Below are 112217 nucleotides of genomic sequence, written 5' to 3'. Positions count from 1 at the left end.
TCAGCACGTCTTCGACCTGATAGCCCTCGGGCAGGCGGCGGTGGATGCGCAAGATGGTGCGCAGCGGCGTGCGCTGAACCAGGTCGGGTGCGTCCAGGCCGGCTTCTTCGCCGCATTCGCGCACCAGCGCGGTTTCCAGGTCTTCGCCACTGCCCGCCAGTCCGCCCACCAGGGTGTCCCACATGCCGGGGTCGGTGGACTTGCTGAGCGAGCGGCGCGCGATCCAGACGCGGCCATCGGGCGTCCAGGCATTCAGGTGCACGGCCTTGGTCAACAGGCCCAGCGGGCGTACCGCTGCGCGCTCGATCGCGCCGATGGCGGTGTCGCCGTCCAGCACGTCCAGCAATTCATCACGCCAGCCGCGCAGGCAGTTGGCTTGGCGCAACAGTTGCGCGGCCTGTTCGAGCACGGCGTCCAGTTCGGCGCCCGGGGCAAGCGCCGCGCCGATGCGCAGCGCGTCGTCGTCGGCATCGATGTGATCCGCGCCGTGCAGCGCGTCGCACGCGGCATGCGTGGCCCAGCCGCAGCGCCGCCCCGCTATATATAAAGCGTGGGCGCCCACGGGGGCGGCCTCTTGGGCGCGCGCGCTCAGGTCGGCATATAAATCGGACAACTGCTTGGGCATCGTGGGGTCGTTGTGATGAGACTGAGCGGGATTTTATGCCACCCTGTTTGCCTGGCGCGTCAATAGGGGTCGGCCAGATGGGGGCGGGTAGCATGAATTCAAGAGCACAAACTTACATCTATTTGTGCGTCCGCTATAATCCGCCAGTTTCTTTGTGATTTCGAGTGGGAATGCGGGGGCCGCTCTATCTCCCTGCCTAGCCCTGCCATCTAATAATTGCGCGTAGTCCTGTTGCAGTGACATCCGTGCCACTAGGCGACAAGGGCCCTCGCGCCGTGTTTCGAGGTAAGCATGAAGAAGTGGAGAGGGATACTGGGGGCTTGTGCGATGCTGATTGGCAGCGTGGCCGGCGCTCAGGTGCAAGACATGCCCGGCGGCCCGAAGGTCAATCAGCTGAACCTGCACGAAGGCGTCACGCAGATCACGCGTGATGTCATGTGGCTGCACTGGATGCTGCTCACGATCTGTATCGTGATTTTCGTCGGCGTCTTCGGAGTGATGTTCTACTCCATCTGGGCGCATCGAAAGTCCCGCGGCCACAAGCCGGCGACCTTCCACGAACATCTAGGCGTGGAAGTGGCCTGGACGGTCATCCCCTTCATCATCGTCATCGCCATGGCGCTGCCGGCCACCAAGACGGTCGTCGCCATGAAAGACACTTCCAGCGCCGATCTCACCGTCAAGGTCACCGGCTACCAATGGAAGTGGGGCTACGAATATCTCGATGGCTCCGCCGCCGGCATCAAGTTCCTCGCTACGCTGTCGACGCCGCGCGCCCAGATCGAGAACCGCGAGCCCAAGGGCGAGTTCTACCTCATGGAAACGGACAACCACATGGTGGTGCCCGTCGACAAGAAGGTCCGCGTCGTCCTCACCGCGGCCGACGTCATCCACTCCTGGATGATTCCCGATTTCGGCGTCAAGCAGGATGCCATCCCCGGCTTCCTGCGCGATGCCTGGTTCCGTGCTGAAAAGCCCGGGATCTACCGTGGCCAATGCGCAGAACTCTGCGGCAAGGACCACGCCTTCATGCCCATCGTCGTGGAAGTCCTGGCGCAGGCCGACTACGATAAGTGGGTCGAAGACGAAAAGAAGAAGATGGCGGCAAACGCCGACGATCCCAATAAAGAGTGGACGGAAGCCGAACTGGTTGCCCGTGGCGAGAAGGTCTTCGCCGCCAATTGCGTGGCCTGTCACCAGGCCAACGGCAAGGGCATTCCGGGCAGCTTCCCCGCGCTCGACGGAGACAAGGTTGTTCTCGGCCCGAAGGCTGGCCAGATCAACACCGTGCTGAAGGGCAAGCCCGGCACCGCCATGGCGGCGTTCGGACCCGTGCTCAATGATGTCGAAATCGCCGCGGTCATCAGCTATACGCGCCATGCCTGGAGCAATGCCGGCAAGGGGCAGGACCCGACAGTGATGCCGAAGGATGTCGCGGCCGCGCGTTGAGCGCGCCGCGTTTTCCCATCGTCAGAGCTGGTTCCGTTTAGTTAGAGATACCCTGCCGGTTCCGTGGAACGGGGCCGGCACTCAGCAGGAAGGAGTCCATCATGAGCAGCGTCACTGTAGACCACGTGTCGCCGGGCCACGGCCACGGTCACGATGACCACCACCACGCCATGCCGACCGGCTGGCGCCGCTGGCTTTTCGCCACGAACCACAAAGACATCGGGACGATGTATCTCATCTTCTCGTTCGTCATGCTGCTCGAGGGCGGCACGCTGGCATTGCTGCTGCGCACCGAGCTCTTCGAGCCGGGCCTGCAGTTCTTCCGCCCCGAATTGTTCAACCAGTTCACCACGATGCACGGCCTGATCATGGTGTTCGGCGCCATCATGCCGGCCTTCGTGGGCTTTGCGAACTGGATGATCCCGATGCAGATCGGCGCGTCCGACATGGCGTTCGCGCGCATGAACAACTTCAGCTTCTGGCTGCTGCCGGTGGCTGCGATCATGCTGACCGCCTCGTTCTTCGTGCCGGGCGGCGCCACCGCCGCCGGCTGGACGCTGTATGCGCCGCTGTCGCTGCAGATGGGCCCGGGCATGGACCTGGCCATCTTCGCCATGCACATCATGGGCGCCTCGTCCATCATGGGCGCCATCAACATCATCGTGACCGTGCTGAACATGCGCGCGCCCGGCCTGACGCTGATGAAGATGCCGCTGTTCTGCTGGACCTGGCTGATCACCGCGTTCCTGCTGCTGGCCGTGATGCCGGTGCTGGCCGCGGCCATCACCATGGTGCTGACCGACCGCCACTTCGGCACGGGCTTCTTCAACGCCGCGGCCGGCGGCGACCCGGTGCTGTACCAGCACGTGTTCTGGTTCTTCGGGCACCCCGAGGTCTACATCATGATCTTGCCGGCGTTTGGCATCGTGTCGGCCATCGTGCCCGCCTTCGCCCGCAAGAAGCTGTTCGGCTACGCCTCGATGGTGTACGCCACCGCGTCGATCGCCGTGCTGTCGTTCATCGTGTGGGCGCACCACATGTTCACGACGGGCATGCCGGTGACCGGGCAGCTGTACTTCATGTACGCCACCATGCTCATTTCCATCCCGACCGGGGTGAAGGTGTTCAACTGGGTCGCCACCATGTGGCGCGGGTCCATGACGTTCGAGACGCCGATGCTGTTCTCGATCGGCTTCATCTTCGTGTTCACCATGGGCGGCTTTACCGGCCTGATCCTGTCGGTGGCCCCCATCGACATCCAGGTGCACGACACCTACTACGTGGTGGCGCACTTCCACTACGTGCTGGTGGCCGGTTCGCTGTTCGCGCTGTTTGCCGGCACCTATTACTGGGTGCCCAAGTGGACCGGCCGCATGTACAGCGAAAAGCTGGGCAAGCTGCATTTCTGGTCGACGCTGATCTCGTTCAACGTGACTTTCTTCCCGATGCACTTCCTGGGCCTGGCGGGCATGCCGCGCCGCTATGCCGACTACGCCGCGCAGTTCACGACGTTCCACCAGATCGCCACCATCGGCGCCTTCTGGTTCGGCCTGTCGCAGCTGATCTTCCTGTGGGCGGTGCTGCGCTGCTACATGGGCAAGGGCGAAGTCGCCTCGGCCAAGCCGTGGGAAGGCGCCGAAGGGCTGGAATGGACCGTGCCGTCGCCGGCCCCGTTCCATACCTTCGAGACGCCGCCCGAAGTCAAGTAAGTCCGACCCCTACAACGCAACAGGCAGCATAGCAATGACACCCGAGCAGCGCCGTCGCAACAAGATCGCAGGACTGATTCTGCTGGTATTCGTCATTGCCGTGTTTGCCTGGACCGTATTCCGCGGGTCGGCGCTGTTGACGGGCAAGGCCGTCGGCGGCTAGCCATGAGCGATGACCTGCGCGAATCCGCCCAGCGCAAGCTGAGCTTTCTTCAGACGATGAAGGCGGTGGCGTGGGGGTTTTTCGGTGTCCGCAAGGGCGCAGGCTACCGCGAGGACAGCGCCCGGCTCAATCCGGTCCATGTGATCGTGGCGGGGTTGTTGGCGGCGGCCATCTTCGTGACCGTGCTGGTGTTAATTGTGCGTTGGGCCGTATCCAGCCTGACTTGAATCACTTAATTCTATAAATCAGTACCAGGGAGAAAGCCATGAGTGCAAGCCACTCGGTTCAAGGAAAAGAGGCACCGTACTACTTCGTGCCCGCCGACTCGGGGCACCCCGTGCGCACGGCCGTGGCGCTGCTGCTCATGGGCCTGGGCGCCGCGGGCTGGATCAACGGCGTCAGCTGGGCCAAATGGTCGGTCCTGGTGGGTTTCGTCGCGCTGATCGTCATCTTGTACTACTGGTTCGGCGACGCCATCCAGGAATCCGAAGCCGGCATGAACAGCAAGCGCATCGACGGTTCGTACCGTTGGGGCATGAGCTGGTTCATCTTCTCGGAAGTGATGTTCTTCGCGGCGTTCTTCGGCGCCCTCTGGTACGTGCGCACCATCACCACGCCGTGGCTGGGCGACATGGACCACCGCCTGATGCTGTGGCCCGACTTCCAGGCCGTGTGGCCCAACTTCGGCCCGGCCGGCGTGGTCGAGCACTTCCAGACCGTCGGCCCCTTCTGGCTGCCCACGATCAACACCGCGCTGCTGCTCAGCTCGGGCGTGACCCTCACCATCGCCCACCACGCGCTGCGTGAAAACCACCGCGGCAAGACCATGTTCTGGCTGGCCGCCACCGTGATCCTGGGCTTCATCTTCGTGGCCTGTCAGGCCGCCGAATACCACCACGCCTATACCGAGCTGAACCTCAAGTTCAATTCGGGCGCCTATGGTTCGCTGTTCTACATGCTGACCGGCTTTCACGGGTTCCACGTGATCCTGGGCGCCACGATGCTGACGGTCATCCTGATTCGCCTGATGCGCGGCCACTTCACGGCCGACCATCACTTCGGCTTCGAAGGCGCCGCCTGGTACTGGCACTTCGTGGACGTGGTGTGGCTGGGCCTGTATCTGTTCGTCTACTGGTTCTAAGGGACGGGTCCGGCGTTGCCGGGCCTGGGCCGATCGGCTGAACGGGGCGAGGCTTGCGGGCCGCCGGCAAAAACCGGCGCCGCGGGTCTCGCCCTTCGCACAAGGGCGGTCCGTGTTCCAATACGGCTGGCCGGGCGGTGCAACCGCCTGGCATCCGGGAACCGGCTGGGGGTTGGCCTATCTAAAACCGGTACTTTCGATCCAGCCCATGTGGTGGGCGAACAGCACGAACAGGAACAGGGCCACCGACAGGCCGATGCGCACCGTCAGCGCATTGACCGTGCGGCTGGTAGTGCCTTTGTCCCGCATCAGGTAGACCAGGGCGGATGCCAGACTGGCCAGGATACCGATGAAGGCCAGAACGACGAAAACGCGCATGATGGTCTCCGGACAAATCAGAGTTATTGAAGACAAATGGCCCGACCGCATTCGACTCGCTACACCGTAGCCGCTTTACTTCTGCTTGGGATCGCCGTGGTGATCCTGACGTCGTTGGGCCAGTGGCAATTGCGGCGCGCCGATGAGCGACGCGCCATTCTGGCGGCTATCGAAGCCGGCCGCAAGCAAGCGCCGCTGGCGCTGTCGCCGACGACCGCGCCGGGCGACCTGAAGCCCTGGCGCGTGGCGCAGGCCACCGGGACGTGGTTGCCGCAATTCAGTGTACTGCTGGACAACCGCAACTACGAGGGCCGTCCGGGCTATTGGCTGGCCACGCCGTTGCTGCTCGATGGCCCCAGCCGCAGCGCCGTGCTGGTGCTGCGCGGCTGGCTGCCGCGGGTGATCCAGGGCCAGGGCGAGCCGACGCTGCCAGCCACGCCGCAGGGCGACCAGACCATCAAGGGCGAGCTGTCCGAGCGCGTGCCGCGCATGTTCGAAATCTGGTCATTGGGCAACAACGATACGTCCGCCCTGCCGGCTACCTTGCCGGTGGCCGGCGGCGCCGTGCCGCAGGTGCAGAACCTGCCGCTGGACGCCTACGCCAAGGCTACCGGCCTGACACTCTTGCCTACCGTGGTGAGCCAGTTCGGCTCCGGTGAAAACGATGCCCTGGTACACGACTGGCCCGAGCCGTCGGTGGACTTCCAGAAGAACACGTTCTACGCAGTGCAGTGGTTTTCGTTTGCCTTGTTCGCCGCCATCGCCTGGCTGGTGGTGCTGGGGGGCGCCATCAAGCGCATGCGCCAACGCGCGGCCAAGGATACGGCGGCCTGACCGCCCGGTTTTCACCACAACAGGACTCATAAAAAACGTGGCTCGCGACCTGACTTCTTCCAAACCCGCCAAGCGTTCGCTGGTGCCGATGGTGCTGGTGTTCCTGTGCTCGCTGGCGCCCATCGTGGCGGCGTTCGTTGTCTACATGAATCCGCAGTGGTGGCCCGAAGACGCTAGCAACTACGGCGAATTGGTGACACCGCAGCGCCCCATGCCGGCACCCGAGGCGCTCAAGCTGACCACGCTGGACGGCAAGCCCTTCGACCTGCAAAGCCTGAAAGGCAAGTGGCTGCTGGTGGCGGCCGACGGCGCGGCCTGCCCGGAAAGCTGCGCCCGCAAGCTCTACATCACCCGCAACACGCACGCCAGCCAGGGCAAGAACGTCGACCGGCTGGCGCGCGTATGGTTCATCACCGACGACGCGCCGGTGCCGGACAAGGTGCTGGAAGCCTACAAGGGCACGATCATGCTGCGCGCCGATCCGGACCAGCTGGCGCGCTACCTGCTGGCGCGCGACGCCGCGGCCGGACAGCCCGGCCTGCAGGCGCCGATCTGGGTGGTCGATCCCCTGGGCAATCTGATGATGCAATATCCCGCCGACGCCGACGGGGTGAAGGTGCGCAAGGACATCAGCAAGCTGGTCTATAACTCGCGCATCGGTTGATTTAGTCTTTAGTTGAATTCCATGGAACGCATCAAAGCGCGGTATCGCAAGCTCGTATTCTTCACCTGGTTCCTGACGCTGGACCTGATCATGTTCGGCGCCTTCGTGCGCCTGACGGATTCGGGGCTGGGCTGCCCGGACTGGCCCGGCTGCTATGGCAAGGTGACCCCGCTGGGTGCCATGGGCGACATCCATCAGGCGTCGCAGGCGATGCCGTTCGGCCCGGTCACGCTGTCCAAGGCCTGGATCGAGATGATCCACCGCTATGTCGGCACCATCCTGGGCATGCTGATCATCGCCATCGTCTACATGGCCTGGCGTTACCGCCGCGAACTGGGCCGCTCGCCGGCCCTGGCCGTGACCACGCTGGTGGCCGTCTGCGTGCAGGGCGCGTTCGGCGCCTGGACCGTGACACACAAGCTCATGCCCGCCGTCGTGACGGCGCACCTGGTATTCGGCCTGTCGGTGCTGGCGCTGATGACCTGGCTGTCGGCGCGCGAACGCCCGCACCTGGCCGTGGCGGCCGCGGCCGCGCGCTTCAAGCCCTGGGTGGTGGGGGGCTTTTTACTGCTGCTGATCCAGGTGACCCTGGGCGGCTGGGTCAGTACCAACTATGCCGCGCTGGCCTGCATGGATTTCCCCATGTGCCACGGCAAATGGGTGCCGGATATGGATTTCCATGGCGGTTATTCGATCATCCGGGGCCTGGGCGAACTGCCGTCCGGCGAAATGATTTCGCAGCCGGCGCTGACGGCCATCCATTGGGTGCACCGCAATTTCGCCTTCGTCGTGTTCGTCTACCTGGGCATCCTGGCCTGGCGCCTGCGGGCCGAACCCGGGCTGCGCGGGCCGGCCACCTTGATGCTGGCGCTGCTGGGCGCCCAGCTGCTGACCGGCCTGACCACCATCTTCTTCCAGTGGCCGCTTCTGATCGCCGTGTTGCACAACGGCGGGGCGGCGGGTTTGACCCTGGCCGCGGTGGTGCTGATGGTGCGATTGGCCACGGCCGGGCAGCCGCCAGCCGGGGGCTACGGCCCCAATTCGGTGCGCGTTTAAAATAGGGTCCATGATGACCAGTCTTGCCGCTCCCCAAACCGGATTGTTCCGCCAATACTTCGTACTCACCAAGCCGCGCGTCACGCAGTTGGCGGTGTTTTGTGCGGTGATTGGCATGTTTCTCGCCGTCCCGGGCGTGCCGGACATGCGCCGGGTGGTGTTCGGCACCATCGGCATCTGGCTGCTGGCCGCGGCCGCGTTCGCCATCAATTGCCTGATCGAGCAGGAAGTCGACGCCCGCATGCTGCGCACGGCGCGGCGCGCCACGGCGCGCGGCACCATTTCGGCTTTCCAGGTGCTGAGCCTGTCGGGCCTGCTGGGCGGCGCGGGCATGTTCGTGCTGTACACCCTGGTCAACCCGCTGACCATGTGGCTGACCTTCGCCACGTTCGTCGGCTATGCCGTGATCTACACCATCATCCTCAAGCCGCGCACCCCGCAGAACATCGTCATCGGCGGCCTGTCGGGCGCCATGCCGCCGGCCCTGGGCTGGGCGGCGGTGGCCGACTCGGTGCCGGCCGAAGCCTGGGTGCTGGTGCTGATCATCTTCATCTGGACGCCGCCGCACTTCTGGGCGCTGGCGCTGTACCGCAACCATGATTACGCCAAGGCCGGCCTGCCGATGCTGCCCGTCACGCACGGCCAGCAGTTCACCCGCCTGCATATCCTGCTCTACAGCATCGCGCTGCTTGCCACCACGCTCTTGCCCTACGCGATCCGCATGAGCGGCGTGCTGTACCTGGTGTCGGCGCTGGTGCTGGGCGGCATGTTCGTCTCGTACGCCTGGCGGCTGTACCGCGCCTACAGCGACGAGCTGGCGCGCAGCATGTTCCGTTTTTCCATTCTCTACCTGGCGCTGCTGTTCGGCGCCCTGCTGGTGGACCACTGGGTCGCCCTGCTGCGCTGACCCCCTGGAGGTTGTCGATGTCCGTATTTTCCGCCAGCCGGCGCCTGGCCTTGCGCCTGGCCACGGCCGCCGCTTTCACCGCCGCCCTGGCCGCCTGCGGCGACAATGCACCCGCCTTCAAGGGCAGCGACATCAGCGGCACGCAGCTGGGCCGCGGGCTTGAACTGTCGGACTACAACGGCAAGACGCGCCAGTTGCAGGACTTTGCCGGCAAGGTCGTGGTGGTGTTCTTCGGCTTCACGCAGTGCCCGGACGTCTGCCCGACGTCGCTGGCCGAATTGACCGAAGTGATGAAGAAACTGGGGCCTGACGCCGACCGCGTTCAGGTGCTGCTGATCACCGTGGACCCGGAGCGCGACACCCCCGAGGTGCTCAAGCAATACGTAACGGCATTCGACCCGCGATTTCTGGGTTTGACCGGCACGCCCGACCAGGTGAAGAAGGCCGCGGCGGCGTTCAAGGCGTATTACGCCAAGGCGCCCACCAAGGACGGCAACTACACGATGGACCACACCGCGGCGTTCTACCTGCTGGACGGCAAGGGCGAATCGCGGGTGCTGGCCAACAACAACATTGGGGTGGACGCCCTGGTGCACGATATCCAGGCCCTGCTCAAGGGCTGATCGGCACGGTGCTGGCAAAGGGGGCGGGCTGGCCTCCCGCCTGGGGCCTGCGGGGCCCCGCAGGCTAGTCGCTGCCGCCTGCGGCCACCCAGCCGGCCAGCGCGGCGCGCGCCTTGTCGCTGAGTTCGGCGGCAGGGATGTCGCGGCGGTGCGAAATGATCATCAACGCATAGGGGGCGGCCAGCGCGGCGGCCTCGGGGCAGAGGCGCGATTCGTCGCCGACCGACGGCGAGACGTTGCGCCAATAGTTGATGGCCGCTTCGATCTGGGGCAAGGTAATGGAATCCATGCGCCTATTGTCCACGAATGGACGGGGCTGTCCAAGGCCGGAAATGCGGCAAAGAAGCGTCACCATCGCAACATGCCGATACCGCGTCCGGGTGCTATACCACTGCCGGTTAGCAACGATGGAGCATCGTCATGAATTCGAATCCGACCCAATCTTCCCGCCGCGCCCTGCATCCGCTGGTCGGGGCCGCCGCGATCGCCGTCATCGTCATGTGCTCGGTGGGCGTTGCCGCCGTGATGGGCTGGCTGCCGACCCCATCGGCCACGCCGCACCCCGAGGACCCCGCCGTGGCCCAGGCCGGCCCCGAAGGGGCGAATCTGGCGCCCACCCAGCCCGGCGCGCCCGTGCAGGCGGCCCGCCAGCCCACCGCCCAGGCGCAGCCCCAGGGCCGTCCTGCCGCGCCCGCGACGCAGCCGCCGGCGCAGGCCTGCCACACCTGCGGCGTGGTCGAGACCATCCGTCAGGTGCAAGTGCCGGTCAAGGACAATAGCGACCATCTGGTCGGCACCATCGCCGGCGGTGCGGTGGGCGGCGTGGTCGGCAACCAGTTCGGCGGCGGCAACGGCAAGACCGCGCTGACCGTGCTGGGCGCGGTGGGCGGCGCTTTGGCAGGCCGTGAAGTTGAGCGTAATATCAGACAGCAACAAACGGTGACGCACTACGAGCTCACGGTACGCATGAACGACGGCAGCGCGCGCCAATTCCGCAGCGCCCAGCCGTTCGCGTTTGCATCCGGCGACCACGTGCGAGTGGAGAATAATCAGCTGCTGCCGGGGTAAGGCATCCCGGCCGGCAGCCCTTTGCGATCTATGGGGAGACCAGGAATGAGCGACCAACACAGCAATCCGTTCGTCCTACCCGGCATGGGCCAGCATTCCGACCTGTCGGGCAACCCGCTGCTGGCCAGCATGGAAATGATGCGCCAGGCATGGGCCGGCCTGACCGGCCCGGGCGGGCTGGCGAGCAGCCTGCCGATGGCGCCGCCCATGAACCTGGAAGACCTGGACCGCCGTATCGCCGAGCTGCGGTCGGTGGAAAACTGGCTGCGCATGAACCTGTCGATGCTGTCCAGCACGATCCAGGGCATGGAAGTGCAGCGTTCCACCATCAGCACCTTGCGCGCCTTTGTCGATTCGGCGGCCAACATGGATCTGGGCGCGCTGCGTGAAAGCGGCGCGGCCTCGCCCCTGGAGGTGGTGCTGGGCCTGAAGCCGGCACCGGCAGCGGCCAGGAGCGCACCGACCAAGGCGGCCGAAGCCAAGCCCGCCGATGCCAAGGCCGCCGATGCTAAGACCGATTCGGCGGCGGGGGCCGACGCCCAGCCCGGCATGACCGAACAGATGGGCGCGGCAGCGCAATCGGCCTCCAAGGCGTGGTGGGATCTGCTGCAGCAGCAGTTCAACCAGATTGCCGCTGCCACGGCCGCGTCGATGCCCGGCGCCGCGCCGGACGCAGGCAATGCACCCAAGGGCAAGGCCGGCGGCTCGCAGGCTGCCGCCGCGCCGACGGCCAAGGCGGCCGCCAAGCCCGCTGCGAAGTCACCCGCCAAGAAGGCCGCACGCAAGCCGGCCGCGTCGAAGGCGGCAACCAAGAACACGGGGCCTGCCGACGGCAAGCCCTGATCTTTCAATCCCGATTTGGGGCGGCGCGGTGCCGCCCCGATCGATTCCAACACGTCAGAACTTATGCTTAATGTAGTGATTCTCGCCGCCGGACTGGGCAAGCGCATGCAGTCCGACCTTCCCAAAGTGCTCCACACCCTGGCCGGAAAGCCGATGCTGGCCCACGTGCTGGACAGCGCCCGCCAACTGGAACCCGCCCGCGTCATCGTGGTGGTCGGCCATGGCGCCGACCGGGTCAAGCAGGCCTTCGGTGGCCAGGACGACCTGCAATTCGCGTTGCAGCAGCCGCAGCAGGGTACGGGCCATGCGGTGCAGCAGGCGGTGCCGCTGCTGCTCGAAGGCGACGGCAAGGACGACGTGACGCTGGTGCTCTATGGCGACGTGCCGCTGGTGCAGCCCGAAACGCTGCGCCGCCTGTTGGACGCGCGGGGCGACGGCGCCGCGGTGCTGACCGAAGTGCTGGCCGATTCCACCGGCTATGGCCGCATCGTGCGTGACGCCGCCGGCAATGTCTGCCGCATCGTCGAGCACAAGGATGCCTCGGACGCCGAACGCGCCATCAAGGAAGTCAACACCGGCATCCTGGCCGCGCCGACCGCCAGGCTGAAAGACTGGCTTTCGCGCATCGACAACAACAATGCCCAGGGCGAGTACTACCTGACCGACGTCGTGGGCCTGGCCGTGACTGACAGCGTGCCGGTGGGCGCGGCCCAGCCGGGCGCGTCCTGGGAGACGCTGGGCGTGAACAGCCGTGTGCAGCAGGCCGAGCTGGAACGCCGCTGGCAGGGCGAGCAGGCCCGCCGCCAGCTGGAAGCCGGCGTGACGCTGGCCGACCCGGCGCGTTTCGACGTGCGCGGCTCGCTGACCTGCGGCCGCGATGTGTTCATTGACGTGGGCTGCGTGTTCGAAGGCAAGGTCACGCTGGCCGATGGCGTGCGCGTGGGCCCGCACTGCGTGCTGCGCGACGTGAGCGTGGGCGCGGGGACGCAGATCGAGGCCTACAGCCATCTGCAAGAGGCCCAGGTGGGCGGCGATGCCCGCGTGGGCCCGTATGCCCGCCTGCGCCCCGGCGCTGAACTCGGCGACCGCAGCCATGTCGGCAACTTCGTCGAGATCAAGAAAAGCGTGCTGGGCGCGGACAGCAAGGCCAATCACCTGGCCTACATCGGCGACGCCACCATCGGCGCACGCGTCAACGTGGGCGCGGGCACCATCACCTGCAACTACGACGGCGTGAACAAGCACCGCACCGTCATCGAAGACGACGCCTTCATCGGCTCGGACACGCAACTGGTGGCCCCGGTGCGCGTGGGCCGCGGCGCGACCCTGGGCGCCGGCACCACCCTGACCCGCGATGCGCCGGCCGACAAGCTGACCGTGTCGCGCGCCAAGCAGGTCACCATCGACGGTTGGCAACGGCCGGTCAAGAAGTCGTGACGCCACAGGCGTCCGAGGCGTCGGGCGGCGGCGCCAAGCCCGCCGCGCCCGACGGCCTGCCGGTACCTCGCCGCTACTGGGCGGCGGCCACCGTGATGACCGGCATCAGCCTGTCGGTCCTGGACACCACCATCGCCAATGTGGCCCTGCCCACCATCGCGGCCGACCTGAACGCGTCGCCCGCGCAGGCCGTGTGGGTGGTCAACGCCTACAACCTGGCGGTGGTGATGATGCTGCTACCCCTGTCGGCGCTGGCCGAACGCATCGGCTTTCGCCGCATGTTCACGTTCGGGCTGGTGCTGTTCACCCTGGCGTCGCTGGGCTGCGCGCTGGCCGGTTCGCTGCTGCAGCTGACGCTGGCGCGGGTGTTTCAGGGCGTGGGGGCGGCCACGCTGATGTGCCTGTTCGGCGGGCTGGTGCGCAATATCTATCCCCTGAAAATGCTGGGCCGGGGCATCAGCATCAACGCCACTACGGTGGCGGTGATGTCGGTGCTGGGGCCCACCATCGGCTCGGCCATCCTGTCGGTGGCGCCGTGGCCCTGGATTTTCGCGGTCAACCTGCCGATCTGCGTGCTGGCCATGTTCGGCCTGCGCCATCTGCCCGAGGTGCCGCGCAACGACGTGCGGCTGGACTGGGTCAGCGCCCTGCTCTGCATGGCGACGCTGGGCGTGTTCATTTCGGGCATCGACATGATGGGGCAGGACTTGCTGCGGGGCATCGGCCTGGTGGCGATCTCGGTGGTGGCCGGCATGGTGCTGGTGCGCCGGGCCAGCCGCCAGCCCGCGCCGCTGGTGCCGGTGGACCTGCTGCGAATCCGGCAATTGGCCTTCGCCGTCGGGGCGTCGGCCTGCACCTTTGCCGCGCAGATGGCGTCCTACGTATCGTTGCCGTTCTATTTCCAGCAGGTGCTGGGCCGGCCCTACCTTGAGGTGGGCCTGCTGATGGGGGCCTGGCCGGTGGGCACGGCCCTGATCGCACCGGTGGCCGGGCGCCTGTCCGACCGCTATTCCGCCGCCACGCTGAGCGGCGTGGGGGCGACCGGCATGGTCATCGGCATGCTGTGGCTGGCGGCCCTGCCGGCGTCCGTGGGCAACGTGCCGATCATTGCCGGCATGTTCGTGGCGGGTGTGGGCTTCGGCTTTTTCCAGACCCCGAACAATCGCGCCATGCTGTCGGCGGCGCCGCGTGCGCGCAGTGGCGCGGCGGGTGGCCTGCAGGCCACCACCCGGGTGTTCGGCCAGAGCTTCGGCACTGCGCTGGTGGCGATCGCCTTCAGTGTCAGCGCCGCGCACGGCCCCGGGCTGGCCCTGGTGCTGGGCACGATCTGCGCCGCCCTGGCGGTGGTCGTGAACACGGTCCGCTTCAACAAGCTGCGGGCCATCTAGGGCGCGCCAGACCCGACGGCCCGGCGGCTTCTATAATGGCCGCCGGCGCCGGGTCTGCAATGCCCGGCGCAACGATTACCTATTTTTAAGGCGTTCAGGCATGAAGATCACGGTCGTGGGTACCGGTTACGTGGGGTTGGTGTCGGGAGCGTGCCTGGCCGACATGGGCAACGATGTCATGTGCCTGGACGTGGATGCGGCCAAGATCGCCCTGCTGCGCCAGGGGGGCATCCCCATCTATGAACCCGGTCTGGAAGACCTGGTCCGGCGCAACGTGCAGGCCGGCCGCCTGCATTTCACCGACGACGTGGCCCAGAGCGTGGCCTTTGGCGACGTGCAGTTCATCGCCGTGGGCACCCCCCCGGGCGAGGACGGCTCGGCCGACCTGAAATACGTGCTGGCCGCCGCCCGCAATATTGCGCGCCACATGACCAGCCGCAAGCTGGTCGTGGACAAGTCCACGGTGCCGGTCGGCACCGCCGACAAGGTGCGCGCGGTGATCGAGCAGGAGCTGGCCGCACGCGGCGTGCAGGTGCCGTTCAGCGTGGCGTCCAACCCCGAATTCCTGAAGGAAGGCGCGGCGATCAACGACTTCATGAGCCCGGACCGGGTCATCGTCGGCGCCGACGACGACTACACCGTCGGCATCATGCGCCGTATCTACGAACCGTTCCAGCGTACCCATGACCGCCTGATGGTGATGGACGTGCGGTCGGCCGAACTGACCAAGTACGCCGCCAACGCGATGCTGGCCACCCGGATTTCGTTCATGAACGAGATGGCCAACCTGGCCGAAGCGCTGGGCGCCGACATCGAGCAGGTGCGCCGCGGCATTGGTGCGGACCCCCGCATCGGCTACCACTTCCTGTACCCCGGCGCGGGCTATGGCGGCTCGTGCTTCCCCAAGGACGTGCAGGCGCTGGTCAACACCGCCGCCGAGAACCGCCTGCCGATGCGCGTCATCGAAGCGGCCGAGGCCGCCAACCACGCGCAGAAGTTCCGCTTGTCGGAAAAGCTGGTGCAGCACTACGGCGAAGACCTGCGTGGCCGCAAGTTCGCCTTGTGGGGCCTGTCGTTCAAGCCCAATACCGACGACATGCGCGAAGCGCCCAGCCTGACCATCATTGCCGAACTGACGCGCCGCGGCGCCACCGTGCGCGCCTATGACCCGGTGGCCATGCACGAGGCCGCCCGCGTGCTGGTGGGCCAGCCTGGCGTGAGCTTCGCCACCGACATGTACGATGCGCTGGACGGCGCCGACGCGCTGTTGATCGCCACCGAATGGAAGGTGTTTCGCGCGCCCGACTTCGATCGCGTCAAAGCGCTGCTCAAGACACCGTTGATTCTGGACGGCCGCAACCTCTACACGCCGGCCGACGTGCGCGCCCTGGGCTTCGAGTATTCGGGCATCGGCCGCGCATGAAGATCCTGCAGCTCAACTTCGAGAAAGGTTGGCGCGGCGGCGAACGCCAGACGCTGTATTGCATGCGCGCGTTCCGCAATGCCGGCCACCAGGTCGAAGTGCTGTGCCGCGAAGGCGGCCCGCTGGCCGAGCGCGTACGCCAGGAAGGCTTCGTGGCGCATACCTGCCGCAACGTGCCGGCCCAGCTGCGCTTTCTGGCATCGCAGGGCAAGGGATACGACATCATCCACGCCCAGACGGCCAACACCATCACCTGGGCGGTGCTGACCAAGTGGCTGCACCGCCGTCCGGTGGTGTTTTCACGCCGCACCTCGTTCGTGGTCAAGCCGGGCGAGGAATGGAAGACCGGCTTCAAGTGGCGCCACACTGACCTGTTCGTGGCCATCAGCGACATGGCCGCCAGCGAGCCGCGCCGGCTGGGGCTGGACCCGGTCATCATCCGCAGCGCGGTTGAGCCGCATGTGATCAACCAGGAAAATGTTGCCGCGCTGGTGCGTGAATTCGACCTGGACGGCAAGAAGGTCATGGCCACGTCGGCCGCGCTGATCCGCGACAAGGACCCGGTGACGCTGGTGCGCGCCGTGGGCGAGCTGGCCAAGACGCGCCGCGACTTCGTCTTCCTGCATTTCGGCGCCGGCGGCGACCGCGAACAGCAGGCGCGCGACGAAGCGCGGCTGCTGGGCATCGAAGACGTCTATCGCTTCGCGGGCTTTCGCAAGGGCGTCGAGGACTTCTACAGCATCCTGGATGTGTTCGTCATGAGCTCCGAGGAAGAAGCCCTGGGCAGCAGCGTGCTGGACGCCTTCCTGCAGCGCGTGCCGGTGGTGTCCACCGATGCCGGCGGCCTGAAGGAAAGCCTGGCCGACGGCCGCGGCGTGCTGTGCGCGGTGGCGGATTTCCACGCCATGGCCCAAGGCATGGCGCGCTGCCTGGACGACGCGGCCTTCCGCCAGGAAATCACCGACCGCGCATACGACTACGTGCGCAACGAGCATGACGTGCAGAAGATGGGCAATCGGTATCTGGCGCAGTTCGAGCGGCTGCTGGGTGCGCGGGCTGGCCGTTAGGCGTGCGACATCAAGAAGTGGAACGCCTTTGACGTGCAAGGGCCATCTGCGCGTATTGCAGATCCCGAAGTGTGGAGGTCCGTCGAAAGTCGGTTACCCACTTCACAGCACCCCTTCCATCGCGGCTTCCCAGCGTACCGCCTTGGGCAACCCGAATTCCGTACGGGCTTGTTGATACAACGCTTCCGCTTCTTCGAGTCGGACACCCGCTTCGAAGCAGGCTCTGCCGATGCATTCAGGCTCCAATTCGATGAACATGCCTGCCAGTAGCTCTTTCACGAGTGCATCGCCGGGCACCGATGACAGGTCGCTGGAACGTAACGCAGCGATGATGTGGGCCGTTTGCACCACCAGGCCGTAAGGGGCATTGAGGTGCGTCGCAATCATATCGAGATATGGGGTGGCATGTTTCTGCAACGAATACTCCGTCCGGGACCGTCTGGCGTCTTTCGCCGGAATGTTGCCAATTGTCTTCTGCCAAGCACCGAGAACGGCGTATTCACTAGTGATTCGGACGTTATTGCGTCGGATTCTGCTTAACGCTGCAGATCGATCCGTGTTTCAAACTTGGCCCGGTGCACCGAGAAGAACGTGCGCACGTTGCGCACGTTGGCGTGCGCGGTGAAGGCGCGATGCGCCAGCGCGTGGTAGGCGGGCATGTCTTTCACCTGGGCGATCACCACGAAATCCGGGCCAGGCGACACCCGATAGCATTGCAGCACGGCCGGTTCGGTCAGCAGCGTCTGTTCGAAGGCGTCCAGGCTTTCGGCCGCCTGCACATCCAGCGTGATCTCGACGATGGCGGTCAGCGTGCTGCCCAGCTTGTCGGCGGCCAGGATGGCCACCTGGCGTTCGATGACCCCCTCTTCCACCAGCCGCCGGACCCGCCGCAGGCAGGTCGGGGGCGATGCATGCACCCGCAAGGCCAGGTCCTGGTTGGTCAGCGAATTGTCTTCTTGCAGCTGTTCCAGGATGCGCAGGTCCAGATCATCCAGCTCGGGCAGGGCATTGGGCGGGGTTGGCATGGTGTTTTGAATAATTAATTCATTGAAAACACATTGGTGAAATATTATTTAATCACAAATGGGTAAGTAAATAAACTGTCAAATATGAGCAGATAAAGAAATCAAATTTCTTTAGGGTGCGCGCACAATGCGTTCCGTACTCGAACTTTCAGGAGTCTCTCCCATGTGTGGCATTGTTGGCGCCGTCGCTCAGCGCGACATCACCCCGATCCTCGTCGAAGGCCTCAAGCGGCTGGAATACCGGGGTTACGACTCCTGCGGCGTCGCCGTGTACGCTGACGGCCATCTGCGCCGCACGCGCAGCACGCAGCGCGTGGCCGAATTGGCCGATCAGGTGGCCCAGGACCACGTCCAGGGCTTCACGGGCATCGCCCACACCCGTTGGGCCACGCACGGCGTGCCGGCCACGCACAACGCCCACCCGCACTTCTCGCGCCTGGGCAACGACGAACCGCGCATCGCGCTGGTGCACAACGGCATCATCGAAAACCACGACGAACTGCGCGCCGAGCTGCAGGCCGTGGGCTACGTCTTCGAAAGCCAGACCGATACCGAAGTGATCGCGCACCTGGTCAACCACCTGTACGCCGGCGACCTGTTCGAAGCCGTGCAGAACGCCGTGCGCCGCCTGCATGGCGCCTACGCCATCGCCGTGTTCTGCCGCGACGAACCGCACCGCGTGGTCGGCGCCCGCCAGGGTTCGCCCCTGGTGGTGGGCGTGGGCCAGAACGAGAACTTCCTGGCCTCCGACGCGCTGGCGCTGGCCGGCACGACCGACCAGATCATCTACCTGGAAGACGGCGACGTCGTCGACCTGCAGCTGTCGCGCGTCTGGATCGTGGACGCCAACGGCAAGAGCGTGGACCGTGAAGTGCACACCGTGCACGTGCACACCGGCGCGGCCGAACTGGGCCCGTACCGCCACTACATGCAGAAGGAAATCTTCGAGCAGCCGCGCGCCGTGGGCGATACGCTGCAGGACATCGAGGCCATCACGCCCGAGCTGTTCGGCGACGACGCCTACAAGATCTTCAAGGACATCGATTCCCTGCTGATCCTGGCCTGCGGCACCAGCTACTACGCCGGCCTGACCGCCAAGTACTGGATCGAGTCCATCGCCAAGATTCCGGTGGCCGTGGAAATCGCCAGCGAATACCGCTATCGCGACAGCGTGCCCAACCCGCGTTCGCTGGTGGTCACGATTTCGCAGTCGGGCGAAACGGCCGACACGCTGGCTGCGTTGAAGCACGCCCGTTCGCTGGGCATGGAAAACACGCTGACCATCTGCAACGTGTCCACCAGCGCCATGGTGCGCGAGTGCAAGCTGTCGTACATCACCCGTGCCGGCGTTGAAATCGGCGTGGCCTCGACCAAGGCCTTCACCACGCAGCTGACCGCGCTGTTCCTGCTGACCCTGGCGCTGGCGCAGGTGCGCGGCCGCCTGAGCGACGAGCAGGAAGCCGAGCACCTGAAGGCGTTGCGCCACCTGCCCGTGGCCATTGGCTCGGTGCTGGCGCTTGAGCCGCAGATCATGGCCTGGGCCGACCGCTTTGCCTCCAAGGAAAACGCGCTGTTCCTGGGCCGCGGCATGCACTACCCGATCGCGCTGGAAGGCGCGCTCAAGCTCAAGGAAATCAGCTACATCCACGCCGAGGCCTATCCGGCCGGCGAACTCAAGCACGGCCCGCTGGCCCTGGTGACCGAGCACATGCCCGTCGTCACCATCGCGCCCAAGGACGAGCTGCTGGAAAAGCTGAAGTCCAACATGCAGGAAGTGCGCGCCCGCGGCGGCGAGCTGTATGTGTTTGCCGACGCCGACAGCAAGATCCAGAGCGGCGAAGGCATGCACGTGATCCGCATGCCCGAGCACTACGGCAAGCTGTCGCCGATTCTGCACACGGTGCCGCTGCAATTGCTGTCTTACCACACGGCCTGCGCACGGGGCACGGATGTGGACAAGCCGCGCAATCTGGCCAAGAGCGTGACGGTGGAGTAAGGCGCGAGTGAGGATGGTCAACCCGAATTTGAGTGCATGGGTTTGACTTGATTCGACAGCCAACGGCGGCTACGGTAATTCGTAGCCGCTGTCGTTTTACCTGCCTGGATCACCCAGCTTCGTCGAGCGGAGTGCTTTCTCACGGCAAGTACATCGCGATGCTACAGATCTCGAGCCCGTGCTCGAATCCATTCAGGAATCGGCTTGATATCGTCCAGGGATAGGTGAGGCATCCACGCTTCGACCAGAGTCAATACCGCGGTCGCTTGCAGATAGTCCCGACGCCGTTTGCCGGCCTCTCGATCACTCTGTTCGCTCAGCCATAACTTGAATAGGCCGAACGCGCGCGGGTCCACTGTTGTCATGGTCGCCATGTCGCCGCTGGAGCTGATGACCACTTGCTCGAACTTCGGCGCCGACAGCAGCCAATCCATGTTGTGGACTTTCACGGCCCAGAAGTCTTCGGCATTGGCCCAGACCTGACCGGGCTCCGAGTTTTGGTAGCCTTCATTGCGTTTGATCAGGTCGACCTGGTAGCCGTCGTTGTTCATCAGTGTGAAAGGCCGGTCTTCCATTTTGCCGAAAGACGCGTCCGCGCGCTGAATGATGCCCAGCAGCCCCTTTGGATCCGGGCTGACGATTTTCAGCGTCGACCGGCTGTCCCAGAGCAGGTCCAGATCCTGGGTGGCCATGATGGCATCAGCGAAGGTGACGCTGGCTGCCGTGGCGTAGGCATACATGGCGTTCGTTCCGATCGTGATGATTTTCCTGGCCAAGCCGGCGGCTTCAATTTGAGCCAAGACCTTGGTGACGGGCGGAGGTACATCACCAAGCCGTAAGGCTCGATTGATTTTCAACTGCTTGTCCAACTTGGCCGTCAGCGAGCTCAAGCGTTGGCGGCTGGCTTCCGAGCGCTCGGTGTGGATTCGATGAATTTCTTCGGTTTTGTCGCTGCGAGGACCTAGGCTTTTACGTTGGCGGACGCCGCGGTCATGGCGCGCACTGATCAGGTAGTCCGTGCCGCCCGACTTTTCCCAGGTCAGACGCGCCTGATATTTCTTTGCCTCTTCGAAGGCAGAGCGATAGCTGGCGTAGAGTTGCTGCGCGTCGATGATCTGCTTGAGCTTGTCCTCTGGCACCTCCTGGAATGCAGTTTTTTTCATAAGTAGATGATTTATAAGAAATTTGGGCGGTTTTCGTATATTTGACCTAAATCGCCCAAAAGTCAATAAAAACAGTGTCTTAGATATTTGTCTGTACGGTGAGCCCTTGCATAACGGCCATGGCCCGCACTGGTTGGTTGAAGGTCAGGTCGATCAGGGAAACGCGCAGAGCGCGAATTCAGGTGTCTAATTCTGCAGTCCTATGTAAATCAAGAGGCTGATAGGCTTTGCGACCCCCTGGTTCAGTAGTTGATTCCACCGCCATGCCCGCCACCGCCCAGGTGGCGGGCACCGCCGCGTTCTCCAAGTTCGTGCATCTGCTGCAGCTGGTGGCAGACCGCGATACGGCGATGACCGTGGCCGAGTTGTGCAAGGTGTCCGGCTATCCGCGTCCCACCGTGTACCGCACGGTGTATGCGCTGATTGCCGAAGGCCTGTTGTCCGAGAGCGTGGTGTCGGGGCGGCTGGAACTGGGGCCGCGGCTGATCCAGCTGGCCAATCGCAGCTGGAAGCGGTCGGACCTGCGCCTGCTGGCGATGGCGGACCTGACGCGCTTGCGCGACATCACGGGCGAGACGGTGCACCTGGCGGTGCCCAATGCGGACCAGATGGTCTATATCGAAAAGCTGGAAAGCCCGAAGGCGGTGCGCATGACGTCGCGCGTGGGCACCAGCGTGGCGATGCATTCGAGTTCGGTGGGCAAGGCCTATCTGGCCTTTCTGGACGAAGCGCCGCGCGAGCAATTGCTGCGCGAATTGCCGCAGCCCTGGAAGGTCTTCACGCCGCAGACGCTGACCGACGTGGCCGCGCTGCGCACGCAGCTGGAGCGGTACCGCGAGCGGGGCTGGGCCATTGACGACGAAGAGCAGGAAGCGGGCATCCGGTGCTTTGGCGCGCCGATCTTCGGCAAGCTAGGCGCGCCGGTGGCCTGCATCAGCGTGAGCACGTTGCTGTTCCGCCAGGAAGAGGACGTGCAGCGCAAGTACGTGGCGCCGCTGCTGGAGGCGTGCCGGTCGATCTCGCGGCTGTTGCAGGACACGCCGGCCTCGTACAGCGCCGAAGCGCCCTGAGGCCGGCCATCCCGACCTCTGGCCTGCGTCAAGCCGCCAGATAGCCGCCGTCGACCGGCAGGATATGGCCGGTGATGAAGCCGGCCGCGGGCGAACACAGGAATACCGCCGCACGGGCCACGTCTGCCGGCAGGCCCCAGCGTCCCAATGCGGTGCGTTGCAGGATCGGGCCGGAACGCGCGGGATCGTCTTGCAGCGCCTGCGTGAGCGGGGTGGCGATCCAACCTGGCGCGACGGCGTTGACCCGGATGTTCTCGGCCGCATAGGCCAGCGCCAGCGACTTGGTCAGCTGCGCGACCCCGCCCTTGCTGGCCGAGTACGCCGGCACCAACGCGCCGCCGAAGAAGCTCAACATTGATGCGGTATTGACGATGACGCCGCCTTGCCTGGCCAGCAGCGGGCGCGCCGCGGCGCAGGTGCGCATGGTGCCGGTCAGGTTCACGGCCAGCACCTGTTCGAACACGTCCAGGTCGTGTTCGGCGTTGCGGCGGATGATGCCGGCGCAGTTCACCAGGATGTCCAAGCGGTCCAGCGTGCCGAACAGGCGGTCGACGTCCTGCTGCTTGCTGGAGTCGGCCAGTTCGACGCGCACGCCGGACGCCAGCGAGCCGTCGCCCGCATCCAGGCCGGTGGCGACGACGCGGGCGCCCAGCGCGTGCAACTGATTGGCGATGGCGGCGCCGATGCCCTGGGTGGCGCCGGTGACCAGCGCGGTCTTGCCTTGGAAGAGATCAGGTTGGTAGGTCATGGAGTTCAGTAGGTGCCGGGGTAGGCGCCGCCGTCGGCCAGCAGGTTCTGTCCGGTGATGTAGGCGGCCTGGGTGCTGCACAGGAAGGCGCAGATGGCGCCGAATTCTTCGGCGTTGCCGAAGCGACCTGCGGGAATGGCCTGCTGGCGGGCCTCGCGCAGCGCATCGGCGTCGCGGCCGGTCTTGGCGGCGGTGGCGGCCAGCGTGGCGTTCAGGCGGTCGGTGGCGAAGGCGCCGGGCAGCAGGTTGTTGATCGTGACGCCGCGGGCGGCCAGGCTGCTGCGGGCCACGCCGGCCACGAAGCCGGTCAGGCCGCTGCGTGCGCCGTTGGACAGGCCCAGGACGTCGATGGGCGCTTTCACGGAACTGGAGGTGATGTTGACGATGCGCCCGAAGCCGCGTTCGGCCATGGCGTCGACGGTGGCCTTGATCAGTTCGATGGGCGTGAGCATGTTGGCATCGACGGCCTTGATCCAGGCGTCGCGGTCCCAGTCGCGGAAGTCGCCAGGGGGCGGACCGCCAGCGTTGGTGACGACGATGTCGAAGTCGCGCTGCACGCCGAAGACCGCCGCGCGGCCGGCTTCGGTGGTGATGTCGGCGGCGATGGCGCGCACCTGGGCGCCGTGGGCGGCTGCCGCTTTGAGCTGGCGTTCGGCCGCCTGCAGGGCATCGGCGCCGCGCGCCACGATCAGCACGTGCACGCCTTCGCGCACCAGCGCCAGCGCGCAGCCATAGCCCAGGCCCTTGCTGGCGCCGCACACCAACGCCGATTTGCCTTGTATGCCCAGATCCATGTCTTGTCTCTCCAAAGGTGCGGGGCGCAGCCAGGCCGCGCCCCGGGTTGCAGCGTGATCCGCCGGGTTATTGCTGGCGCAGGGCCAGCTTGTCGATCAGCGCCTTGAAGGTCGCGTCGTCACGCCGCATGGTGGCTTCGAAGCCGGCGGAATCGGCATAGCGGTAGCCCAGGTTCTGCTTTTCCAGGGTCTGCCGGAAGGCCGGTTCTTCTGCGATCTTGGCGGCCGCGGATTGCAGCTGCGCGATGATCTGCGGCGGCGTGCCCAGCGGGGCGGCAATGCCGCGCCAGGTGCCGATGGACAGGTCGATATTACGTTCCTTCAGCGTGGGCACGTTCTCGAAGCCGGGCACGCGCTGGTCGGCCATGACGGCCAGCATCTTCAGCTTGCCGGCCGTGACGTAGGCGGCGACCTCGGCGGGGCTGACGGCCACGGCGTCGATGTGGCCGCCCAGCAGCGCTAGCACGGCGGGGTTGGCGCCGTTGAAGGGGATGTGGTTGAACTTGGCGCCGATCTTGTCTTCAAACGCGGCGGTGGCCAGATGCCAGATCGAGCCCGTGCCGGCGTTGCCGATCTGCAGGCCGGCCTTGTCTTTCCTGGCCGCTTCGATGAAGCCTTCGATGGTGGTGTGCGGCGAATCGGCGCGCACGGTGATGGCGGATGGGTCGGCGTTCAGCTGCGCCACCGGCACGAACTTGTCGTAGGTGGTCTTGCTGATGCCCGGGTGCGGAATGATGGCCAGGTCGGCGGTGACCAGGCCCAGCTTGTAGCCGTCTGGCCGTGCGCCGGCCACTTCGGCAAAGCCGATGCCGCCGGAGGCGCCGGGCTTGTTCAGCACCACCACGGTTTGCGGCAGGTGGTTGCGGGCCGCGTCGGCGAAGGCGCGAGCCATGGCGTCGGTGCCGCCGCCAGCCGCAAAGGGCACCACCAGTTCGATGGCGCGCGCGGGGTAGGCCGCGTTCTGGGCCTGGGCGCCGAACGCGGCCAGGCCGAGCGCGGCGCCGATCATGCACCGCGCAAGCGCGGCAGTCGTAAGAGGTTTCATGCGTTGTCTCCTTGGGTTTTTTTTATGCAGGTGCCGCGGTCAGTAGGTGGCGCGTCCTCCCGACAGGTCGAATACCGCGCCGGTGTTGAAGCTGCACGATGCCGAGCAGAGCCATGCGACCAGTTCGGTCACCTCGCGCGGTTCGCCCAGCCGGCGCAGCGGGCTCTTGGCGATCATGGTTTCCACGTGGCTGGGGTCCATCTGTTCCAGCAACTGGGTCTTGACGGCCGCGGGCGCCACGGCATTGACCAGCACGCCGCTGCCCGCCAGTTCCTTGCCCAGCGATTTGGTCAGCGCGATGACGCCGGCCTTGGCTGCGCTGTAGGCGGATGCGTTGGGCGTGCCCTCTTTGCCGGCCAGCGAGGCGATGTTGACGATGCGGCCGTGCTGCGCCGCGCGCATCACCGGCACCACGGCGCGGCAGACGTTGAAGAGGCCAACCAGGTTCACGTCGATGATGCGGCGCCATTCGTCGGGGTCGTAGGCATCCAATGGCACGGTCGAGCCGGCAAAGCCGGCGCTGTTGACCAGGGCGTCGATGCGGCCGTACCGGCCGACCCCATCGCGTACCGCGGCGTCGATGCTGGCCGGGTCGGTGACGTCGACCCGCAGGCTGTGCGCCGCCGGGTCGTTGCGACAGGGCGCCAGGTCCCAGGCGACGGTGGCGGCGCCGCTGTCGTGCAGGTACTGGACGATGTCCGCGCCGATGCCGGCCGCGCCGCCCGTCACCACCACGACGTGGCCGCGGAAGTCGTAGCGGGCGCGGGTGTCTGCCACCGCCGTCATCGGATGAACTGCTGCACGTAGTCGATGCCCAGGCCGACGGCTTCGTAGTGCTTGCGGCACATGTCGATCTTGGTGAAGACGTCTTCGTAGCCCATGCCCTTGCCCCACGGGTCGGTGTAGTACATGACGCCGTTGACCTGGAAGAACGTGATCATTTCTTCGACATCAGGCGGCACGTACAGGGTGTGGGTTTCGCCGGGGGGTTCGAAGACATAGCTGCCTTCCGTGGCTTCCCAGTCGTGTTCCAGGTAGCGCCAGCGGCCCTTGAGCACGAAGCCGTGCACCGCCTGCGGGTGGCGGTGGCGGCTGAGCACGCCGGTCTTGCGCACGCGCAGCAGGTTGGTCCAGTAGCCCTGGCTGGCGTTCAGACAGAGCGGGCGGAACCAGACGTTCTCGGCCTGCGGCACCCAGACGCGTTCGTCGTCCGGGATCGCGCTGGGCACCACGATTTCGGGCAGGGCGTCGGACGGATTGGGGTACTGGTACGGCATCAGGGGCTGTTCGTCGCGGCTGTCTAGCGGCATGCGTGTCCTTTATGTGGTCAATTGTTCATAATATGGACTTTATAAGAGGAGCCGGACAGCCGTGTCACTTAGGTTTTTCACCTACGGGATGTCGGTGCCCGGGGTTACAGTCGGTTTTTCCTCACAGGACGGACGCCGTGACCCTGGACGAGTATTTCGCCGCGATCGATGCCCCGGGCTTTGCCGCGCTGGGTTTGCTGCCGCGCGACCGGGCCATAGACCTGACCGAGGCCATGCGGGGTCATCCGGTGGTCGACCTGCTGCAAGGGCAGGTACTCGATGACCCCGAGACCAGCAATCACCATCTGCTGCTGGCCCGGGCGCCGTTGACGGGCCGCGTGTTGTATCTGACCCACGACGGCGACAGCCGCGTGGTGTTCGATTCCCTGGCGGACTTTGTCGCGGCGGCGCGCCTGGCGGGCGAGCAAGAGCGGGAGGTGGAGGAACTGCATCCCGAGCTCTCTCCGCTCGTGGATGGCCAGCCGCCGTTGAGCGGCCTGATCCGCGAACTGCTGCAACAGGAATCAGGTGGGGACGTGGTGCTGACAGTGATCCCGTCGCTGGACCTGGGCGATCTGGCGTTGCTGGAAACGCTGGCGCGGGATGACGATTTCTTTCTGGGTGAAGCGGTGGCGATGGCGATCGAAAGGCGACCATCGTGGGCGCTGCGCGCGGTCGCGGCGCTGTGCCAGGCGCATCCGCACATTCAGGTGTCCAAGGCGGGCACGCGCGCGCTGCGGCGGATCGACGCGCTGGGGTAGCGGCGGCGGCCGGCGCGTTGCGGCTTCGCAACGCGTCACGCCGCGTTTCTCGCACGGACGCGGAACCCTCTGTACACTTCGGCCTCCTCCTGGCGCTGCTGCTGGGGGTACAACGCCTTCCGGAACACGGAGGCCTTTCTGTACCTGTTTGATGGCAGCGAAAGTGAAGAACATCTCCCGTTTGAAATCCGCCCTGAAACGGCAGGGCATCCAGGTGGAACACCAGCATGGCGTGTACCACCTGAGCAATGAACAGGCGCAAGCGTCTGTTCTTCTCCCCGCGGCGCTTCCCCTCGAGGAAAAGGCCGTACATCAACTGCTTGCCTTTGCGTCGGTGCGTTCGCCCGATGCCGGCCATGGCGTCTGCAAAGCGTGTGCAACGCCGGATTTCCATCCGGGCAGCATCGCGCCGGTGGGCACCGTGGTGGCGACCGACAGCGGCTTCGTCATTCCGGCGGCGGTCGGCACGGACATCAACTGCGGCATGCGTTTGCTGACCACCGGTCTGGCGCACACGGCGGTCGAACCCTTCAAGGCGGAACTGATACGCCGGCTGACGCGCGTGCTGCTGGAAAACGGCCGCAACGTGCCGGTGCCCAGCAAGGCGTTCAAGGCGCTGTTCGACGACAGCCCGGATGCGTTTCTCGATAGCCTTGCGGCCGACGGCCTGTGGGCGGGTGTGCAGCGCGATCAGTTGCACGCCGAACTGGCGCAGTGCGTCAGCCTGTCGGATTTCGACAGCGCGGCCCGCTATGCGCCGCAAGGCATGGTGGATGGCCGCGAGACCATCCGCGACCCGGGTCTGGGCACGACGGGCGGCGGCAATCACTTCGTGGAATTGCAGATCGTTGACGAGGTGCTGGACCGGCATGCGGCCTATGCGGCCGGCCTGGTGAAGGGCGACGTCGTCGTCATGATCCACACGGGTTCGCGAGACGTGGGCTTTCACGTGGGGGCGCGCTGGATGGACCGCGCGCGCGCCGAGTGGCCCAAAGGGCTGAAGCACCCGGACAGCAAGCTGTATGGGTTGTCTGGCGCCCTGGCGCAGGAATACCTGCAGGCCATGGGCACGGCGGCCCGCTACGCCTAGGCCAACCGCATGGTGCTGGGCGAGATGGTGCGCCAGGCGCTGGACGCCACGATCGGTGGCATGCGCTCGCGCCTGGTCGTGGACGTGCCGCATAACGTGGTGCTGCGCGAGCAGGGGCTGAACATCCACCGCAAGGGCGCGACGCCCGCGCGGGCCGGCGACCTGGCCTTGATTCCCGGATCGATGGGCGATTTCAGTTTCGTGGCGACGGGCCTGGGCAATGCGGATTGGCTGTGGTCATGCAGCCATGGTGCGGGCCGCAGCATGCGCCGGCAGGAAGTGCGCCGGACGCGGCACGAGACCTCGCCGGGCACCTGGCAATGCGTGACGCTGCGCGAAGAGCGCCGCATCGAAGAGGCGCCGCACGCCTACAAGCCGATCGGCCCCGTCCTGCAAGCGCAGGAAGAGGCGGGGCTGATCCGGTCGGTGGCGCGGCTCAAGCCGTGGGTCACGTTCAAGGCGTGATGGGTCAGGCCGACACTGCTACCTGGGCGCCGCCATCCAGCGCCTGGGCGGCCTGCTTTCAGGCGGATATCCTGGAGGTGGTATCTTCTGCGTCCATGTCCCGACACGATCCGTCCCCTTCCTTGCCCGAACCCTCCCAACCGTCTGGTGCCAGCGGCGAGCCGCCGCTGCGCCCCTTCATCCAGGAATCCGGCACCACCCGGACCCTGCATTTCTCGGAAAAAGTCATCCAGAGCCGCATGTCCACGCTCAATCCGGATGCGCTCGACCTCGAGTACACGCGGATGATGATGGGCTTCGTGCTGTTCACGCCCGCCCCGGCCGACATCCTGATGGTGGGCCTGGGCGGCGGCTCGCTGGCCAAGTTCTGCTACCGCTACCTGGCGCGTTCGCGCATCGAGGTGGTGGAAATCGACTCCGGCGTGATCGCACTGCGCGACGCGTTCCTGGTGCCGCGCGACGATGCCCGCTTCCGGGTGGTGCAGGCCGACGCAGCCGATCATCTGCGCGGCTTGCGGGATGCGGCCGACGTGCTGCTGCTGGATGGATTCGGGGACTCGGGCATTCCCGATGCCCTGTGTTCGGCCGAGTTCTACGCCGACTGCTACGAGGCGCTGCGCGACGACGGCATTCTGGTGATCAATTTCCACCTGAACCATCCGAATCACCGCGACTATCTGGATCGGGTGCGGGCCTCGTTCGGCGCGTCGATGTTCGAGGTGGTGGACGACGACATGACCAACAGCATCGTGTTCGCCTGCAAGGGCGAACGGCTGGATGATCCGGCGGCAGCCGAACTGAAGCGGCCCGAGTCGATTCCGAAGGATGCCTGGCGCCAGTTGATGCCGACGCTGCGAGTGATCGGCGCGACGCGCGAATTGAAGTGAATCGAGGTGACGTGCCAGGGCGCGACATGATCGGGGTGGCGTGAAATGAGGCCTGATTTCGCGCCACATCGAACGTCCCGTTTCGCGTAGCCGATTTTTGTTGCACATTGTCAGTCAGCTTTTTGCCCGCGCTTGATAGCATCCCCGCTTTCTCCGGACAGGTCTGCTCCCCCTCCATGAGTCTCATCTCCCGTTTTTTCGGCCGCAATGAATCTCCTGCCGCCGCCGCACTGACCGCGAATCCGGCCATCGAGCATTCGGTCAGCCTGCAAGTGGTGTTCAGCGCCCCGCTGGCGTTGACGAACGATGCGCTGACCACCGCACTGCGCGCCTATCACCCGGATATGCGCCAGGCCCGCGCCGAGATCGAACCCGACCTGCCCGACCTGTTCGCCATGGTTGGCTGGGGCAAGCATGTCGTGCGGCTGCTGGGTTTCAATTTGCCCTATCCACAGGAATCAATCGAAGCCTGCGTGGCGCCGGCGCACTATCCCGCGGATGTCAAGGCCCAGGTACGTGCGCAAGTCAGCCATGTACTGCTGTACTACACGGGCTTCGAGGAAGACACGCTGGAACAGTACGTGGCGCTGGCCGCAGTGGCCGGCGCGTTGTCGGACTTCAACGCGGTGGCGGTGCTGAACGAGCATGCGCACACCTCGTTGCCGGCTGGCGTATTCACACGTGAATCCATGGGCGACGAAAGCCTGGACGTCTTGCGCTCGCTGCCGCTGACCATGCTGTACTGCGGCTTCGTGAAGTACGAGGTCGAGGGCACGGAAGGCGTCTGGATGCGCACCTATGGCGCCGACGCATTCGGACTGCCGGATTTCGCCGCGCTGGCCGAAGGCCACCACGAGGGCGAGTTGTATTCCGGCATGTTCAACAACATCATGGCTTACCTGCTGGATAGCGGCGCCGAGCTGGCCGCGGGCCACACGATGCAGATCGGTGAAACCAGCTACATGAAACTGCGCGAGCCGGCCGAGTCGGAGTATTTCCTGCACGGCCCGGACACCGTGCTGGTGGCGGAAATCATCGACGCCTCGCAGATCAACCAGCCGGAAGTTTGATTTCGATCGTCATCCGGCCGAATCGGGCCGTCAGCGCTGCATCGCAGTGCTGACGGCCTTTTTTTGCGGTTCGGCGTCAGCCCTGCATCACGCCGGGCAATCGGCGCGGCGGCGCAGGCGCAGCCGGCCCGGCAGCACGCGCAGCAACAGCGCACCGCTCGCCGCCAACGTGGCCACCCCCGTCACCCCCAGCCAGCCCCAGTTGGCCAGCGCCAGGCTGCCCAGCGCGCCGCCAGCCGCCATGCCGATGAACACGCTGACCATCAGCACCGCGTTCAAGCGGCTGCGGGCGGCGGGGTCGATGCCGTAGACGATGCTCTGGTGCGCGATCAGCGCCACCTGGATGCCCAGGTCAAAGCCGATGGTGCTGGCCGCCAGCAGCCATAGGCCGGACTGCGGCGACAGCAGCGGCAGCAGCGCCATGACGGCGAAAGACAAGGCGGTCAGCGCGGCGCCCAGGCGGCTGACGGCGTGCGGGCCGCGCCGGTCGGCATGGCGCCCGGCCAGCGGGGCGGCCAGGGCGCCCGCGGCGCCGGCCAGGCCAAAGGCGCCGGCCGCGGCCGAGCCCAGGTGGTACGGCGCGCCATGCAGCATGACGGCCAGCGTCGACCAGAACGCACTGAAGCCCAGCGACAGCAGCCCTTGCGCGATGGCGGCGCGGCGCAGCTCGCCGTGCTGGCGCCATAGCCTGCCCAGCGAACGCAGCAGTTCGGTGTAGGGCAATTGGGTCGTCGGCGCAAAGGCGGGCAGCCCGCGCCACAGGGCCCCGCCCAGCGCCAGGATGGACACGGCGGCCGCCAGGAACATGGCGCGCCAGCCCAGCTGCTCGGCAACCAGGCCGCTGATCACCCGCGACAGCAGGATGCCCAGCAGCAGGCCGGTCATGACCGTGCCGACGATGCGGCCGCGATGGGCCGGAGGCGCCAGCGTGGCGGCGGCGGGCACGATGTCCTGCGCCAGGGTGGCCGACAGACCGATGGTGAAGCTGGCCGCCAGCAACACGCCGGCCGACGGCGCCACACCGGCCAGCAACAGGGCCGCGGCCAGGGCGGCGACCTTCATCAGCACGATGCGCTTGCGGTTGTAGCGGTCGCCCAGCGGCGCCAGCGTCAATATGCCAAACGCATAACCAAGCTGCGTCAGCGTGGGAATCCAGCCCAGTTCGGCAGCGCTGGCGTGCAGGTCCGCGCCCAGGATGCCGAGCATGGGCTGGTTGTAATACAGCGAGGCGACCGCCAGGCCGGCGCCAATGGCCAGCAGCAGCACGAGACGGGCGGAAAGCTCCTGGGGAGCGGGATGGGCGTGAGCGTCGGGGGGCATGGGGGAATCCGTTCGGAATGATGCACTGCAACGTGCGAATGGCGCAGATTCTGCTCGCCCGCGGACACCTTGGGTAGCCGTCGCCGGAGTAGATCCGTTATACGATGGGCGTATGACCAAACCCGATCCTGCCCCCGCGCTCGCCTCGGCGACCGGCACCGACCGCATGCTGCTGGTCGAAACCTTCGTGCGCATCGTCGAGGCCGGCAGCCTGTCGGCCGCCGCCCTGCAGCTGAGCGCCACCCAGCCCACGGTCAGCCGCCGGCTGCAATTGCTGGAACGGACGCTGGGGGTGCGCCTGTTGCAGCGTTCGACCCACGCCATCCGGCTGACCGACGACGGCCAGCGCTGCTATGAACGCGCCAAGGCGCTGATGGCTACCTGGCAATCGTTCGAAAGCGACGTGCGGGGCGCGGGCGAGGAGTTGGCCGGCACATTGCGGGTGGTGGCCCCGCATGCGTTCGGGCAGAACCAGTTCATGGAGCCCCTGGCCAAGTACCTGCAGCAGTATCCGGGCATGCGCGTGGAATGGCTGCTACATGACCGGGTGCCGGATTTCGTGGCGGAAAACATCGATTGTGCAATCAAGGTCGGGCCGGTGTCGGACCCCTCTGTCGTGGCGGTCAAGCTGGGTGAAGTGCCGCGCAGCGTGATGGCGGCGCCGTCATTGCTGGCGGGCGGCCCCGTGCCGCAGCACCCGGCCGAGCTGGCCCGCCTGCCCTGGCTGGCGCTGCGCACCTTCTATCGCGACGAAGTCTGCCTGCGGCATACGCAAACCGGCGAAGTGGCGCGTTTCGATATCCAGCCGCGCCTGTCCACCGATGGCCTGTACGCCTTGCGCAAGGCCGCGGTGCTGGGCCTGGGGGTGGGCATTGCGTCGGCATGGGCGCTGCGCGATGAGTTGGCCAGCGGCCAATTGGTGCTGCTGGCGCCCGAGTGGCAGGCGGCGTCGTTGCCCGTGCACCTGGTCTACGCGCCGTCGCGGTTGCAGCCGGCCCGCCTGCGCAGGTTTATCGAGACCATGCGCGAATACCTGCCGGCCGAGCTGTGCGAAAGCCTCAAGCAGGCCAAGGTAGGCGCAGATCCGAAAGCCAGAACCGGCCAGAAGGCCAAATAGCGCCGTTTCAGGCCCGTTGCAGGGCCGAATTGCGACAAGTGGCATTGGCGGTTGCCACAATGGCAGGTTCCTGACGTTTTGTGTGGAAAGTGGGCGCTAGGCATTGACCTGCCCATCGGCCAGAATTTCCCTACCGATACAACAGGGGAAAATAATGACGACATTGCTCACCACCACCGACGTCGCGAAGATCGTGGCCGCACAGGGCCCGCGCAAGGTCTTCGAAGACATGCTGGACTATCTGCTGGCCGATTACCTGCGCTGGCAGGAGTTCGACAAAAGCGCCCGCGTGGCCAGCCATTCCGATACCGGCGTGATCGAATTGATGCCCACCGCCGACAGCGACCTGTACAGCTTCAAGTACGTCAACGGCCACCCGGGCAATCCGCTGACGGGCCTGAGCACCGTGATGGCGTTTGGCGCATTGGCGCAGGTCCATACCGGCGAACCGCTGCTCATCAGCGAACTGACGCTGACCACCGCGCTGCGCACCGCAGCCACATCGGCTTTGGCCGCCCGCGCCCTGGCGCGCCCCGGTTCGCGCACCATGGCGCTGATCGGCAACGGCGCGCAAAGCGAATTCCAGGCGCTGGCATTCCACCACATCCTGGGCATCGACACGCTGCACCTGTACGACGTGGACCCGGCCGCGACCGACAAGCTGGAACGCAACCTGGCGGGTGTGACGGGCCTGCACCTGCGACGTTTCGACAGCACCGCCGCCGCGGTCAAGGGCGTGGACATCGTCACCACCGTGACGGCCGACAAAGCCTACGCCACCATCCTGACGGCCGACATGGTCGAGCCGGGCATGCACATCAACGCGGTGGGCGGCGACTGCCCCGGCAAGACCGAGCTGCATGCGGACGTGCTGCGCGCCGGCTCGGTATTCGTCGAATACGAGCCGCAGACCCGCATCGAAGGCGATCTGCAACAGATGCCGGCGGACTTCGCCGTGACCGAATTGTGGCGCGTGTTGACCGGCCAAAGCGCCGGCCGCCGCGACGCGCAGGAAATCACGGTGTTCGATTCGGTGGGCTTCGCGCTGGAAGACTTCTCGGCGCTGCGCTGGCTGCGCGACAGCGCGGTCAAGCACGGCATCGGCGCACGCGTCGAAGTGGCGCCGCGCCTGGCCGATCCGAAGAATCTGTTCGAACTCGTCCGTGGCCGCCAGGCTGCCGCGCAGGCCGCGGCCCGGGCCAACCAGGCGGTGCTCAGGGACTAGGTCGCGGGGGGCGCTTCGGGCGCCTCGTGCGACACCGGTCGGCCCAAGAGGTAGCCCTGGAAGTGCGAGCAGCCTTCCTGCGTCAGGCGTTCCAGCTGGGCTTCGGTTTCTACGCCTTCGGCCGTGGTCGGGATATCCAGGCTGCGGCCGATGCCATTGATGGCGCGGATGATCGCCAGCGCTTCCTTGCTGGATTCGACGTCCTGGGTGAACGACTTGTCGATCTTGATCTTGTCGAACTCGAAGCTGCGCAGATAGCCCAGCGATGAGTAGCCCGTGCCGAAATCGTCCAGCGCCACCTTCACGCCCAATTGCTTGAGCCGGTTCAAGGTGTTCAGGTTGGTCTCGGAGTTGGCGAGCAGCACCGATTCGGTGATTTCCAGTTCCAGCCGATGGGCGGCCAGGCCCGAAGTGGCCAGGGCCGATTCCACCAGCGAGACCAGCGCGTTGTTGGTGAACTGGGTGGCCGACAGGTTCACCGCCACGGTCTCGTGCGCGTCCCAGGTCATGGCTTCGCGGCAGGCTTCGTGCAGCGTGAAGGCGCCCAGTTCGTGGATCAGCCCGGTTTCCTCGGCAATGGGGATGAAGTCGTTGGGCATGATCAGGCCCTTGACCGGGTGCTGCCAGCGCATCAGCGCTTCGCGCCCCACCGTGCGCACGTGGCTGATGTCCTTGATGGGTTGGTAGTGCAGGTGCAGCTGGTGCGACAGGATGGCCTGGCGCAGGTCCATTTCCATTTCGTGGCGCTTGAGCGCGGCGGCCTCCATTTCGGGCTGGAAGAACGCCAGGCAGTTGCGGCCGTTGCGTTTGGCCTCGTACAGCGCCATGTCGGCATAGCGCAGCAGGTGATCGGCGCCGCACTCTTGCGCGCTGGCCGTGGCAATGCCGATGCTGACGCTGACCGGCACCGTGTGGCCGTCCACCTGGAAGGGCTCGCGTACCGCGTCGATCAGGCGCTGCGCCATCTGGCGCAGGTCGTCGGTTTTCTCGATGCCGGGCAGCACCACCGCGAATTCATCGCCGCCCAGGCGGGCCAGCGTGTCCTGCTCTCGCAGGTTCTTGGCCAGGCGGCGGGCCAGTTGGCGCAGCAGTTCGTCGCCGTACTGGTGGCCCAGCGTGTCGTTGACGCTCTTGAAATTGTCCAGGTCCAGGCACAGCACAGCAGCGGTGCGGTCGCGGCTGTCGGGGTTCAACGCCTTGAGCAGCTGTTCGCGGAACAGGCGCCGGTTGGGGATGCCGGTCAGCGTGTCGTGATGCGCCATGTAGCGAACCTGGGCATGGGCGGCGTTTTCGTCGGTGATGTCATCGGCGATCAGCAGCACGTAGCGCGAACGTGGGTCGCTGCTGTGAAACACCAGCGTCTTGCTGCGCAGCGTGCGCGGGCCGCGTCCGGTGACCAGTTCTTCCTGGCCGGCTTCGCGCAATGCGCCGTCCGAGCGCAGGGCATCGTTGGTCAGGCGTTCGAAGAACTCGTGCACGGCGGGCGGCAGGCATTCCTCTACCGTCTTGCCCTGCATGTGTTCGCGCGTGCCGCCGAACACCGTTTCAGCCTGGCGGTTGGCCAGCAGGATGCGGCGCGAGACGGCGTCCAGCACCAGCACGCACGAAGGGATGTGCGAGACCACGGCTTCCAGGAAGCTCGACAGCGAGGTCAGCTCGCTGTTGTAGCGCTCGGCCAGGTCCTTGGCGCGCAGCAGCTGCAATTCGCGTTCACGGCGCTCGGTGCAGTCGCGGGTGATTTTGGCGAACCCCATCAGGGCGCCGGCATCGTCGTGGATGGCGTCGATCACCACGTGCGCCCAGAACGGCGTGCCGTCCTTGCGCATGCGCCAGCCCTCGGCTTCGAAACGGCCCTGGCTGCGAGCAATTTCCAAGCCCTTGCCCGGCACGCCGGCGGCCTGGTCGGCCGGGCTGTAGAAGCACGAGAAGTGCTTGCCCACGATCTCGTCCCGCGTGTAGCCCTTGGCGCGCTCGGCCCCGGCATTCCAGTTGGCGACGGTGCCGTCGGGGTTGAGCATGTAGATGGCATAGTCGATGACACCTTGCACGAGGTGCCGGTACATGACGTCGGAGTTGTCGATGATCATTGGTATGAGCGGGGTATGGCGGGATTCGCGGCAATACGTTTACGTCGCGTCGCCGCGATTATTTACCGGCGCCGCGAGAAAAGGCCGTTCCTTGCCAATCTTGGCGCATTGAGTCGAATCGTTGCAGGACGGGCCTGCTGGCGCCGTCAGAGTTTCACGCGTTGCTTCAGGGCCTGCGTGATCATGGCGATGTCGATGTCCTGGCCAGGATGCTTCTGGCAGAAGTCGTACAACACCGCGATATAGGCGTTGCCCAGCAGCTTGGTAATGGCGCCGGCCGTGGTGGCGGCGATGGTGCCGCCCACCGCGCTGCCCGCGCCGGGAATGAACTTGAGCAGGCCGGACACGACCGACCGCCCCACCAGCGTGGCGGCCGAGGCGCCCAGCGTCGAGGTGACGAGCGTGCTGATGGCGGCCGTGTTCAGTTCCATGCCGAACGTGATGCCGATCTTGGCGATCATGCCCACCTGGATCGGCACCAGCGCGACCGCGTCCGAAAAGGGAATCGGCGCGGCGGCGGCGGAGGCGGCCAGGCCGGCCGCGACGTTCACTTCTATCTCAGCCCGCTTTTTTTTTACTTCCAGGGCCTTCTTGTTGCGGGTCGACAGCGCATTGGCGTAGGCCCGCTGCTGCGATTCGGGGATGTATTGCGCCGTGGCTTCGATAAGCGCGTCCAAGCCCATCGGCGGCAGGTCCGCGTCCAGTTCCTCGATGCGTTCGGGCAGTGCGCGTACCGCGACCACCTGCCGGGCGCGCGGCAGCAGCCTTTCGGCTTCCTGCAGGAAGGGGCTGTTCTTGCGGGCCTTGGTGAGCACGGTGATGACCGGGATGCCGGCATCGGCCAGCAGCGCACACAGTTCGATTTCGGCGTCTTCGACGCGGTGGCTGCTGTCCTGGATGCAGAGCCAGGCCACATGCAGGTGGCGGTCCTGGTCTTCGGCCAGCGAGCGCTCGCGGATCAAGTCGGCCAGTTGCTGGCGCGACCGCGCGTAGTCGCCCACTTCCAGCCCGCGGGTGTCGATGATGGTGAGCGGATGGCCGGGCCGCGAGAATTCCTGGGTCGTCTGCGTGACGGGCTTGCCTGCGCCGGTCTTGGCCAGGTCGCCGCGAAAGACGGCATTGATCAGCGTGCTCTTGCCCACGCCCGTCTTGCCGGCCACCAGGATGTTGACGCGGCCCGCGCCGCGCGTGGCGGTGCTGATCGCATCCGCGATGGCGTCCTGCAATTGGGGAGAATCGTGGCGGGGGGGAGTCATGGGCGGCTACGCTGGGCAAGGCAATGCCCTGATTCTAGCCACAAACGCCAGCCACCCACGCGAACGGGGCCGGATCCGGCCCCATAGTCGCGTCAATACAGGTGTTCGGCTTGCGGGAAGCGGCGGGCGCGCACGTCGTCGGCGTAGTTGCGCGCGGCGGCCTGGATGCGGTCGGCCAGATTGTCGTAGCGTTTGACGAAGCGCGCGGTGCGTTCGAACATGCCCAGCATGTCGTCCACGACCAGCACCTGGCCGTCGCAATCGACCGATGCGCCGATGCCGATGGTGGGGCATGCAATGGCCGTGGTGATGGCCTGCGCCAGCGATTCGACCACGCCTTCGATCACGACCGAGAACGCACCGGCGTCGGCCACCGCCGTGGCATCAGCGGCAATACGGGCGTATTCGGCTTCGCCGCGTCCGCGCGCGCCGTAGCCGCCCAGGATGTTGACGGCCTGCGGCGTCAGGCCGATATGCGCCATGACGGGAATGCCGCGCGCCGACAGGTACGCGATGGTCGGCGCCATGGCCTGGCCGCCTTCGAGCTTGATGGCGCCCGCGCCGGTTTCCTTCATGACGCGGGCAGCCGACCGAAAGGCCTGTTCGGGGCTTTCTTCGTAGCTGCCGAACGGCATGTCGACCACGACCAGCGCCTGGCGCGAGCCGCGCACCACGGCCGCGCCATGCGCGATCATCATGTCCAGCGTGACCGGCACCGTGGAAGGCAGGCCGTAGATGGTTTGTGCCAGGCTGTCGCCCACCAGCAGCGCGTCGCAGTGCGGATCCAGCAGCTCGGCCATGCGCGCGGTGTAGGCGGTGAGCATGACCAGGGGCTCGGCGCGCTTGCGTGCGCGAAAGGCCGGGGCGGTCATGCGGCGGGGCGCCGCGGCGGCGGCGTTCAAGGTGGCGGTGGTGGACATGCGGGGCTCTCCTGGTGTGCGGCGCGCGCGAGGCCTGGCAGACAGGCGCTGCGCACGCGGCACAGGTATATCACGCGGTGGGCGGGGCCGTCAGCGCGGCGCGCCTTCGACCTTCAGCAACGCATAGCGCCGGCTGACATACAAGGGCGTGACCACGCCCGGCCACGAAGCCAGCAATTCGTTGGCGCGGTTCTTGGCGACCGCCAGATAGACCGTGTCCCCCGCTTTGGGCAGCACGCCATCCAGCGCCGGGAATTCGACCAGCCCGACGGCGCCGCGCGAGTAATAACGGGCGGAAAACGGCCGGCTGCCGACGAAATAGAACGGATCGTCGCCGCGCATGGCATCGGCTTGCTGGACCAGCTGCTTTTCTGTCTTGTAGCGGGTGGGCTCTGCCCAGGCCAGGACGCCCAGCGCCAGCGCGGCAGCGGGCGTCAGCAGCATCGCCGCGACCGCCAGGCGCAGCGGGCGCACGCCCTGCCAGCGGCTGGCCAGCAGGCCCGTGGCGAGGGCGACGGGCGGCAGCGCCGGCAGCACGTACGTCCACAGGATGTTGCCCGACAGCGTGAAGAAGGCCGGCGTGACTAGCGCCCAGGCCATCAGGTAGGTCTGGGCGGGATCGCGCACCGCCGCCGCCACGCGCTGGCGCAATGGCGCATGCTTGCGCGGCCATAGCGCCATGCCCAGCCACGCCACGCCCCACGGCAGGGTCGCCAACAGCCAATCCAGCCAGATGCTGCCGTAGGGGCGCTGGTGGGCCGAGCCATAGCGGTCGCCTTCCCAGCCGGGGTCGATGAACCGCAGCAGGTGTTCACCGACGATGAAGTACTGGAAGAACCCCGGCGTCTTGATCTCCGCGGCGATGTACCAGGGCAGCGTCAGCATCAACATCAATGCCGTGCCGCCGGCCCAGGGCAGCGCCCGCAGGCAGGCGCGCGCATTGCGGTGCCAGAGCATCCAGGGCACGAGGGCGCCGGCCACCAGCACCAGCGTCAACGGCCCCTTGGCCAGCAGGCCGATGGCCAGGCCGACGAAAAAGCCGTAGCGCCACAGGGGTCGCGGCTCGGTGGGGGTCAGCAGGAACGACACCATCGACAGCGTCATGCCCAGCGCCAGGAAAGGATCGGTCAGCACCGCGCCCGCGCTGGCGAACGGCAGCAGCATGGTGGCAAACACCAGCGTGGCCCAGCGCGCGGCTTGCTCGCCATGCAGCCGCCGGCCGCAGGCATGCACCAGCGCCAGCACGCCCAGCATCGCCAGCCAGGACGGCAGGCGGACCGCGAATTCAGACAGGCCGAACAGCTGGATGGACAGCGCCTGTGCCCAGAAGGCCAGCGGCGGCTTGCCCCAGAACGGCACGCCGGGCTCGAACCAGGGCGTGATCCAGTCGCCCGATACGGCCATCAGGCGCGCGATCTCGGCATAGCGCGGCTCGGACGTGTCCGCGAAAGGCATGAGCGCCATCGCGAACAGGCGTGCGGCCAGGATGGCCACAAGGCCCAGCAGCAGGCCTTTAGAAGTTAACCGCATGCGGACCCTTGGCGGCATTGGCCAGCGGCATGGCCGCGACGGCGCTGTGTTGAACATCACGCACCAGATAGACCGGGCGTTGCTTGGTTTCCAGGTAGGTCTTGCCCACGTATTCGCCCAACAGCCCGATGGTGATCAGCTGGATGCCGCTCAGGAAGGTGATCATGGCCATCAACGACGGGTAGCCGTCGACCTCGGCGCCGAAGAGCAGTGTCTTGCCGATGATGATGATACCGAACAGCGCACCGAGCAGGGCCGCGACCACGCCGGCCGTGGTGGCCCAGCGCAGCGGCGCGGTGGAAAACGAGGTGATGCCTTCCATCGCCAGGCGGAACAGCGCGAAGTAGTTCCACTTGGTGGTGCCGGCGGCGCGCGGGGCGCGGTCGTAGTCGATGAATCGGGTGGGCATGCCGATCCAGGCGTACAGGCCCTTCATGTAGCGGCAGCGTTCGGGCAGCTGCAGCAGCGCGTCCACGGCGCGCCGGCTCATCAGGCGGAAGTCGCCCGTGTCCGGCGGAATCTCGGCGCGGCTCAGCCGGCTCAGCAAGCGGTAGTAGGCATAGGCGGATGCGCGCTTGGCCCAGCTTTCGCCAGCCCGGCTGCGCCGCCGCATGCCGACCACGTCGGCGCCTTCGCGCCAGGCCCGCACCATCTCGGGGATCAGCTCGGGCGGGTCCTGCAGGTCGGCGTCCAGCAGGATCACCGCGGCGCCCGAGGCGTGGCGGATGCCCGCGGTCATCGCGGCTTCCTTGCCGAAGTTGCGGCTCAGCCGCACCAGCTTCAAGCCCGGCTCGAATGCCATCAGGCTGGCCAGGTATTCCGCGCTGCCGTCGCGGCTGCCGTCGTCGACGAACACGATTTCCCAGGATTCGCCCAGCGTGTCCAGCACCTGCCGCAGCCGGGCGTGGCAGAGGGGCAGCACTTCGCGCTCGTTCAGGAAGGGAATGATGATGGACACCTGCACCGGGCGCGGCTGGGCGCGCGGCAGGGTCGGGATGTCAGGATAGGGACGCATGGTGTGAAGTCTTCCGAGATCGACTACAGAGAGGCCGGGCCGGCAGCCGGCGTGGCGGGTTCCGAGGATTGCCGCGCCAGGGCCTGGGCCAATTCAAGTTCGTCGGCGTCCTTGCGGTGCACCAGGCGATACAGCGCAGGCAGCACCAGCAGGGTCAGGATGGTCGACGAGATGATGCCGCCGATCACCACGGTGGCCAGCGGCCGCTGCACCTCGGCGCCGGTGCCGGTGGCGATCGCCATGGGCACGAAGCCCAGCGAGGCCACCAGCGCGGTCATCAGCACGGGGCGCAGCCGCGTCAGCGCGCCGATGCGCACCGCCTGGTCCAGCGGCTTGCCTTCGTCACGCAGGCCGCTGATGAACGACAGCATCACCAGGCCGTTCAGCACCGCCACGCCGCACAGCGCAATGAAGCCGACCGCGGCGGTGATGGACAGGGGAATGCCGCGCAGCCACAACGACAGCACGCCGCCCGTCAACGCGAACGGAATGCCGGTGAAGACGATCAGGCCGTCCTTGATGTTGCCGAACATGGCGAACAGCAGGCCGAACACCAGCAGCAGTGCCGCGGGCACCACGATCTGCAGGCGCTGGGCGGCGGACTGCAGTTGTTCGAACGTGCCGCCCCAGGCGGTCCAGTAGCCGGACGGCACTTTGATCTTCTCGGCCAACGCGGCCTCGGCATCGGCCACGAACGAGCCCAGGTCGCGGCCGCGCACGTTGGCGCTGACCACGATGCGGCGCTTGCCGTCTTCGCGCGAGATCTGGTTCGGCCCCGGCGCCAGGTCGAAGGTGGCGACTTCGGACAAGGGGATATATGAGGTCTGGGCCTGCGCGTCCGTCTTGGGCAAGGCGATGGGCAGCTTGCGCAGCGCGGGGATGCTTTCCCGCACGGCTTCCGGCAGGCGCACCACGATGTCGAAGCGGCGGTCCCCCTGGAAGAAGGTGCCGGCTTCGCGCCCGCCGATGGCGATGGTGAGCGTGTCCTGCACATCGGCCAGGCTGAGGCCGTAGCGGGCGGCGCGGGCACGGTCGATGTTCACGGTCAGCACCGGCAGGCCGGTGGTCTGTTCGACCTTGACTTCGGATGCGCCGGGTATGGCCTGCAGGACTTCGGCGACTTCGGCCGCGGACTTGTTCAGCACGTCGTTGTCGTCGCCGAAGATCTTCACCGCCACGTCGCTGCGCACCCCGGAGATCAGTTCGTTGAAGCGCAGCTGGATCGGTTGCGAGAACTCATAGTTGTTGCCCGGCACCTGGGCCGCTTCTTCCTGGATGGCCTGCAGCAGCTGGGCCGAGGTCTTGCGCGGCTCGGGCCACTGGTCCTTCGGCTTGAGCATGATGTAGCCGTCCGAGATGTTCGGCGGCATCGGGTCGGACGCGATCTCGGCCGTGCCGGTGCGGGCGAACACGCGCTCGATCTCGGGGAACTTGGCCTTCAGCCGCGTCTCGATCTGCTTTTGCATCTCGAGCGATTGCGACAGGCTGGTGCCGGGAATGCGCAGCGCCTGGATGGCGATGTCGCCTTCGTTCAGGTTGGGAATGAACTCGCTGCCCATGCGCGAGGCCACCACGCCGCACAGCACCACGAACAGGGCCGCGCCCGCCAGCACGATCGGGGTGCGGCGCAGCGCCAGGTCCAGCAGGGGTTCGTAGCGGCGCTTGGCCCAGGTCATCAGGCGGTTTTCCTTTTCCGAGACCTTCTTGCCGATGAACAGCGCCACCGCCGCCGGGACGAAGGTGACTGACAGGATCATCGCACCCAGCAGCGCCAGCACCACGGTCAATGCCATGGGATGGAACATGCGCCCTTCCACGCCGCTGAGCGCGAAGATGGGCAGGTACACCACCATGATGATCAACTGGCCGAACAGCAGCGGGCGGCGGGCTTCGCGCGCCGCGGCGAAGACCTCGTGGAAGCGTTCGCCGCGCGTCAGGGGCCGGCGATGATGTTCCTGCGCATGGCTCAAGCGCCGCACGCAGTTCTCGACGATCACCACCGCGCCGTCGACGATGATGCCGAAGTCCAGCGCACCCAGGCTCATCAGGTTGGCGCTGACTTTGTAGGTGACCATGCCCGTGAAGGTGAACAGCATAGATAGCGGAATGACCATCGCCGTGATCAGCGCCGCGCGGATGTTGCCCAGGAACAGGAACAGGATCACGACTACCAGGGCGGCACCTTCCAGCAGGTTCTTCTTGACCGTGGCGATGGCCTTGTCGATGAGGTTGCTGCGGTCGTAGACGGTCACGGCCTGCACGCCGGGCGGCAGCGTCTTGTTGATGGCGTCGATGCGGGACGACACCGCCAGCGATACCGAACGGCTGTTTTCGCCGATCAGCATGAATACCGTGCCCAGCACCACTTCCTGGCCGTTGTCGGTGGCCGCGCCGGTGCGCAGTTCACGCCCGATGGCCACTTCCGCCACGTCGCGGATGCGGATGGCCTGGCCGTCCACGGTGGTCAGCACCACGTCCTTGATGTCGTCGATCGAGCGTACCTGGCCCGGCGCGCGGATCAGGTACTGCTCACCCTTGCGTTCGATGTAGCCCGCGCCGACGTTGGCGTTGTTGCGGTTCAGCGCCGTCATGATGTCGGTCAGCGACAGCCCGTACGACGCCAGCCGTTCGGTGTTCGGCGCCACCTGGTATTCCTTGGCGAAGCCGCCGATCGAGTTGATCTCGGTCACGCCGGGAATGTTGCGCAGTTGCGGCTTGATGACCCAGTCCTGGATCTCGCGCAGGTCGGTGGGGGTGTAGGGCGAGCCGTCTTCCTTCCTGGCGCCGGGTTCTGCCTCGACCGTCCACAGGTAGATTTCGCCCAGGCCTGTGGAAATAGGCCCCATGGTCGGCGTGATGCCTTCGGGCAGGCTTTCCTTGGCTTCCTGCAGGCGCTGGTTGACCAGTTGGCGCGCGAAGTAGATGTCGGTGCCGTCCTTGAAAATCACCGTCACCTGCGACAGGCCGTAGCGCGACAGCGAGCGCGTCTGCTGCAGGCCCGGCAGGCCGGCCATGACGGTCTCGATGGGATAGGTGATGCGCTGCTCGGTTTCCAGCGGCGAATAGCCGGGTGCGCCGACGTTGATCTGCACCTGCACATTGGTGATGTCCGGCACGGCGTCGATGGCCAGCCGGGAATAGTTGTAGACCCCGATGGCGGCCACGCCCAGGGTCAGGAAAAGAACCAGCCACCGTTGCTCGATGGCGAAGCGGATGAGGCGTTCGAACATGTCTGGGTGCTCCGGCTCAGTGCGCGTGGCTGGCGCTGGCTTTGCCCAGCTCGGCCTTCAGCACGAAGGCGCCCTGCGAGACGTAGCGCACGCCGGGGGCCAGGCCCGCCAGCACCTCGACCTGTTCGCCCGAGGTCTTGCCCAGCTTGACAGGCTGCGCCAGGTAGCCGCCGGGCACCTGCACGAACACCACCGGCTCGTTCTCGACGGTCTGGATGGCGTCGGCCGCCACGGCGACGGGCGCTTCGGCGCTGCTGACCACCACGTTCACCGACACGAACAGCCCCGGCCGCCAGGCCATGTCCGGGTTGTCCAGCGTGACGCGGGCCGTGGCGGTACGGGTCTGCTGGCCCAGCAGCGAGCCGATGTACGAGACCTTGCCCAGCGCGCGCCCCGCGAACGCAGCGGACGCCACGCTGGCGGCCTCACCCACGCGCACGTCCTGCAGGTCCTTGGGCGCAATCACGAATTCGGCCCACACCGTGCGCAGGTCCGACAGCGTGAAGATGCTGGCCGTGTCCGGCAGCGCCTCGCCCAGCACGATGTGCTTTTCGACCACGACGCCGTCGAACGGCGCGCGTATCTCCAATCGGCTCAGGTCCTTGGACTGCGGCGGCGCGCCGATGGCGGCCAGCTTCTGTTCGGCGTTCTGCACCGCGATCTGCGCTTCCTGCAAGGCGGTGCGGGCCTGCTGGTAGTCCTGCTCGGCGGACACCTTCTCGCGCCACAGCTTCAATTCGCGCTGGTGGGTCGCGGCGGCCAGGTCGCGGCGCTTGCTGGCCGCCAACCATTCGCTGCGCAGTTCCGACAGCGCCGTGCTGGACAGCGCCGCCAGCAGCTCGCCCTTCCTGACCTGCTGGCCCAGGTCCGCCGATACCTCTTGCACCACGCCGGCCAGGCGCGGCACCACGTGGGCGGTCCGGTCGGCGTTGAACTTGATTTCGCCGGGAAACTGCGACGAGGTCTCCAGCCTTGCTGGCGCGGCGGCCTCGGTCTGGATACCCGCCACCTTGATCTGTTCGGCGTTCAAGGCAATCTTGCCTTCGTCGCGGTCCAGCGTCGCGGTGATGGGCTGGGCCAGGCCGGGCCAGGACACCTCGGCCTCGATCTCGAAGAAGTGCGGCTCGTCGATGGACTGGACGCTGGCCAGGCCGTCCTGGTCGGGCTTGAAGTCCAGCGTCTGGACCGTCCCATTGGGCCGGGTCAGCGTGGCTTTGACTGTCAGGCCAGCGACGGCGACGGGCTGCTTGCCGGCCGTGGCCCAGAGTCGCAGTGTCGAGCGGCCATCGGCTTCGGCCAGCAGCAGTTCGACGCTGTTCGAATCGGCGCGGGTCAGCGCACCGCCGCGTGCGCCCTGTTCGGTGGCTTCGTGGCCGTGTCCGGCGGCGCCGTCGGCGCGGGCCAGGCCGGGCGCGGTGGTCAAGAGGCAGGCGGCGGCCAGGGCGGCGGCCAGCGCCGGACGGGAAAAGAGGGAAAGCGCGTGGAGTCGGGTCATGGGATAGGGAAGTTCAACGTCCGAGAATGCGGTCGATGTCCGCGGAGGCCTGGTAGGCGCCGGCCAGGACGGTCAGGTAGCCGATGTTTCCTTGCGAAAGCGTGCGCTGCGCGTCCAGCACTTCCAGGAAGCTCACCTTGCCGGCTTCAAAGCCCTTGCGGGCGCTGTCATAGGCTTCGGTGGCGCCAGGCAGCACGGTGGCGCGATACTCGCGGACCGAGCCGGCGGCCAGGTCGAATTGGGCGACCGCTTGCAGCAGCTCGGCCGTCATGCGCGACTCCAGTTCGCGGTACAGGTCCTGCGCCTTGTACGACTGCATCGTGGCCGAATAGACATTGCCCTGGTTGCGGTCGAACAGCGGCAGCGGAATCGCCACGCCGAACTGCGCCTTGTTGCGGCCCTGTTCGTTGTCGCGGGCCATGCCGGCGCTGAGCGTGATGTCGGGGTAGCGCTTGCTCTTTTCGACTTCCAGCTGCGCGCGCCCCAAGTCCACGGCCAGCCGGCCCGCCTGCATCCGCGGCGAGGCCGCCAGCGCGCCGCGCAGATCATCGATGGCGCCGCGCTGGGGCAAGGCCTGCAGGTCGGCGCCGACCTGGCTGAAATCGGGTTCCGGCGCGCCCCACAGCTGCCCCAGCGTGCGGCGGGCGGTGGCCAGTGCAGCGTCGGCGGCGCGCGCCTCGATGCGCGAATTGGCCAGCTGCACGCGCGCCTTGCTGCTTTCCAGGGGCGGCGCCTTGCCGGCGGCCACGCGGCGGTCGGCCAGGCGCAGCGCGTTTTCGGCGATCTCGATCGTGCCCTGCGAGACCCGCACGGTCTCTTGCGCCACCGCCACGTCAAAGAACGCGGCAATGACGCCGGCACGCAGATCGGCGCGCGCCGACGACAGGTCACGCTGGGCGATGTCGCGTGCCAGTCCGGCCGCCTGCACGCGCGCCGCGCGCTTGCCGCCCAGCTCCACCGGCATGCTCAGCATGGTCGAGGTGGTGCGCGTGGTGCGGCGGTTGTCGTCGATGCCGACGTCGATGCTGGGGTTGGGCATGACGCCGGCCTGGGTGACCTGCCCTTCACTGGCCGCGGCTTCGTTGCGCGCGGCGGATAGCAGCGGGCTGCGTTCGTACGCGTTGGCCAGCGCCTGTTCCAGCGTCAGCGTGCGGGATGCGTCCGCCAGGCGCGGCGCGGCGGATGCGGGCAGCGGCGCCGACAGGCCAGACAGGCCCGGCGCAGGCGGTCGGGCGTCGGGTTGGCTCCAGGCCGGCGCAACGGCAAAGACGGTCGCCACGACGAGCGATAGGGAAGATAAGCGCATGAGGTCTACCAGGGAAATGGCGCCGCGGACTCGGGCTGAGGCAGGCAGTTGCGGGCACTTTATCCAACGGGCCTCGTCAGATCCCCGACAGAAAAATGACATTTCGGTAAGGTTTGCGCGCATTACGAATTCGTAATCGGCGCGTCGCCGAATTGACGAGGTCCGGTCCGTAAAGTGTCTTCACCGCTTAACAAAAAGCGTGCAGGCGCGGCGCCTTTCGCCGCCCCGGCCAGTCACCGGACCAAGGAGATCCTCATGAAGCACCGTATCGTCGCCACGCTGTCCGTCAGCGCCGCCATGCTCATTCCCGCCCTCGCCAGCGCCAACAACACCTGGCACACGGCCAATACCGAAATCGGCTACACCACCGCGCTGGACCACGCCGACGGCGGCAAGACCCGCGCGCAGGTCGTCGATGAGCTGGCGACGGCGAAGGCCGACTCGAAGCAGTGGTTCTTTACCTACCGCAACCTGGGCAAGCCGGGCTGGGCCAAGCAGGGCACGTCGCGCACCCGCGCCGACGCGCTGGCCGAAGTCGAAGCGATGACGCCGGCTGAACGCGAGCGCCTGGCGGCCATCTATTCGCCGGGCTGACCGGCTTGAAGCCTGGCCCCGCCGCCCGCTGCCGCGCCGTTGCCGGCGCGCGCGCGGGTCGCCCTGCCGCCGCCGTCCCGCGCCGCCGCGCCAGGGCGGCGTTTGCCATGGGCCGGCGCCGCGACCGTAGAATAGGGCGTCGGCGTGTTGCGGTTGTTCCCTTCTTTCATCCCGGGGCCCCATGAAAATACTGGTTATTGAAGACGAGAAGAAACTCGCCGAGTACCTGCGCCGGGCATTGACCGAGCATAACTACGTGGTCGACGTGGCCATGGACGGCGTCAGCGGCCTGCACCTGGCCCGCGAAAGCCAGTACGACCTGATCCTGCTGGACGTGATGCTGCCGGGCATGGACGGCTTTGCCGTGCTGCACGAACTGCGCAAGACCGACCGCGTGCCGGTCCTGATGCTGACCGCGCGCGACAAGCTGGAAGACCGCGTCAAGGGCCTGCGCGACGGCGCCGACGACTACCTGGCCAAACCCTTTGCGTTGTCCGAGCTGCTGGCGCGGGTGCTGGCGCTGGGGCGCCGCAGCGGCCACAACGTGGCCGAGGCCGGGGGCCAGAACGTGCTGCGCATCGGCGACCTGGAACTGGATCTGCTGCGCCGCCGCGCCTACCGCGCCGGCACGCGGCTGGACCTGACCGCCAAGGAATTCACCTTGCTGGCGCTGCTGATGCGCAAGCAGGGCGAAGTGCTGTCGCGCCTGGAACTGGCCGAACAGGTCTGGGACATCAACTTCAACAGCAATACCAATGTGGTCGAGGTGGCGGTGCGGCGCTTGCGCGGCAAGGTCGACGACCCCTTCGAGAAAAAGCTCCTGCACACGGTGCGCGGCATGGGCTACGTGCTGGAAGTGCGGGAAGACTGATGGTCGCGCCGCGTGCCCGGTCATTGCGCCGCTGGCTCTCGCGCTGGCTGGCGATCCAGACGTTCGCCGCGCTGGCGGTGATCTGCGCCGTGGTCTATTGGGCCACCAACGTCAACCTGTCGATTCGCCAGGAGGCGCTGCTGACGCAGAAGATGGAAGTCATCAAGCACCTGGTCGAGGAAAACGCGGCCAAGGGCGATTCATCGTCGCTGCGGCACAAGCTGGACGACTTCTTCTACGGCAAGCCGGATTTTTCACTGGTGCTGGAACTGGACGGCGAGAAAGTCGCATACGGCATGCCGGACGACGGCGATGCCAGCCAGGGGCACGACCGGCGCATCAGCTTCACGCTGCCGGTGCCCGGTTCGCCGCGCGGTTCGATGAACGCCGAACTGGTGCTGGACATCACGTCCGACCTGCATCTGCGCGCCGCGTTGGCCTGGACGCTGCTGGCCTGCGCATTGGCCGGCGCCATCGTGGTGTCGGCCATCGGCACGCTGTTGGTGCGGCGGGCCATGGCGCCCGTGGATGAACTGGGTCGGCAGGCGGCGCGGCTGTCGCCCGACCGTATCGGCGAGCGCCTGGACGAAAGCCACCAGGCCGAAGAGATCCGGCCATTGGTGCATCAATTCAACGCGGTGTTGCAGCGCCTGGAACGCGCCTATGTGCAGATGGAAGGCTTCAATGCCGACGTCGCGCACGAGATGCGCACGCCCCTGGCGACGCTGATTGGCGAGACCGAACTGGCGCTCAGCGGCAAGCGTCCGGAAAGCGTGCTGCGGGAAATCCTGGGGTCCAACCTGGAAGAACTGCAACGCCTTTCCGGCATCGTCAACGACATGCTGTTCCTGTCGCAGGCCGACCGTGGCGCGCAGGCGCGTGGCGCCCGCACCGAGAGCCTGGCGCAGGCCGTGGCCGAGGTGGCCGCCTATCACGAGGCCGAGGCGTTGGACGCGGACCTGTCCCTGGCGGTGTCTGGCGATGCGGCAGCCAGGGTGGATCGGCCATTGTTGCAGCGGGCCGTATCCAATCTGCTGTCGAACGCCGTGCGCTATGCGCATCCCGGTACCCGCATCGACCTGCTCATCGATCGAGACGCCGACGGCATCCGCATCGCCGTGCGCAACCAGGGCGACCCGATCGGCCAGGAGCACCTGCCGCGCCTGTTCTACCGCTTCTATCGCATGGATGCGGCGCGCCCCTTCGATGCGAACCACCACGGCCTGGGCCTGGCCATCGTGGCCGCCATTGCCCGCATGCACGGCGGTCGGCCGTTCGCCCGCTCGGAAGGCGGCGTGACGACCATCGGCTTTTCCATTGCCGACCGCGACATTACAGAAAACTAATCTGCCTGTCCGCGTTCTGTCGGGACGCCCTCCATAGACTGGTCTTGTCGAGCGGGCCGCCTTGTTCCAGGCCCGCCACGGAGCGTCTATGAAGCGATCGATCCTGGTGGCGTGCGCCACCCTCATGATGGCCGGCCTGCCGGCCGCACACGCCGCGCAGTCTGCGCCGGCCATTGGCCTGCCGCAGATGCCGGACGGCGAATGCAACTTGCCCGAATCCGTGCGCAACGCGGTATCGGCCCAGCTGGCGCAAGGCCAGATGCCACGCGCGGCGGTGCGCGCCGACGTCGCCGTCTGGCGCGCGTCGGGCTTGTCGCAGCTGTCGCGTGCAAGGCCCCTGCCGGACGTCTATAGCGAGCGGTACCGCGAGCACTACGCGACGTACCTGCGCATGCGCGGCGGCCCCGAGTTCGCGGCGGCTTTCTGCCAGGCGCTGCGCGATGCGCAGTAACGACGAGTTGGCCTGGCGGATGCATCGATGAAGATTCTGTACACCAACTTCCATCAGGGCGATGGCGGCGGCCATACGACGTATGTCGTGTCGCTGGCGCGCACGCTGGGGCCGAAGGCCTGCATCACGGTGGCGGCGCCCGCGGGCAGCCGCCTGCTGGACGAGGCAGCCGCCCTGCCCGGCATCCGCGCGATTGCGTTGCCTTTCCGAGGGCGGCCCGCGCAGCAATGGCGCGCACTGCGACAGTTGCGGATGCTGTTGCGCGACGAAGCCTTCGACGTGATTCACGTGAACGGCTCGGCCGATCATCGCCTGTGCATGCTGGCCGCGCTGGGTATGGGCGCCGATCGTCCCTTTTTCGTCTATACGCAGCACAACAGCCGCTACCCGCGCAGCCTGGGCGCGCGGGTACGGGCGCGCCTGGCGACAGACCGCGTCATCTGCGTCAGCGGACACACGTTCGAGCACATGGGCGAATCGGCGTTTCGCCGAGCCGACCTGCGCATGGTGCGCAATGGCGTGGATACGGCTCACTATCGTCCGGCCAGCCCGCAAGAGGCCCGCGAGGCTCGCGCCCGCTGGTTGCCCACGGCGTTGCAGGACTGCCTGGTGGTCGGTAGCCAGGCCGGCACGGCGGCCTACAAGAACTGGCTGGACATGGTCGAGGCGGTGGCCAGACTGCCCGAGGCGGCGCGGCGACAGATCGTGGTGCTGGTCGCGGGCAGCCCGCCGCCGCCAGGCGATTGGCAACGCGTCCAGGCCCTGGGCATGGCGGATGCGGTCCAGTTCACCGGCCTGCTGCGCGATGTGCGGCCCGTGCTGGCGGCGATGGATGTCGGCTTCGTGCTGTCGTCGCGGCTGGAGACGATCTCATTCGCTTGCCGTGAAATGATGGCGGCCGGCAAACCCGTCATCGTCAGCGACACGGGCGGGCTGGCCGAGAACATCACGCCGGGCGTCGACGGCTGGGTCGTGCCGGCCAGGGCGGTGGATCGCGTATCACAGACGTTGTTGGACATCCTGGATGCGCGTGCAACCCTGGCGACGATGGGCGCCGCCGCACGGCAGAAAGCGGTGCGCGATTTTTCGTTGGAGGCCTTCGTGGACGGGACCGAGCGCATCTATGCGGAAAGCGCCTTGCGCGAGGCGCGGCCACGCTACAGGCTGGCCGCCACCGGCTTGCTCGTTGGCGTGGCCTTGTGCGGCGGGGCCGTGTTCCTGGACTAGTTTGCCGGGCCAGGGTACGGCCCGGTGCACCAGGCCGACGCCCCGGTCCGGGCGCCGGCCTGTCGCTTACTCGCTGTACGTCTGCGTGCTGTACTGGCTGATCGGCAGCAGGTTCAGCACCGGCAGGCCGGACACGGGATCCTTGGCCTGCTTGTCGATGTAGGCCTGCAGCACGTCGGCATCCAGCACGCCGATGTCCTGGCGCCGCGCCGCGGGCACGTTGGCCAGCGTCTTGTAGCCGTCACCGCCGGTGGCGTTGAAGCTCAGCACGAACAGCTTGTAGGTGCGGGCCAGGTCCAGCGGCAGCCAGCTGCTGCTGGCATTGTCGAACACCTCGATGCGAGACACCCGGCTACCCTCGGCCAACGCCGCGTTCACGTCCCAGCGCAGGCCGCCGGCATAGGGGTACGGACCGGTGGAGCCGCCCGAGCCGTAGACCGCCTGCATGCCGTCTTCCAGCATGCTCTTGACCTCGGCGCCGGTGATGTCCAGGCGCCACAGCATGTTGCCGAACGGCACGACCTCGATCACGTTGGCTGCCGTCACGTTGCCCAGCAACGGCACGCGCACGCCGCCGCCGCTTTGCAGCGAGATGTCGGCGCCGCCGTAGCTGGCGTTGGCCACTTCCAGATAGGCCTGGGCCACCAGTTGCTGGATGTCGCCGCCGTGCAGGTTGACGTTGCCCAAGGTATTGCAGGCGACGCTGGATCGCGTGTAATCGCGCGAACCCGGGCCACCCGGCACGCGGCGCGAGCACAGTTCCTGCGGCACCGACGCCACCAGGCTGGCGCTGAACGCATCCACCTTGGCCTTGAAAGGCTGCAGCACCGAGGTTGCCTGGGCGTCGGGCGCCTGCACGCGCAGGAAGCCGCTGGCGGCCACGTCGGCCAGGATGGCGGTCTTGTCGGCCGCTGCGGGCGCCGCGCCGCTGATGGTGAAGGCATCGCTCACCAGCACGTGCGGGGTGCCGGCGCAGGCCGTCACGTCGCCGTTTTCATCGAAGCTGACCTTCAGCTCGCCCACCACCTGCGAGTATTCCCAGGCCTGCACCAGGCAGACGCGCTTGCCGTCCTTGTTGCGCAGTTCGGTCGGGTAGGCACCCGCGGGCGAGCCGACGCCGTAGGTCGACAGCGCAGCCGGGCCCAGCAGCGTGTGCGAATCGCCGCCCACCACCACGTCCACGCCGCTCAGCTTGGGAATGATCTGCTTGTCGTAGTCATAGCCGATGTGGCTCATCACCACGATCTTGTTCACGCCCTGGGCGCGCAGCGCATCGATCTGCTGTTGTGCCGCGGCGGTCTCGTCCGAGAACAGCGTGCCGGGATCGGGGCTGGAGGACTGCTGCGTCTTGTTGGCGATGGTCAGGCCCACCAGGCCGATCGGCTGGCCATCGCGAGTCAGCGTGACGGACGGCTTGACCATGCCCGGCGCGCGCGACGGATTCAGCGCCGAGTTGGCGCCGAACGTCACGTTGGCGCTCAGCACGGGGGTCTGGCAGGTGCCGGCATGCAGCAGCTCGATGAAACGCTTCAGGCCGCTGTCGCCCTTGTCGAATTCGTGGTTGCCCAGCGTCATGGCGTCAAAGCAGACCGTGTTCATCAGCGCGGCATCGGCCTCGCCGGGATCGCCCGCGCGGTTGAAGTACAGCGTGCCGGTGGTGGCGTCGCCCGCGTGCAGTTTCAGCACGTTGGGCGATTTCGCGGCCAGTTCCTTGAAGGCCGCCGTCACGCGCGGAAAGCCGCCCACGTCCGTGTTCACAGTCACGCGGGAGCCCGCTGCGTTCTTGAGCTTCAGGTCTTTCTTCTTGCTGTCCAGGTTGGAGTGATGATCGTTGATGTGCAGGATCGTCAGTTCCATGGGCCGGCTGGCCGCCGGGCCCGGCGTGGGCGCAGGGGCCGGGGTAGCCGGCGTATCGTCATCGTCGTCGCTGCCGCCGCATCCGGCCAGCAGTGCCATCATCAGGCTCAATGCCGCCGCGCCGGCAGTCCTCTTCCACGTATTCATGCGTGCATCCCTCTTGTTTTACGAGGGCGCATGGTCGCGGGCCAAGATTACGTGAAGATGAATGACAAGGCTGTCATATGCGCAAGCGGTGATGTCTCGCGTTCGTCACACAAACAAAAAGGCCCGGCGCAGTGCGCCGGGCCTGTCTGGGTGCACCAGGCGGGATCAGTAGTGAATCACGGTACGGATCGACTTGCCTTCGTGCATCAGGTCGAACGCTTCGTTGATGCGGTCCAGCGGCAGCGTGTGCGTGACGAACGGGTCCAGGTCGATCTTGCCGCTCATGGCGTCTTCGACCATGCCCGGCAGTTGCGTGCGGCCCTTCACGCCGCCGAAGGCCGAGCCGCGCCATACGCGGCCGGTGACCAGCTGGAACGGGCGGGTGCTGATTTCCTGGCCGGCGCCGGCCACGCCGATGATGATGCTTTCGCCCCAGCCCTTGTGGCAGCATTCCAGCGCGGCGCGCATCACGTGCACATTGCCGATGCACTCGAACGAGAAGTCCACGCCGCCGTCCGTGAGTTCGACGATCACTTCCTGGATCGGCTTGTCGTAGTCCTTGGGGTTGATGCAGTCGGTGGCGCCCATGGCGCTGGCCAGCACGAACTTGTTCGGGTTGGTATCCACGGCGATGATGCGGCCGGCCTTGGCCTGCACCGCACCCTGGATCACCGCCAGGCCGATGCCGCCCAGGCCGAACACGGCAACGGTATCGCCTTCCTTGACCTTGGCGGTGTTGTGCACCGCGCCCAGGCCGGTCGTGACGCCGCAGCCCAGCAGGCAGACCTTCTCGTGCGGGGCGGCCGGGTTGATCTTGGCCAGCGAGATTTCGTTCACCACGGTGTACTCGCTGAACGTCGAGCAGCCCATGTAGTGGTACAGCGGCTTGCCCTCGTAGCTGAAGCGCGAGGTGCCGTCGGGCATCACGCCCTTGCCCTGCGTGGCGCGGACCTTCTGGCACAAGTTGGTCTTGCCCGACAGGCAGAACTTGCACTCGCGGCACTCGGCCGTGTAGAGCGGAATGACGTGGTCGCCCGGCTTGAGCGACGTGACGCCCTCGCCCACTTCGACCACCACGCCGGCGCCTTCGTGGCCCAGCACGGCGGGGAACAGGCCTTCGGGGTCGTCACCGCTGAGGGTGAACGCGTCCGTATGACAGACGCCGGTGTGGGTGATCTGCACCAGCACCTCGCCGCGCTGCGGCGGCGCGACGTCGATTTCAACGATTTCCAGCGGCTTGCCGGGTCCGAATGCGACTGCTGCGCGTGATTTCATAAGCTTTGCTCCACGAGGTCGGGTGGCGTTATTTCAAATAGGAACGGACGATGCGCATGACCTGATCGATCTCCGCTTCGGGTTCGAGCGTCGCGCCGGGTCGTCCGCCCTGGGCGGATTGCAGGAAGGTTTCCCGAAGATGGCTTTCAAGCACTTCGGCCATCAGGCCCGTGGCCGCGCCGCGCAGGGCGGCCAGCTGCTGCAGCAGCGCACCGCATTCCGTGCCTTCGTTGACGGCGCGCTCAAGCGCCAGCGCCTGGCCCTGGATACGGCGCAGGCGCGTGGTGACGCGCTTCTTTTCAGCGGGGGAATGGGGCACGGCGGGCTCCGGTCGATACAGGGGGGGAGTATACGAAACCGGAGCGTCCGCGTCCAGCGCGGACCTTAGTGGGTATAGGGCCGCTGCAATTCGCAGGCGGGGTTGAGTCTGACCCCGAATCCAGGCGCATCCAGCGCCGAGGCCTTCATGCGGCCATTGACCGGCACGGGTTCATCCAGCAGTTGCGGGTGGAACATGGGCACGACGCGGTCGGCTTCTGGCGCCATCATCAGGAATTCGGCGAAGGGGCTGTTGTGCCGGGTGATGACGAAGTGGTAGCTGTACACCGACGAGCCGTGCGGCACCACCAGCTTGCCGTGGGCATCGGCCAGCGCCGCGATCTTGATGAGTTCGGTGATGCCGCCGCACCAGCCCACATCCGGCTGCACCAGGTCGCAGCATTCCATTTCCAGCAGCATCCGAAAGCCCCAGCGGGTGGCTTCATGTTCGCCGGTGCTGACCATCAGCCCGCGCGGCACGTTGCGCCGCAACTCGGCGTAGCCCCAGTAGTCGTCCGGCGGCAAGGCTTCTTCAATCCATTTCAGGCCGAAGTCGCGATAGGCGGCGGTGGCCAGGCGCGTGGCGTATTCCACGTCCAGGCTCATCCAGCAGTCGTACATCAACCAGAAGTCGTCGCCGACCCGCCCGCGCATGTCGGCCAGCAGGTCCAGGTTCTTGCGCAGGCCCTCGTCGCGCTCGGCCGGGCCGTGGTGCAGCGGCAGCTTGCCGCCGATGAAGCCCATGTCCTTGGCCAGGTCGGGCCGCGCGCCGGTGGCGTAAAACACCAGTTCGTCGCGCACCGGGCCGCCCAGCAATGCATGCACGGGTTCCTGACGGACCTTGGCCAGCAGGTCCCATAGCGCCAGGTCGACGCCGGAAATGGTGTTCAGCACCAGTCCCTTGCGGCCATAGAAGAGCGTGGCGTTGTACATCTGGTCCCAGATCTTCTCGATATCCGTGACGCGAGCGCCTTCGATGAAGCGGGCCAGGTGCTTTTCGACGATCCAGCAGGCCGGTTCGCCGCCGGTAGTGACGGCAAAACCGATGGTGCCGTCGCTGGCTTCGATTTCCACCACCAGGGTGCCCAATACGTTCAGGCCGAAGCGCTTGCGGCTTTGCCGGTATTCCGGGTATTTCGCCATGGGGGTGCTGATGTGGTCGTCGATCCAGTGGCCTTCGCCCTGGTCGTGGTAATCGGCACCGCCGCCGCGTACGGTGTAAGCGCGGACGTGTTTGATGGTCGGCATCGGCATGGGAGGGGTTTGCTCCAGTCAGGTCAGGGATCAGGGTGCGCTGACGGACGGCTTGGTCCGTGTCGCGGGGCCGCGCTTGCGCAGCGCGTGGAACAGCAGGGCGCCGACGACGGTGGTGCCGGCCAGCAGATTCAGGCCGGCGCTGGGCGAGGCGAATGCGCGTTCGGCCCAGGTCTTCAGGTTGGGCGCCACGAAGCCGCCCAGGGAACCCAGCGAGTTGATCAATGCAATGCCGCTGGCGGCGGCCGCGCCGCTCAGGTAATCGGTGGGAAATGACCAGAACAGGGGCTGCACGGCAATGAAGCCGGCCGCGGCCAGGCACAGCGCCACCATCGCCAGCAGCGGTGATGCGGTATTGACCGATACCGCAATGCCCAGCGCGCAGACCAGCATCGTGGTGAGCGCAAGGCCTGCATGGTTGCTGTGGCGTTCGGCATGGCGCGGCAGATAGTAGGTGGCCGCCAGCGCGCACAGCCACGGAATGGCGGTGACCAGCCCGACCTGCAAGCCGACGCTCTTGCCAAGCAACGCCGCGACCTGGGTGGGCAGATAGAACACGACGCCGTAGACGCTGACCTGGATCAGGAAGTAGATCAGCGAGAGGAACAGCACGCGGCCGTTGGCCAGCGCACGCAGCGCCGTGCCGGGGCCATGCGCGGCCTTGTGCGCGTCTTCCCGTTCGATGGCCCCGGTCAGCAATCGGCGTTCTTCCGCTGTCAGCCATTTGGCGTCGCGCGGTGAATTGTCCAGGTACCACCAGGCCCAGATGCCCACGGCCGACGCCATCAGGCCTTCGACCAGGAACAGCCATTCCCAGCCACGCAGCCCGAAGGCGCCGTGCATGTCCAGCAGCAGGCCGGACAAGGGGCTGCCGAAGATGAACGCCAGCGGCGCCCCGAAATAGAACATGCCCAGCACCCGGGTGCGGGCACCGGACGGAAACCACTTGGTCAGGTAATAGATGACGCCGGGGAAGAACCCCGCCTCGGCCACGCCCAGCAGGAAGCGCAGCGTGTAGAAGGCGGTCTCGGTGGTGGCGAACATCATGCCCGCCGACACCAGGCCCCAGGTCACCATGATGCGGCACATCCAGGCGCGGGCGCCCACCCGATGCATGATCATGTTGCTGGGCACTTCGAACAGCGCGTAGCCGATGAAGAACACGCCTGCGCCGAACGCGAACATGGCGTCCGACAGCCCGGTGTCCAGCTGGAAGGCCTTCTTGGCAAAGCCGATGTTGGCGCGGTCCAGGAAGGCCAGCACATACATCAGCAACAGGAATGGGACCAGCCGGCGGATGGCGCGGGCCGTAGCGCGCGCCAGCGCGGCGTCCTGGGTGGGGGTCATGGTGTCGTCTCCTCGTTATGTTTTATGCCGAGGCCCTGTCAGGCAGGGCCTCGGAGACTGCTCGGACGCGCTCAATACGTGGCGCGCCCGCCCGACAGGTCGAACACCGCGCCGGTGCTGAACGCGCAGTCCTCGGAGCTGAGCCAGCCGATCATCGCGGCGGCTTCGTCCACCTGCAGGAAGCGGCCCATCGGAATTTTGGACAGCATGAAATCGATGTGCTCGGGTTTCATCGAATCGAAGATAGGCGTCTTGGCCGCCGCCGGCGTCACCGCGTTGACCAGCACGCCGGTCTGCGCCAGTTCCTTGCCGAGCGATTTGGTCAGCCCGATCAACCCGGCCTTGGAAGCGCTGTAGTGCGAAGCATTGGGGTTGCCGTCCTTGCCCGCGATGGATGCGATGTTGACGATACGGCCATAGCCGCGTGCAATCATGTGGGGCACGACGGCGCGGCAAGCCAGGTACGAGCCCACCAGGTTCACCTCGATGACGCGGCGCCACATGTCCACGGGCAATTCCCACAGCGTGCCATTGCCGCCTGTGATGCCGGCGCTGTTGACCAGGATGTCGATCTGGCCGTGCGTTCGAAGCGTGGCCGCGGTTGCAGCGTCGACGTAGGCGCCGGCCGTCAGTTCGACGTCGGCGATGCTGACGTTGCCCAGAGGGGCCAGCGCCTCGCGGGCAGTACCCAGGGCGGCTGCATTGACGTCCCACAGCGCTACCTGGGCGCCGGATCGCAGCATGCGTTCGGCGACGGCGTAGCCGATGCCTTGCGCGCCGCCAGTGATTACCGCGACGCGTCCGTTGAGGTCCAGCTGGTTCATGCGGCGGCTCCGAGGCAGGCGGTGGCGGGCGCTTGGCCGGGAATGAATGGCGTCATGTTGTCTCCTTGTTCCAAGGGTTCGTGTCCGTTGAACTGTAGGAGGGCCGGCTATATCATTCCAATCAATTATTCAGACCAAGACATTCCGTTTTGGAATCGCTCGGAGCGGCCCATGGCCCTGGCCCCGCGGCTGGTGAATCGACTCAGGCTCAAGCATTGGGCACTGCTCAGCGCGCTGGACGAAGCGGGTACCCTGAACCAGGCGGCGGCACAGATCAGCGTCACGCAGCCATCCGCCACCAAGATGCTGGCGGATATCGAACAAGCGTTCGGCTTTGCCTTGTTTGAGCGGCATGCGCGCGGCATGGCAGTCACCCCATTGGGTCAGGAGGTGGTGACCTATGCGCGCCAGACACAGGCTGGCCTGGAACGCTTCCTGGAAGACCTGGACGCCAAGCGCCGCGGCGGCCACGGACACCTGGTGTTCGGCGCCATCATGGGGGCCGCGCCCGACCTGGTGGCACGCGCCGTGGCCGACATCAAGCGCGAGCGGCCGCGGCTGAACATCCGCATCCTGGGAGAGACCAGCGACCAGATCGGCCTGCTGCTCGACCGTCACGAAATCGAGCTGGCGGTCGGACGCTATACGGGCCCGCTCGACCACAACCGCTTCGATTTCCAGCCGCTGGCGGACGAGCCTTTGCGGGTATTCGTGCGTAATGGCCATCCGCTGGCGCGCAAGCGCCGGCTCACCTGGGACGAACTGGTGCGCTGGCCCTGGGTGCTGCAAATGCTGTCCAGCCCCGCGCGGGTGCTGCTGGAAGGCGAATTCGCGCGGGCGGGCGTGGCGGGCCCTGGCGATGTCATCGAGTGCTCGTCCATCTTCGCCACCTTGCAGCTGGTGCAGTCCAGCGACGCCATCGCGATGCTGCCCGAATCGGTGCTGCGCGACCACGTGGGCGCCGGCCTGTTGACTGCCTTGAACCTATCGGTGGGCAAGGACCTGAAGGCTTTCGGCGTGCTGACGCGCAAAGGCGAGACCTTGTCAGACACCGCGGCGGCATTTGTCAGTCATTTGCGGCGCAACGCGGGGGCCGCTTGAAGGTGGATGCACGACGCAGGTCGCCTTGTCTGTACATGTCTAGTACCCCCCTATAATCCGCTTTCGACCAACGGCACGACACAGGATATTTCCGTGGCTTCTTCCCCGCCCCGCCTGCCGGCCCAGGCCACTGCCCCGCCAGCACCGCTCTATGCGCATCTCAAGCAGATGATCGCCCAGCAGATCCGCAGCGGCGCCTGGCCCGCGCATTACCGTGTACCGTCCGAAAGCGAACTGGTGCAGGAACTGGGCTACTCGCGCATGACCGTCAACCGCGCGCTGCGCGAACTGACGGCCGAAGGCCTGCTGGTGCGCATGCAAGGCGTGGGCACGTTCGTGGCGCAGCCCAAGACGCGTTCGGCGCTGTTCGCGGTCAACAATATTGCGGATGAAATCACGGCCCGCGGCCACCGGCACCATAGCCGCGTGGTGCGGCTGGTCGAAGAACCCGCGGGCGGCGAGCAGGCCTCGGCGCTGGATATCCGCGAAGGCCAGCCGGTGTTCCATTCCATCATCGTGCACTTCGAAGACGACGTGCCGATCCAGCTGGAAGACCGCTACGTCAATGTGCGGCTGGCGCCAGACTACCTGCAGCAGGATTTCACGCGGCACACGCCCTACGAATACCTGACCCGCGTCGCGCCGCTGACCGAAGGCGAGCACGTGGTCGAGGCCATCGTCGCCAAGCCGCGCGAATGCCAGCTGCTGCAGATCGACCGTACCGAACCCTGTCTGCTGATCCGTCGGCGCACCTGGTCGGGCGAGCGCGTGGTGACGCTGGCCCGCCTGATCCACCCCGGCTCGCGTCACCGTCTTGAAGGAAAGTTCTCCCAATGAAGCATCCCGATGCGCGCCTGTACCGGGCGCAGGACTATCCCCGCATGCCGTGGCGCAATGGCGGCGGCATCACGCAGGAAGTGGCGTGCAACCCGGGCGGCAGCAGCGCGGCGTTCGACTGGCGGCTGTCGATTGCCGAGGTGGCGCAGGACGGCGGCTTTTCATCATTCACCGGCTTGCAGCGCATCATCACCGTGCTGGAAGGCGCCGGGATTGCACTGACGGTGGACGGCCAGGCGCAGGCGCCGCTGGGTCCGCGCCAGGCCTACGCGTTCTCAGGCGACGCGGCGGTGGACTGCCAGCTGGTCAACGGCCCCATCCGCGATTTCAACCTGATCTATTCGCCGGCCCGCTATCACGCGCGCTTGCAGTGGATTGGCGACGTGCGGCACTGGACGTTCCATAGCGCGGCCCGCACGGTGCTGCTGCTTAACGCCGGGCAGGACCTGAGCCTATGGTGCGACGGCCAGGCATTGCCGGGCCCGTCGCGGTATGACTGCCTGCATATCGAGGGGCAGGACCGGCTGGCCGAATACCGGCTCGAATCAGACGGCATGCTGGATGCCTGCCTGATCGAATTGACGCCGCGTACCTGAGCCGCAACCCACGCCGCGCTACGGGAAATCCCTGACCTGCAATCCTGTTTGATCGACTTGTATATACAAGCATAGGCATCCTATGATTTCGGCAATGGCCGCGCGGCAAGGCGCGGCGCCTGTGATGATGGAGACGACCTTGGAAAAATCGAACCGATACCGCGATGTTGAAATCCGCGCGCCGCGCGGCAATACGTTGACCGCCAAGAGCTGGTTGACCGAAGCGCCGCTGCGCATGCTGATGAACAACCTCGACCCGGATGTGGCCGAGAACCCCAAGGAACTGGTCGTCTATGGCGGCATCGGCCGCGCCGTGCGCGATTGGGATTGCTACGACAAGATGGTCGAGGCCCTGACCCGGCTGAACGACGACGAAACGCTGCTGGTGCAGTCGGGCAAGCCGGTGGGCGTGTTCAAGACGCACGCCAATGCGCCGCGCGTGCTGATCGCCAATTCCAACCTGGTGCCGCACTGGGCCACCTGGGAACACTTCAACGAGCTGGATGCCAAGGGCCTGGCGATGTATGGCCAGATGACGGCCGGCAGCTGGATCTACATCGGCAGCCAGGGCATCGTGCAAGGCACCTACGAGACCTTTGTGGAAGCCGGCCGCCAGCACTACGGCGGCGACCTGACGGGCCGTTGGGTGCTGACCGCCGGCCTGGGCGGCATGGGCGGCGCCCAGCCGCTGGCCGCGACCCTGGCCGGCGCCTGCTCGCTGACCGTGGAATGCCAGCAAAGCCGCATCGATTTCCGCTTGCGTACCCGTTACGTGGATGAGCAGGCCACCGACCTGGACGACGCATTGGCTCGCATCGCCAAGTACACCCAGGCCGGCCGTGCGATCTCGATCGCGCTGTGCGGGAATGCGGCCGAGGTGCTGCCCGAACTGGTGCGCCGCGGCGTGCGTCCGGACATGGTGACCGACCAGACCAGTGCGCACGATCCGTTGAACGGCTATCTGCCCGCCGGCTGGACCTGGGACGACTACCGCGAACGCGCCAGGCATGAGCCCGCTGCCGTGGTGAAGGCGGCCAAGCAATCCATGGCCGAGCACGTCAAGGCCATGTTGGCCTTCCAGAAAAAAGGCGTGCCCACCTTCGACTACGGCAACAACATCCGCCAGATGGCCAAAGAAGAAGGCGTGGCCGATGCGTTTGATTTTCCCGGCTTCGTGCCCGCCTACATCCGCCCGCTTTTCTGCCGTGGCGTGGGGCCGTTCCGCTGGGCCGCGCTGTCGGGCGATCCGCAGGACATCTACAAGACCGACGCCAAGGTCAAGGAACTGATCCCCGACGATGCGCACCTGCACAATTGGCTGAACATGGCGCGCGAACGCATCAACTTCCAGGGGCTGCCCGCGCGTATTTGCTGGGTGGGTCTGGGGCAGCGCGCCAAGCTGGGCCTGGCCTTCAATGAAATGGTGCGCAGCGGGGAATTGTCGGCGCCCGTGGTGATCGGCCGCGACCACCTGGATTCCGGCTCGGTCGCCAGCCCCAACCGCGAAACCGAAGCCATGCGCGACGGCTCCGATGCGGTCTCCGACTGGCCGCTGTTGAACGCCCTGCTGAACACGGCCGGCGGCGCCACGTGGGTGTCGCTGCATCACGGCGGCGGCGTGGGCATGGGTTACTCGCAGCATGCCGGCATGGTGATCGTGTGCGACGGCACCGACGCCGCCGCCGAACGCATCGCCCGGGTGTTGACCAACGACCCGGCCACCGGCGTGATGCGCCATGCCGACGCCGGCTATGAAGACGCCATCGATTGCGCCCGCGAGCAAGGGTTGAATCTGCCGATGATCGATACCGGCCGTTGAGACACGGCGGACGCTCGACAGCAACGGCCGGCCGCTGCCGGCCGTACGATATTGCATGACACGGACGCATCGTCCTGGAGAAAAACAATGGATCTGCACCTGAATCCCGGCCATCTCTCCCTGGCGCAATTGCGCCAGGTGTACCAAGAGCCGGGCCGCGTGACGCTGGACCCGGCGGCCTACGGCCCCATTGACGCCAGCGTCGCCTGCGTCGAGCGCATCATCGCCGAAGGCCGCACGGCCTACGGCATCAATACCGGCTTCGGCTTGCTGGCGTCCACCAAGATCGCGCGCGAAGACCTGCAGGCGCTGCAAAGCTCGCTGGTGCTGTCGCACGCGGCCGGCGTGGGCGAGCCGCTGGACGATGCGATGGTGCGGCTCATCATGGTGCTCAAGATCAACAGCCTGGCGCGGGGCCGCTCGGGCATACGCCGCCAGGTCATCGACAGCCTGATTGCGCTGGTCAATGCCGGCGTCTATCCGCACATCCCGCTCAAGGGGTCCGTGGGCGCCTCGGGCGACCTGGCGCCGCTGGCGCATATGTCGCTGCTGCTGTTGGGTGAGAGCCGGGCGCGCCATCGCGGCGAATGGCTGCCGGCCAAAGAAGCCCTGGCCCGCGCCGGGCTCGGACCCCTGACGCTGGCCGCCAAGGAAGGGCTGGCGCTCTTGAACGGCACCCAGGTCTCCACGGCCTATGCGCTGCGCGGCCTGTTCGAAGCCGAAGACCTGCTGGCCGCTGGCCTGGTCTGCGGCAGCCTCAGCGTGGAGGCCATGCTGGGCTCGCGCGTGCCGTTCGATGCCCGCATTCACGAGGCGCGCGGCCAGATCGGCCAGATCGACGTGGCCGCGGTGTTCCGCGACCTGCTGACCGACGACAGCGAGGTCGGCCATTCGCACGTGGATTGCGACAAGGTCCAGGACCCCTATTCGCTGCGTTGCCAGCCGCAAGTCATGGGCGCCTGCCTGACGCAGATCCGCCATGTGGCCGAGGTGCTGCAGATCGAGGCCAACGCGGTGTCCGACAATCCGCTGGTGTTCGCCGAGCAAGGCGACGTGCTGTCGGGCGGCAATTTCCACGCCGAACCGGTGGCGCTGGTGGCCGACAACCTGGCGCTGGCGCTGGCCGAGATCGGCGCCCTGTCCGAACGCCGTATTTCGCTGATGATGGACAAGCACATGTCGCAGCTGCCGCCCTTCCTGGTCAGCAATGGCGGCGTGAATTCGGGCTTCATGATCGCCCAGGTGACCGCGGCGGCGCTGGCCAGCGACAACAAGGCGCTGGCCCATCCCGCCAGCGTCGACAGCCTGCCCACGTCGGCCAACCAGGAAGACCACGTATCGATGGCGCCGAACGCCGGCAAGCGGCTGTGGCCCATGGCCGAGAACGTGCGCGACATCCTGGCGATCGAATGGCTGGGCGCCTGCCAGGGGCTGGATTTTCGCGCCGGCCTGAAGACGTCGCCCAAGCTGGAGCGGGCCCGCGGCCTGCTGCGCGAAAAGGTGGCGCACTACGAGAAAGACCGCTTCTTCGCGCCCGACATCGAAGCAGCCAGCCAATTGATCGGCGCGCGCCACTTGAATGCTTTGGTGCCCCCGGGCCTGTTGCCCAGTCTTTGACGGAGCGCGCGATGAAACGGGTATGGCGCAACTGCCACGCGGCCACCATGGCCGATGGCCGCTATTCGATGATCGAACGCGCGGCGTTGGTGACCGACGGCGCGCGCATCGCCTGGATCGGCCCCGAAGACGCGCTGCCGCACATCGCCACCGAGCACGAACATGACCTGGGCGGCGCCTGGGTCACGCCCGGTCTGATCGACTGCCACACCCACCTGGTGTTCGGCGGCAACCGCAGCCAGGAATTCGAGCAGCGGCTGCAAGGCGTGGATTACGCGGTGATCGCGGCGCAGGGCGGTGGCATTGCCAGCACGGTGCGCGCGACCCGCGAGGCCACCGAAGCGCAGCTGTATGCCAGCGCCCGCCAGCGCGCCCTGCACCTGTTGCGGGACGGCGTGACGACACTGGAGATCAAATCGGGCTACGGGCTGGACCTGCCCAACGAACGCAAGATGCTGCGCGTGGCGCGGCGCCTGGGCCAGACGCTGCCGCTCACGGTGCGCGCCACCTGCCTGGCCGCGCACGCGCTGCCCCCGGAATTTTCCGGCCGCGCCGACGACTATATCGATGAAGTGGCGCGCCGCATGTTGCCGGTGCTGGCGGCCGAAGGGCTGGTCGATGCGGTGGATGCCTTCTGCGAGCACCTGGCGTTTTCACCGGCGCAGGTCGAACGCGTGTTCCAGGCTGCCGCGCACCTTGGCCTGCCGGTCAAGCTGCACGCCGAGCAGTTGTCTTCGCTGCACGGCGCCAGTCTGGCCGCGCGCTACGGCGCGCTGTCGGCGGACCACCTGGAATACCTGACCGAATCCGACATATTGGCAATGGCTGCGGCGGGCACGGTGGCGGTGCTGCTGCCGGGCGCGTTCTATGCGCTACGCGAAACGCAACTGCCGCCCATTGAACTGCTGCGCCGCCATGGCGTGCCGATCGCGATTTCCAGCGACCTGAATCCGGGCACGTCGCCTGCCCTGTCCTTGCGGCTGATGCTGGGCATGGCGTGCACGCTGTTCCGACTGACGCCGGAAGAGGCGCTGGCCGGGGCCACCGTGCACGCGGCTCGTGCGCTGGGCTTGCAGGCCACGCACGGCGTGTTGGCGGCGGACATGACGGCCGACTTTGTCGCTTGGGATATTTCACATCCCGCCGAACTGGCCTACTGGATCGGCGGCGAGCTGCCCAAGCGGGTCGTGCGCCACGGCGAGCCCGTGTGCGCCACCGCACTGGAATAAGGCGTGACTTGTCTTGCCGACAGGCGGGCCGTGGCGACGGTCCGCCTGCGGGATCACGCCGATAGCGCCAGGCGTTCCCGTACCGGCAGGGCCAAGTTCTCGTGGCCGGCATCCGGGCCAGGCAGCCGGAAGGCGCTGACCGAGCTTTGCAGACGCTGGGCCTGCGATTCCAGCGAGGCGGCTGCGGCGGCGGCCTGTTCGACCAGGGCCGCGTTCTGCTGCGTCACCTGGTCCATCTGCGTGACCGCGGTGTTGACCTGGTCGATGCCCGTCACCTGTTCGCGCGAGGCGGCGGCGATATCGCCCACCAGCAGCGTCAGGCGTTCGATCACCGCCTGGATTTCCTGCATGGTGCGCCCGGCGGTCTCGACCTGCACGGATCCGGCCTGCACCGTGGCGCCGGATGTGCTGAGCAATTGCTTGATTTCCTTGGCGGCGCTGGCGCTGCGCTGCGCCAGCGAACGCACTTCGCCCGCCACCACCGCGAAGCCCTTGCCTTGCTCGCCGGCACGGGCGGCTTCCACCGCCGCGTTCAGGGCCAGGATGTTGGTCTGGAACGCAATGCCGTCGATCACGCCGACAATGTCTTCGATGCGGCCCGAGTCCTGCGCGATTTCACGCATGGTGGCCACGGCGCTTTGCACGGCCTCGCCGCCGCGGCGCGCCACCTGTGACGCCTCGGCCGCCATGGCGTTGGCCTGGCGGGCGTTGTCGGCATTGCTGGTCACGGTGGACAGCAGCTCTTCCATGCTGGCGGCGGTTTCTTCCAGCGACGCGGCCTGCTGCTCGGTGCGGCTGGACAGGTCCTGGTTGCCAGCGGCGATTTCGCTGGACCCGGTGTTGATCTCGGCCACGCCGTCGCGCACGGCATGCACGGTGCGGGCCAGGCTGGCCTGCATTTCCTGCAGATAGGGAATCAGCTGCCCGGCGCAGTTGCCGCCGAACGTGGCGATGGGCACGGTGAGGTCGCCGCGGCTGATGTGCTGGAAATGCTGCTTGATGTCGTCCAGCGGGCGCCGCACGAAGGCCACGACGTAGCGGTCACCCAGGAACAGCAGCAAGAGGCTCACGCCCAGCACGATGCCGATGCCCAGGTAGGCGTTGCGGCGTTCGTCGACGGCGCGTTTGCCCAGCGCCTCCTGGCGTTCCTTGGCATAGGCCTCGTAGTTTTCAATGCTTTTGCCATAGGCCCGGCTGGCGGTGATGACCGGGCCGGCGGCGTGAGCGCGGGCCTTTTCAACATCGTCCTGGGCCAGAAAGCCTCGCTGGACGGCGATACCGCCATTGACCAGCGCATCGAAGTCGCTGCGCAGCGGGTCCAGAATGGCGGCTGGGGTATCCCGCTGGGCAGATTCCAGGAACAACGCCTGGTTCTTGCGGGCTTCCTGCACGGCCACGTCGATGGCGCGGCCTTCCTCCGCGGCTGGGGCGGCCAGGCCGTCGCGGGCGTATTCCAATTGGCGGGACAGACGCAGGCGGGCCCGCATGATCTGGTCGTTGATGCGGGCAAGCGAAGAGACTTCGTTCAGGAGTTCGTTGCTGGCGGCGAGCGCTTCACCGGAGTTGTGCAAACCATTTACGCTGATGGCCGATTGGCCGGCTAGCAGGACACTGATCATGAGCAGGGTGCACAGGATCATGCGGCGGATGGTGATGTCTTTCAGGAACTGTGTCATACGCGTCTTTCTAGGGTGTAGAGAGGGACTACACCCGGACAACGGCCCCGCCTGAACGATATTTAGCAGGTGTTGCACATCTTACGTATATGTCTGGCCCGTCCTGGAATATATCGAAATTAACCGCAATAAATCGGGGTTTCAGCGGGTTGCCGCCGCTTGCGCGGGCTCCACGGCGCCGAAACGCAGCCGTGCGAAACTGGCCAGGCTGGCCAGCGCTGCGCACAGGCCGCCCAGCCACAGCGACATCACCGCGCCATGCGTGGTCGACACGTTGAAGCACGCCGCCACCAGGGCGGCGCCGGTGGCCTGGCCCAGCAGGCGCACCGTGCCGATCATGCCGCTGGCGCCGCCCGCGCGCGACGGCGGAGCCGACGTCATGATGGCGCGCAGGTTGGGCGACTGGAAGAAACCGAAGCCGGCGCCGCACAGCGCCATGCGCCAGGAAATGTCCCAGGCCGACGGCGTGGCCGGCAACAGGGCCAGCGAGGCCATGCCCAAGGCCAGCAAGGCCAGGCCCACGCCGCCCAGCATGCCTGCCGGATAGCGGTCCGACAGGCGCCCGGCGATGGGCGCCATGATGGCCACCACGACCGGCCACGGCGTGATCAGGAAACCGGTGTGCACCTGGGTATAGCCCAGCACGGTCTGGAACAGGAAAGGCAGCGACACGAAGGCCAGCGCCTGTGCCGCGAAGGCGCAGACGGCCGTGGCGGCCGACAGCGCGAACAGCGGCCGGCGCAGCAGGTCCACCGCCAGGATCGGGGCCGGATGGCCGGCTTGCCGGCGCATCAGCAGCCACAGGCTGGCTGCGGCCAGCCCCCATTCCAGCGTGACGCGCGGCCACGGCGCGCTGTGCGCCAGTTCGTTCGAGCCCAGCACGAACAGGCCCAGCGTCGTCGCGCACAGGGCCGCGGCCACGCCGTCAAAGCCGTGCGTCGACCGCGTGGTTTCGGGCAGGCCGCGCAGGCCCAGCCCCATGGCCAGCAAGCCGATGGGCACGTTGATCAGGAACAGCCAATGCCACGACCCCAACAGCAGGATGGTGGACGCCGCGGTGGGGCCGGCGGCAAATGACAGGCCCACCACCATTGCGTTCAGCCCCATGCCGCGCCCCAGCACGGGGGCGGGATAGATGAAGCGCAGCAAGGCGGCGTTGACGCTCATGACGCCGGCCGCGCCCAGCCCTTGCAGGATGCGCGCCGCCACCAGTACCGGCAGCGACGGCGCCAGCCCGCACGCCAGCGACGACAGGGTGAACACCACGATGCCCACCATGTACACCCGCCGATGCCCCAGGATCTCGCCCAGCGCGGCCGCCGGCAACAGGCCCGCGACCATGGCCAGCTGGTAGCCGCTGATGACCCAGATGGAACCGGCATCGCTGGCCTGCAGGTCGCGCGCGATGGTGGGCAGCGCGGTGTTGGCGATGGCGGTGTCCAGGCTGGCCATGCAGACGGCCAGCATGACGGCCAACAGCGCGCCCAGGCGCTCGGACGCCGGCAGGCCCTGGCCCGCGGGATAGATGGTATTGCGTGAGAACGAGAACATGAGGAGCCGCGCGGCAAGCAGTCAGGGCCCAGGGGGCGCTGACCGGAAGTGAGGGGGTGGTGCGTTGATTCTAGTGCGACATGGCGATTCAACGCTTCGTCAGCCACGGGTGGCCGGCCCGGCGTGTCGGATGGGTCGGGGACGCTGCGCCAGATAATGCGACCGGGTGGTCACGCTTTGTCGTCGGCCCAATAATCCGCCCGGATAATCGTGCAGTGCCGCAAAGGTCTTGAATTCCGTGGTTTTTGTTACTAATAGAAATTATCTAATTTGCTGATTTACAACAATTTATCCCATACTGCCCGAAGCATGTTTTCATAGAGAAACCGCGTCCGCTCGCCGCGGTTTTTTAATCGAATCGGTTAGAAAGGGTAAATAACCCAATTTGAAAATTAACCGAATCGCGCTTCGCCGCTATATCCGACGTACCATGTTTCGTATGCAAGTCTGATAGTGCAACAGTATTTCGTGGGGGTGATTTCATGAAACGCTTGTCTTTGTGCGCGACGACTCTGGCTTTGGCGACCGCCGGTGCAATGCCGCTGGCGGCCCAGGCACAAACCACCGCCAACATGGTGGTGACGCTGACCATCACGGCAAACTGCACCATCGCCGCGAATAATCTCAATTTCGGCAGTCACGGGGTTCTGAACACCGCGTTCAGCAATACCACCACCGTGAATGTCACCTGCACCAACACCACCCCCTATACGGTCGGCCTGAGCGCCGGCACCGGCACCGGGTCCACCCTGACCAACCGGCTCATGAACGGTACGGCCACGGGCAACACGGCGTCCACCGTGGCCTATCAGCTGTATCAGCCCGCGCCGAACCAGACCGTGGTGTGGGGCGACACCGGCGCGTCGGATCGCGTCGGCGGCACCGGCAGCGGGGCATCGCAGGCGTTGACGGTCACCGGTACGGTGCCCGCGCAGGCGACCCCGGCGCCCGATACGTATTCGTCCACCGTCACCGCGACGGTGTATTTCTAGTGGGTCGCCCGATCGGAAATCATTCGGGCGGGAGCGGCGTGATCCGATGGCTGGCAGGCGCGCTGCTGGCCGCCTGCATCGGCGTGGCCAGCCTGCCTGCGCAAGCGGCGACATTGCAGATATCGCCGGTGCTGGTGGACCTGGCGCCGCAGCAGGCCGCCACCGGCATCATGCTGCGCAATCCCGGAACCACGCCCATCTACGGCCAGGTGCGCGTATATGCCTGGGACCAGGCGCAGGGTGACGACGTGCTGACGCCCACGACCGAGATCCAGGCCAGCCCGCCCATCATCCAGGTGCCGGCCAAGGGCGAGCAACTGGTGCGGCTGGTGCGGGCGGGCAATGACCTGGCGCCGCTGCAGAAAAGCTACCGCCTGGTGATCGACGAGATTCCGGACCCTGCCACCCCGCTGGTCAACGGCGTCGTGTTGCGCATGCGTTATTCGGTGCCGGTGTTCGTGGCGGGCGCCACGCCCGAGCCGACGCCCGAACTGGACTGGCGAGTGACGCGCGCGGACAAGGAATGGGTCCTGCGGCTGGCCAACACCGGCACGCGCTATGCCCAGGTGGCGTCGCTGCAGATCGTGACCGGCGCGGATGCGCAGGTGGCGAAAGTGGATGGCCTGCTGGGTTACGCATTGGCTCAGCGGCAGCGCGAATGGCGGATACCCGTCAAACACGGCGCGGCCGGCCCGCTGAAAATCAAGGCTCTGGTGAACGGCAGCGCCGTCACCGTGACTCCGCGAGTTGACTGACTGATTGCGCTGCGCGCCTGCCTTGCCGGCGGCCGCGGGGTAAGAGAAGGCAGCCCATGGCAGGACGCGCTATCCGTGCTTGCGGGCGCTGCGCATGCCGTCTCGCGCTCTTCTTGATCGGGGCGTCGGCGGCTGCGGCGGACGCGCCCATCCAACTGGTGTCGTTCGGCGATATCGCCGAACGCGACGTCTATTTGGAGGTGAGTATCAACGGTGTGAACACCACCCAGTTGCTGCGCTTTCGAGATGCGCAGGGGCGGCTGTCGGCCAGCCCCGGCGCCCTGGGGTCGGTGGGAGTGGACATCAGCAAGCTGGGTGCATCGCCGGACAGCGAGGTCCGGCTCGATGACGTGGCCGGCCTGCGCTACACGTACAACGCGGCGATGCAATCGGTGAACCTGGTGGTGCCGGACGCGCTGCGCCAGCCTTACCAGGTGGACACGCGCGGCCTGCCCAAGACGCCGCCGGCCACCTCGGGCCGCGGCCTGATCCTGAATTACGAGGCCTATGCGCAGACCGACGCCTACAACAAGGTGTCGATGTATACCGAGCAGCGCTATTTCGATCCGCACGGCACGTTCAACAATACCGGCACCGCCTACCTGGGCGGACGCGCCGACCGCTATGTGCGCTACGACACCTACTGGACCCAGTCGAACCAGGAAACGCTGCGCACGCTGCGAGTGGGCGACACGATCACGTCGTCGTTGAACTGGTCGCGCTCGGTGCGGGTGGCGGGCATCCAGTGGGGGCGCAACTTTGCGTTGCGGCCAGACCTGGTGACCTTTCCGGTGTCGTCCTTGAGCGCCTCGTCGGTGGTGCCCTCGTCGGTGTCGCTGTACGTGAACGGGGTGCAGCAGTATTCGGGCAATGTGCCGGCCGGGCCGTTCGTGGTGAACCAGATTCCCGGGATAACCGGGTCGGGCCAGGCCACGCTGGTGACACGCGACGCGCTGGGTCGCAGCGTCAGCACGTCGGTGCCGCTGTATATCGACACCCGCATGCTGGCAGCGGGGCTGTCCAGTTATTCCATCGAAGCGGGCTTTGCGCGGCGCCTGTTCAGCGTGCGGTCGTTCGATTACGACAAGCGGCCCGCGTTCACGGCGTCCGGCCGCTATGGGTTGGACGATGCGTTGACGGTCGAGGGCCATAGCGAGATGAGCGCGGGCGTCTACAACGTGGGGGCGGGCGCGTTGGTGCGGCTGGGGCAGGCCGGTGTGATCAACGGGGCGTTGTCAGGCAGCGCCGGCAATCATGCGGGCGGGCAGGTCAGCCTGGGCTATCAGTATGTGCAGCCCGCCTTCAGCGTGGAACTGCAGACCGTGCGCGCGCTGGGCGATTACGGCGACCTGGGTTCACGCGAAGACGTGCCGGTGCCGCGCCAGACCGACCGGGTGACGTTTTCGCTGCCGCTCACGACCTCGCAGAGCATGGCGTTCAGCTACATCGGCTTTCGCATGCCGCAGTCGCCGGCCGCCAGGATCGGGTCGGCGTCCTATACGGCCAATCTGCACAGCCGCGTGTCGATGAACGTAAGCGCGTACAACGATTTCGCCCAGACCGGTTCGCACGGCGTCTACCTGGCCTTTTCCATCCTGCTGGGCGACAACACCCAGATCAACGCGTCGGCCGGCAAGCAGGGCGAGCAGAATATCTACAGCGTCGGCGCGCAGCGCAACGTGGACTACGACGGCGGCTGGGGCTGGGGCGTGGAGAACGGCCGCAGCGGCGGCGGCCAGTACAACCAGGGCAAGGTGCAGTTCCTGGGCCGCTACGGTCAGCTGACCGCATTGGGCCAGGACTACGCGGGCAAGAGCCAGGCGGCGGTGCAGGCTTCTGGCGCGGTGGTGCTGATGGATGGGTCCCTGACGCCGTCGCGCCGCATCAACGACGGCTTTGCGCTGGTCAGCACCGATGGCACGCCGGACGTGGCGGTGCTGCACGAAAACCGCAAGCTGGGCCGCACCAACAGCGCCGGGCACCTGCTGGTGCCGGACCTGAATTCCTATCAGATCAACCGCCTGTCCATCGACCCCGACGAGCTGCCGGTGGACATGAAGCTGGAATCCACCAAGGTCGTGGTGGTGCCGCAGGCCGGTTCCGGCGTGCTGGCCAAGTTCCAGCTGCAGCGCTACGCCGCGGCGTCGGTGGTGTTGCAGCTGCCGGATGGCAGCGCGGTGCCGGTGGGCGTGCAGGTGGCGCATGGGGAAAGCGGCAAGCAGTCGGTGGTGGGGTACGACGGCATCGCCTTTGTCGAAGACCTGAAGCCGGAGAACCATCTGCGCATCAAGGGCGGCGGCGTGTCCTGCGTGGTGGAGTTTCCGTATCAGCATGACCCCGCGCGGCCATTGCCGACATTGGGGCCGTTCGTGTGCCAGCCGTTGAAGGAGCCGGGTCAATGAAGTGCGCGTTGTTCTTGGTGGGAGCCTTGCTGGGGTTGGGGTGGTCGGCAAATGCGCAGGCGACGACTTGCTCTTTGGCGGCCGGCACCGTCAGCTCGGTCAACTTCGGCACCGTCAATCCGTTGCTGCCTGCCGATACGTTTGCCGACAGCAACACGGTCACGGTGACCTGCAATTTCACGGCCTTGGCACTGGGTGCGCGCCTGTGCTTTTCGGCAGGCGTGGGCAACACCAGTCCGTCGGTGGCCGCGCGGGCGCTGGGGGCCGGCGCTTTGCGCATGAACTACAACCTGTACTCGGACAGCGGCCATACCCAGGTGTGGGGCGCGGCGACGACCAGCGCGCCGACCTCGGTGCTGCTGGTGGGTCCGGCGCTTGGCGGCAGTGCGTCGGCGTCGTTTTCGTTCTATGGCAAGCTGCCGGGCGGGCAATCAAGCGTATCGACCATCGGCAATGCGAATACGCTTTACAGCGAGACCTACACCACGACGGCCCGCGTCGACATTTCCGTCGGCTTGCTGTCCACCCTGCTGATCAATTGCCCGATTGCCGCGCCAACCCAGACGCTGAGCATCCCGCTGAACGTGCAGGCGACCGTGCAGAAGAACTGCACCATCAATGCGACCAACCTGGCGTTTCCGCCGCAAGGTCTGTTGAACCAGGTGGTGACGGCCAATGGCACGATCACGGTGCGCTGCACCAACAACAACGCCTTCTCGGTGGCGCTCAGCGGCGGTTCGGTCGCCAACAACGTGGCGGCGCGCAAGATGAAGCACCAGACCGCGGCAGATACGGTCAGCTACCAGCTGTACCAGGACAGCAACTACGCGACGATCTGGGGCGATGGCGTCACGGGTGGCACGCCGCTGGCTCGCACGGGCACGGGCGCCAACCAGCAGTTCACGGTGTACGGCCGCGTGCCGGTGCAGACGACGCCGCGGCCGGGCGACTACAGCGATACGGTCACGGCCACCATTACGTTCTGATGCGATGGGGGCGCCTTCACGTTGGCGCGGCGGCCGTTGCCGCGGCGGCCGATGCCGCGGCGGCGCGGGCCCGCAGCAGACTGGCCAGTTCGGTGTAGCAGCGCTGCACGGCGGCACGCGCCTGTTGTTCGGGGGCGCGTGTCATCAGGCTGATGCGGCGCGTCAGCCGTGGATGCTGCAGCGGCACGATCGCCAGGCCGTCGGGGCGCTGTCCCTGCGTGTACAGGCGCGAGATCAGGCCGACCCGCAGGCCGGCGCGCACCAGGCTGTAGAGCGTATCGGTGTAGTTCAGCGTGTCGGTGGCGGCCAGGTCGGCGCCCTGCTGGCGCAGCGCCGACATGATCATCTCGTAGGTGCTGCCGCGCGACAGCACAGCCAGGGGTTCGCGCTTCAGGTCCTGCCAGGTGATCTGGCGGCGACGCGACAGGCGGTGGCTGTCGGACAGCACGGCGACCAGGTCGTCTTCGGCCACGAAGGCTGCCGCCAGGCCCGGCGCCAGCCCGAAATCCAGGCCCAGGCCGATGTCGAGTTCGCCATTGGCCAGCGCGGCCATCAGTTCGTCGTTCAGGTGGTCGGACAGGATCAGCACGATCTCGGGGTGGCGCAGCCGCCACTGGGCCACGGCGGGCGCCAGCAGGTGCATGGTGGACGGAATGCAGCCGATGCGCACCGTGGCGGCCTGGGTGTCCAGCAGGCGCCGCAGGTCGTCGGTGCCCTGGGTGTAGCTGTTGAGCAGCCATTCGATCTGCGCGCGCGCGGCCTGGCCGGCCGGCGTCAGGCGCACGTGATGGGTGCCGCGGTCGAACAGGGTCACGCCCATCAGGGTTTCGAGCTCGCGGATGGCGGACGACAGGGCGGGCTGGCTCAGGGCCAGGGCCTCGGCCGCGCGGCTGAAGCTGGCGTGGCGGGCCACTTCCTTGAAGCCGCGCAATTGGCGCAGCGTGGGCTGGCGGGCAGGGCTGGCGGACGCCGGGGCCGGGCCCCGGTCTGGCGGCTTGGTCATAGATTTACCTGATGAATCTATAAAAATAACCCATTTCAGTTATGACGCGATGCTGCGTACGATGGCGCCCTCGCCCTCTGCGCGCGCCGGTCGGCCGACGCGCCTTGCCCGTTGCGGATCCACGTCATCATGTTCAAACGCCTGTTCCTGTCCGTCACCACGCTGGCGGCCGCGCTGTGTGTCGCCCCGGCCGCCTGTGCCGCCGACGCCTGGCCCGCGGCCAAGCCGCTGACCCTGATCGTGCCCGTCAGCCCGGGCGGCAACGTGGACACCACCGCCCGCCTGGTGGCCCAGAAGCTGTCCGAGCGCCTGAAGCAGTCCATCATCGTGGACAACGTGGCGGGCGCGGGCGGCGTGCTGGGCGTGGCCAAGGCCACGCATGCGGCAGCCGACGGCTACACGCTGGTGATGGGCTTTGACGGCCCGGTCAGCGTGGCGCGGCTGATCAACCCGGCCGTGAAATACGACGCCGAGACGGCGTTGGCGCCCGTGGCGCTGGTGACCACCGCGCCGGTGGTGCTGCTGGCCCGTCCGGGCCTGCCGGCCAACAACATGCAGGAACTGATCGCCTTGGCGCGCAGCAAGCCGGATACGCTGACCTACGCCTCGTCGGGCGTGGGCACCGTGCTGCACCTGGCGATGGAAGTGATGCAGGAGCAGGCCAAGGTCAAGCTGGTGCACGTGCCCTACCGCGGCGGCGCGCAGATCACCAACGATGTCATGGGCGGCCAGGTGGACCTGGGCCTGTTGGTCACCACCAGCGCCACGCCGCTGGTGCAGCAGAACAAGCTGCGCGCCCTGGGGCTGACGTCGGCCACGCGCATCGCCACGCTGCCGGACGTGCAGGCGTTTGCCGAAACGCCCGAACTCAAGGGCTTTGAATTGAATACCTGGACCGGCGTATTCGTGCCGGCGGGCACGCCGCCCGAGGTGGTGCAACGCCTGAACCAGGAACTGAACGCGGTGCTGCAGATGAGCGACGTGCAAAAGCGCCTGGCCGAGGGCGGCGCCATCGCCGGCCAGGGCTCGCCCGAGGCCTTCGCCGCGTTCCTGAAGAAAGAGAAAGACGTATACGCGCACATCGTCAAAAGCGCCAACATCCAGCAGGAGTAGACGCCATGAGCTTCGCCGTTACCGGCCCCGTGCTGCCCGAGATCCGTGCGATCCAGGACGACATGGTGGCGTTGCGCCACCGCATCCACGCCCACCCTGAACTGGCCTATGAAGAGGTCGCCACCGGCGACCTGGTGGCCGAGCGCCTGGCGGCCTGGGGTTTCGAGGTGCACCGCGGCCTGGGCGTGACCGGCGTGGTGGGCACCTTGCGGCGGGGCACCGGCACGCGCCGCCTGGGGTTGCGCGCCGACATGGACGCCCTGCCCATCCACGAGACCACCGGCCTGCCCTATGCCAGCGCCCACCCGGGCAAGATGCACGCCTGCGGCCACGACGGCCACACCGCCACGCTGCTGGCCGCGGCGCAGGCGCTGGCGCAGCGCGGCCAGTTCGATGGCACGCTGCACCTGATCTTCCAGCCGGCCGAGGAAGGCCACGGCGGGGCGCAGAAGATGATCGCCGACGGCCTGTTCGAGCGCTTTCCGTGCGACGCGGTGTACAGCTTTCACAACGAGCCGGGCTATCCGGCCGGGCATTTCGGTTTTCGCGCCGGGGCCATGTACAGCTCGTCGGACACGGTGGTGCTGACGGTCAGCGGCGTCGGCGGGCACGGCGCCATGCCGCACGTGGCGGTGGACCCGGTGGTGGCTGCGGCCCATATCGTGCTGGCCTTGCAGACCATCGTGTCGCGCGAGATCGATCCCAACGACATGGCCGTGGTGACCATCGGCGCCATTCACGGCGGCGATGCGCCGAACGTGATTCCCAAGACCGTCGAGCTGCGCCTGACCGTCAGGGCCCGCAAGCCCACGACGCGCGCCCTGCTGCGCGAGCGCATCACGGCGATCGCGACGGCCCAGGCCGCGGTGCACCGGGCCAGCGTGACGGTGGATTACCGCTGGCGCTATCCGCCCGTGGTGAACGATGCCGGCGCCACCGAATTCGCGGCCGCCGTGGCGCGCGACTGGCTGGGCGAGTCGCTCGTGATTCCCGACCTGGAACCGCTGCAGGCCAGCGACGATTTCGCCTTCATGCTGGAAGCGGTGCCGGGCAGCTATTTCATCGTGGGCAACGGCGAGGGCGAAGGCGGCTGCATGGTGCACAACCCCGACTACGACTTCAACGACGCCATTCTTCCGGTCACCGCCAGCTACTGGGTCAAGCTGGCCGAGGCCTTCCTGGCCGACGGCGCGCGCTGAGCGCTGCCGGCCGCCCTGCTCCTGAACCGCATGACTGCTACTGATGTCCAGGGCGAGCACGCCCCTGAGCCTGACTTCCTACCGTTCGACGCCACCACCGGCTACTGGCAGGAGATCGTCGTCGCCGACGCGCTGACGATTCCTGCCGAGCCGCCCTACTCGCGCGGCTATCCGGCGCGCCTGCCTGACGGCCGTTACCTGGTGCTGCCGCTGCGCGGCGTGCCGGCCGATCCGCGGCGCTGCGTGGCGTCGCTGATCGCCAACCACGCCAGCCTGGACGTGGTGGAGACCTTGGCCGGCTTCATGGCCGAACGGGCGCGCGCCTTCGGCGCCGAGATCGTGGTGGGCCTGCCCACGCTGGGGCTGGCATTCGCGCCGCTGGTGGCGCGCGGGCTGGGCTTTTCGCGTTACGTGCCGTTCGGCTATTCGCGCAAGTATTGGTATGACGAAAGCCTGGCCGTGCCGGTGCGCTCGTTGACCACGCCGGATGCCGGCAAGCTGCTGTACGTGGACCCTAACCTGGCGGAAATGCTGCGCGGGCGGCGCGTGCTGGTGGTGGACGATGCGGTCAGCACCGGCCAGACCATGGCATCGGCCCTGACGTTGCTGCAGCGCTGCCAGGCGCACGTGGCCGGCATCGTGGTGGCCATGTGCCAGGGCGAGCGCTGGCGCACGCGGCTGGTGGATGCCGAGGGTGCGCCGATTCCGCTGGCCTGTGCGTTCGAATCGCCGCGCATGCAGCGCGTGGCGGGCGGCTGGGCGCCGGAAGCGGGCGTGTAGCGCCGGCTGCGGGTTCGCCCTTCGACGTGCGCGGCGCCGCCTGGCGTGCCCGCGCGGCCCCGGTCAGGCTTGCGGCGCCGCCGGCCGCGGCTTGACCGGCCAGAACAGCGTGGCGGGGCGCTGCCAGATGCGTCGGCGCACGCCCAGGGCCAGCGCCTGGCGATCGCCGCGGCGCAGGTTGCGTGAGCGCAGCGCCACGTTGAAGGCCAATGCGAAGCTCACCCCCACGTTCAGGATGCCGGTCAAGGCGGTGCCCGCCACCGCCATCCAGAACGCGTGCGTGTGCACCACTTCCCAGCCCAGCGCGCCGATGGCCGATCCGATCTGGCCGGCGGAAAGCGTCACGTGGCGCACTTCGACGTGCGGCCCGAAGAAGCTGACGATGGCCGGCCCCAGGCCCAGCATCAGCCCCAACGAGACATTGCCGGCGATGCCGGAGATATTGCGTTGCCAGAATCCCGCCCAGCGGGCCGCGCCGCGCGTGCCGAACAGGTGGCGCACGCGCCGGTCGTAGGCCATCACGTCGTGCACGCGGTGCAGGGCGAACCAGTTGTCGGCCCATCCGGCGACCAGGCTGGACAGCCACAGCAGCACGCCGGTGGCGGCGGCGTAGATGGGCGTGGGGCCCCAGGCCGAGAACGAGTCGAGCGTGGTCTGTGCCTTCTGCGCGTCGATCAGCGGCCGGCCCAGCGCGTTCTGCGCCACCCACTGCACCGCCCAGGCCAGCGGAAACACCACCGCCAGGTTGCCCAGGATGGCGGCCGCGTTCGAGCGGATCATGGACAAGGTGTCGTCCAGGAAGGCCTCGCGGCCCTCGGGGGTGTTGGCCTCGTCCAGCCGGTGAGCCAGCGCCGGGCCGGTCATGGCGGGCTGCTTGGTGGCCAGCGTGAAGTGAGCGAAGTGGATGGCGAGAAAGCCGCCCGCGTAGTTCAGCGAGGCCAGCAGGCCTTCGATGAACTTGTCCAGGTGCAGCGAGACGATGAAGAACTTCAGGTACACCGTCAGCACCATCACCAAGCCTCCGCCGGCCGAGGCCTTGAGCATCGTCAGGTATTCGGCGGGGTCGCGCGCGATGTAGTGTTCGCCGGTTTCGGCGGTGCGTTCCATGACGCGGCGGGCCAGTTGCGCGAACGACGAGGCGGCCAGGTGACGGATGCTGCTGCGAGCCTGGGTCGAGCGGATCAGTTCGGCAGCCAGGTGTACGTATTTATGGCGCTGGGTGGGGTCGACCCATACGCTGAGCAGCAGTTCGATGCGCGCCAGGCGCAGCTTCATGCGTTCGATCTGGAAGACGACTTCGACCGATACGCCGTTCTGTTCCAGTTCGGCATAGACCTGCTGCGAGGCCGCGCGGCAACTGTCGAGCAGCGCGCGGAACACGTTCAGGCGCCGGCCGAAGACCTCGCGCGGGGTATCGGGTGCGCTGTCGCACAGTTCGGCGGCGGCCGTGGCCAGCGGAAAGAAGGGATTTTCCCGCACGCGGCCGGGCAGGCGCGAGCGGATGTCCTGACTCAGGCCGGTGGCGCGCACCTGGCTGGCCAGCACCTGGATGCTGCTGGTGAGGGCTTCCTCGAGGAAACGGGGCGGCGGTTCGGGGGCGGCGGGATCGGCACGCGTCACGCCGTCGCCGTGGCGCAACAGCAGGCGCATGCGCGTCAGCGTGTCGTCGTCCAGCGCTTCGATCCACGAGGCATCGTGGGCCTTGCGGAAGATCAGCGAGAACAGGCCGAACATGTCGCTGCGGTTGGGCGGCGGCGGCAGCAGCCGGGCCTGCGCGCGTTCCCAGAATTCGCCCCAGAAACCGGGGTGCGAGGCCACGCCGGTGTCGCACAGCAGCGAGGTGGGGTCGTTGTCGGCGATCAGCGAGCGCAGCGTGGCGGCGACGGGCGTGGCCAGCGCCGGGTTGTGCTCCAGCACCTGCAGCACGTAGCGCAGGCGCGCATGCTGCGGATGGCGGCCATCGTCGGCCGGCGCACGGCCTGGCCGGTCGATCCAGCGGCACAGGTCCACCATCCACAGATTGCGCTGTGCCAGCGGCGCATCGGGATCGGCGCCGGCCAGGATCACGTCCAGGGCAGGCCCGCCATGGCCCGACGCACGCCATTTACGCCAGAGAGAGGTCAGCATGGTCGGGCCTTGTGGGTCAGAGGGATTCGGGTTCGCGGCGCAGCGAGAAGCCCTGGGCTTCGTTCATGGCCAGGTAGCTGACGTTGCGCGACACCACCGGCGGTTTGTCGCCCGTGTGCAGCGCCCGCAGCTGGTCCAGCACGATCTTGTCGGCCAGCGTCAGGCGATCGAGCATGCGCAGGTACTGCATCCAGCTTTCCACCAGGAAGACCTCGCGCCAGACGCCTTCGCGTTCCAGGTCGCGAAACAGCTGCCATTGCTGCGCGCCGTTGCGCAGCCGCAGCTGGCGCAGCGGTCCGGCGGCACGAATGAGTTCGGACAGCTTTTCCTTGGGAATCAGGTATTCCACCGCCACCAGCACCGCGCCGTGCTGGGTGTTGAAGCCCGCGGCCGACAGGGCCGGTTCGGTGCTGTCGGCGCGTGCCAGCGATTGGGTGTCGACCTGTTCGGGCAGGCGCGAGCGGTACAGCAGGGCCACGGTGATGCCCAGCATGATGCCGGCTGCCGACAGGGCGCCGGACACGCCCATGGTGCCGGCGAAATGGCCCCACATGAACGAGCCGGCCGCCAGCCCGCCGAAGATGGCGGTCTGGTACAGCGCCAGCGAGCGCGCCTTGACCCAGTCGGGCACCAGCATCTGCACCGTGGTGTTGTAGGTGGCCAGTACGCCGATCCAGCAGCCGCCGGACAGCAGCAGCGCGGGAAAGGCCACCCACAAGGTGGTGGTCGTGCCCAGCGCCACCAGGCAGGCCGCGAGCAGCCCCGCGGCGGCGCTGACCAGCCCGCCTGCGCCCCAGGCCGCCTGCAGCCGGCGAACCACGGCGCTGCCCAGGATGGCGCCCACGCCCAATGCGCCCAGCATGTAGCCGTACAGCAGCGCGTTGCCGTCTTCGTGGCCATAGGCCAGCAACGGCAGCAGCGCCCACAGGGCGCTGGCCGACAGGCCAAAGGCAAAGGCCCGCAGCATCACCAGCCGCGTCACGGTGGAATGCTGGGTGTAGCGCAACGCGGCGATCACGCCTTCGAAGAGCCGTTCGGGCGGCAGGCGCCGCTCGGGAATGTCGCGGCGCCAGCGCCAGATGGCCCAGATCAGCCCGGCGTAGCAGACGCAGTTCAGCAGGAACACGGTGGGCGCGCCCGTGGCGCCCAGCAGCAGGCCGCCGATGGCGGGGCCGACGGCGCGCGCCACGTTGAAGTTCACGCTGTTCAGCAACACTGCGCTGCCGACGTGGGCGCGCGGCACCTGTTCGCCTACCGCGGCCTGCCAGGCGGGCGTGACGACCGCGCTGCCGATGGCGATGCAGAACACCGAGATGATCAGGGTGACCGGGTGCAAGAGGCCGGCGAATGCCAGGATGGTGATGAAGATGCCGCCGGCCAGTTCCAGCAGCATGCCGGTGAGCATGACCTTGCGGCGGTCGTAGTTGTCGGCCAGCACGCCGGTCAGGATGGACAGCGCCACCAGCGGGAAGGCCGCCGCCACCTGGATCATCGCGACCATCAGCGGGCTGCTCTGTTCGGTGGTGATGACCCAGGCGGCGGCGACGGATTGCGCCCAGGTGCCCAGGTTGGCGAACAGGTTGGCGATCCAGATGATGCGGAACGCGGGAAAGGCAAAGGGGGAAAGCGTGCTGACCCGCAGGACGGGCTGGGGGGCGGCTGCGGGCGCCTCGGGCGGGGCGGCGGCCAGATCGGTGTTGGCCGAGACGGGCTGGAGCATGTAGGCCTCTGGGAACCCCGGGGAACGGCGGGCGGGGGCCGTCCAATGGTACGCCTAATAGGGGTCCCGGTTAAGTCGAGGCAATGGCCGCAATGTGAGGGATTGCGACGCCGCCCGCAAGGGGCGGCGCGGCGCCGGGGGCAGGCTCAGGGCTTGGCGGACGCCGCCGGGGGCGGCGGGTAGGCCTGGTTCAGGTATTGCACGATCAGCGGCACCTGGTCGGCCGGGATGGGGGCGCCGTAGGTGCCGACCATCTTCTTGACCTCGGCGTCCCAGAAGCCGATCGGCATGGGCGGTTGCGACGACAGGTAGTCGACCGAGTGGCACATCAGGCACAGGGCGGCGCTTTGGGCGCCGGGGCCGGTGCCGGGATGCAGGGTGGCGGTCTCGGTGGGCAGCTGGATGTCCAGGGCAACGGCAGGCGCGGCGGCACAGGCGGCGGCCAGCGTCAGGAGCAGGCCAGCCAGGCGGATGGGGCAAGCGGGGGTGGGGGATCGGGTCATGGCGGGCTCCTTACGCGGCGTCGACGCGCACGGTTTCGACCACGTTGCGCATGTAGCCGGAGGGGTTCCAGAGCGGGTCCAGCGGCTGGGTTTCTCCAGCCATGTTGGTGGCGCGCACTTTCAGGGCATAGGCGCCGGCCTTGTCGGGCGTGAACTCGGCGTGCCACTCGCGGAAGGAATAGCGCCCCAGGTCCTGGCCCAGTCTGGCGGCGCGCCAGGTCTTGCCGTCGTCGGCCGAGAACTGCACCTCGCGGATGCCATGGCCGCCGTCGAAGGCAATGCCGCGCACCGGTACCGGCCGGCCCCGCGCCACACGGGCGCCGTCGGCCAGGCTGGTGATGAAGCTGCGCACGTTGTAGCGGCCGATGGGGCGGGTTTTCTCCGGCGCCTTGCCCACGGGGGTACAGGCGCAGTCGTTGTCGGGGATGCGGTAGGCCTTCTGCATCCAGAAGCCGTCGAACTCGGTGTCCAGCACCTTGATGTCGGCCAGGTGCTTGACCCAGTAGGTGCCGTAGTGGCCCGGCACCACCAGCCGCACGGGAAAGCCGTTGAGCATGGGCAGGTCGGCGCCGTTCATGGCGTAGGCCAGCATGACCTCGCCATCCAGCGCATGGGCCGCGTCCAGCGCCTTGACGAATTCGGGCGTGCCGGGCAAGACGGGGCGGTCTAGCCCTTCGAAAGTGACTTGGCGGGCGCCGGCCTGGATGCCGGCCTTTTCCAGGATGCGCTTGAGCGGAATGCCCAACCAGCGGGCGTTGCCCATGGCGCCGTTACCCAGCTGGCCGCCGCCCACGCGAGGCTCGAAAAAGCCGCGGCTGTTGCCGGAGCACTGGGTGACGGCCACCAGTTCGACCGGCGCGCCGAATTGCTGCTTCAGGTCGGCCAGCGACAGTTCCAGCGGCGTGCCGACCTTGCCGCTGACGCGCAGGCGGTAGGCGGCCGGGTCGATGGCGGTGGGGATGTTGCCCAGGTGGTAGCGCACGAAGAACGCGTCGTTGGGCGTGATGACGCCGTCGTTGAACACCGCGAATGGCGTTTCCAGTTGCGGCGGCCGCGAGGTCTGGCGGATCAGGGGGCGCTTCTGGGGGTAGGCGATCAGATCGCGCTCGCCGTTGGCGAACGGCAAGGTAACGGTGGCCGGGGCGGCCAGGCTGGTCAGGGCGTGGCCGGCCAGCGTGCCGGCGGCGCCCACGGTACAGGCTTGACGCAGGAAGCGCCGGCGCCCATCCGGATCGAATGTGCTCATGCTTGTCTCCTCGTTGTTTTCTAGTACCCTGCCCCTCGCGGCGCGGTCGGATCAGGCTACGCCTGACGGGCTGACAACGGGGTGAACAGCACCTGAATTGTCACGTTCGCCGTTCCAATAACCGAATTTTTCGCACGATATGCCCTGCGGGCGCCGGCAAGCCCACCGCCCGCGCTGGCACCGCCCTTACCCACATGATGAGACTACTGACCTTCAACCGATCCGCCTTTGTCGCCCTGCTGGCCGTGACCCTGCTGGAGGTGCTGATCGCCACCCTGGGCAGGCCCTACCCGCTGTTGCGCGGTTTCGTGGGGGATGTGGTGGCCGTGGGGTGGGCCTATCTGGTGTATCGCAGCTTCATCCGCGCGGGCGTGCTGCCCTTGGCGGTGGCGGCGCTGCTGACCGGCTATGCGGTGGAGTTCGGCCAGTACCTGGCCCGCTACCTGGGGTGGCGGATCGAGCAGCCGGTGCTGCGCATCGTCCTGGGCAGCGTGCCCGACTGGTGGGACATGCTGGCTTACACGCTGGGATTTTTCCTGGTGCTGCTGTTGGCCGGGATCAAGCGGCGCTGGCAGCGGCAAGCGGCATAGCACGCCTGAGAGGGTGGCCGCCTGGCCTGCCTGCTTCGTGCAGGGCGGGCCAACTGTTGCGCTTCATCCAAGGCGCTTTGCGCCAAGCGTTCCACCACACGCATCAGGCGGTTCAGCCCGCTTGCCCCACCGGCGCGTCATTGCGCCCTTTGTTTTTCTGGCCCGTGGACGCGGCCAGCGGCTGCAGCCGTTCGTTGCGCAGCGGCGCGAAGCATTCCGACCAGGACTTGGGCAGCAGCGGCGTGGCGTGGCGCACGGCGTCGCGGCGGGCGTAGTGGGCCAGCAGCTGCTGGCCGATCGGGGCGTCTCCGAGGGGATGGCGGTTCGTCATGGTATTTCCGTATTGCATTGAAAGTGTATTCATTGTACCGCACTGCGCACGCTTTGATCAAACCCGAGTCGGCGCTGCAAGTCCTTGATAACAGAGGGTCGGTCCCTTTATATGGCCGAAACGGACGGGAATACCCTAGGCGACTAAAATGGTAGACGGTATACAATGTTCATCATCGGCCAAGGGCAGCATCCGGCCGGCCCCCCTCTCTCCCCATAGGACCTGGAGCGCGTCATGGCAGAACTGATGAACCGAGATGAATTTCGTAGCGCGTTGGAAAACGCGATCAAGGGCAAGAGCGCCAACGCTTCGCCCTTTTCCATTGCCTGGGCCGAAGGCAAGCTCAGCCGCCAGCATCTGCAGCGCTGGGCGGAAAACCACTACCACTATGTCGGCCCCTTCGCCGACTACCTGGGCTACCTGTATGCCCGCACGCCGGACACCTACACGGAAGCCAAGGATTTCCTCCTGGCGAACATGTACGAAGAGGAAATCGGCGGTGACCGCCACACCGATCTGCTGATCCGCTTTGCCGAAGCCTGCGGCACCACCCGCGAACGCGTGACCAACCCCGACAACATGTCGCCCACCACGCGGGCGCTGCAAAGCTGGTGCTACGCCGTGGCCATGCGCGAAGACCCCATCGTGGCCGTGGCCGGCCTGGTGGTGGGCCTGGAATCGCAGGTGCCGTCCATCTACCGCAAGCAGACGCCGACCCTGCGCGAGAAATACGGCTTTACCGACGAAGAGGTGGAATTCTTCGACCTGCACATCGTGTCCGATGAGATCCACGGCGAACGCGGCTACCAGATCGTGCTGGAACACGCCAACACGGTGGACCTGCAACAGCGCTGCCTGAAGATCTGCGAGATCGGCGCGCAGATGCGGTTGCTGTACACCACGGCGCTCTACACCGACTACGTGCAGCAGGAAGTGGCGCTGCCCGAGCTGGGCCTGGCCGCTTGATTTCCTGGCCATGGCGGCGCCTGCGCAGCCCGCGCGGGCGCTTCTGCTGCCACTGACACGGAACCCCCGATCCATGCCCACCGTTGTATTCCACAAAGGCGGCCAGACCTACACCGGCGTGGTGCAGGACAACACCAATCTGGTCGTGCGCGCCGGTATCCGGCAGTTTCCCTTTCCGCACCTGCGCTACGAGTGTGGCATGGGCAAGTGCGCCAAATGCGCCTGCCGCGTCCTGTCCGGGGCCGAGCACCTGCCGCCCGTGAACTGGAAAGAAAAAAAGCAGCTGGGCGATCGTGTCGACGACGGCTATCGGCTGGTCTGCCAGCTGTGGATCGGCCACGACGTCGAACTGGCGCAGGACACGGAAGGCTAGGGCCTTTCGCCGTGGCCCCAGACCCGACCGACCCCCACCAGGAAGCCCGCATGAATCCAGGCGATGCGCCCTATGTGATCCTGACGACCAAGCCCGGCGTGTTCCGCACCGAAGCGGGCGAGGGCGCCGAGATCATCGAAACCTATGACTACACCTGCGGCGGCCGAACGCGCGCGGTGTTCAGCATTGCACGGCTGGCCGGGCCGACCCGGCTGGTCGTCACCGAAGAGACGCCGCCGTATGTCGTGAACCGCGTGCCATCCAAATTCCTGGATCACTTCGCCTCGATCGAGGCCGCGCGCCGCGAGCTGGATCACCTGACGCGATTCGGCAGCAGCGACACCACTTTGACGCGACGCGCCCACCCCGTCGCCGCGGAGCATTGAGCAGCATGGTCAACATCACTTTTCTTTCGAACGGCGGCAAGGTCGTCACCGCACCCGAAAACAGCAATCTGCTGCGCGTGTCGCTCAAGGAGCGCGGCGGCATTCCGTTCAAGTGCGGCGGGGGCCTGTGCGGCACCTGCAAATGCCGCATCGAACAAGGGCTGGAAAACACCGACGCCATCAAGCCCAAGGAACGCAAGCATCTGCGGCCCGAGGATTTCGAGGCCGGTTACCGCATGGCGTGCCAGACCTTCGTGCTGGGCGACGTGGCCGTGTCGTGGGTGGTGCAGAACGGCAAGGGCGTGGTGCAGGCCGTGGCCAGCGCGCCTGCCGCCGCAGGACCTGCCGCACAGGCGGATTCGTGACCGCCGGATGAGGCAATGGGCCGCTCAGGCGGCCGACGAGTGCGCCTGGCGGGTGTCGGTGTAGGCCTTGGCGGCGTTGTGCACGTGCTGGCTGGCCAGCAGGGCGGCCAGGTCGCCGTTGCCGGCGATGACGGCGTTCAGGATCTGCGAGTGTTCGTCCCAGTTCTGCTTGGCGCGGTGCATGTTGCTGGGCGCGAACAGCAGCGCGGTGCGGTCGCGCAAGGATCGCATCAGGTCGGTCAGCACCACGTTGCCGCCGATGGTGGCCAGCATTTCGTGGAACTGCGAATTCAGCGCCAGGAACTTGTCCAGCTGTTCGCTGCGCGCGGCCTCGGTGCCTTCGCGCAGGAAGGCCTGCAGGCGTTCCACGGTTTTGTCGTCGCGGCGCTGCGCCGCCAGCTTGGCGTTCAGGCCTTCGAGCGTGGCGCGCACTTCGACCATGTCGTAGGCCACCGCGTCGGACAGCACCGACACCGACGCCCCGCGGCGCGGCTCGATGGTGACCAGGCCTTCGGCGGCCAGCGCCCGCAGCGCTTCGCGCACCGGGATGCGCGACACCCCCATTTCTTCGGACAGGCGGCCTTCGACCAGGCGATCGCCCGGCGTGAATTCGCCGCTGAGAATGCGCTCGCGCAGCTTGTCGCGGATGACCGCGAACAACTGCGGATGCTGCTCGCCGATCTTCAGCGGGGCAGAAGGCTGCGTGTCTACGGCTTGCGGGCTGACGGGCATGGTGGTCATGGCGAGCGGGGTGGGTGGAATGGATACAGTCTTCATTGTATTACCGGGTTGTATCCGCGGGCGGTGTGGCGGTGATGCGGGCCGGCGGCGTCAACCCATCCACAGGGCCTTGGCGATGACGCCGACAGCGCCCAGGGCGCAGGCGCCCAGTAGCACGCCGCGCACGGCGCGCGGGGGCAGCAGCCTGCGCAGGCGGCTGGAAACGGCAAAACCGGCCAGCAGGAAGGGTGCCAGGCTGAGGGCCAGCCCGGCGTGGTAGCCGGTATAGCGATTGGCCAGCGCCAGCATGGCAAGCGAGAAGATGGACCCCAGGAACAAGACCATGCCCAGCGTGGCGCGCAGCCGCGCGGGTTCAGCGTGCTGCAGCACGATGGCGATCGGCGGGGCGCCTACCGAGGTCATGGTGCCCATGATGCCCGAGGCTACGCCGGCGCCCGACACGCGGCCTGGCGTGGCGGCAAAGCGCAGGCCGGCCAGGCTGAGCGCGACGGCAGCCAGGATCATCACGGCGAACAGCAGGCCCAGCGCCTGGGCCGAAAAGCGGGCCATGGCATAGATGGCGATCAGTGTGCCGGCGGCCCGGCCCGTCAGGGCGTAGCCCACCGCGCGCCAGTCGATGGCGGCGCGTTCGCGCAGGGCGGTCAGAAGGGAAATGAAGCCGCCCAATGTCAGCAATGGGCCGGGCGCCAGCTGGGGGAAGCACAGTGCGGCGACCGGCGCGGCGAACATGGCGAAGCCGATGCCGCCCACCCCCTGGGCCAGCGCGGCGCCGAACACCACGACCGCCATGGCCGCGTATTGCCAGGCATCGGGAAGGAAAGCGGTCATGCCATGATGCCTTTATGTATACGGTAGTCCAAGAGATTTCTTCCCATGCACCATGACCGGGCACGATGCACTAGTTAGTACCCTGATTTTCCTGGGATATTCAAGAAATTTTCAGAATTATCGGTTTCCCTAGGCCCTGCATATTTCGATGGGTATGGCTTCAACCTAAATATAGTATACCGACGTGGCGACTTAACAGCCACGTCGACAAGGGGAATTACGCATGCAATCGGACGTCGTGCTCAACGCCGCTCACTGGGTGTACCTGGCCAGTGTGGCCGCCATCATCCTGACGATGATCCTGCGGGCCAATGTGGTGGTGCCGTCGGTGATCGGCACTTTCCTGGTGGTGCTGGCCATCACGGGCAACCCGATCAGCGGGCTGATCGGCATTTTTTCGGCCAGCTTCGTGGCGGCCAAAGAGCTATTCAACATCTTTCTGGTCATCACCTTCATGACCGCGCTGCTCAATGCGCTCAAGACGCTGCAGGCGGACGTGCGCATGGTGCAGCCGTTCCGGCGGGTGATGCGGGGCGGGCATTCGTCGTTCATCATCCTGGCGCTCTGTACCTATGTGATTTCGTTGTTCTTCTGGCCCACGCCAGCGGTGCCGCTGGTGTCGGCGATCCTGCTGCCCGCGGCCATTGCGGCGGGCCTGCCGCCCCTGGCGGGTGCGATGGCGATCGCCATTGCCGGGCAGGGCATGGCGCTGTCGTCGGACTACGTCATCGGCGTAGCGCCGGGCATCAGCGCCAAGGCGGCGGGCGCGGCGGTCAGCGCAGCGGTCGTGGCAGACCGCGCGCTGGTGCTGTCCTTGATCACCGGCGCGGTGGCGCTGACCGCTGCCTATCTGCTGATCCGCAAGCACATCGTGGCGGCCGACCCGGCGTTGCTGCCGGCCTGGCAGGCCCGTGCGCAGGACGGCAGCCTGGCCGAGATCGAGCACTCCGGCTCGTTCGACAAGGCGGAACTGGCCCGCGGCACCATGGGCGCCAACCCCACGCTGCCGCGCGGCCCGGGGCTGGACGAGGCCGAACGGCGCCGTGTGCGCTGGTCGCGCGTGTTCGCGGTGGTGACGCCGCTGGCGTTCCTGGGCGTGATCGCCGTGATGGTGGTGCCGCGGCTGGTTCCCGGCCTGCCGGCCCTGCGCGGCGGCGACGCGGCGGCGCTGGTGGGCGGCGTGGCCTTCGTGGTGATGATGTTCGTCACGCTGGCCGCCGAAGGCCCGCGCAAGATGCTGGACGTGTGCCCAGAGCACGTCACCGACGGCTTCGTGTTCGCTTTTAAAGCCATGGGCTCGGTGTTGCCGATTGCCGGCTTCTTCTTCGTGGGCGCCAATGAGACCGCGGCCCAGATCCTGGGCATGCCCCAGGCGCAGGCGCCAGGCCTGCTGTTCGAAGTGATCTCGGCGGGCCAGCACCTGATTCCCGAAAACCACTTCCTGGTTGCCTTCGGCGTGCTGCTGGTGGGCATGATCACCGGCATCGACGGCTCGGGTTTCGCCGGCCTGCCGCTGACCGGCACGCTGTCGGGCGCGTTGGGCCCAGTGGTGGGGGTGGACGCAGCCACGCTGGCCGCGGTGGGCCAGATGGGCGCGGTCTGGACGGGCGGCGGCACGCTGATCGCCTGGTCTTCATTGATTGCGGTGGCTGGCTTTGCACGGGTTCACGTGCTGTCGCTGGTGCGGGCGCTGCTCGTGCCGGTGCTGTTGGCGCTGTTCGTGTCCACCATCTGCGCCGTCCTGATCTGGCAGTGAACGAGACGGCCCCCGGGGGGCGGCGTCTTCGGGTTTACGCGGATCGAATAGCTTAGATTAAAGTATACAATGTTCAGAAATTACCTCAGACGGCCCATTTCCGGGCAATCAGGCCAGCCCGGCAAAGGAAGGACACCCGTGGACGATCTCTCGCAGCAGGAATTCCAGAACCATATTGGCGGTGAATGGGTGCCTTGCGCCTCGGGCGCCACGGCCCCCAACCTCAATCCCGCCGACACGAGCGACGTGGTGGGGCGGTTTCCGCTGTCGGACGCGACCGACGGCGCCCGGGCGGTGGCCGCCGCGCAGGCGGCGTTTGCCGCGTGGCGCGACACGCCGATCTCCAAGCGCGCGGCCATTCTGTTTCGCGCCGCCCAATACCTGGAAGACCACGCCGACAGCGTGGCGCGGGAACTGACCCGCGAAGAAGGCAAGGGCCTGGCGCTGGCGCGCGACGAAGTGCTGCGGTCGGCCCAGACCATCCGCTTCTATGCGGTGGAAGGGCAGTCGTTCACCGGCGAGACCTTCGTCAACGACGATCCGGACATGGTGGTCTACAGCCAGCGCGAGCCGCTGGGCGTGGTGACCGTGATTTCGCCCTGGAACTTCCCGATCTCGATTCCGGCGCGCAAGATCGCCCCGGCGCTGATCAGCGGCAATACGGTGGTCTTCAAGCCGTCGTCGGACGCGCCGCTGTCGGGCTACCGGCTGGCCGAAGCCTTCGTGCAGGCCGGGCTGCCTGCCGGCGTGCTGAACCTGGTCATCGGGCCGGCGTCCAAAGTGGGGGCATCCATCACCACCGCGCCGGCCGTGCGCGCGATTTCGTTCACCGGGTCGACCGCCGCGGGCGAGCAGATCCACCGCGGCGCGGGCCTGACCACGCGCACGCAGATGGAGCTGGGCGGCAAGAACCCATTGATCGTGCTGGCCGATGCCGACCTGGACCGCGCGGTGGATCTGGCCGTGAAAGGCGGCTTTTCGCTGTCGGGCCAGGCGTGCACCGGCACCAGCCGGTTGCTGGTCGATCGCAAGGTGCTGCCGGCCTTTACCGACAAGCTGCTGGCAAGAATGAAGGCGCTGACCATCGGCAATGGCCTGGACGGCAATTTCGACCTGGGTCCGCTGGCCACGCAGAAGCAGCTGGACACGGTGCTGAGCTACGTGGCGGTGGGCAAGCAGGAAGCCACCCATCTGCTGGGCGGCGATCGCCTGACCGGCGAGGGCTTTGACCGCGGCTACTACGTCACGCCGGCCCTGTTTACCGACGTGACGCAGCAGATGCGGATCGCCCGCGAGGAAATCTTCGGCCCGGTGCTGGCCCTGATTGCGGTGGACGGCTACGACGAGGCCATCGCCTGCGCCAACGACACGGAATACGGCCTGTCGGCCGCCATCGCCACGACCGATGCGCGTTATGCGCATCGCTTCGCCCGCGACATCCAGGCCGGCACGGTGAAGATCAACCGCACCACCACCGGCAATCTCATCAACGCGCCGTTCGGCGGCCTGAAAAGTTCCAGCACGTCGACGTTCCGCGAGTCGGGCCGCGTCGGGTTGGAGTTCTACACGCAGATCAAGACCGTCTACCGCGCCGGCTGACGGCCAACCTGGGAATCACTGACATGAAGCAGATCTATCGCCTGGAACTGGAAGAAGCGCGCGCCATGGTGCGTGCGGCCATCGCTCGATCGGAACAGATCGGCGTGCTGGAATCGGTGTGCATCGTCGACGACGGCGGCTACCCGATAGCGCTGGAGCGCATGAACGGCGCCCGCATCACCGGCCCGCAGATCGCCTGGAACAAGGCCTTTACCGCCGCGGGCCACAAACGCTCGACCCATTTGTTCACCACGCCGCCCAACGGCCCCGCGCTGCCGGGCAACGAGGCCTTCGGCATCCAATGGAGCTTCGAGGGCAAGTTCGCCGCGTTTGTCGGCGGTTTTCCCATCGTGGTCAACGACGAGGTGATAGGCGGGGTGGGCCTGAGCGGCGGCAACGGCGAGCAGGACACCCAGGCCGGCCTGGCGGCGTTGACCGCGCTGGCCGAACTGCTGGAGCCGCACGGCCTGAAAGTGCTGGTGCAGGCCGACATCAAGAAATAATCGACAGCCGGCTGGTGACGTCATGGCATACCGCGTGCATATCCTGGAAACCGAGCAGACCTTTCTGGTGGAGGAAGGCGAATCCGTGCTGGACGCCGCCACCCGCGCCGCGGTGAAGCTGCCGCACGAATGCACCTTCGGCGGCTGCGGCACCTGCCGCGTGAAGCTGGCGGCGGGAACGGTGACCTACGACGAGTTCCCCATGGCGCTGACGCCGGAAGAGGCGGCTCAGGGCTACGCGCTGGCCTGCCAGGCGCGGCCCCAGAGCGACCTGAGTCTGAGCGTGCCCGACCGGCGCGCGTTCGCCGAGCCGCGGCGCCTGCCCGCCCAGGTGCATCGCATCGCGCCGCTGTGCGATGACGTGATCCACCTGACGCTGGCGCTGCCGCCGGATACGCCGCTGGACTACGCGCCGGGCCAGTACATGAATGTGCTGCTGCCAGACGGCGAAACCCGCAGTTTCTCGATGGCGTCGGCCCCGGCCGGCAATCTGGTCGATTTTCATGTGCGCCGCATTCCCGGCGGCCGCTATACCGACCACTGGCTGGGCCAGGCGCAGGCCGGCGCACCGCTGGAGATCGAGGCGCCGCTGGGCGTCTTCAGCTACCACGAGGAAGACTGGCGGCCGATGATCATGCTGGCGACGGGCACGGGCATCGCCCCGATCAAGGCCATCCTGGAATCGCTGCTGGACAACGACGACTGCCCGCCGGTGACGCTGTACTGGGGCATGCGCACCGAAGCCGACCTGTATTTGCGCCAAGAGATCGAAAGCTGGGCGGGGCGCCTGTACGAGTTCAACTTCGTGCCCGTACTGTCGCGCGCGGGGGCGGACTGGCCGGGCCGCCGCGGCCATGTCCAGCAAGCGGTGCTGCAAGACCATGCCGACCTGTCGGAACACGCCATCTACCTGTGCGGCGCCCCGGCCATGGTCAGCGAAGCCACGACGCTGCTGGCCGAGCGCGGCGCCAGCCTGGACCATGTGTATGCCGACAGCTTCACGTTCCAGCATGCGGCGGTGGCGGCCGGCCAGGATTGAGCCTGGGCCGGCGTAGCCCCTGAAACGGCCGTTGGCCCCAAGCGGCCTTCGCTCTTAGCCTTCAACCCTTCACGCGGCCTTCGGCCGGTCTTGCCGGAACACCAGCACCGGCAGCTTCGTGCGCGCCAGCACCCGCTGGGTTTCGCTGCCCAAGAGAAAGCCCGTCATGCCGTGGCGCCCGTGCGAACCCATCACGATCAGGTCGCAATGATGCTGCAGCGACGCTTCGACGATCGCTTCGTGGGGATGGTCGTTGACGGCGACGGCGGTGCTGCAGGGCACCAGGGCGTGGCGCGCTTCCATTTCCAGGCCATCGAGATACGCGGCGGCGTTCTTGCGGGCCTGGTCGGTGGGCGGGGCCTGGTGCGCGCCCAGCATTTCGGCCTGGTAGACCAGCAGATGGTCTTCCGGAATGGCGCGCAGGATCGTGATCGAAGCCCCCATTTCCTTGGCGAAAACGAGTGCTTGCTTGAAGGCCGATTCGGACGTGAGAGAGCCGTCCACGGCGACGAGCAGATGCCTGTACATGTTGCGTCTCCTTTGAAAAAAGGAAGGTCCAGCAACGGGTGAATTCAGTATAGGCCTGCGTCTGGCCGCAATCCAGTAGTGCGTTGGGAGGAGGTGGGGGGGGGCGCCGAGCTGGGCGCCGAGCTGGGCGCGCCCAGCCGGGCGCCTGGCCGGGCCCCGCTGGCGCCCGCTATGCGATGCGGCGCAGCGTCTCGCCGTCCCCGGCCAGCCCGCGCGGCAGCGCCTCGATCAGGCTGCGCGTGTACGGGTGGCGGGCGTCGCGCCACAGGGTGGCGTTGGGCCCTTCTTCGACGATCCGGCCCGCATTCATGACCAGCACCCGGTCGGCCAGGTAGTGCACCACCGACAGGTCGTGTGAGATGAACAGGTACGACAGGCCGAATTCCGCCTTCAGGTCCACCAGCAGGTTCAGGATCTGCGCTTGCACCGACACGTCCAGCGCCGATACGGGTTCGTCGCAGATCACCAGCGCCGGCCGCAGCACCAGTGCGCGGGCGATGCCGATGCGCTGGCGCTGGCCGCCCGAGAATTCGCTGGGGTAGCGGGCCAGCGCGGCCTGCGGCAGGCCCACGGCATCGAGCATGTGGGTGATGCGGCGGCGGCGCTCATGGCGGTCGGTGACGTGATGGATGCGCAGCGCGGCTTCCAGGATGTCGGCCACGGTATGGCGCGGGTTGAGCGAGGCGTAGGGGTCCTGGAAGATCATCTGCACGCTCTGGCGGTAGGCGGCCAGGTCGCGTTTTCCCAGATGGGTGGTGTCCTGGCCGCGCAGCAGGATGTGGCCGCCCGCGGGGGCCAGCAGGCGTACCAGGGTGCGAGAAAGCGTCGATTTGCCGCAACCGGATTCGCCTACCAGGCCCAGCGTTTCGCCCCGCTCGATCTGGAACGACACGCCGTCCACGGCGGTCTTGGCGCCCTGGCGGGTCGGGTAGTCCACCCGCAGGTCGCGCACCTGCAACAGCGGCACCGCATCGGGCACGGCGGGGTCGTTGGCGGCCGCGACGCGGGGCGGGGTGACCAGCCCGAAGACGGGCCGTCCGGATGCGGGGTCCAGCCGCGTGCGGATTTCCGGCAGGCGGCGCTGGCGGTAGTGGGTGGCATCGTCCAGCCGCAGCGAGGCGCCGAGCAGGCCGCGGGTGTACGGATGGCGCGGTTGCGACAGCAGCGCCGACGCCAGGCCTTCCTCGACCTTCTCGCCGGCCACCATCACGGCGACTCGATCGGCCCAGTCGCCCACCACGGCCAGGTCATGCGTGATCAGCAGCAAGCCCATGCCCAGGTCGGCGCGCAGGTCGTCCAGCAGCCGCAGGATCTGCGCCTGCACGGTGACGTCCAGCGCCGTGGTGGGCTCGTCGGCCACCAGCAGCGCCGGCTCGCAGGCGATGGCGGCGGCGATCATGGCGCGCTGACGCTGGCCGCCCGACAACAGGTGCGGGTAGTCGTCGACCCGGTGCTGCGGCTCCGGCACCCGCACCAGGTCCAGCAACTCAATGGCGCGCTGGCGGGCAGCGCGGGCCGTGGCGCCGCGATGCAGGCGCAGGGCCTCGCCGATCTGTTCGCCCAGCGTCAGCACCGGGTTCAGGCTGGTCATGGGTTCCTGGAAGATCATCGCGATGCGGTCGCCGCGCAGCGCGCAGCGCTGGCGCTGCGGCAGGGTCAGCAGGTCGCGGCCTTCGAACAGGATCCGGCCGCTGGCACGGGCGTGGCGCGGCAACAGGCCCAGCAACGCCAGCGCGGTGGTGGACTTGCCGCAGCCGGACTCGCCCACCAGCGCCAGCGTTTCACCCGCGCGGATCTGCAGGTCCAGGTTGTTGACGGCCTGGTGGCCGGGAAAGGCCACGTTCAGCCCTTGGATGTCGATCAGTGTGCTCATGGCATTCGTGTTGGCAAGGCCCGGACGGGTCAGCGCGCGGGCGCAGGCGCCGTGGCCGTGCGGCGCCGCAGCTTGGGGTTGAGCGCGTCGTTGATGGCATCGCTGAGCAGGTTCAGCGCCAGCACGGCGGCCATGATGGTCAGGCCGGGCAGGGCGGTCATGTACCAGGCGGTGCGCAGGGCCTCGCGGCCGGCGCCCACCATGCTGCCCCAGCTGACCACGTTGGGGTCGCCCAGGCCCAGGAACGACAGTCCGGCTTCCGACAGGATGGCGTTGGCCACCAGTACGGCGGTGGTGACGATGATGGGCGGCAGGGCGTTGGGCAGGATCTCGCGGAAGATGATGCGGGCGTGTCCCGCGCCCAGCGCCTGGGCGGCGCGCACGAATTCGCGTTCGCGCAGCGCGATGAATTCGCCGCGCGTCAGGCGCGCGATGCCGGTCCAGGACGTGACGCCCAGCGCGAAGATGATGGTCGACAGCGACGGCCCCAGGATCGCCACCAGCACGATCGCCAGCAGAAACGACGGCACGGTCTGGAACAGCTCGGTCACGCGCATCAACACCGCGTCGGTGCGCGGGCCGGCGTACCCGGCAAAGGCACCCACCAGCAGACCGATACCCAGTGCAATGGCGGCGGATGCGCCGCCCACCAGCAACGACACGCGCGCGCCGTGGAACAGGCCGGCCAGGATGTCGCGGCCCATCAGGTCGGTGCCGGCGGGAAACTCGGCGTCGCTGCCCGGCCAGGTGAAGGGTGCGCCCACCATCTCCAGCGGGTCGCCGGGGTACAGCCAGCCGGCGGTGGCGGCAGCGCCCAGCAGCAGCGCCAGGATGGCCGCGCCGATGGCGGCGGACGGTGCGCGCAACAGGCGCAGCGTGGCAAGCAAGCCGATACGCAGCGTCATGCTTTTCTCACGCGGGGATCCAGCCACCCGTAGGTAGCATCGACGGCAATGTTCATTACCGCCACCAGCGCCGCGCTCATCAGCAGAATGCCCAGCAGCAGGTTGACGTCGCGGCTGGCGATGGCCTCGAACGACAGCTGGCCCAGGCCAGGCCACGCAAACACGGTTTCCACCACGATGCTGCCGCCCAGCAGCGCGCTGCTCTGCAGGCCCAGCATGGTGACGACGGGCAGGATGGCGTTGCGCAGCGCATGGCGCCAGATCACCCGGGCCTCGCCGTTGCCGCGCGCGCGCGCGGTGCGGATGTAGTCTTCCTGCAGCGTTTCGATCATGGACGCGCGCGACAGCCGCGCGTAGATGGCCACGTAGTAGATCGCCACCGTGGCCACCGGCAGCGCCAGGTGCCGCGCATAGTCCAGCCACAGCGCCCAGCCCTGGTAGGCCGCGCCCACGTCGCGAATGCCGCCGACCGGCAGCCAGTCCAGGTGCACGCCGAACCCCACGATGAGCATCAGCGCGGTCCAGAACATGGGGGCGGAATAGCCGGCCGTGGCCAGGGCCGACAGCAGTGTGTCCAACAGACCATGCGGCCGCCGGGCCGCCAGCACGCCCAGCAGCACCCCCAACACCACTGACAGCGCCAGCCCCGTGCCGATGAGTGCCAGCGTCGCCGGCAGCCTGCCGAAGATCAGCGTTGCCACCGGCTCGCCATAGCGGAACGAATAGCCCAGGTCCAGCGACGCCAGGCTTTTCAGGTAATAGCCCAGTTGCGCCAGCACGCTCTGGTCCAGCCCGTAGGCCAGCCGCAGCTCGGCCACGTGGGCCGGAGTGATGCCGCTGTTTTCCGCGGCGATCACATCCACCAGGTCGCCGGGCACGAGCTTGAGCAGGAAGAAATTCGCCACCGCCGTGGCGCCCACCACGAACAGGATCTGCAGCAGGTAGCGGACGGGGCGGGGCAGGCGCGCGAACATGGCTGGCGGGTTCCGCGGCGCTCAGGCTTTGCCGAGCCAGACGTTGGCGAAGTTGTTGCGCGAGTGGGACGACGCGTCGGTCACGTTGCGCAGCTGCTTGTCCCAGACGCCGAACCAGCGGAATTCGAACAACCCGATCAGCGGCAGGTCGCGCTGCGCCAGCCGCTGCACCTCGTTGTACTGTTCGATGCGCTTTTTGGGGTCGGTCTCGACCTGGGCGGCCTCGATGGCGCGGTCCATGTCGGGGTTGTTGTAGCCGGACGCGTTGTACCAGGGCGTACCGCGGGCTTCGGCCTTGCTCCAGTAGCGGGTTTCGACCCCCAGTTGCGGATCGATCAGTACCGTGCCCCATGAACTGATCAGCTGGAAGTTGTAGTCGGTGAAGACGTTGCGGGTCCAGGTGGCCAGGTCCAGGCCGCGCAGGGTGACGTCGATGCCGATCTTGCGCAGCGCCTGGCGCACGAATTCGCCGGTGCGGCGGTAGTCGTCGCCGAACGGAATGTAGTCGTGGGTCAGCGCAAAGCGCCAGCCGCCGGCGCCGCGCGGGTAGCCGGCTTCGTCCAGCAGCTTTTCGGCCAGCGCGGGGTCGTAGGCGTACTGCTGCACATTGGGGTTGTGGTACGGCTTGACCAGCGACGGCACCGGGCTGACGAAGGGTTCGGCATAGCCGTTCCAGACGGTCTTGACCAGCGCCTGCTTGTTGACCGCGTGGGCGATGGCCTGGCGCACCTTCAGGTTCGACAGGATAGGGTCGCGCAAGTTGGCTTCCAGCCACAGCCACGCGGCAAAGCCGTTGTAGCCGGACGTGTCCACCGCCAGCTTGGGCAGCTGGGACAGGCGGGTGGCGTCGGTGAAGGCCACCGGATTGCGCTCGCCATACGAGACCGCGCCAGTTTCCAGCGCGGTGGCGCGGCCGGATACGTCGGGCACGATCTTCCACACGATGCGGTCCAGGAAGGGCCGTTCGGGCTGCCAGTAGTGCGCGTTTCGTTCGAGCACGATGTAGTTGCCGCGATTCCATTCTTTGAAGACGAACGGCCCCGTGCCCACCGGCTTGTTGTTGTAGGGGTTGTTCTGGATGTCGGTGCCTTCGAACAGGTGGCGCGGCAGAATCGGCGCGCCCAGCGAGTCGATGGCGTTCAGCGCCACCGGCGTGGGCTGCGACAGGTGCAGCACCACGGTGTGGTCGTCAGGCGTTTCCACCTGCTTCAGGTACTGGAACACGCGGCGCGCGCTGGGCGCGTGCTTCAGCCAGACCTCTTCGGCGGACCACTTCACGTCGGCCGCGGTGAACGGCTTGCCATCGTGCCATAGCACGCCCTGGCGCAATTTGAAGGTGATGGTCTTGCCGTCTTCCGACACGGTCCAGCTTTCGGCCAGCACCGGCCGCGGTTTCAGGTCGGGGCCGTATTCCACCAGGCCGTCGAAGATCTTGCTGGCCACGGCGCCCGTGGGCGTGGACGAGTTCAGATAGAAGGCCAGCGTCGGCGGCTCGGGATGCACCACGGCGTTCAGCACGCCACCCGGGGTGGCGCCTTGCAGCGTGTTCGGCAGGCTCTGCGTGTCGGCATGGGCCGGCGCGAAGATCACGTTGGGAAACAGCGCGCCGGTGCCCATCAGCGCACCGGCGCTGAGCAGCCAGCGGCGCAGGGGGTTGACGGTGTCCTGCGGCGCGTCGGTGTCGAACGCCGGGGGCAAGGGCTGGGTCATGCGGGTTCCTTCGGTCGTGATGGGCGTCGCCGGGTCAGGCGGCCAGGCTGGTCAAGGGGGGCAGGTCGTCGGGGGCCACGCGCAGCAGCGTGGCCAGCAGTTCGCGCCGCCAGGCGTCGTACAGCGCGACGTGGCCGCGGGTATCCAGGCCGGTGGCGCGCAGGTTCAGTTGCCAGGAATCGCGCAGGTAGGGTGCAAGAATGCGTTGCACGTCTTCATCGGCCTGGATCAGGCTTTCGGTCCAGTCATGGCGCTGGGCCTCGCTGGCGTTCGCCAACTTGCGCAGCCACCATTGCGTGATGCGGATGCGGTGCGCTTCTTCGTCGGGCAGGATGCGGTTTTCGCCAAATTCGCGATGGCCGAAGTCCAGCACGCGGGCGGTGCGGCGGTTCACGAACAGGCGTGCCAGGATGTAGTGTTCGTAATGGAACTGCCAGGCCAGGAAGTTCTGCCAATTGCGCAGCGCAAAGCCGCCGATCAGGTCCCAGGCATCGCGCACGCCTTGCTCGACTTCGGGCAAAGGGTCGCGGCCCAGCAGCGCGGCAGCGCGGCCGCGCGAGAATTCCGCATGGGCCGCGTCGTCGCCCAACTGGCGCGCCAGGGCGAACTGGAACTCGGTGTCGTCGCGGAACAGGCCGGCAATGGCATGCGCCGCCACCTGCGTGATGAACAGGTCGTGCACGGTGTTCCAGATGGCGTATTCGCCGGCTGCCTGGCGCTCGTCGGCATTGGCCAGGTCGCGTGGCGGTTCGATGCGTGCGGCCGGAATATTGGGCGCCACGACAACGCGGATGTCGTCGAACAGCCGGGCTTCCAGCGCGCCGTCGTAGTCCAGGGCAATAGGCAGATCCAGTTCGGGCATGAAGGCAGGCGGCAAGGCGCAGGGCTCGGAAAAGCTCGACTCTAAGCAAGCGCGAAAGCCGGCCGCAAACACTCTTTGGTGATTTCGTTATGCCGCCGCGACGCCTGCTAACAGGTAGCGCGGGGCACGGCGCGGCATATACCGATTTCAAATAACCGCATGAGAAATCCGTCCTTCCGCGCGCCGGGCCGCGCCGATAGGCTGCATGTTTTCACCCCTGGCGCCCCGTCTCATGCCGCAAGCCGCAGCTTCCCCCTTTCCGCAGGACAACGACGAGGCGCCCCGCGTGGTGCCGGCCGCCCGGCTGCACAGCGATGCTGAAGCCATCGATGCCGCGCATGCGCTGGCCGCCGACTTCGCGCAAGGCGCGGCGCAGCGCGATCGGGACCGCAGCCTGCCGTGGCGCGAGATCGAACGCTATTCCGCCAGCGGCCTGGGCGGCATCACGGTGCCGCGCGAATACGGCGGCGCCCAGGTGTCGCACGTGACGCTGGCCGAGGTGTTTCGCATCATCAGCGCGGCCGACCCGTCGCTGGGCCAGATTCCCCAGAATCATTTCGGCTCGCTCAACCTGCTGCGCCAGGTGGGCACGCCGCAGCAGAAGCAGCACTACTACGAAGGCGTGCTGGCCGGCCGCCGCCTGGGCAACGCCGGCCCCGAACGCCACACCCGCCATGCGCGCGACGTGCAAGCGCGGCTGGTGGCCGAGGGCAATGGCTACCGGCTGTCGGGGCGAAAATACTATTCCACCGGTGCGCTGTACGCGCACTGGATACCCACCAAGGCGCTGGACACCGAAGGCCGCCTGGTGACGGTGCTGCTGGATCGCGGCGCGCCGGGCCTGACGGTGGTGGACGATTGGTCCAGCTTCGGCCAGCGCACCACCGCCAGCGGCACGGTGCTGCTGGACAACGTGCGGGTCGAACCTGACGCCGTGCTGCCGGCCTGGGCGGTGCAGGAAAAGCCCGCGCTGCAAGGCCCGTTCGCCCAGCTGATGCAGGCCGCCATCGACGCCGGCATTGCCGAGGCGGCGCTGAACGACACCGTCAAATTCCTGCGCGAACGCGCCCGTCCGTGGGCCGAGGCCGGCGTCGAACGCGCCACGCAAGACCCCTATGTGATCGGCGACGTAGGCCGCCTGTTCATCGACCTGCACGCCGCGCAGGCCGTTTTGCTCGAAGCCGCTGCGCACCTGGACGACGCCACCCCGCGCACGCTGGACGCCGACGACGTGGCCGCGGCATCCATCGCCGTGGCGCGCGCCAAGGCGCTGACCACCGAGATCGCGCTGGCCGCCAGCGAAACGCTGTTCGAGCTGTCCGGCTCGCGTTCATCGCTGGCGGAATTCAACCTGGATCGCCATTGGCGCAATGCCCGCACCCACACGCTGCACGACCCCGTGCGCTGGAAGTACCACGCCGTGGGCAATTACCTGCTGAACGGCCGCCGCCCCAACCGCCATTCCTGGATCTGAGCCATGAGCGACACGCCCATTTCGACCCTGGCGCCGCAGCGCGCCGCCCTCATCGCCAGCGATGCCCAGGCGCTGGACGTTGCGCGCGCGCTGGCGGCCGACTTCGCCCTGGAGGCCGCCCAGCGCGATCGCGAACGGCGCCTGCCGCTGCCGGAACTGGAACGCTATTCGCAATCGGGTCTGTGGGGCATCACCGTGCCGCGAGAATACGGCGGGGCGGGGGTGTCGCGGGTGACGCTGGCCGAAGTGACCGCGATCATCTCGGCCGCCGACGGCTCGCTGGGCCAGATTCCGCAAAATCACTATTACGCGCTGGAAGTGCTGCGCGTGAACGGCAGCGCCGACCAGAAGCGCCGCTTCTACGCCCGCGCCCTGGCCGGCGAACGCTTCGGCAACGCCTTGGCCGAGGTCGGCACCCGCACCGCGGCGGAACGCCGCACCCGTCTGTCGCCGGACGGCGAGGGCGGCTGGCGCATCAACGGCAGCAAGTTCTATTGCACGGGTGCCCTGTACGCGCAGTGGATTCCCACCGCCACGGTGGGCGATGACGCGATCCAGCGCCTGGCCTTCGTGCGCCGCGACAGCCCCGGGGTGGAGGTGATCGACGACTGGTCGGGCTTCGGCCAGCGCGTGACGGGCAGCGGCACGGTGCTGTTCAAGGACGTGGCAGTGCCGGCGGAGAACGTGATGGTGCTGGTCGACCCCACTGCGCCGCCCAACACGATCAAGCCGCTGGCGCAGATCATCCACGCCGCGATCGACCTGGGCATCGGCCAGGCGGCGCTGGCGGACGCGCTGGAGTTCGTGCGCAACCGCTCGCGCCCGTGGATCGATGCCGGCGTGGAACGCGCGGCCGACGACCCGCTGACGCTCAGCGAATTCGGCCGCCTGTCGATCCGCCTGGATGCCGCAAGAGCGCTGGTGGCCCGCGCCGGCCGCATCCTGGACGTGGCGACCGCCGACCCGCAGCCGCACCTGGTGGCAGCCGCCGCCATCGCGGTGGCCGAGGCCCGCGCGCTGACGACGGAATCGGCGCTGGCGGCGGGCACGAAGTTGTTCGAGCTGGCCGGCACGCAGGCCACGCTGGACCACCTGAACCTGGACCGCCACTGGCGCAACGCGCGCACCCACACGCTGCACGACCCGGTGCGCTGGAAGCGCCACGCGGTGGGCAATTACTACCTGAACGACGCGGTCCCCGGCCGGGTCGGCACCACCTGACACTTCGGAAAGCGGCACGCCATGGCGAAGAAGCAAATCCTCCTGAACGCATTCAACATGAATTGCGTAGGCCACATCAACCACGGCCTGTGGACGCATCCACGCGATACGTCGACGCAATACAAGACGCTGGACTACTGGACGGACCTGGCGCGCCTGCTGGAACGCGGCCTGTTCGATGGCCTGTTCCTGGCCGATATCGTTGGGGTATACGACGTGTACCAGGACTCGGCAGACCTGACGCTGCGCGAGTCGATCCAGCTGCCGGTGAACGACCCGCTGTTGACGGTGTCGGCAATGGCGGCCGCGACGCGCCACCTGGGTTTCGGGGTGACGGTGAACCTGACGTACGAGGCCCCGTACCTGCTGGCTCGCCGCTTTTCGACGCTGGACCACCTGACGAACGGCCGCATCGGCTGGAACATCGTGACGGGCTACCTGGAGAGCGCGGCGCGGGCGATGGGGCTGTCGGAGCAGATCGCGCACGACGAACGCTACGACCGCGCGGACGAGTTCCTGGAGGTGGCCTACAAGCTGTGGGAAGGCAGCTGGGACGACAAGGCGGTGCGCGCGGATCGCGCGGCCCGGGTCTATGCGGACCCGGAGGCGGTGCGCCGGATAGACCACGAGGGCAAGTACTACAAGGTGCAGGGCTACCACCTGTCGGAGCCATCACGCCAGCGCACGCCGGTGCTCTACCAGGCTGGTTCGTCGGGCCGCGGCCAGGCGTTCGCGGCGCGCCACGCGGAATGTGTGTTCGTGTCGAGCCAAACCAAGGAAGGCCTGCGCAAGCTGGTGGCAAGCGTGCGCGAGTCGGTCGCGAAGGAAGGGCGCGACCCGCGCGACATCAAGTTCTTCATGGGCGTGACGGCAGTGGTGGGCAAGACGGAGGCCGAGGCCAGGGAAAAGCACGCGGAATATCTGCGCTACGCCAATCCAGAGGCCGGCCTGGCGCACTATGCGAGTTCAACAGGGATAGACTTTTCGCAATACAGGAACGACGAACCGATACGCTATGTGAAGAACAACGCGATCGAGTCCGCAGTGAAGAATCTGACGGTGGCCAGAACGGATCGCACAGTGAATGACCTGCTGGCGGACATGGCACTGGGCGGCCGCTATCCGGCGCTGGTGGGCAGCGGAGCGCAGGTGGCAGAGGAACTGGCATCCTGGGTGGAAGAAACAGATATCGATGGCTTCAATCTGGCGCGTACGGTGACGCCTGAGTGCTATTCGGACTTTATCGATCTGGTGGTGCCTGAGTTGCAGGAACGTGGGGTCTTTAAGACTTCTTATGTCGAGGGGACGCTTCGGGAGAAGCTTTTTGGAGCGGGGCGGAGTCGGTTGCCTTTGGAGCATGTGGCGGGGGACTTCCGGGGGGTGATTGTTTGATGCTTCGGGTTCTTGGTCGCTCTGTGTTTCGTAGGTCGTTCGGTGCTTCGTAGGTCGTCCCTCGCGGCGGTGGCATGCGGGGCGGGCGCCCACGATTGCGGTCCGGAGCCTTCGCTCCGGACTGCCCCGTCGTCATCGTCGTACGCCTTCGGCTCCCTTCCGATTCCCTCGGGCGCATCGAGGTTGCCCGCCCCGCATGCCACCGCCGCGAGGGACTACGCGCGTCTGGGTTCGTTGCGCTGCTAGACCTGTGTGCAGGGAATGGAATCTGCAGGGTCGCCAAGCCGCGGCCGCGCGGGCGGCCACGTTTGGCATTGCGTTGCTGGAATGTGTTGTGGGTGCGCTTCGCGCTGTTGGAGAGGGGTTTTCTATTGGGTCGCACATCGTGGGGGTGGGGCGGTGATGGGCGGCGCGGCAAGGTCCTGCTTGCGCATGCTGACCGTCTCGCGCGCCGCCCATCGGGCGCTGCACATTGATGTGGAACGCCGCGGAATCCGCGCCGCTAGAAGCTGGCAGCACTGTTGATGCCCATGGCGTCTCTGACACCACCAGCATCGCCACCCACACGCGAGAGCGTCATCGGCGCACGCAAGACACCGCGTAAGCTTCGTAAGGCCGCCCGCGCGGCCGGCACGAAGCGGGCCCCGTCCCACCCCGCCCACCCCCCCTGACCGTGAAAAAAACGCCAAGCACACCGCCCGTCCCAGCGTCCGTGAATGATCCTAACCGTGAGCGCTTGGCGGTGTCGGGGTGTGGAGGGCGGGGCGTGTAGATGCGCCCGACGGAATCCGTAGGGAGCCGAAGGCGTACGAGGATGAGGACGGGGCAGTCCGGAGCGAAGGCTCCGGACCGCAATCGTAGCCCCGCCCTCCACACCCCGACACCGCCAAGCGCGACTTAAGAACTCAAACCCACGCACAACCCACTCCCCCTAAAACCCCAAGAAATATCGTCATATTTCCAAAACAAAGCCATTCTCCTCCAGATCAATCTTCAACACATAACTTCATACCGACTAAGTATTTTTCCGCCCCGCCCCACGATGCCAGAATCAACCATCGATTCTCTGCATATTCGGAAAAACAAGATGTCGTTCGCCAGAAACCTGCTAGCCGTCACTGCAATCGCCTTTGCGATCGCGCCTGCCGCTCACGCGGATACCCAAGATAAAAAGACCATCACCGTCGGCATCTCCGTCGGCACGACCGAGAAGATCTTTGATGTCGTCAAGCAAGTCGCTGCCCGCCAAGGTCTTGAGATCAAGCTCGTCAAATTCAATGATTACCAGCTGCCCAACGCGGCGCTCAATGCGGGTGATCTGGATGCCAATGCGTTTCAGCACAAGCCTTTCCTGGATAACCAGATCAAGGCGCGCGGCTTTGACATCGTGCCCGTGGGGCTGACCGTTACCGCGCCGCTGGGGTTCTATTCGCGCAAGATCAAGTCGCTCAATGATCTGCCCGAAGGTGCGTCTGTCGGCATTCAGAACGATCCTTCCAACGGCAACCGGGCGTTGCGTCTGCTCGCCGCTTATAAGCTCATTACCCTCAAGCCCGAGGCCGAGCAGAAGAACAATGCCACGCCGCTTGATGTCGTCTCCAATCCGCGCAAGCTCAAGCTCGTGGCGCTGGATGCGGCGCAGCTGCCGCGTTCGCTGGATGACCTGACTGCCGCTTCCATCAACAACGACTACGCCACGCAGGCGGGCCTCGAGCCGGCGCGTGATGCCATTGGGCGTGAAGCGGCGGATGGGCCTTATGCCAATGTCATTGCCGTGCGCACCAAAGACCGGGACCAGCCCTGGGTCAAGAAGCTGGTGTCGGCCTATCAGTCGCCCGAAGTGCGGGCCTTCATCGAAAGCGAATTCAAGGGTTCGCTGATTCCCGCCTTCTGAAACGGCCTGGCGCCGCGCAGGATTCTTCAACGCTACACCGGCCATTTGACATGAGCATTCTTACGTTGGCGGGCAGTCCGTCGCAGCGCTCCCGTTCTTCCGCCTTGCTGCGCCATGCCGCGCAGCTGTTGCGGGCGCGGGGGTTGGGCATCATCGAATTGGGGCTGCGCGACATTCCTGCCGAAGACCTGGTTGAAGGGCATTACACCGGGGCTGCCGCCAATGCCTTGCGGGCGCGGGTGGCCACGGCCGATGCCGTGCTGATTTCCACGCCGGTCTACAAAGCCTCGTTTTCGGGCGGGTTGAAGGCGGTGCTGGATCTGCTGGACGAAAAGGCGTTGGCGGGCAAGGTGGTGCTGCCGATTGCCACCGGCGGCAGTCCGGCGCATCTGCTGGCGCTGGAGTATGGCTTGAAGCCTGTGCTGTCCGCGCTGGGCGCGCGGCACATTCTGGCCGGGGTCTATGCCACCGACAAGCAGGTGAGCATCGACGATGCCGGCGCCAGCCAGATCGATGCGGATGTGCTGGCGCGGCTGGAGGACTCGGTCGAGCGGCTGGCCGAACAGGTGGCGCCGCGGGGTGCGGTTGTCAACGAAGCATTTGACCTGGGTCGGCTCGCGCTTGCGGGCGGCTTCAGCGTCTGAAACGGAGGTTTTCCATGCGCAGCGTGATCTGGGTGTCCCGTCTTTCCGTGTTCCGCTGGTTGGCGGCGTTGCTGTGCGCCTCGCTGCTGTGGCCCGCGGCGCAGGCGCAGGATGCCAAGACGCTGCGCATCGGCTTTCAGAAGTACGGCACCCTGACCATCGTGCGGGCGCTGGGGGACCTGGACAAGCGCCTGGCCGCGCAGGGCATCACGGTGAAGTGGACCGAGTTTCCCGCCGGTCCGCAGCTGCTGGAAGGCTTGAACGTCGGTTCCATCGACTTCGGCACCGTGGGTGAAGCGCCGCCCGTGTTCGCGCAGGCCGCGGGCGCGGCGCTGGTGTACGTGGGCAACGAACCGCCATCGCCCACCAGCGAGGCCATCCTGGTGCCCAAGGATTCTGCGATCAAGAGCGTGGCCGACCTGAAGGGCAAGAAAGTTGCGCTGAACAAAGGGTCCAACGTGCACTACCTGCTGGTCAAGCAGCTGGAGCGCGCCGGCGTGGCCTATGGCGACGTCAACGTGGCTTACCTGACGCCGGCCGATGCGCGTGCCGCGTTCGAGCGTGGGTCGGTCGATGCGTGGGTCATCTGGGACCCGTTCCAGGCTGCCGCCGAAAAGCAGTTGGGCGCACGGGTGCTGGCGGACGGTACCGGCGTGGTGAAGAACTACCAATTCTTCCTGGCCGCGCGGGCCTACGAAAAAGCGCATCCGGACGTGATCCGGACGGTGCTGGACGAAGTGCGCAAGGGCGACCTGTGGGCGCGCGACCATCGCGCAGAAGCCGTGGCGCTATTACAGCCGGTGCTGGGGCTGGACAAGGCCGTGGTCGAACTGGCGGCCGACCGGCTGGCTTACGGCGTGCAGCCGATCACGCGGGAAGTGCTGCAGGAACAGCAGCAGGTGGCGGACGCGTTCCACGCGCTCAAGCTCATTCCCAAACCCCTCAACGTGTTCGACGCCGCGCCGTCGGACCTGAAATAGACAAGGGCAGGCCTACCCATGGACGTCTTCTGGTTCATCCCCACGCACGGCGATTCACGCTATCTCGGTACCAGTCAGGGTGCGCGCGCCGCCAGCTACGACTACTTCCGCCAGGTTGCGGTGGCGGCCGACACGTTGGGTTATGACGGCGTGCTGCTGCCCACCGGCCGGTCGTGCGAAGACGCCTGGGTGGTGGCCTCCAGCCTTATCGGCGCCACGCGCCGCCTGAAGTTCCTGGTGGCGATTCGGCCGGGTGTCAGCTCGCCGCAGTTCTCGGCGCGCATGGCCGCCACGTTCGACCGCCTGTCCGAAGGGCGGCTGCTGGTCAATGTGGTGACCGGCGGCGATCCCGGCGAGCTGGAAGGCGACGGCGTGTTCGTCAGCCATGACCAGCGCTACGCCATCACGGCCGATTACCTGCGTATCTGGCGCGGTATCCTGGAAAACAGCCACGACGCCGAGGGCTACAGCTTCGAAGGCGAACAACTGGTGTCCAAGGGCGGCAAGGTGATCTACCCGCCGGTGCAAAAGCCCTATCCGCCGCTGTACTTCGGTGGTTCGTCCGAGGCCGCGCATGAACTGGCGGCCGAGCAGCTGGACGTGTACCTGACCTGGGGCGAGGCGCCCGACGCCGTGGCGGCCAAGATCGCCGACGTGCGCGCCCGCGCGGCCAAACATGGCCGTACGGTACGCTTCGGCATTCGCCTGCATGTCATCGTGCGCGAGACGGAAGACGCGGCCTGGGCCGCGGCCGACGAACTGATCAGCCATCTCAGCGAAGACTCGGTGCGCGCGGCACAGGCCGCGTTCTCGAAAATGGATTCGGAAGGTCAACGCCGCATGGCGGCGCTGCACGGCGGCAAGCTCAACGACGAGCAGGGCGGCCGCAAGCACCTGGAAATCTCGCCCAACCTGTGGGCAGGCGTCGGGTTGGTGCGCGGCGGGGCCGGCACGGCCCTGGTGGGCGACCCCAAGACCGTGGCCGCGCGCATCCAGGAATACGCCGACCTGGGTATCGAGACCTTCATTTTCTCGGGCTATCCGCACCTGGAAGAGTCGTACCGCTTTGCCGAACTGGTGTTCCCGCTGCTGCCCGGCAAGGGTGGCAACAAGGTCGGAAACACCGTGCTGACCGGCCCGTTCGGCGAAGTCATGGCCGCCGAACTGGTGCCCAAGGAATCGGCCAGCTGATGAGCGCCGCCCAGAAGCCCGGCGGCTGGCGCGCGGCCCTGGCGCCGTGGCTGGTCCCCGCCCTGATCCTGCTTGCGTGGCAGTTGGCCGCGCAGGCCGGCTGGCTGTCGTCGCGAATTCTGCCGGCGCCTTCAAAGGTGGCCGCGGCCGCCTGGTCGCTGGCGGTGTCGGGAGAGCTCTGGCAGCACGTGCGCATCAGCGCCTTGCGGGCGCTGTGGGGCTTGCTGCTGGGCGGTGGGCTGGGCCTGGCGCTGGGCTTGCTGAACGGTTCGTCCCGCACGGCCGAGACCTTGCTGGATACCACCTTGCAGATGATCCGCAACATCCCGGTGCTGGCGCTGATTCCGCTGATCATCCTGTGGTTCGGCATCGAGGAAACCGCCAAGCTGGTGCTGCTGTCGCTGGGGGTGTTCTTTCCCGTCTACCTGAATACCTTTTACGGCATCCGCTCGGTGGACCCGGCGCTGATCGAAATGGGGCGCTCATATGGCCTGACCGGCTGGCGCCTGTATCGCGACGTGATCCTGCCGGGCGCGTTGCCGTCGATCCTGGTCGGCCTGCGCTTCGCGCTGGGGCTGGTGTGGGTGATTCTGATCGTCACCGAAACCATCTCGGTGCAATCCGGCATCGGCTACATGACCATGAATGCGCGCGAATTCCTGCAGACCGACGTGGTGCTGCTCGGCATCCTGCTCTATGCCTTGCTGGGCAAGGTGGCCGATACGCTGGCGCGGGCGCTGGAACGGCGCCTGCTGCGCTGGAATCCGGCCTATCGGCCGGCCTGAGCGCGCATTCTTTGCAACGAGATTCCATGGCCAAGACTTCCACAGACCAAGATGCGAACCGGGCGCCCCATGGCGGCGCCGCGCCGGCCCGCGGCGCCGATGCGGCTCGCGCCGTCCAGGCCCTGGCAGCGCAACTGGCCGCCACCGCCGTTGAACGCGACCGCGCGGGCGGCCATGCCGCCGCCGAGCGTGAACTGATCCGCGCCAGCGGCCTGCTGCGCCTGTCTGTCCCCACGCAGTATGGCGGCGCGGGCGCCAAGTGGTCGACGGTGCTGGGCGCTGTGCGCACGTTGGCCGAGGCCGACAGCGCGCTGGCGCATGTGTTCGGCTTTCACCATCTGCAAGTGGCGGGCGTGCTGCTGTACGGCACGACCGAGCAGCACGAGTATTTCCTGCGGCCCACGGTCGAACGCCATCTGTTCTGGGGCAATGCGCTCAATCCGCTGGACCGGCGGGTGGTGGCGCGCGCCGAGCTGGACGGCTATCGCATCGACGGCGTCAAGAATTTCAGTTCCGGTTCGGTGGGGTCCGACCTGCTGACGTTTTCGGCCTGGCACAAGACCTCCGGTACGGCGCTGATCGCCGCGCTGCCGACGCGCACGGACGGCATTACCGTCAACCCCGACTGGGACGCCTTCGGCCAGCGCCAGACCGACAGCGGCACCGTGCGCTTCGATCATGTGCGGCTGGAGCCGATCCAGGTGTTGCAGGCGCCAGGTGTGGTGCCCACGCCGCGCGCCACGCTGCGTTCGCAGGTGGCGCAACTGATCATGACCAATCTGTACCTGGGCATCGCGCGCGGCGCCTTCCAGGAAGCGCGCCGCTATGTGCGCGACTACGCACGGCCCTGGTTCGCGTCGGACGTGCAGCGCCATGCCGACGACCCCTATGTGCAGGAACGCTTCGGCGAATTCTGGCTGCGGGTGCAGGCCGCGCAGGCGCTGGCCGACCTGGCGGGGCAGCAGCTGGACACCGCGCTGGCGCGCGGGCCGTCGCTGACCGCCGACGAGCGCGGCGAAGTAGCTGTGGCCGGCGCCCAGGCCAAGGTGCTGGCGCATCGCGCCGCGCTGGACGTCGGCAATGGCCTGTTCGATGTCACCGGCGCCTCGTCCACTGCCGCGCGTCATGGCTATGACCGCTTCTGGCGCAACGCCCGCGTGCACACGCTGCACGACCCCGTGGCCTACAAGATCCGCGACCTGGGCCGCTATGCGCTGCTGGACCAGATTCCCGAACCCACCGCGTATTCCTGACACGCATGACTTCCCCTTTCCTGATCCGATGACCGATATTGCTTCCCTTTCCGACATTGCCGCCGCGACGCAGCCGCTCATCCGCCTGGATGGCGTGAGCAAGGCCTTCGCCACGCGCGCCGGGCGCTTTGATGCCGTGCGCGACGTGTCGCTGTCGATCCGCGCGGGCGACACGTTCGGCATCATCGGCAAGAGCGGCGCGGGCAAGTCCACCCTGCTGCGCCTGATCAACCTGCTGGAGCGCCCCGACGAGGGGGCGGTGCGGGTCGGTGGCACCGAACTGACGGCGCTGGCCAAGCGCGACTTGCGCGCCGCCCGCCAGAACATCGGCATGATCTTCCAGCAGTTCAACCTGCTGCAGAACGAAACCGTGTTCGAGAACGTGGCCTTCCCCTTGCGCGTGCACGGCGGACGCAGCCGCGAACAGATTTCGGCGCGCGTGCGCGACTGCCTGGAGATCGTCGGCCTGACCGACAAGACGACCAGCTATCCGGCGCAATTGTCGGGCGGCCAGAAGCAGCGCGTGGCCATCGCCCGCGCCCTGGCCAGCGAGCCGGCCGTGCTGCTGTGCGACGAGCCGACCTCGGCGCTGGACCCCGAAACCACTCGCTCCGTGCTGAGCGTGCTGCGCGACATCAACAAGCGCCTGGGCGTGACCATCGTGATCGTCACGCACGAACTGGCCGTGGTGCGCGCGCTGTGCCGCCACGTCGCGGTGATGGAAAACGGCCAGGTGCTGGAGCAGGCCGAGATCTCGGGCGCCGGGGTGCACCTGTCGTCGGCGCTGGGCCGCGAGCTCATCCGCGAAGCCACCCACCCCTATGAAGAGGTCGCGTAATGCTGGATACCTTTGTGCAATTGCTGCCCGAGCTGGGCGTGGCCGTCGGCCAGACCTTCCTGATGCTGGGCATCGCGCTGGCGGCGTCGATCCTGTTGGGCGGACCGCTGGGCGTGCTGGTGTTCCTGACGGGGCCGGGGCAGTCGCTGGACCGCCCGGTGGCGCACCGGCTGCTGAGCTGGACGGTCAATACCGTGCGCTCGTTCCCTTTCATCATCCTGCTGGTGGCGCTGGTGCCGTTCACGCGGGTCATCGCCGGCACGTCTATCGGGCCGGTTGCCGCCGCGGTGCCGCTGTCGTTCGCCGCCATTCCGTACTTCGCCCGCCTGGTCGAACAGTGCCTGCGCGAGGTGCCGCGTGGCGTCATCGAAGCCGCGCATGCGGCCGGCGCGTCGGAATTGCAGATCGTGCGCCGCGTGCTGCTGGTGGAAGCGCGTTCGGGCCTGGTGCTGGCGCTGACCGTGCTGGCCGTCAGTTTCCTGTCCTATTCCGCGGTGGCGGGCGTGGTGGGCGGCGGCGGCATCGGCGACCTGGCCATCCGCTATGGCTACTACCGCTTCCAGACCGACGTGATGGTGCTCACCGTGGCGCTGCTCGTCGTGCTGGTGCAGATCATCCAGGTCGCCGGCAATACCGTCGCGCGACGTATCGACAAACGCTGATTCCAGAGGCAAGACCATGTCCATGACCCGCAATCTGCTGACCCTGACGTTGACCGCCGCCGCGCTGTCGCTGTCCGTCGGTGTACAGGCC

At 66.9% G+C, this 112217-nt stretch carries 104 protein-coding genes and 1 pseudogene (2 of these 105 running past the window's edge); 63 read left to right on the top strand and 42 right to left on the bottom strand.

All coding sequences use genetic code 11. From position 1 onward, the window contains the following. Positions 1-625, bottom strand: partial view of an NUDIX domain-containing protein gene (locus tag U858_RS0125235; protein ID WP_025139910.1) — the 5' portion only. The gene continues 182 nt to the left of window position 1, outside the view; the window shows 625 of its 807 coding nt (coding positions 1-625); the start codon lies at positions 623-625; its stop codon lies beyond the left edge, outside the window. Between the two features lie 291 nt (positions 626-916). On the opposite strand from U858_RS0125235, the gene coxB reads away from it, so the two are divergent. The 5 genes from coxB to U858_RS0125210 all read left to right on the top strand — a co-directional run bounded on the left by coxB (position 917) and on the right by U858_RS0125210 (position 5087). Further along, positions 917-2074: a cytochrome c oxidase subunit II gene (gene coxB, locus U858_RS0125230; RefSeq protein WP_025139909.1), complete on the top strand. Its 1158-nt coding sequence runs from the start codon at positions 917-919 to the stop codon at positions 2072-2074. Between the two features lie 101 nt (positions 2075-2175). Further along, positions 2176-3783 (top strand): cytochrome c oxidase subunit I, encoded by a 1608-nt coding sequence (ctaD, locus tag U858_RS0125225; RefSeq protein WP_025139908.1) that lies wholly within the window; start codon positions 2176-2178, stop codon positions 3781-3783. Between the two features lie 34 nt (positions 3784-3817). Beyond that, the gene (locus U858_RS36285; protein WP_025139907.1) at positions 3818-3946 is read left to right on the top strand and encodes a cytochrome oxidase small assembly protein; all 129 of its coding nucleotides are present in this window, start codon (positions 3818-3820) and stop codon (positions 3944-3946) included. 2 nt (positions 3947-3948) lie between these two features. Further along, positions 3949-4173, top strand: coding sequence for a DUF2970 domain-containing protein (locus U858_RS0125215; RefSeq protein ID WP_006392371.1), 225 nt, complete (start codon positions 3949-3951; stop codon positions 4171-4173). Between the two features lie 38 nt (positions 4174-4211). Beyond that, positions 4212-5087 (top strand): cytochrome c oxidase subunit 3, encoded by an 876-nt coding sequence (locus tag U858_RS0125210; protein ID WP_025139906.1) that lies wholly within the window; start codon positions 4212-4214, stop codon positions 5085-5087. 177 nt (positions 5088-5264) lie between these two features. Here the strand turns inward: U858_RS0125210 and U858_RS0125205 are convergent, their stop codons facing one another. After that, complete coding sequence (locus U858_RS0125205) at positions 5265-5465, bottom strand: twin transmembrane helix small protein (protein WP_025139905.1); 201 nt, start codon at positions 5463-5465, stop codon at positions 5265-5267. Positions 5466-5501: 36 nt separating this feature from the next. Between U858_RS0125205 and U858_RS0125200 the strand changes: the two genes are divergently transcribed. The 5 genes from U858_RS0125200 to U858_RS0125180 all read left to right on the top strand — a co-directional run bounded on the left by U858_RS0125200 (position 5502) and on the right by U858_RS0125180 (position 9549). Then, on the top strand, positions 5502-6299 hold the full coding sequence (locus tag U858_RS0125200; RefSeq protein ID WP_025139904.1) for an SURF1 family protein: 798 nt from the start codon (positions 5502-5504) through the stop codon (positions 6297-6299). 88 nt (positions 6300-6387) lie between these two features. Continuing rightward, on the top strand, positions 6388-6963 hold the full coding sequence (locus tag U858_RS0125195; protein WP_051593692.1) for a hypothetical protein: 576 nt from the start codon (positions 6388-6390) through the stop codon (positions 6961-6963). 21 nt (positions 6964-6984) lie between these two features. Next, positions 6985-8019 (top strand): heme A synthase, encoded by a 1035-nt coding sequence (locus U858_RS0125190; protein ID WP_025139902.1) that lies wholly within the window; start codon positions 6985-6987, stop codon positions 8017-8019. Positions 8020-8032: 13 nt separating this feature from the next. Next, the gene (gene cyoE / locus U858_RS0125185; RefSeq protein WP_025139901.1) at positions 8033-8926 is read left to right on the top strand and encodes a heme o synthase; all 894 of its coding nucleotides are present in this window, start codon (positions 8033-8035) and stop codon (positions 8924-8926) included. A gap of 17 nt (positions 8927-8943) precedes the next feature. Next, positions 8944-9549: an SCO family protein gene (locus U858_RS0125180; protein WP_025139900.1), complete on the top strand. Its 606-nt coding sequence runs from the start codon at positions 8944-8946 to the stop codon at positions 9547-9549. A gap of 64 nt (positions 9550-9613) precedes the next feature. Here the strand turns inward: U858_RS0125180 and U858_RS0125175 are convergent, their stop codons facing one another. Then, complete coding sequence (locus tag U858_RS0125175) at positions 9614-9838, bottom strand: DUF3717 domain-containing protein (protein WP_025139899.1); 225 nt, start codon at positions 9836-9838, stop codon at positions 9614-9616. Between the two features lie 131 nt (positions 9839-9969). On the opposite strand from U858_RS0125175, the gene U858_RS0125170 reads away from it, so the two are divergent. The 6 genes from U858_RS0125170 (at position 9970) to U858_RS0125145 (ending at position 16775) form a co-directional block, all read left to right on the top strand. Continuing rightward, complete coding sequence (locus U858_RS0125170) at positions 9970-10617, top strand: glycine zipper 2TM domain-containing protein (protein ID WP_025139898.1); 648 nt, start codon at positions 9970-9972, stop codon at positions 10615-10617. A 45-nt stretch (positions 10618-10662) separates the two neighbouring features. Next, positions 10663-11460, top strand: coding sequence for a PhaM family polyhydroxyalkanoate granule multifunctional regulatory protein (locus U858_RS0125165; protein WP_025139897.1), 798 nt, complete (start codon positions 10663-10665; stop codon positions 11458-11460). A gap of 63 nt (positions 11461-11523) precedes the next feature. Then, positions 11524-12897 (top strand): bifunctional UDP-N-acetylglucosamine diphosphorylase/glucosamine-1-phosphate N-acetyltransferase GlmU, encoded by a 1374-nt coding sequence (gene glmU, locus U858_RS0125160; protein WP_025139896.1) that lies wholly within the window; start codon positions 11524-11526, stop codon positions 12895-12897. Further along, positions 12894-14285, top strand: coding sequence for an MFS transporter (locus tag U858_RS0125155; protein WP_025139895.1), 1392 nt, complete (start codon positions 12894-12896; stop codon positions 14283-14285). Before glmU ends, U858_RS0125155 begins: the two co-directional genes overlap by 4 nt. Positions 14286-14385: 100 nt before the next feature. Next, positions 14386-15708, top strand: a complete 1323-nt coding sequence (locus U858_RS0125150) for a UDP-glucose/GDP-mannose dehydrogenase family protein (protein WP_025139894.1) — start codon at positions 14386-14388, stop codon at positions 15706-15708. Beyond that, positions 15705-16775, top strand: coding sequence for a glycosyltransferase family 4 protein (locus U858_RS0125145; RefSeq protein WP_025139893.1), 1071 nt, complete (start codon positions 15705-15707; stop codon positions 16773-16775). The genes U858_RS0125150 and U858_RS0125145 overlap by 4 nt, the downstream gene beginning before the upstream one ends. A gap of 102 nt (positions 16776-16877) precedes the next feature. Here the strand turns inward: U858_RS0125145 and U858_RS0125140 are convergent, their stop codons facing one another. Both U858_RS0125140 and U858_RS0125135 read right to left on the bottom strand, forming a co-directional pair. Continuing rightward, positions 16878-17192 carry a hypothetical protein gene (locus U858_RS0125140; protein ID WP_025139892.1) on the bottom strand — a complete coding sequence of 105 codons (315 nt, stop codon included), beginning with the start codon at positions 17190-17192 and terminating at the stop codon, positions 16878-16880. 119 nt (positions 17193-17311) lie between these two features. Further along, positions 17312-17800, bottom strand: coding sequence for an Lrp/AsnC family transcriptional regulator (locus U858_RS0125135; protein ID WP_025139891.1), 489 nt, complete (start codon positions 17798-17800; stop codon positions 17312-17314). Between the two features lie 163 nt (positions 17801-17963). Between U858_RS0125135 and glmS the strand changes: the two genes are divergently transcribed. Next, positions 17964-19796, top strand: a complete 1833-nt coding sequence (gene glmS, locus U858_RS0125130; protein ID WP_025139890.1) for a glutamine--fructose-6-phosphate transaminase (isomerizing) — start codon at positions 17964-17966, stop codon at positions 19794-19796. Between the two features lie 161 nt (positions 19797-19957). On the opposite strand, the gene U858_RS0125125 is transcribed toward glmS, so the two are convergent. After that, positions 19958-20959: a nucleotidyltransferase domain-containing protein gene (locus U858_RS0125125; RefSeq protein ID WP_025139889.1), complete on the bottom strand. Its 1002-nt coding sequence runs from the start codon at positions 20957-20959 to the stop codon at positions 19958-19960. Positions 20960-21222: 263 nt separating this feature from the next. Between U858_RS0125125 and U858_RS0125120 the strand changes: the two genes are divergently transcribed. Continuing rightward, positions 21223-22029 carry an IclR family transcriptional regulator gene (locus U858_RS0125120; protein ID WP_025139888.1) on the top strand — a complete coding sequence of 269 codons (807 nt, stop codon included), beginning with the start codon at positions 21223-21225 and terminating at the stop codon, positions 22027-22029. Between the two features lie 28 nt (positions 22030-22057). Here the strand turns inward: U858_RS0125120 and U858_RS0125115 are convergent, their stop codons facing one another. The 5 genes from U858_RS0125115 to U858_RS0125095 form a co-directional block, all read right to left on the bottom strand. Next, entirely contained in the window at positions 22058-22777 is a 720-nt protein-coding gene (locus tag U858_RS0125115) for an SDR family NAD(P)-dependent oxidoreductase (RefSeq protein ID WP_025139887.1), read from the bottom strand. A 5-nt stretch (positions 22778-22782) separates the two neighbouring features. Continuing rightward, the gene (locus U858_RS0125110) at positions 22783-23571 is read right to left on the bottom strand and encodes an SDR family oxidoreductase (protein WP_025139886.1); all 789 of its coding nucleotides are present in this window, start codon (positions 23569-23571) and stop codon (positions 22783-22785) included. Between the two features lie 67 nt (positions 23572-23638). Beyond that, a complete protein-coding gene (locus U858_RS0125105) occupies positions 23639-24616 on the bottom strand; it encodes a tripartite tricarboxylate transporter substrate binding protein (RefSeq protein WP_025139885.1) in 978 nt (325 codons plus the stop codon). 39 nt (positions 24617-24655) lie between these two features. Beyond that, positions 24656-25393 carry an SDR family NAD(P)-dependent oxidoreductase gene (locus U858_RS0125100; RefSeq protein WP_025139884.1) on the bottom strand — a complete coding sequence of 246 codons (738 nt, stop codon included), beginning with the start codon at positions 25391-25393 and terminating at the stop codon, positions 24656-24658. A gap of 5 nt (positions 25394-25398) precedes the next feature. Next, positions 25399-25926, bottom strand: coding sequence for a 2,4'-dihydroxyacetophenone dioxygenase family protein (locus U858_RS0125095; RefSeq protein WP_025139883.1), 528 nt, complete (start codon positions 25924-25926; stop codon positions 25399-25401). A 137-nt stretch (positions 25927-26063) separates the two neighbouring features. On the opposite strand from U858_RS0125095, the gene U858_RS0125090 reads away from it, so the two are divergent. The 4 genes and pseudogenes from U858_RS0125090 to U858_RS0125075 all read left to right on the top strand — a co-directional run bounded on the left by U858_RS0125090 (position 26064) and on the right by U858_RS0125075 (position 30199). Further along, entirely contained in the window at positions 26064-26687 is a 624-nt protein-coding gene (locus tag U858_RS0125090) for a hypothetical protein (protein ID WP_025139882.1), read from the top strand. Between the two features lie 151 nt (positions 26688-26838). Further along, a pseudogene (locus U858_RS33950) lies at positions 26839-28242 on the top strand (RtcB family protein). Positions 28243-28337: 95 nt separating this feature from the next. Further along, complete coding sequence (locus tag U858_RS0125080) at positions 28338-29129, top strand: fused MFS/spermidine synthase (protein WP_025139881.1); 792 nt, start codon at positions 28338-28340, stop codon at positions 29127-29129. 176 nt (positions 29130-29305) lie between these two features. After that, positions 29306-30199, top strand: a complete 894-nt coding sequence (locus U858_RS0125075; RefSeq protein WP_025139880.1) for a DUF4261 domain-containing protein — start codon at positions 29306-29308, stop codon at positions 30197-30199. An 87-nt stretch (positions 30200-30286) separates the two neighbouring features. Here U858_RS0125075 and U858_RS0125070 read toward each other — a convergent pair whose 3' ends face one another. Continuing rightward, complete coding sequence (locus U858_RS0125070; RefSeq protein WP_025139879.1) at positions 30287-31519, bottom strand: MFS transporter; 1233 nt, start codon at positions 31517-31519, stop codon at positions 30287-30289. 112 nt (positions 31520-31631) lie between these two features. Here U858_RS0125070 and U858_RS0125065 point away from each other — a divergent pair, with 112 nt between their 5' ends. Both U858_RS0125065 and U858_RS0125060 read left to right on the top strand, forming a co-directional pair. After that, positions 31632-32636: a LysR family transcriptional regulator gene (locus U858_RS0125065; protein WP_025139878.1), complete on the top strand. Its 1005-nt coding sequence runs from the start codon at positions 31632-31634 to the stop codon at positions 32634-32636. Positions 32637-32790: 154 nt separating this feature from the next. Then, entirely contained in the window at positions 32791-33861 is a 1071-nt protein-coding gene (locus U858_RS0125060; protein ID WP_025139877.1) for an ornithine cyclodeaminase, read from the top strand. On the opposite strand, the gene U858_RS0125055 is transcribed toward U858_RS0125060, so the two are convergent. The 8 genes from U858_RS0125055 to U858_RS0125020 all read right to left on the bottom strand — a co-directional run bounded on the left by U858_RS0125055 (position 33858) and on the right by U858_RS0125020 (position 46700). Further along, positions 33858-35948: an EAL domain-containing protein gene (locus tag U858_RS0125055; protein WP_025139876.1), complete on the bottom strand. Its 2091-nt coding sequence runs from the start codon at positions 35946-35948 to the stop codon at positions 33858-33860. The two genes, U858_RS0125060 and U858_RS0125055, sit on opposite strands and share 4 nt — an antisense overlap. Positions 35949-36094: 146 nt before the next feature. Then, positions 36095-37204 carry a YcjF family protein gene (locus U858_RS0125050; RefSeq protein ID WP_025139875.1) on the bottom strand — a complete coding sequence of 370 codons (1110 nt, stop codon included), beginning with the start codon at positions 37202-37204 and terminating at the stop codon, positions 36095-36097. A 92-nt stretch (positions 37205-37296) separates the two neighbouring features. Continuing rightward, positions 37297-38124 carry a 3-methyl-2-oxobutanoate hydroxymethyltransferase gene (panB, locus tag U858_RS0125045; RefSeq protein ID WP_025139874.1) on the bottom strand — a complete coding sequence of 276 codons (828 nt, stop codon included), beginning with the start codon at positions 38122-38124 and terminating at the stop codon, positions 37297-37299. 90 nt (positions 38125-38214) lie between these two features. Continuing rightward, entirely contained in the window at positions 38215-39654 is a 1440-nt protein-coding gene (locus U858_RS0125040) for a glycosyltransferase family 39 protein (protein WP_025139873.1), read from the bottom strand. Beyond that, a complete protein-coding gene (locus U858_RS0125035) occupies positions 39638-40669 on the bottom strand; it encodes a glycosyltransferase family 2 protein (protein ID WP_025139872.1) in 1032 nt (343 codons plus the stop codon). The genes U858_RS0125040 and U858_RS0125035 overlap by 17 nt, the downstream gene beginning before the upstream one ends. A 23-nt stretch (positions 40670-40692) precedes the next feature. Beyond that, a complete protein-coding gene (locus U858_RS0125030; protein WP_025139871.1) occupies positions 40693-43899 on the bottom strand; it encodes a CusA/CzcA family heavy metal efflux RND transporter in 3207 nt (1068 codons plus the stop codon). Positions 43900-43915: 16 nt separating this feature from the next. Continuing rightward, entirely contained in the window at positions 43916-45394 is a 1479-nt protein-coding gene (locus U858_RS0125025) for an efflux RND transporter periplasmic adaptor subunit (RefSeq protein WP_025139870.1), read from the bottom strand. A gap of 13 nt (positions 45395-45407) precedes the next feature. Next, positions 45408-46700 (bottom strand): TolC family protein, encoded by a 1293-nt coding sequence (locus tag U858_RS0125020; RefSeq protein ID WP_025139869.1) that lies wholly within the window; start codon positions 46698-46700, stop codon positions 45408-45410. A 255-nt stretch (positions 46701-46955) separates the two neighbouring features. On the opposite strand from U858_RS0125020, the gene U858_RS0125015 reads away from it, so the two are divergent. The 5 genes from U858_RS0125015 to U858_RS0124995 all read left to right on the top strand — a co-directional run bounded on the left by U858_RS0125015 (position 46956) and on the right by U858_RS0124995 (position 51189). Then, positions 46956-47294, top strand: a complete 339-nt coding sequence (locus U858_RS0125015) for a DUF4148 domain-containing protein (protein WP_025139868.1) — start codon at positions 46956-46958, stop codon at positions 47292-47294. 181 nt (positions 47295-47475) lie between these two features. Beyond that, positions 47476-48165: a heavy metal response regulator transcription factor gene (locus U858_RS0125010; RefSeq protein WP_025139867.1), complete on the top strand. Its 690-nt coding sequence runs from the start codon at positions 47476-47478 to the stop codon at positions 48163-48165. After that, positions 48165-49511: a heavy metal sensor histidine kinase gene (locus U858_RS0125005; protein WP_025139866.1), complete on the top strand. Its 1347-nt coding sequence runs from the start codon at positions 48165-48167 to the stop codon at positions 49509-49511. Before U858_RS0125010 ends, U858_RS0125005 begins: the two co-directional genes overlap by 1 nt. Positions 49512-49599: 88 nt before the next feature. Continuing rightward, positions 49600-49962 (top strand): hypothetical protein, encoded by a 363-nt coding sequence (locus U858_RS0125000; protein WP_025139865.1) that lies wholly within the window; start codon positions 49600-49602, stop codon positions 49960-49962. Positions 49963-49989: 27 nt separating this feature from the next. Further along, positions 49990-51189 carry a glycosyltransferase family 4 protein gene (locus U858_RS0124995; RefSeq protein WP_025139864.1) on the top strand — a complete coding sequence of 400 codons (1200 nt, stop codon included), beginning with the start codon at positions 49990-49992 and terminating at the stop codon, positions 51187-51189. A gap of 66 nt (positions 51190-51255) precedes the next feature. Here U858_RS0124995 and U858_RS0124990 read toward each other — a convergent pair whose 3' ends face one another. From U858_RS0124990 to U858_RS0124965, 6 genes are all read right to left on the bottom strand, one after another. Continuing rightward, positions 51256-53193, bottom strand: a complete 1938-nt coding sequence (locus U858_RS0124990) for a bifunctional UDP-sugar hydrolase/5'-nucleotidase (protein WP_025139863.1) — start codon at positions 53191-53193, stop codon at positions 51256-51258. A 165-nt stretch (positions 53194-53358) separates the two neighbouring features. Continuing rightward, complete coding sequence (locus tag U858_RS0124985) at positions 53359-54468, bottom strand: S-(hydroxymethyl)glutathione dehydrogenase/class III alcohol dehydrogenase (protein WP_008164710.1); 1110 nt, start codon at positions 54466-54468, stop codon at positions 53359-53361. 28 nt (positions 54469-54496) lie between these two features. Further along, positions 54497-54787, bottom strand: a complete 291-nt coding sequence (locus U858_RS0124980) for a metal/formaldehyde-sensitive transcriptional repressor (RefSeq protein WP_025139862.1) — start codon at positions 54785-54787, stop codon at positions 54497-54499. Positions 54788-54852: 65 nt separating this feature from the next. Next, positions 54853-56040 carry an L-rhamnonate dehydratase gene (rhmD, locus tag U858_RS0124975; protein WP_025139861.1) on the bottom strand — a complete coding sequence of 396 codons (1188 nt, stop codon included), beginning with the start codon at positions 56038-56040 and terminating at the stop codon, positions 54853-54855. Positions 56041-56070: 30 nt separating this feature from the next. Next, on the bottom strand, positions 56071-57387 hold the full coding sequence (locus tag U858_RS0124970) for an MFS transporter (protein ID WP_025139860.1): 1317 nt from the start codon (positions 57385-57387) through the stop codon (positions 56071-56073). 71 nt (positions 57388-57458) lie between these two features. Beyond that, positions 57459-58211 (bottom strand): SDR family NAD(P)-dependent oxidoreductase, encoded by a 753-nt coding sequence (locus tag U858_RS0124965; protein ID WP_025139859.1) that lies wholly within the window; start codon positions 58209-58211, stop codon positions 57459-57461. 171 nt (positions 58212-58382) lie between these two features. Between U858_RS0124965 and U858_RS0124960 the strand changes: the two genes are divergently transcribed. The 6 genes from U858_RS0124960 (at position 58383) to hutI (ending at position 65410) form a co-directional block, all read left to right on the top strand. After that, positions 58383-59312 carry a LysR family transcriptional regulator gene (locus U858_RS0124960; protein WP_025139858.1) on the top strand — a complete coding sequence of 310 codons (930 nt, stop codon included), beginning with the start codon at positions 58383-58385 and terminating at the stop codon, positions 59310-59312. A gap of 93 nt (positions 59313-59405) precedes the next feature. Beyond that, complete coding sequence (hutC, locus tag U858_RS0124955; RefSeq protein ID WP_025139857.1) at positions 59406-60149, top strand: histidine utilization repressor; 744 nt, start codon at positions 59406-59408, stop codon at positions 60147-60149. Further along, complete coding sequence (locus U858_RS0124950) at positions 60146-60745, top strand: HutD family protein (RefSeq protein ID WP_025139856.1); 600 nt, start codon at positions 60146-60148, stop codon at positions 60743-60745. The genes hutC and U858_RS0124950 overlap by 4 nt, the downstream gene beginning before the upstream one ends. 127 nt (positions 60746-60872) lie before the next feature. Further along, the gene (gene hutU / locus U858_RS0124945; protein WP_029954286.1) at positions 60873-62564 is read left to right on the top strand and encodes a urocanate hydratase; all 1692 of its coding nucleotides are present in this window, start codon (positions 60873-60875) and stop codon (positions 62562-62564) included. Positions 62565-62651: 87 nt separating this feature from the next. Then, complete coding sequence (gene hutH, locus U858_RS0124940; protein WP_025139854.1) at positions 62652-64181, top strand: histidine ammonia-lyase; 1530 nt, start codon at positions 62652-62654, stop codon at positions 64179-64181. An 11-nt stretch (positions 64182-64192) separates the two neighbouring features. After that, the gene (gene hutI / locus U858_RS0124935; RefSeq protein WP_025139853.1) at positions 64193-65410 is read left to right on the top strand and encodes an imidazolonepropionase; all 1218 of its coding nucleotides are present in this window, start codon (positions 64193-64195) and stop codon (positions 65408-65410) included. A gap of 53 nt (positions 65411-65463) precedes the next feature. Here hutI and U858_RS0124930 read toward each other — a convergent pair whose 3' ends face one another. Further along, positions 65464-67086, bottom strand: coding sequence for a methyl-accepting chemotaxis protein (locus U858_RS0124930; protein ID WP_025139852.1), 1623 nt, complete (start codon positions 67084-67086; stop codon positions 65464-65466). Between the two features lie 141 nt (positions 67087-67227). Further along, entirely contained in the window at positions 67228-68637 is a 1410-nt protein-coding gene (locus tag U858_RS0124925) for an MFS transporter (protein ID WP_025139851.1), read from the bottom strand. A gap of 482 nt (positions 68638-69119) precedes the next feature. Here U858_RS0124925 and U858_RS0124920 point away from each other — a divergent pair, with 482 nt between their 5' ends. From U858_RS0124920 to U858_RS0124905, 4 genes are read left to right on the top strand one after another with little or no spacing between them, the layout of a single operon-like run. Beyond that, positions 69120-69629: a spore coat protein U domain-containing protein gene (locus U858_RS0124920; RefSeq protein WP_025139850.1), complete on the top strand. Its 510-nt coding sequence runs from the start codon at positions 69120-69122 to the stop codon at positions 69627-69629. Between the two features lie 38 nt (positions 69630-69667). Continuing rightward, on the top strand, positions 69668-70384 hold the full coding sequence (locus tag U858_RS0124915; RefSeq protein ID WP_025139849.1) for a molecular chaperone: 717 nt from the start codon (positions 69668-69670) through the stop codon (positions 70382-70384). Positions 70385-70440: 56 nt separating this feature from the next. After that, positions 70441-72786, top strand: coding sequence for a fimbria/pilus outer membrane usher protein (locus U858_RS0124910; RefSeq protein ID WP_081821729.1), 2346 nt, complete (start codon positions 70441-70443; stop codon positions 72784-72786). Continuing rightward, the gene (locus U858_RS0124905) at positions 72783-73772 is read left to right on the top strand and encodes a spore coat U domain-containing protein (protein WP_025139847.1); all 990 of its coding nucleotides are present in this window, start codon (positions 72783-72785) and stop codon (positions 73770-73772) included. Before U858_RS0124910 ends, U858_RS0124905 begins: the two co-directional genes overlap by 4 nt. Positions 73773-73788: 16 nt before the next feature. Here U858_RS0124905 and U858_RS0124900 read toward each other — a convergent pair whose 3' ends face one another. Continuing rightward, positions 73789-74775, bottom strand: coding sequence for a LysR family transcriptional regulator (locus tag U858_RS0124900; RefSeq protein ID WP_025139846.1), 987 nt, complete (start codon positions 74773-74775; stop codon positions 73789-73791). A 129-nt stretch (positions 74776-74904) separates the two neighbouring features. Here U858_RS0124900 and U858_RS0124895 point away from each other — a divergent pair, with 129 nt between their 5' ends. From U858_RS0124895 to U858_RS0124885, 3 genes are read left to right on the top strand one after another with little or no spacing between them, the layout of a single operon-like run. Continuing rightward, positions 74905-75888, top strand: a complete 984-nt coding sequence (locus U858_RS0124895) for a tripartite tricarboxylate transporter substrate binding protein (RefSeq protein WP_029954281.1) — start codon at positions 74905-74907, stop codon at positions 75886-75888. A gap of 5 nt (positions 75889-75893) precedes the next feature. Then, a complete protein-coding gene (locus U858_RS0124890; RefSeq protein WP_025139844.1) occupies positions 75894-77087 on the top strand; it encodes a M20 aminoacylase family protein in 1194 nt (397 codons plus the stop codon). A 30-nt stretch (positions 77088-77117) separates the two neighbouring features. Beyond that, on the top strand, positions 77118-77867 hold the full coding sequence (locus U858_RS0124885) for a phosphoribosyltransferase (protein WP_025139843.1): 750 nt from the start codon (positions 77118-77120) through the stop codon (positions 77865-77867). 63 nt (positions 77868-77930) lie between these two features. Here U858_RS0124885 and U858_RS0124880 read toward each other — a convergent pair whose 3' ends face one another. The 4 genes from U858_RS0124880 to U858_RS0124865 all read right to left on the bottom strand — a co-directional run bounded on the left by U858_RS0124880 (position 77931) and on the right by U858_RS0124865 (position 83463). After that, positions 77931-79994 carry a site-specific recombinase gene (locus tag U858_RS0124880; RefSeq protein ID WP_025139842.1) on the bottom strand — a complete coding sequence of 688 codons (2064 nt, stop codon included), beginning with the start codon at positions 79992-79994 and terminating at the stop codon, positions 77931-77933. A 16-nt stretch (positions 79995-80010) separates the two neighbouring features. Further along, positions 80011-81714, bottom strand: coding sequence for an MFS transporter (locus U858_RS0124875; RefSeq protein WP_025139841.1), 1704 nt, complete (start codon positions 81712-81714; stop codon positions 80011-80013). Between the two features lie 146 nt (positions 81715-81860). Then, positions 81861-82217 (bottom strand): hypothetical protein, encoded by a 357-nt coding sequence (locus U858_RS0124870; protein ID WP_025139840.1) that lies wholly within the window; start codon positions 82215-82217, stop codon positions 81861-81863. A gap of 10 nt (positions 82218-82227) precedes the next feature. Then, on the bottom strand, positions 82228-83463 hold the full coding sequence (locus U858_RS0124865; RefSeq protein WP_025139839.1) for a molybdopterin-dependent oxidoreductase: 1236 nt from the start codon (positions 83461-83463) through the stop codon (positions 82228-82230). A gap of 194 nt (positions 83464-83657) precedes the next feature. On the opposite strand from U858_RS0124865, the gene U858_RS0124860 reads away from it, so the two are divergent. Further along, a complete protein-coding gene (locus tag U858_RS0124860; protein ID WP_369797721.1) occupies positions 83658-84053 on the top strand; it encodes a DUF2809 domain-containing protein in 396 nt (131 codons plus the stop codon). A 112-nt stretch (positions 84054-84165) separates the two neighbouring features. Here the strand turns inward: U858_RS0124860 and U858_RS0124855 are convergent, their stop codons facing one another. Next, positions 84166-84384 (bottom strand): hypothetical protein, encoded by a 219-nt coding sequence (locus U858_RS0124855; protein ID WP_025139837.1) that lies wholly within the window; start codon positions 84382-84384, stop codon positions 84166-84168. Positions 84385-84618: 234 nt separating this feature from the next. Between U858_RS0124855 and U858_RS0124850 the strand changes: the two genes are divergently transcribed. The 4 genes from U858_RS0124850 (at position 84619) to U858_RS0124835 (ending at position 86474) form a co-directional block, all read left to right on the top strand. Then, entirely contained in the window at positions 84619-85350 is a 732-nt protein-coding gene (locus tag U858_RS0124850) for a TenA family transcriptional regulator (RefSeq protein WP_025139836.1), read from the top strand. 73 nt (positions 85351-85423) lie between these two features. Beyond that, positions 85424-85723: a 2Fe-2S iron-sulfur cluster-binding protein gene (locus U858_RS0124845; RefSeq protein ID WP_025139835.1), complete on the top strand. Its 300-nt coding sequence runs from the start codon at positions 85424-85426 to the stop codon at positions 85721-85723. A 50-nt stretch (positions 85724-85773) separates the two neighbouring features. Beyond that, positions 85774-86109, top strand: coding sequence for a hypothetical protein (locus U858_RS0124840; RefSeq protein WP_025139834.1), 336 nt, complete (start codon positions 85774-85776; stop codon positions 86107-86109). After that, entirely contained in the window at positions 86106-86474 is a 369-nt protein-coding gene (locus U858_RS0124835) for a 2Fe-2S iron-sulfur cluster binding domain-containing protein (RefSeq protein WP_025139833.1), read from the top strand. Before U858_RS0124840 ends, U858_RS0124835 begins: the two co-directional genes overlap by 4 nt. Before the next feature lie 24 nt (positions 86475-86498). Here U858_RS0124835 and U858_RS0124830 read toward each other — a convergent pair whose 3' ends face one another. Together U858_RS0124830 and U858_RS0124825 are read right to left on the bottom strand one after the other, a co-directional pair. After that, on the bottom strand, positions 86499-87215 hold the full coding sequence (locus U858_RS0124830; RefSeq protein WP_025139832.1) for a GntR family transcriptional regulator: 717 nt from the start codon (positions 87213-87215) through the stop codon (positions 86499-86501). A gap of 90 nt (positions 87216-87305) precedes the next feature. Continuing rightward, positions 87306-88043 (bottom strand): sulfite exporter TauE/SafE family protein, encoded by a 738-nt coding sequence (locus U858_RS0124825; protein ID WP_025139831.1) that lies wholly within the window; start codon positions 88041-88043, stop codon positions 87306-87308. 223 nt (positions 88044-88266) lie between these two features. On the opposite strand from U858_RS0124825, the gene U858_RS0124820 reads away from it, so the two are divergent. The 4 genes from U858_RS0124820 (at position 88267) to U858_RS0124805 (ending at position 92940) form a co-directional block, all read left to right on the top strand. Continuing rightward, positions 88267-89799: a hypothetical protein gene (locus tag U858_RS0124820; RefSeq protein WP_025139830.1), complete on the top strand. Its 1533-nt coding sequence runs from the start codon at positions 88267-88269 to the stop codon at positions 89797-89799. A 138-nt stretch (positions 89800-89937) separates the two neighbouring features. Next, the gene (locus U858_RS0124815; protein WP_025139829.1) at positions 89938-91398 is read left to right on the top strand and encodes an aldehyde dehydrogenase family protein; all 1461 of its coding nucleotides are present in this window, start codon (positions 89938-89940) and stop codon (positions 91396-91398) included. Between the two features lie 23 nt (positions 91399-91421). Continuing rightward, positions 91422-91901: a heme-binding protein gene (locus tag U858_RS0124810; RefSeq protein WP_025139828.1), complete on the top strand. Its 480-nt coding sequence runs from the start codon at positions 91422-91424 to the stop codon at positions 91899-91901. 22 nt (positions 91902-91923) lie between these two features. Next, positions 91924-92940 (top strand): 2Fe-2S iron-sulfur cluster-binding protein, encoded by a 1017-nt coding sequence (locus U858_RS0124805; RefSeq protein ID WP_025139827.1) that lies wholly within the window; start codon positions 91924-91926, stop codon positions 92938-92940. A gap of 69 nt (positions 92941-93009) precedes the next feature. On the opposite strand, the gene U858_RS0124800 is transcribed toward U858_RS0124805, so the two are convergent. The 6 genes from U858_RS0124800 to U858_RS0124775 form a co-directional block, all read right to left on the bottom strand. Beyond that, a complete protein-coding gene (locus tag U858_RS0124800) occupies positions 93010-93468 on the bottom strand; it encodes a universal stress protein (protein WP_025139826.1) in 459 nt (152 codons plus the stop codon). 169 nt (positions 93469-93637) lie between these two features. Next, on the bottom strand, positions 93638-95341 hold the full coding sequence (locus tag U858_RS0124795; protein ID WP_025139825.1) for an ABC transporter ATP-binding protein: 1704 nt from the start codon (positions 95339-95341) through the stop codon (positions 93638-93640). Positions 95342-95370: 29 nt separating this feature from the next. Further along, on the bottom strand, positions 95371-96246 hold the full coding sequence (locus tag U858_RS0124790; RefSeq protein ID WP_051593680.1) for an ABC transporter permease: 876 nt from the start codon (positions 96244-96246) through the stop codon (positions 95371-95373). Beyond that, complete coding sequence (locus U858_RS0124785; RefSeq protein ID WP_025139823.1) at positions 96243-97220, bottom strand: ABC transporter permease; 978 nt, start codon at positions 97218-97220, stop codon at positions 96243-96245. Before U858_RS0124785 ends, U858_RS0124790 begins: the two co-directional genes overlap by 4 nt. A 21-nt stretch (positions 97221-97241) precedes the next feature. Then, positions 97242-98930, bottom strand: coding sequence for an ABC transporter substrate-binding protein (locus U858_RS0124780; RefSeq protein ID WP_025139822.1), 1689 nt, complete (start codon positions 98928-98930; stop codon positions 97242-97244). A gap of 34 nt (positions 98931-98964) precedes the next feature. Continuing rightward, entirely contained in the window at positions 98965-99792 is an 828-nt protein-coding gene (locus tag U858_RS0124775; RefSeq protein WP_051593689.1) for a hypothetical protein, read from the bottom strand. Between the two features lie 232 nt (positions 99793-100024). Here U858_RS0124775 and U858_RS0124770 point away from each other — a divergent pair, with 232 nt between their 5' ends. The 12 genes from U858_RS0124770 to U858_RS0124715 all read left to right on the top strand — a co-directional run. Further along, the gene (locus U858_RS0124770; protein WP_025139820.1) at positions 100025-101266 is read left to right on the top strand and encodes an SfnB family sulfur acquisition oxidoreductase; all 1242 of its coding nucleotides are present in this window, start codon (positions 100025-100027) and stop codon (positions 101264-101266) included. A gap of 3 nt (positions 101267-101269) precedes the next feature. Continuing rightward, a complete protein-coding gene (locus U858_RS0124765) occupies positions 101270-102487 on the top strand; it encodes an SfnB family sulfur acquisition oxidoreductase (protein WP_025139819.1) in 1218 nt (405 codons plus the stop codon). 21 nt (positions 102488-102508) lie between these two features. Beyond that, entirely contained in the window at positions 102509-103879 is a 1371-nt protein-coding gene (locus U858_RS0124760) for an LLM class flavin-dependent oxidoreductase (protein ID WP_025139818.1), read from the top strand. A gap of 1087 nt (positions 103880-104966) precedes the next feature. After that, positions 104967-105773: a MetQ/NlpA family ABC transporter substrate-binding protein gene (locus U858_RS0124755; RefSeq protein ID WP_025139817.1), complete on the top strand. Its 807-nt coding sequence runs from the start codon at positions 104967-104969 to the stop codon at positions 105771-105773. Positions 105774-105823: 50 nt separating this feature from the next. Next, positions 105824-106417, top strand: coding sequence for an NADPH-dependent FMN reductase (gene ssuE / locus U858_RS0124750; RefSeq protein WP_025139816.1), 594 nt, complete (start codon positions 105824-105826; stop codon positions 106415-106417). A gap of 14 nt (positions 106418-106431) precedes the next feature. Then, positions 106432-107397 carry a sulfonate ABC transporter substrate-binding protein gene (locus U858_RS0124745; protein ID WP_042885520.1) on the top strand — a complete coding sequence of 322 codons (966 nt, stop codon included), beginning with the start codon at positions 106432-106434 and terminating at the stop codon, positions 107395-107397. 18 nt (positions 107398-107415) lie between these two features. Further along, the gene (gene ssuD, locus U858_RS0124740) at positions 107416-108588 is read left to right on the top strand and encodes an FMNH2-dependent alkanesulfonate monooxygenase (RefSeq protein WP_025139814.1); all 1173 of its coding nucleotides are present in this window, start codon (positions 107416-107418) and stop codon (positions 108586-108588) included. Beyond that, a complete protein-coding gene (gene ssuC, locus U858_RS0124735; RefSeq protein ID WP_025139813.1) occupies positions 108588-109373 on the top strand; it encodes an aliphatic sulfonate ABC transporter permease SsuC in 786 nt (261 codons plus the stop codon). The genes ssuD and ssuC overlap by 1 nt, the downstream gene beginning before the upstream one ends. A 26-nt stretch (positions 109374-109399) precedes the next feature. Continuing rightward, positions 109400-110626, top strand: coding sequence for an acyl-CoA dehydrogenase family protein (locus tag U858_RS0124730; protein ID WP_025139812.1), 1227 nt, complete (start codon positions 109400-109402; stop codon positions 110624-110626). A 28-nt stretch (positions 110627-110654) separates the two neighbouring features. Further along, positions 110655-111464, top strand: coding sequence for a methionine ABC transporter ATP-binding protein (locus U858_RS0124725; protein WP_025139811.1), 810 nt, complete (start codon positions 110655-110657; stop codon positions 111462-111464). Next, the gene (locus tag U858_RS0124720) at positions 111464-112126 is read left to right on the top strand and encodes a methionine ABC transporter permease (RefSeq protein ID WP_025139810.1); all 663 of its coding nucleotides are present in this window, start codon (positions 111464-111466) and stop codon (positions 112124-112126) included. Before U858_RS0124725 ends, U858_RS0124720 begins: the two co-directional genes overlap by 1 nt. A gap of 16 nt (positions 112127-112142) precedes the next feature. After that, a protein-coding gene (locus U858_RS0124715; protein WP_025139809.1) for a MetQ/NlpA family ABC transporter substrate-binding protein crosses the window boundary here: on the top strand, positions 112143-112217 show its start. 759 nt of this gene lie beyond the right edge of the window; the window shows 75 of its 834 coding nt (coding positions 1-75); its start codon is at positions 112143-112145; the stop codon falls past the right edge of the window.

The sequence above is a fragment of the Achromobacter sp. DH1f genome (assembly GCF_000633435.1).
Classification (GTDB): domain Bacteria; phylum Pseudomonadota; class Gammaproteobacteria; order Burkholderiales; family Burkholderiaceae_B; genus Achromobacter; species Achromobacter deleyi.
The sequence above is the reverse complement of the archived record's forward strand: the minus strand, read 5'-3'. Positions and strand labels throughout refer to the sequence as shown.

Excerpts from the sequence above, each read along its gene's own strand:
- coxB (WP_025139909.1), top strand. The coding sequence starts at position 917 with ATGAAGAAGTGGAGAGGGATACTGGGGGCTTGTGCGATGCTGATTGGC.
- ctaD (WP_025139908.1), top strand. The coding sequence starts at position 2,176 with ATGAGCAGCGTCACTGTAGACCACGTGTCGCCGGGCCACGGCCACGGT.
- U858_RS36285 (WP_025139907.1), top strand. The coding sequence starts at position 3,818 with ATGACACCCGAGCAGCGCCGTCGCAACAAGATCGCAGGACTGATTCTG.
- U858_RS0125215 (WP_006392371.1), top strand. The coding sequence starts at position 3,949 with ATGAGCGATGACCTGCGCGAATCCGCCCAGCGCAAGCTGAGCTTTCTT.
- U858_RS0125210 (WP_025139906.1), top strand. The coding sequence starts at position 4,212 with ATGAGTGCAAGCCACTCGGTTCAAGGAAAAGAGGCACCGTACTACTTC.
- U858_RS0125205 (WP_025139905.1), bottom strand. The coding sequence starts at position 5,465 with ATGCGCGTTTTCGTCGTTCTGGCCTTCATCGGTATCCTGGCCAGTCTG.
- U858_RS0125200 (WP_025139904.1), top strand. The coding sequence starts at position 5,502 with ATGGCCCGACCGCATTCGACTCGCTACACCGTAGCCGCTTTACTTCTG.
- U858_RS0125195 (WP_051593692.1), top strand. The coding sequence starts at position 6,388 with ATGGTGCTGGTGTTCCTGTGCTCGCTGGCGCCCATCGTGGCGGCGTTC.
- U858_RS0125190 (WP_025139902.1), top strand. The coding sequence starts at position 6,985 with ATGGAACGCATCAAAGCGCGGTATCGCAAGCTCGTATTCTTCACCTGG.
- cyoE (WP_025139901.1), top strand. The coding sequence starts at position 8,033 with ATGACCAGTCTTGCCGCTCCCCAAACCGGATTGTTCCGCCAATACTTC.
- U858_RS0125180 (WP_025139900.1), top strand. The coding sequence starts at position 8,944 with ATGTCCGTATTTTCCGCCAGCCGGCGCCTGGCCTTGCGCCTGGCCACG.
- U858_RS0125175 (WP_025139899.1), bottom strand. The coding sequence starts at position 9,838 with ATGGATTCCATTACCTTGCCCCAGATCGAAGCGGCCATCAACTATTGG.
- U858_RS0125170 (WP_025139898.1), top strand. The coding sequence starts at position 9,970 with ATGAATTCGAATCCGACCCAATCTTCCCGCCGCGCCCTGCATCCGCTG.
- U858_RS0125165 (WP_025139897.1), top strand. The coding sequence starts at position 10,663 with ATGAGCGACCAACACAGCAATCCGTTCGTCCTACCCGGCATGGGCCAG.
- glmU (WP_025139896.1), top strand. The coding sequence starts at position 11,524 with ATGCTTAATGTAGTGATTCTCGCCGCCGGACTGGGCAAGCGCATGCAG.
- U858_RS0125150 (WP_025139894.1), top strand. The coding sequence starts at position 14,386 with ATGAAGATCACGGTCGTGGGTACCGGTTACGTGGGGTTGGTGTCGGGA.
- U858_RS0125145 (WP_025139893.1), top strand. The coding sequence starts at position 15,705 with ATGAAGATCCTGCAGCTCAACTTCGAGAAAGGTTGGCGCGGCGGCGAA.
- U858_RS0125135 (WP_025139891.1), bottom strand. The coding sequence starts at position 17,800 with ATGCCAACCCCGCCCAATGCCCTGCCCGAGCTGGATGATCTGGACCTG.
- glmS (WP_025139890.1), top strand. The coding sequence starts at position 17,964 with ATGTGTGGCATTGTTGGCGCCGTCGCTCAGCGCGACATCACCCCGATC.
- U858_RS0125125 (WP_025139889.1), bottom strand. The coding sequence starts at position 20,959 with ATGAAAAAAACTGCATTCCAGGAGGTGCCAGAGGACAAGCTCAAGCAG.
- U858_RS0125120 (WP_025139888.1), top strand. The coding sequence starts at position 21,223 with ATGCCCGCCACCGCCCAGGTGGCGGGCACCGCCGCGTTCTCCAAGTTC.
- U858_RS0125115 (WP_025139887.1), bottom strand. The coding sequence starts at position 22,777 with ATGACCTACCAACCTGATCTCTTCCAAGGCAAGACCGCGCTGGTCACC.
- U858_RS0125110 (WP_025139886.1), bottom strand. The coding sequence starts at position 23,571 with ATGGATCTGGGCATACAAGGCAAATCGGCGTTGGTGTGCGGCGCCAGC.
- U858_RS0125105 (WP_025139885.1), bottom strand. The coding sequence starts at position 24,616 with ATGAAACCTCTTACGACTGCCGCGCTTGCGCGGTGCATGATCGGCGCC.
- U858_RS0125095 (WP_025139883.1), bottom strand. The coding sequence starts at position 25,926 with ATGCCGCTAGACAGCCGCGACGAACAGCCCCTGATGCCGTACCAGTAC.
- U858_RS0125080 (WP_025139881.1), top strand. The coding sequence starts at position 28,338 with ATGTCCCGACACGATCCGTCCCCTTCCTTGCCCGAACCCTCCCAACCG.
- U858_RS0125075 (WP_025139880.1), top strand. The coding sequence starts at position 29,306 with ATGAGTCTCATCTCCCGTTTTTTCGGCCGCAATGAATCTCCTGCCGCC.
- U858_RS0125070 (WP_025139879.1), bottom strand. The coding sequence starts at position 31,519 with ATGCCCCCCGACGCTCACGCCCATCCCGCTCCCCAGGAGCTTTCCGCC.
- U858_RS0125065 (WP_025139878.1), top strand. The coding sequence starts at position 31,632 with ATGACCAAACCCGATCCTGCCCCCGCGCTCGCCTCGGCGACCGGCACC.
- U858_RS0125060 (WP_025139877.1), top strand. The coding sequence starts at position 32,791 with ATGACGACATTGCTCACCACCACCGACGTCGCGAAGATCGTGGCCGCA.
- U858_RS0125055 (WP_025139876.1), bottom strand. The coding sequence starts at position 35,948 with ATGATCATCGACAACTCCGACGTCATGTACCGGCACCTCGTGCAAGGT.
- U858_RS0125050 (WP_025139875.1), bottom strand. The coding sequence starts at position 37,204 with ATGACTCCCCCCCGCCACGATTCTCCCCAATTGCAGGACGCCATCGCG.
- panB (WP_025139874.1), bottom strand. The coding sequence starts at position 38,124 with ATGTCCACCACCGCCACCTTGAACGCCGCCGCCGCGGCGCCCCGCCGC.
- U858_RS0125040 (WP_025139873.1), bottom strand. The coding sequence starts at position 39,654 with ATGCGGTTAACTTCTAAAGGCCTGCTGCTGGGCCTTGTGGCCATCCTG.
- U858_RS0125035 (WP_025139872.1), bottom strand. The coding sequence starts at position 40,669 with ATGCGTCCCTATCCTGACATCCCGACCCTGCCGCGCGCCCAGCCGCGC.
- U858_RS0125030 (WP_025139871.1), bottom strand. The coding sequence starts at position 43,899 with ATGTTCGAACGCCTCATCCGCTTCGCCATCGAGCAACGGTGGCTGGTT.
- U858_RS0125025 (WP_025139870.1), bottom strand. The coding sequence starts at position 45,394 with ATGACCCGACTCCACGCGCTTTCCCTCTTTTCCCGTCCGGCGCTGGCC.
- U858_RS0125020 (WP_025139869.1), bottom strand. The coding sequence starts at position 46,700 with ATGCGCTTATCTTCCCTATCGCTCGTCGTGGCGACCGTCTTTGCCGTT.
- U858_RS0125015 (WP_025139868.1), top strand. The coding sequence starts at position 46,956 with ATGAAGCACCGTATCGTCGCCACGCTGTCCGTCAGCGCCGCCATGCTC.
- U858_RS0125010 (WP_025139867.1), top strand. The coding sequence starts at position 47,476 with ATGAAAATACTGGTTATTGAAGACGAGAAGAAACTCGCCGAGTACCTG.
- U858_RS0125005 (WP_025139866.1), top strand. The coding sequence starts at position 48,165 with ATGGTCGCGCCGCGTGCCCGGTCATTGCGCCGCTGGCTCTCGCGCTGG.
- U858_RS0125000 (WP_025139865.1), top strand. The coding sequence starts at position 49,600 with ATGAAGCGATCGATCCTGGTGGCGTGCGCCACCCTCATGATGGCCGGC.
- U858_RS0124995 (WP_025139864.1), top strand. The coding sequence starts at position 49,990 with ATGAAGATTCTGTACACCAACTTCCATCAGGGCGATGGCGGCGGCCAT.
- U858_RS0124990 (WP_025139863.1), bottom strand. The coding sequence starts at position 53,193 with ATGAATACGTGGAAGAGGACTGCCGGCGCGGCGGCATTGAGCCTGATG.
- U858_RS0124985 (WP_008164710.1), bottom strand. The coding sequence starts at position 54,468 with ATGAAATCACGCGCAGCAGTCGCATTCGGACCCGGCAAGCCGCTGGAA.
- rhmD (WP_025139861.1), bottom strand. The coding sequence starts at position 56,040 with ATGCCGATGCCGACCATCAAACACGTCCGCGCTTACACCGTACGCGGC.
- U858_RS0124970 (WP_025139860.1), bottom strand. The coding sequence starts at position 57,387 with ATGACCCCCACCCAGGACGCCGCGCTGGCGCGCGCTACGGCCCGCGCC.
- U858_RS0124965 (WP_025139859.1), bottom strand. The coding sequence starts at position 58,211 with ATGAACCAGCTGGACCTCAACGGACGCGTCGCGGTAATCACTGGCGGC.
- U858_RS0124960 (WP_025139858.1), top strand. The coding sequence starts at position 58,383 with ATGGCCCTGGCCCCGCGGCTGGTGAATCGACTCAGGCTCAAGCATTGG.
- U858_RS0124950 (WP_025139856.1), top strand. The coding sequence starts at position 60,146 with ATGAAGCATCCCGATGCGCGCCTGTACCGGGCGCAGGACTATCCCCGC.
- hutU (WP_029954286.1), top strand. The coding sequence starts at position 60,873 with ATGGAGACGACCTTGGAAAAATCGAACCGATACCGCGATGTTGAAATC.
- hutH (WP_025139854.1), top strand. The coding sequence starts at position 62,652 with ATGGATCTGCACCTGAATCCCGGCCATCTCTCCCTGGCGCAATTGCGC.
- hutI (WP_025139853.1), top strand. The coding sequence starts at position 64,193 with ATGAAACGGGTATGGCGCAACTGCCACGCGGCCACCATGGCCGATGGC.
- U858_RS0124930 (WP_025139852.1), bottom strand. The coding sequence starts at position 67,086 with ATGACACAGTTCCTGAAAGACATCACCATCCGCCGCATGATCCTGTGC.
- U858_RS0124925 (WP_025139851.1), bottom strand. The coding sequence starts at position 68,637 with ATGTTCTCGTTCTCACGCAATACCATCTATCCCGCGGGCCAGGGCCTG.
- U858_RS0124920 (WP_025139850.1), top strand. The coding sequence starts at position 69,120 with ATGAAACGCTTGTCTTTGTGCGCGACGACTCTGGCTTTGGCGACCGCC.
- U858_RS0124910 (WP_081821729.1), top strand. The coding sequence starts at position 70,441 with ATGGCAGGACGCGCTATCCGTGCTTGCGGGCGCTGCGCATGCCGTCTC.
- U858_RS0124905 (WP_025139847.1), top strand. The coding sequence starts at position 72,783 with ATGAAGTGCGCGTTGTTCTTGGTGGGAGCCTTGCTGGGGTTGGGGTGG.
- U858_RS0124900 (WP_025139846.1), bottom strand. The coding sequence starts at position 74,775 with ATGACCAAGCCGCCAGACCGGGGCCCGGCCCCGGCGTCCGCCAGCCCT.
- U858_RS0124895 (WP_029954281.1), top strand. The coding sequence starts at position 74,905 with ATGTTCAAACGCCTGTTCCTGTCCGTCACCACGCTGGCGGCCGCGCTG.
- U858_RS0124890 (WP_025139844.1), top strand. The coding sequence starts at position 75,894 with ATGAGCTTCGCCGTTACCGGCCCCGTGCTGCCCGAGATCCGTGCGATC.
- U858_RS0124885 (WP_025139843.1), top strand. The coding sequence starts at position 77,118 with ATGACTGCTACTGATGTCCAGGGCGAGCACGCCCCTGAGCCTGACTTC.
- U858_RS0124880 (WP_025139842.1), bottom strand. The coding sequence starts at position 79,994 with ATGCTGACCTCTCTCTGGCGTAAATGGCGTGCGTCGGGCCATGGCGGG.
- U858_RS0124875 (WP_025139841.1), bottom strand. The coding sequence starts at position 81,714 with ATGCTCCAGCCCGTCTCGGCCAACACCGATCTGGCCGCCGCCCCGCCC.
- U858_RS0124870 (WP_025139840.1), bottom strand. The coding sequence starts at position 82,217 with ATGACCCGATCCCCCACCCCCGCTTGCCCCATCCGCCTGGCTGGCCTG.
- U858_RS0124865 (WP_025139839.1), bottom strand. The coding sequence starts at position 83,463 with ATGAGCACATTCGATCCGGATGGGCGCCGGCGCTTCCTGCGTCAAGCC.
- U858_RS0124860 (WP_369797721.1), top strand. The coding sequence starts at position 83,658 with ATGATGAGACTACTGACCTTCAACCGATCCGCCTTTGTCGCCCTGCTG.
- U858_RS0124855 (WP_025139837.1), bottom strand. The coding sequence starts at position 84,384 with ATGACGAACCGCCATCCCCTCGGAGACGCCCCGATCGGCCAGCAGCTG.
- U858_RS0124850 (WP_025139836.1), top strand. The coding sequence starts at position 84,619 with ATGGCAGAACTGATGAACCGAGATGAATTTCGTAGCGCGTTGGAAAAC.
- U858_RS0124845 (WP_025139835.1), top strand. The coding sequence starts at position 85,424 with ATGCCCACCGTTGTATTCCACAAAGGCGGCCAGACCTACACCGGCGTG.
- U858_RS0124840 (WP_025139834.1), top strand. The coding sequence starts at position 85,774 with ATGAATCCAGGCGATGCGCCCTATGTGATCCTGACGACCAAGCCCGGC.
- U858_RS0124830 (WP_025139832.1), bottom strand. The coding sequence starts at position 87,215 with ATGACCACCATGCCCGTCAGCCCGCAAGCCGTAGACACGCAGCCTTCT.
- U858_RS0124825 (WP_025139831.1), bottom strand. The coding sequence starts at position 88,043 with ATGACCGCTTTCCTTCCCGATGCCTGGCAATACGCGGCCATGGCGGTC.
- U858_RS0124820 (WP_025139830.1), top strand. The coding sequence starts at position 88,267 with ATGCAATCGGACGTCGTGCTCAACGCCGCTCACTGGGTGTACCTGGCC.
- U858_RS0124810 (WP_025139828.1), top strand. The coding sequence starts at position 91,422 with ATGAAGCAGATCTATCGCCTGGAACTGGAAGAAGCGCGCGCCATGGTG.
- U858_RS0124805 (WP_025139827.1), top strand. The coding sequence starts at position 91,924 with ATGGCATACCGCGTGCATATCCTGGAAACCGAGCAGACCTTTCTGGTG.
- U858_RS0124800 (WP_025139826.1), bottom strand. The coding sequence starts at position 93,468 with ATGTACAGGCATCTGCTCGTCGCCGTGGACGGCTCTCTCACGTCCGAA.
- U858_RS0124795 (WP_025139825.1), bottom strand. The coding sequence starts at position 95,341 with ATGAGCACACTGATCGACATCCAAGGGCTGAACGTGGCCTTTCCCGGC.
- U858_RS0124790 (WP_051593680.1), bottom strand. The coding sequence starts at position 96,246 with ATGACGCTGCGTATCGGCTTGCTTGCCACGCTGCGCCTGTTGCGCGCA.
- U858_RS0124785 (WP_025139823.1), bottom strand. The coding sequence starts at position 97,220 with ATGTTCGCGCGCCTGCCCCGCCCCGTCCGCTACCTGCTGCAGATCCTG.
- U858_RS0124780 (WP_025139822.1), bottom strand. The coding sequence starts at position 98,930 with ATGACCCAGCCCTTGCCCCCGGCGTTCGACACCGACGCGCCGCAGGAC.
- U858_RS0124775 (WP_051593689.1), bottom strand. The coding sequence starts at position 99,792 with ATGCCCGAACTGGATCTGCCTATTGCCCTGGACTACGACGGCGCGCTG.
- U858_RS0124770 (WP_025139820.1), top strand. The coding sequence starts at position 100,025 with ATGCCGCAAGCCGCAGCTTCCCCCTTTCCGCAGGACAACGACGAGGCG.
- U858_RS0124765 (WP_025139819.1), top strand. The coding sequence starts at position 101,270 with ATGAGCGACACGCCCATTTCGACCCTGGCGCCGCAGCGCGCCGCCCTC.
- U858_RS0124760 (WP_025139818.1), top strand. The coding sequence starts at position 102,509 with ATGGCGAAGAAGCAAATCCTCCTGAACGCATTCAACATGAATTGCGTA.
- U858_RS0124755 (WP_025139817.1), top strand. The coding sequence starts at position 104,967 with ATGTCGTTCGCCAGAAACCTGCTAGCCGTCACTGCAATCGCCTTTGCG.
- ssuE (WP_025139816.1), top strand. The coding sequence starts at position 105,824 with ATGAGCATTCTTACGTTGGCGGGCAGTCCGTCGCAGCGCTCCCGTTCT.
- U858_RS0124745 (WP_042885520.1), top strand. The coding sequence starts at position 106,432 with ATGCGCAGCGTGATCTGGGTGTCCCGTCTTTCCGTGTTCCGCTGGTTG.
- ssuD (WP_025139814.1), top strand. The coding sequence starts at position 107,416 with ATGGACGTCTTCTGGTTCATCCCCACGCACGGCGATTCACGCTATCTC.
- ssuC (WP_025139813.1), top strand. The coding sequence starts at position 108,588 with ATGAGCGCCGCCCAGAAGCCCGGCGGCTGGCGCGCGGCCCTGGCGCCG.
- U858_RS0124730 (WP_025139812.1), top strand. The coding sequence starts at position 109,400 with ATGGCCAAGACTTCCACAGACCAAGATGCGAACCGGGCGCCCCATGGC.
- U858_RS0124725 (WP_025139811.1), top strand. The coding sequence starts at position 110,655 with ATGACCGATATTGCTTCCCTTTCCGACATTGCCGCCGCGACGCAGCCG.
- U858_RS0124720 (WP_025139810.1), top strand. The coding sequence starts at position 111,464 with ATGCTGGATACCTTTGTGCAATTGCTGCCCGAGCTGGGCGTGGCCGTC.